The following is a 111,745-nucleotide window of genomic DNA, read 5'->3' on the forward strand; positions in this document are numbered from 1 at the left end:
GGCGCCACGCCCGGTCCGGCCGTCAGCACCTCCTTCATCTCCGGCAACGCCGCGATGATGATGCTCTCGACGGGCTCGCTGACCTATGTGCGCGACAACGCAAAATTCGCCTACAAGGTCGCCTTCATCCCGCGCAACGTCCGCAACGCCGTGCCGATCGGCGGTGCCTCGCTGATCATTCCGGCAGGCCAGGAAGCCGACAAGCAGAAGGCCGCCTGGACGCTGATCAAGTGGATGACCTCGCCTGAGAAGAGCGGCTGGTGGAGCCGCGCCACCGGCTATTTCGCGCCCAACATGGCCGCCTACAAGACGCCAGACATGGTCGATTTCCTCAACAAGAACCCGGATGCGAAGACCGCGGTCGAGCAGCTCGAGGTCGCCAAGCCGTGGTTCGCGACCTACAAGACCGTGCCGGTCCGCAAGACACTGGAGGACGAGGTGATGCTGGTCCTGAACGGCAAGAAGCAGCCCAAGGAAGCCCTTGTCGCCGCCCAGAAGGCCGCCGACGAGCTGCTCAAGCCGTACAACGCCGAGACCTCGCTGAAGCTGCCCTGAGGCGGCTGACCTAGGCAACCAGGCTTCGGCGCTCCGTCACGCGGAGCGCCGAATGCGTTTTGATCGGTCGCAGCGCGTTAACCCTTCGTCCACCATCCGGCCCGGCCCGCCGCCGGTAACCACGACAATTAACAGACCCTCAATTCACCCCAGACAAGTCTAGCAATGTTGCTGAGGGATTTTGCCGTGGATTTGTTGGTTTTCGAGTTCCTGGGATTGGCGCTGGTCGCCATGTGCGTGATCGTGGTGGCGGTGCCCTGTGCGCGGAAACCTTCCCAGCGCATCCGCTACGAATAGGATTTTCGGCGGAAAAGTGCGATTCCGGCCCCAATGCAAGGCTCGAATTCGCTACGAGCCCCTTGACATCACAGCGCTTTCGGCAGAACGGCTGATATCAAGTGTCATGGGCCGTTCATGGATTTGATAACCACCACCGCTGACCTCGCGGCTGCCTGCAGCCGGCTGGCCAAGCACCCCGTCATTACTGTCGATACCGAGTTCCTGCGCGAAACCACCTACTACCCGCTGCTGTGCGTGGTGCAGATGGCAAGCGCCGAGGAAGCGATGGTCATCGACACCCTGGCCGAGGGCCTCGACCTCAAGCCGTTCTTCGAGCTGATGGCGAATGAGAGCGTGCTGAAGGTGTTTCACGCCGCTCGCCAAGACATCGAGATCATCTGGCACCAGGCCAATATTATCCCGCATCCGGTGTTCGACACCCAGGTCGCGGCGATGGTGCTCGGCTATGGCGACAGCATCGCCTACGACCAGCTGGTCGAGAAGGTCACCGGCCACCGCCCCGACAAGACCCACCGCTTCACCGACTGGTCGCGCCGGCCGCTGACCAAAGAGCAGATGCACTACGCGGTGTCCGACGTCACCCATCTGCGCGACGTGTTCGCGGCACTCGATGCCGACCTGAAGAAGCGCCGGCGCAGCGAATGGGTCTCCATCGAGATGGAGGTCCTGACCTCGCCCAAGACCTACGACTTCCACCCCGAGCGCGCCTGGGAGCGCTTGAAGACGCGGGTGCGCAAGCCGAAGGACCTCGCGGTGCTGATGGAGGTCGCGGCCTGGCGCGAGCAGGAGGCGCAGAGCCGTGACGTGCCGCGCGGCCGCGTGCTGCGCGACGAGGCCATCAGCGACATCGCAACCCACGCCCCGAACACGATCGAAAAACTCGCGCATCTGCGTTCGGTGCCGAAGGGTTTTGAGAAATCCAAATGGGGCGCGGACATCGTTGCCGCGGTCGAGCGCGGGCTGGCGCGGGATCCAACCACGCTGCCGAAGCTGGAGAAGCCGCGCAACAATTCCAACGGTGCTGCGACCGTAGAGCTCCTGAAGGTCCTGCTGCGCATGACCGCAGAGCGCCACGCGGTCGCGAGCAAGGTGATCGCCACCGTCGACGATCTCGAGGAGATCGCAGCCGACGACGAGGCCGACGTGCCCGCCTTGCGCGGCTGGCGCCGCGAGCTGTTTGGCGATGCCGCGCTGAAGCTCAAGCGCGGCGAACTGGCGCTCGCGATCGAGAAGGGCCGCGTGATCGGGGTTCAGCGAGTGGAGGCAGTCAAGCCGTCATCCTGAGGTGCGCACCATGCGCAGCATGGCGAGCCTCGAAGGATGAACGGCCCCCGCTGCGGTCGATCGGGCCGTCGCCCTTCGAGGGCCGCTGAAGAAGCGGCCACCTCAGGGGTGACGGCGTTAGATTGAACGCCCAGACGAGGAGAGACTCTACGCCGGCGTCAGCTTCGCGACTTCCGGCTTCATGTCATCCAGCACACCCGAGATCGCGGCAATTAGTTCGTCGATCTGGGCCTTGGTGACGATCAGCGGCGGGCAGATGGCGATCGCATCCAGCATATTGCGCGAGATCACGCCGCGTTCCTGGAGCATGCGGCTGGCCATGCCGCCGACCGCACCGGGCGTCGCCGCTGCCGTCTTGCGCCCCTTGTCGAGCACGAGCTCGAGGGCTGCGATCATGCCGACGCCGCGGACTTCGCCGACCAGCGGATGGCTGGTGAGCTCGCGCAGCTTGCCCTGCATGTAGCCACCGAGCTCGGCGGCATGCGCGACCAAGCCGCGCTCCTCGATGATCTTGAGATTTTCCAGCGCGATCGCCGAACCGACGGGATGGCCGCCCGCGGTAAAGCCATGGCCGAGCACGCCGATCTTGTTGCTCTCGTCCGCGATCGGCTCGAACATGCGGTCGTTCAGGATGATCGCCGACAGCGGGAAATAGCTCGACGTGATCTGCTTGGAGACGACGATCGCATCGGGCTTGATGCCGTAGGTCTCGCAGCCGAACATCTTGCCGGTGCGGCCGAAGCCGCAGATCACCTCGTCGGCGATCAGCAGGATGTCGTATTTGTTCAGGACTTTCTGGATCTTGTCCCAATAGGTCGCCGGCGGCACGATGACACCGCCCGCGCCCATCACCGGCTCGCCGAAGAAGGCCGCGATGGTGTCGGGCCCCTCCTTCTGGATCAGCGCGTCGAGCTCCTCGGCACGACGCGTGGCGAAGGCTTCCTCGCTCTCGCCGGGCGCGCCGTCCTTGTAGAAGTGCGGCGAGCCCGTGTGCAGGATGTTCGGCAGCGGCAGATCGAACGAGCGATGGTTGTTGGGCAGGCCGGTGAGGCTTGCGGATGCGATGGTGACGCCGTGATAGGCGCGCATCCGGCTGATCACCTTCTTGCGCTGCGGCTGGCCAAGCGCGTTGGAACGGTAGGCGATCAGCTTGAGGACCGTGTCGTTGGCCTCCGAACCGGAATTGGTGAAGAACACCTTGCTCATCGGCACCGGCGCGAGCGCAACCAGCTTCTCGGCCAGATCGATCGAGGGCCCATGCGATTTCGCGGAGAACGTGTGATAGAACGGCAACGCCAGCATCTGCTTGTGCGCGGCATCGACCAGCCGCTTCTCGTTGAAGCCGAGCCCGACGCTCCACAAGCCGGCCATCGCCTCGAAATAGCGCTTACCCGACGCATCGAAGACGTAAGGCCCCTCGCCGCGCTCGATCACCAGGGGACCGGCCTGCTGATGGGCGCGGGCGTTGGTGTAGGAATGGAGCTGATAGGCCACATCCCGGGCTTCTTGCGAATTGGGCAGCATGGACATTGCGGGGATCCTCAGGTCTTCACGTCGCCAGCGCAGCCGGCTTCATCCCTTGGCTATTGCGATGAGGCAGAACTTGCAACGCCAATTCGTTGGCAACAAACGCCCAGCAGCGTTGCACAAAGCCGCACACGGACCGGCCCTCAGGCCGCGCCGTCGTCATCCTCACCGCCGGCAGCCTCAGCGGCCTCCCTCACCTCGACCAGCGCCATCGCAAGCAAATAGATGGTCGTTGGCAGGCCGATGCGGCGCGCCGTCTCGGCGGCACGCGACAGGTCGCTCGCCAGCTCCTTGAGCTCGTCTCCCCGTGACAATGTCCCACCCATCCATCCGCCGATCGCGTGCACCTAGACCGCGACGGCGCCGCTGGTTCTGATCAGTTCGGCGCTGGACTGGATCGTAGCAAAATTGCCGATGACATTCACCACCGACTGCTTGTAGGCGACCGCCTCACCCGTTCCCGGCTGCCGGCAGGCCACGGCGTCGCCGACCATTTGGTAGCGATGGCTGCGGTGAAACCCCTCGACAATTGTGGCCAGAATGGTTTCGTCGAGGGAAAAGCCGATCAGAACGCAGCGCACGTTGCGGATACTGGACATGTAATCCCCGAACCGCGACGAGCTGTAGGCCGAGGGTAGCGGGTGCTCGAACGTCATCTCACCGGGCCGCGGCTTCGCCTCAGCGATCCAATCGGTCAGCCTGGATGCCGGATTGAACCAGGCGGCCTGGGCAATGCGCTTCAGATGCATCACCGGCCAGAGATTGTTGCGCCACAGCGTCAGCAGTTCCAGGGAACGCGAGGTGGCGGCGTCGCCGTCGAGGATGACGTGGCGACGCCCCTGGGTCAGATATTCGACCTGGAGATCCGCGCAGACCAGGATCAGCGGATCGTCGTGGATGGAGACCGACATTGTCGTGCGCGTAGCTGCTCCGGCTTCAGCGATAGGCGGGCGCGGGGTCCCGCAGCGGCGATGTCACCGCCCGCCCCGCCGAGGCATCGAGCACGCCCGGCCGATCCCAATCGCCCTCGGGACGGATGATCACGTAGGGATCGCTGTCCAGCGTGATGGCATCCGGCCCCGGCTCGATCTCCAGCAGCATTTCCGTATAGGAGAAATCCGAGAAGGTGATCTTGCGGTTGTGGCCGAGCGGCTTGGCGCCGAAATGAGCCCAGAAATCGACCAGCCGGTCCTGGGCCTGACCGTAAATCTTGCGGAACCCCTTGCGCTTCACGTAGTCGACACTCGCCTGCACCAGCTTGAACGAGACGCGTGAGCGCCGATATTGGTGACGCACCGCCAGCCGCTCGACCTTGGCGAAATCGCCGAAGAAGCGCACCCGCAGGCAGCCTGCAGGCTCGTTGCCGACGAAGCCGATGAAATGCGCGGCCACCATGTCGTTGCCGTCGAACTCCTCCTCGAACGGACAATTTTGCTCGGCGAGATAGACCGCGGAGCGAATGGCGGTGACAAGCATGAGATCGCCCACATCGCGCGCGAGGCGGATAGTGATGGCGCGGGAGTCTGGCTTGGCGAGAGGAAGCCTAGTGCCGTGCATCTGCAAAACTCCTTGCTTGGATGATCGCGCCCGGCATGCGCATTGACCGCCGGTTCCAGGGGCGCTCGTAACACCAGAGGTCGGACTGGAAACTTGGAACGGGCTCGAAGCCGGTCGCCTTCATGATGTCGCGTCCGGCCACGGTTGACGGGTGCGCATAGCAGTCGGCGTTGCGGAATCTTATCTGGCGCAGATGAGCCGCGGCTTTGCCGAGGCCCGCGATCCCGCGCCCCGTCGCCGCGATCGCCCAGATGTAGATGGCGGAAACCGCCTGGTCTGCCGAGGCAAGATGGCGCGTATCGGGCGCGGTCAGGCAAATCTCGTCGAGCAGCAACGCATCGTGCCCGCGATCGCTGAGGAACAGGAAGGCCATGCCACCGAGCAGATCGCCCTTTCGGCTGAAGGTCAGGAGGCTCTGGGGATCGCGGGCGACATATGTCGCAAGCTCCGCCGCCCCGACCCGCACGCCCGGCACCAGCCGATGCGCCATATCGCAAAGTGCGGCAATTTCGGAAAATTGCGCACAACGGACTTCGACGTCCGGACTCAGCGGCAGCGCGTCGAAATCATGCCTTGCGGCAAACGAGCCCCTTTCCATACCGATGTCGCCCCTCTATCGTTCGGGGCTTTTCGCGCCCCGCTACGCTGCGAAGCTTAGCGGCTGGGGATCTGGAGTATGCAGCAAGTATTGCACCGGGGTGCTGCGATGATGCAGCACCGTGAAGAAGCCCTGGATGCGTCTTGGGATGATTTGAAGCTATTTTTAGCGTGCGCAAAATATAAAAGTTTCCGCAACGCCGCCGAAGAACTCGGACTCACCTCCACGACGTTGATGCGTCGCATCGACCGGCTCGAAGAGCGCATCGACTGCAAGCTGTTCCTGCGCGACCAGAGCGGGCTTACGCTCAGCGACGAAGGCACCGCAATGATTGCCGACGTCGCGCATATGGAACGTCACGCCTTCAACGTATTCCGGCGCGCCTCGCGCTCGTCGAACGATACGTCGGGCACCGTGCGTGTCGCAGTGACGGAAGGCCCCGGCAATTTCTGGATCCTGCCGCGACTGATCGATTTCCAGAAAACCTATCGCAAGATCGCCGTCGATCTGCGCTGCGCGATGGAGCAGGCCGACGTCGCGCGGCTGGAGTCGGACATCGCGATCCAGCTCGAGCCGCCGACCAATCCCGATCTGATCGTCGCCAAGCTCGGTCGCCTGCACATCTATCCTTTCGTCTCCAAGGAATACGAGACCCTCTACGGCGTGCCGGCGACGCTTGCCGAATTGAAGAACCACCGCATCATCAAGCAGAGCGCGCCGCAGGTCGATGATGGCGCCTACGCCCGCGTTCTTGGATTGAAGTCGCTGGAAGGCATCGTCGGGATCAAGACAAACTCCTCGGTCGGCGTGCTTTATGCGGTCGAGCGCGGCGCCGGCATCGGCTTCCTGCCGACGGTGTCGATCGCGCTCGGTGCGCCGCTCATTGCCGTCGATCTCGGCGTCAGCCACCACGCCGATCTCTGGCTCACCTATCACAAGGAGTTCCGCACCTCCGAGCGCCACAAGATCGTGATCGACTGGCTAAAGAGGATCTTCGATCCCAAGACCTATCCCTGCTTCCGCGATGAGTTCATCCATCCGAACGCGCTGGTGCCGATGATGACGGCCGCGCGCGAGGGTTTTGGATTGACGGGCTATATCGCGGCAACGCCGACATAGACGCAAACTCTTATTTTGAGCATGATCTCCGCGCAAACGCGTTCCGCGTTTGTCGCGAGGGAAAACTGCTACACACTTTTCCGGATCATGCTCGCGCCTAAAACCTGTATTCGAAACCGACCGTGCCCTGGTGCGACGTCAGCTCGTTGCGGAACTTGCCGTCGTAATTGACGTAGAGCCGCGCGGTGTTGGTCAGGCTGAGCGAGGCCGAGGCGCCGGCGTCCATGCCGTAACGGCTCTCGCCGATGCCGGGGACGACGATGTTCTGGGTCCCGAGGCTGACCTGGACCGAGCCGAGGTTTTGATAAAAATTGTCGACGAACTTGCCGTAGGCCGACAGGTCCAAAATCTTCTGGTCGAAGATGAAGTAGCGCCCGATCTCGGCGCCGATCATGACGCGCGCGCGTGAGATCGCGCTCGAGCCAACGTCGAGCGGATCAAGTCCGCCAGCCTCCTGGAACGCTGCACCGGTGGCGTGGACATATTCGAGTGCGCCCTTGGGCACGACCCGCATCTGATCCTTGGTCCAGTAATAGCTGATCTCGGTCAGCGCGCCGTCGACGGCGGCGCGATAGCCAGCGGTCGCCAGGCCGAAACCGGTGTCGCGGCTGGAATGGACCTTGCCGAAACCGTGCACCACCGCGAAGGCCCAGGTCCACGGCCCCTTGTCGACCGAGCCGTTGAAGCCGACCTGGGTCAGGTCGAGCGTTGCCGATTGGAGCGCGAGCGGCACGTCGATGTCGGTATGGCTCTGATCAACGGAGAAACCGAGATTGACGCCCGGCGCAATCCGCGCGCCGAAGCCGGCGACGCCGCCAACCGTCTTGCGCTTGTCGCCGACGAAATCGCCCTGCGCGTCGGTCCGGACCGAGACGCCGTAGCCTTCGAACCAGGTGCGGTAGCGTGGATCCTCTGTGCTCTCGGACGCGCCGCCGCCACTGGGATTGGTGCGGAACGCCCGGTTGAAGCCGCCAGACGCCTGGTTTCCGAGCCGCTCCAGAAATCCGGAGCCGAGATCGAGCGTGCTGTTGCCAGCGGACTGGTCGTCATTGGTTGAGGTCTCTGACGGCACGGGCGGCGGCACCGGCGGACGGCGCTGTGCGAAGCTGGGCGTAGCTGCCATCACCGCGACGACTGCGAACGCCATGGCGATCGCCGTCACGATCCGGCGGACGCGGTCCAGCCCGATCGTTTGCCGTGTCCCGGAGGGCTGCGAGGGGCAGCTCATGACGACTAATCCCGAAGCAAAATGGCGGCCCGCAAAAATGCAACACGGCATGCGGCACGTGCGGCGATTTGTGCTGAACTGCCACGGAGGGTCAACCGGTTGGCTAGCTATAGCCGAGGCATTGCCCTCGATTGTGGTTCCGCGGCCACAGGTCGCAAATTGCAGAAGCACGGGCCCGGCCCGGTCTTGAAATTCGCGCACGGCTTGCTAACGCGCGATTTTCATGTTGCAATATCGGACACAATCGGAATTGGCGCTCGGCTGTGCGTTTCGCGACATTGAGACTCAAGACTCGAACAGACTCCCGGAAGCCCGTTTGTGGCGTGGCATGCGAAAAGCAGCCGCGTCTTTTTTGTATCTAGCGGAGGAGACTGCGATGCCACAAAAGGGCACCGTCAAATGGTTCAACCCGACCAAGGGCTATGGGTTCATCAAGCCAAACGGCAGCGATAAGGACGTGTTCGTCCACATCTCCGCCGTCGAGCGCGCCGGACTCTCGACCCTCAACGAAAACCAGGTGGTTGAATACGACCTCGTGGAGAACCGCGGCAAAGCATCCGCGGAAAACCTCAAGGTCTCCTGATTTCTCTCGAGCCTGACAAGCGAGAGATCATGACGTTGCCCCCGGCTCTGCCGGGGGATTTTGTTTGGGAAGCCGAACCACGTCTAAGTCGACGGCGTCCGAAGTTTTTCCAGCGCGACCTCCCAAGGAGCCGAGCTCAGAAGGTGGTGAATACAACCGCCCTGGTCGATGAAAATGGGTCCGTTTCCGGCAAGCTGAGAACTAAAGTTGCCCGTCTCGAAGAATTCGCGGGTGTTGTAGAAGAAGACCCACCCTTCACTAACCTCAACCGTTTTGCTCGGAGAGCATAAGGTGTTCACCGCAGGCCACGCCGATTTTGATCACCTCGGCTTCAGCAAGCGCGTAAGCCTGATCGGGCGACATCAGATGGTTGTCACCGGCGAAACCAGGAAATTCTCTGACGCCCCGCTTCCCGCTGTCTTGCAGACGTCGCCCACGATGTTGACCTTGCCGGTCGCGAGCAGCCGCAGCGCTTCGGGGTAGATGCGGTGCTCGACTTCGAGGATGCGCTCCGACAGCGTTTCGCCCGTATCGTGGTCGCTGACGGGGACCGCGCCCTGCATCACGATCGGGCCGGCATCGGTCTCGGGAATGACGAAGTGCACTGTCGCGCCGGACAGTTTAACGCCGGCGCGCAAGGCCTGACCGTGCGGGTCGAGGCCGGGGAACGACGGCAGCAGCGACGGATGGATGTTGAGCATCCGCCCGTACCAGGACCTGGTGAACTCAGCGGTAAACAGGCGCATGAAGCCGCCGAGGCAAATCAGCTCGATACCGTGCTGATCGAGGGCTGCTTGCAGCACCGCCTCGAAGCCGGCGCGGTCCTTGCCGAACGGCTTGCTCTCGATCACCAGCGTTGTCACGCCGCTCGCCTTGGCCCGCTCCAGCCCGAGCGCATCGGCCTTGTTCGAGATCACGAGCGAAATCTCAGCCGGAAAATCCGGCGCGGCCGCGGCCCTGATCAGCGCGCTCATGTTGGAGCCCCGCCCCGATATCAGGATGGCGACGCGCCGTCTCATCACAGCGCCAGATCGAGATGGCCGTTATAGACGACGCGATGTCCGCCCTCGGCCGGGATCACGGTGCCCAGCTGCGCCACCGTCTCGCCGGCTTCGGTGAAGACCTGCACAACCTCGTCGACCTTGTCCGGCTCGACGATCGCGATCATGCCGATGCCGCAGTTGAAGGTGCGCAGCATTTCGAGCTCGGCGATGCCGGCTTGCACGGCCAGCCATTTGAACACCGGCAGCACCGGCAGGCGCGCCAGATCGATGCCGACGCCGAGATGTTCTGGCAGCACGCGTGGAATGTTGTCGGTGAAGCCGCCGCCGGTGATGTGGGCAAGCCCTTTCACAGCGCCGGTCTCGCGGATCGCGCGCAGGCAGGATTTGACGTAGAGCCGGGTCGGCGTCAGCAGCGCGCCGCCGAGCGTCATGACCGGCGAGAACGGCGCCTGAGCCTCGAAGCCGAGGCCGGATTGCTCGACGATCTTGCGCACAAGCGAAAAACCGTTCGAGTGCAGGCCTGAGGAGGCCAGCCCGATCACGGCGTCGCCAACGGTGATGTCCTTTCGCGGCAACAGCGTACCGCGTTCTGCCGCGCCGACCGCGAAGCCGCCGAGATCATAGTCGCCATCCTTGTAGAGGCCGGGCATTTCGGCGGTCTCGCCGCCGATCAGGGCGCAACCGGACTCGCGGCAGCCCTCGGCGACGCCGGCAACGATCGCAGCCGTCGCCTCCGGGTCGAGCTTGCCGCAGGCGAAATAGTCGAGGAAGAACAGCGGCTCGGCACCCTGCACCACGAGGTCGTTGACGCTCATGGCGACGAGGTCGATGCCGATCCCGCCATGAATGCCGGTTTCAATCGCGATCTTGACCTTGGTGCCGACGCCGTCGGTGGCGGCGACCAGGATGGGATCCTTGAAGCCGGCCGCCTTGAGATCGAAGAGGCCGCCGAAGCCACCGATCTCGGCGTCGGCCCCGGGGCGCGCAGTGGCGCGCACCATCGGCTTGATCAGGTCGACCAAGCGGTTGCCCGCATCGATGTCGACGCCTGAATCGGCGTAAGTGAGGCCGTTTTTGCGGTCGGTCATGCCCGATTTCCAGTGGGTTTGCGGCTGGTTACGTCGAATTCCGGGGACGCGCAATGGCTCGCATGGCGCTCGGCGCGATACTATGTAGATATCAACGGGTTCAGCCTCCAAACGGGCCGGATTCGAGGTCAGGCCGGGTGCCGGGAAGCGCCGCGTGAGTATTCCGAATATCATTACGTTGGGCCGCATCATGCTGGTCCCAATCATCGTCTGGGCCATCGTGTCGAGCCAAATGGAGGTGGCGTTCGCCGTCTTCCTGATCGCAGGCATCAGCGATGCCGTCGACGGTTTCCTGGCCAAGCGCTTCAACATGACGAGCGAGCTCGGCGCCCTGCTCGACCCGCTCGCCGACAAGGCGCTGCTGGTCTCGATCTACCTGGCGCTCGGCATCTGGGGTGACATCCCGCGCTGGATCGTGATCCTGGTGGTGTCCCGCGACATCATGATCGTCACTGCGGTGATCGTATCCTGGTTGTTCGACAAGCCGGTCGAGATGAAGCCGTCGAAAGTATCCAAGCTCAACACCGCAGCCCAGGTGGCGTATGCGGCGCTGGTGCTGGCCGCGCTTGCCTTCGGCTTCAAGCCGGCGCCCTATGATATCATCCTGATGGGCTTGGTCACGGTCTTCACGCTCTCCTCGGTGTCGCTCTATCTCGTCGAGTGGCTGCGGCACATGAGCACGATCGACGCCAAATGAGCCGGGATGCGGCCCCGCAAAAGGCCAACTCCCACCCGATGAAGTCGAATCTTTCAAGCGAAGCCGGCGCGCCGGCACGGAGCACAGCAAGCGTGTCAGGCCGCGTTCATCCCCGACAATTGGCGTTTTCGCTTCCGCATGCGGAAAGCCTGAGCCGGGACAATTTCCTCGAAGGCCCCGCCAACGCCGCCGGCCTCGCTTTGATCGACGGCTGGCCGGAATGGCCGAATCGGATCATGTGGCTCGCCGGCCCCGAGGGCAGCGGCAAGAGCCATCTCGCCGCGATCTGGGCCGAGGATTCCGGCGCCCGTTCCACCACGGCCAATGCGCTGACCCCTGCTTCCGTCCCGGGCGCGCTCGCCACCGGCGCGCTGGTGGTCGAGGATCTCAAGGCGAACGATTTTGACGAGCGCGCGCTCTTCCACCTGATGAACCTTGCACGTGAGGACGGCGCCTATGTGCTCTTCACCGGGCGCGAGGTGCCGGCGGCGCTGGACGTCGAGCTCCGCGACCTGCGCTCGCGGCTTCGGACGATCCCTGTGATCTCGCTGCTGCCGCCGGACGACCAGCTGTTCCGCGGCCTGATCGTCAAATTCTGCGCCGACCGCCAGCTCTACGTCGATGAGAGCGTCGTCAGCTACCTCGCCACCCGCCTGGAGCGGTCCTCGGCGGCTGCCCGCCGGGCTGTGGAACTGCTCGACAGCGAGGCCCTCAGGCTGGGCCGACCGGTGACCCGGGCACTGGCCGCTGAACTGCTGCGCGACAGCTGATATGGACGCTCGGCCCTCAGGCCGCTTGACGCGGTGGGGCGGCGGAACATCAATGTCATCGAAACGTCATCGCACTCACACATGCTCTCGCCGGTTTTGCGCAGAAGTCGCAAGTTAAGGCGAGACAGGATGGACCGGATTCTGATGGACTCTGCGCAAACTGTTGAAATTAAAGAAAAAGCCGCGGAGGCCGAGGGCCTGCCGGCGATCGCGTCGAGCCCCGAACGGTTCATCAATCGCGAGCTGTCCTGGCTGCATTTCAACCGGCGCGTCCTGGAGGAATCGGTCAATCCCAACCACCCCGTGCTGGAGCGGGTGCGATTCCTGTCGATTTCAGCAAATAACCTCGACGAGTTCTTCATGGTCCGCGTCGCCGGCATCAAGGCCCAGGTGCGCGAGGGCATTGCCGAGCGCAGCCCCGACGGCCTGACGCCGTCGGAGCAGCTCATCTTGATCAACCAGACCGTGTCGCAGCTTGCCTCCGACCAGCAGGCGATCTGGGCCGATCTGCGCGGCACGCTCTCCGGCGTCGGCATCGTGCTGGTCGACGGCAAGGAGGTCACCAAGACTGAGCGGGCCTGGGTCGAGGACTACTTCCTCAACAACGTGTTCCCGCTGCTGACCCCGCTGGCGATCGATCCCGCCCACCCCTTCCCGTTCATTCCGAGCCTCGGCTTCACCATCGCGCTCCAGCTCACGCGCGCCGTCGATGGCAAGCAGATGAACGCGCTGATCCGCATGCCCGGCAAGATCGACCGCTTCATCCGCCTGCCGGCCGACGGCAAGGTGGTGCGCCTGATCTCGCTGGAACAGGCGACCGCCCTGTTCATCAACCGCCTGTTCCCCGGCTACAATCTCCACGGCCAGGGCGCTTTCCGCGTCCTCCGCGACTCCGAGCTCGAAATCGAGGAAGAGGCCGAGGATCTCGTCCGCCTGTTCGAGACCGCGCTGAAGCGGCGCCGCCGCGGGTCGGTGATCCGGCTCGAGATCGACGCCAAGATGCCGGAGCAGCTGCGCAACTTCGTGCAGCACGCGCTCTCGGCCGCCGACGACGAGGTGTTCCTGGTCGACGGCGTGCTCGCCATGAACGAGCTCTCGCAGCTGACCCGGCTCGACCGGCCCGATCTCGAATTCACGCCTTATGTGCCGCGTCATCCCGAGCGCGTGCGCGAGCATGGCGGCGACATCTTTGCCGCGATCCGACAGAAGGACCTCGTCGTCCATCATCCTTACGAATCCTTCGACGTGGTGGTGCAGTTCCTCCAACAGGCGACGCGCGATCCCGACGTTGTCGCGATCAAGCAGACGCTCTACCGCACCTCCAACAATTCGCCGATCGTGCGCGCGCTTGCGGAAGCCGCCGAAGCCGGCAAGTCGGTCACCGCACTGATCGAATTGAAGGCGCGCTTTGACGAAGAGGCCAACATTCGTTGGGCGCGCGACCTCGAACGCGCCGGCGTCCAGGTCGTCTACGGTTTCCTCGAGCTGAAGACCCACGCAAAGCTCTCGATGGTGGTGCGCCGCGAGGGCGGCAGCCTCACCACCTACGTCCACACCGGCACCGGCAATTATCACCCCGTGACCGCGCGCATCTACACCGACCTCTCCTACTTCACCTCGGAACCGACCATCGGCCGCGATGCCGCGCGCGTGTTCAACTTCATCACCGGCTATGCGGCGCCGAGCGATCTGGAAAAAATGGCGGTATCTCCGCTGACGCTGCGCAAGCGCATGATCCAGCACATCCAGGGCGAGACCGAACACGCCCGTCACGGCAAGCCCGGCGCGGTCTGGATGAAGATGAATGCGCTGGTCGATCCTGACATCATCGACGCGCTCTACGAAGCCTCCCAAGCCGGCGTCCAGATCGAGCTCGTGGTGCGCGGCATCTGCTGCCTGCGGCCCGGCATTCCCGGCCTGTCGGAGAACATCCGCGTCAAATCGATCATCGGGCGCTTCCTGGAGCACGGCCGAATCTACTGCTTCGGCATGGGCCAGGGCCTGCCGAGCGCCAAAGCGGCTGTGTATATCTCGTCGGCCGACATGATGCCGCGCAACCTCGACCGCCGCGTCGAGGTGCTGTGTCCGCTACAGAATCCCACGGTGCATCAGCAGGTTCTCGAACAGATCATGGTCGCGAACCTGAAGGACAATGAGCAGAGCTGGCAATTGTTGCCGGACGGGTCCTCAACGCGTATGAAGACCGCGAAGGGCGAGGAGCCTTTCAACGTCCACAACTACTTCATGACAAATCCGAGTCTGTCTGGCCGTGGAAAGTCGCTCAAGGAATCCTCGCCGCGTCGTCTCACGCGCCGTAATGAACGTCATCCATCCTGATCGGGGATTGCTGACGTGACGCGGCCGCGCAAGCGCGGCTCGAGCGTCGCTGTCATCGATATCGGCTCCAATTCGGTTCGTCTCGTCGTCTACGAGGGACTGACGCGGAGCCTCATTCCGATCTTCAACGAGAAGACGCTGTGCGGCCTCGGGCGTGAGGTGCAGAGCACGGGGCTGCTTGCGCCCGATGCCGTCGACAAGGCGCTGACCTCGCTCAAGCGGTTTCGCGCGCTGTGCCGGGTGATGCAGGTCGGCCGCGTGTTCGCGATCGCGACCGCCGCGTGCCGCGACGCCTCCAACGGTCCCGACTTCATTGCGAAGGCCGAGCGCATCTGCGCCGTAAAGATCGAGATCCTGTCCGGCCCGCGCGAGGCGCGGCTGTCGGCGCTCGGCGTGATCTCCGGCATCCATCATCCCGACGGCATCGTCGGCGATCTCGGCGGCGGCTCGCTCGAACTGATCGACGTGCGCAGGAACAGCGCGCGCAGCGGCATAACCTTGCCGCTCGGCGGCCTCGCGCTCCAGGATCTCGCCCACAAATCGCTCAAGCGCGCCGACCGCATCGTGCGTGAGGCGCTCGACGAGGTGCCGCAGATCAAGGCGGGCAGCGGCCGCAGCTTCTATGCGGTCGGCGGCACCTGGCGCGCACTCGCGCGCATCCACATCATCCAGAGCGGCTATCCGCTCCAGGTGATGCACGGCTACTCCATCTCCGCGGCTGAAGCGCTCGACTTCTCGCGCCGTCTGCGTCGTCTTGCGGCCGTCGACATGCTCGCCGACATCGAGATCGTCGCGGATGCGCGGCGCCCTCTCCTCACTTATGCAGCGCTGGTGCTCGAGCACATCATCCGCGTGGCGAAGCCCAAGACCATCGTGTTCTCGACTTTCGGTGTGCGCGAGGGCCTGCTGCACGAGAAGCTGTCGGAGACCGAGCGCAACAAGGATGGGCTGATCTGCGCGGCCGAAGAGCTGAACCAGCTGCTCTCGCGCTCGGCGCGCCATGCCCGCGAGCTGATCGGCTGGACCGACCGCCTCGCGCGCGTGGTCAAGCTGCGCGAGACCGAGGAGGACCGTCGCCTGCGTCACGCCGCCTGTCTGCTCTCCGACATCGGCTGGCGCGTGCATCCCGACCACCGCGGCGAGCAGACGCTCAGCCTCGTCGTCAACGGCAATTTCGGCGCAATCACCCACATCGAGCGCGCCTTTGTCGGGCTGTCGGTGTTTTATCGCTATGCAGGCCTGAGTGAGGAAAACCAGCCGCCGCTGACGATGCAGGAGCTGCTGACTCCGGCGCAGCTCGAACGCGCCCGTCTGCTCGGCGCGGCGTTTCGTGTCGCGCATCTGATCTCGGCAGCGCGGCCGGGCGTGCTGCCGGCCACGCATTTCCGCAGCCACGGCCGTAAATTGATGCTGGTGTTCGAGCACCGGCTCGGCGATCTCGTCGCCGACCGCGTCGGCAGCCGCTTCAAGCAGCTCGCCCGCCTGATCGGCCGCGCCGGCTCGATCGTGAGGCGCTGAGGCTTATTCCGCAGAGGCTTTTGCGTGCTCGAGTGCGGCGTGGCTCAGCCTGCGCCGGCGCCAGATCGAGCCGACGACCAGCACGACCACGACACCGAGCGCGGCGAACAGATATTCGGCGCCACCGCCGCCATGGGCAAATTGCGGCGGGATGTGCAGGCTGCCGAGCATGTTGTCCAGCGAGGCGCCGAACGGACCTTCGGATAGCGTGTGAAGCTTCGGTGCGATGCCCGGATCGGTTGCGATCACCTCGCCCGCGATCCAGCCGAGCAGCGCCGCGCCGGCCCAGACCAGGAAAGGCAGCTTCGAGAGCAGCGCCATGATCAGCGCCGCGCCTGCGACGATCAGGGGAACGCTGATGGCTAGGCCGAGCACCAAGAGGGGCACACTGCCATTGGCAGCGGCGGCGACCGCGATGACATTGTCGAGACTCATGACGATGTCGGCGACGACGACGATCTGCACCGCCTGCCACAGATGCGAAGCGGACTCGACGCCGTCCTCGTCCTCATTTTCCGGCACGAGCAGCTTTGCCGCGATCACGATCAGTGCGAGACCGCCGACCAGCTTGAGGTACGGCAACTCCATCAGGCTCACGACGATGCCGGTGAAGATGATCCGCAGCAGCACCGCAGCGCCGGCGCCGAGCACCATGCCCCACAGCCGGTGCCGCGGCTTCAGGCCGCGGCAGGCCAGCGCAATCACCAGCGCGTTGTCGCCGGAGAGCAGGATGTTGATCCAGATGATCTTGCCGACCGCGACCCAGAAGGTCGGTTCGGCCATCTCACTGCGAAACTGGGTGAAGAATGCCCCGATCGTGGCGGGATCGAAGATCTGCCAGAGCCAGTTCACAATCAGTCCTTTCGCCCCGTCGACTTAACTTATCGGCTTTTAGCCGACGATCTCGTTGCCCGAGAAGAACTGCGCGATCTCGATCGCGGCGGTCTCCGTGGCGTCCGAGCCGTGAGCCGAGTTTTCGCCGATCGACTTTGCGTAGAGCTTGCGGATGGTGCCGTCGGCAGCCTTCGACGGATCGGTCGCACCCATCGCGTCGCGGTACTTGGCAACGGCGCCCTCGCCTTCCAGCACCTGGACCACGACCGGGCCCGAGGTCATGAACTCGACGAGCTCGCCGAAGAACGGGCGGGCCTTGTGGACGGCGTAGAAGGTTTCAGCCTGTTCCTTGGTCATGCGGATGCGCTTCTGCGCGACGATGCGCAGGCCCGCCTTCTCGATCACGGCGTTCACGGCGCCGGTCAGGTTACGCGCGGTCGCGTCGGGCTTGATGATCGAGAAAGTGCGTTCGATGGCCATGATCTTGTCCTTGAAGGAGAAAGCGGTGGTTCGGAGTTGCCGGGCTTATATCGGCGCCTTCGCGATACGGCAAGCGACCGCCGCAGCAGCCCACGGGCGCTTCGCCGCAGGGCCAAGACCCGAATTCCCGGCCGAATTCCAACATGGATTACAACGATTTCACCCAGATGAACCCAATCTGAAGGCTTCATCAGGCTTTGGTTCAGCCTCGCCGGGATAACGTCAGGTCCATCGAAACCAAAGCCTCCTCCCGAGGCGGACCGTTTCGGAAGGCCTTTCCATCGACGCGGTAGCCCCGCGCCGGCAGTTTTCAGGAGATCATCATGTTGAGGAAACTTTCGCTTGCTGCAGTCGCCGCGGTCGCGATTGGTGCCGCGCTGGCACCAACCTCCGCCTCCGCTCACTGGCATGGCGGCTGGGGCTGGCACGGCGGCGGTGGCGGTTGGCACAGCGGCGGCTACGGCTGGGGCGGACCGCGCTTCTCAGCCCCCGTCTCCTACGGTTATGGCGGCTGCTATGTGCGCCGGCTGGTCCCGACCCCCTGGGGACCCCGCTGGCGGCTGATCAACCGCTGCTACTGAGCCCGACAGCACCTTCCCAAAATACCGAGGTACCGCGCCCCCACGGTACCTTCCAAGCGAGGCCCCGGCGTCCCCCCGCCGGGGCCTTGTTTTTGGGCAGATTCGACGAATTCATACAATTTTTACTAGAATACCAGGCATTCCCGACGCTTGGCGAAACCATTTCGGGGGCCAATGACTTGGTACCGTGTCGTTACCTAGAGAACACGGAACCTCACAATGACTGGCCTTTTCGCCAATGACAGCGAACAGATCGACCGGCGGACCAGTCGCTCGATTTGCGATGCCGTGGGCGAACGGCTTCAGCAGAGCCTTCGCCCCGACCCCCGGCTCCCGACGCATCTCGAACAGCTCCTTGACGAGTTGAAGAAGCGTGACCGCGATAGTGGCCCGCACTGATCGACGGGACATAGAAAAACGGGTTGCGTTTGATCGCGGCTGCGGTGACAAGGCCGCATGCTGTCCATCACTGACCTCTCCATCCGTCTCGCCGGACGCCTTCTGATCGACCAGAGCTCCGTGCAGATCACGCCCGGCTCGCGCGTCGGCATGGTCGGGCGCAACGGCACCGGCAAGTCGACGCTGTTCAAGGTAATCCGCGGCGAGCTTGCCGCCGAACACGGCACAGTCACCTTGCCGCCACGCTGGCGCGTCGGCAGCCTGGCGCAGGAAGCGCCGAACGGCCCCGAAAGCCTGATCTCGGTCGTGCTCAAGGCCGACCTCGAACGCGACGCGTTGCTGCACGAAGCGGAGAGTGCGACCGATCCGCACCGGATCGCGGAAATCCAGACCCGGCTCGTCGACATCGACGCGCACTCGGCCCCGAGCAGAGCGGCCGCGATCCTCTCCGGCCTCGGCTTTTCAGCTGCCGATCAGCTGCGCCCCTGCGCCGAATTCTCCGGCGGCTGGCGCATGCGCGTCGCGCTCGCCGCAACGCTGTTCGCGGCGCCCGACCTGTTGCTGCTCGACGAGCCCACCAACTATCTCGATCTCGAAGGCACGCTGTGGCTGGAGGATCACCTCGCGCATTATCCGCGCACGGTGATCGTGATCAGCCATGACCGCGACCTGCTCGAAAGCTCCGTCGACCAGATCCTGCATCTGGAGCGCAGCAAGCTGACGCTCTACAAGGGCACCTACTCCTCCTTCGAGGAGCAGCGAGCCACACGCGAGCTGCTCGATGCCAAGGCGGTCAAGCGCCAGGAGGCCGAGCGCGCCCGCCTGCAAGCCTTTGTCGACCGCTTCAAGGCCAAGGCGTCGAAGGCGCGCCAGGCTCAATCCCGCGTGAAAATGCTGGAGCGACTGAAGCCGATCAATGCGCTGGTGACCCAGGACGTCCGCGAGATCACCTTCCCGGCCCCGGAGAAGTTGCTATCGCCGCCGATTATCGCCGTCGACAACGCCTCGGTCGGCTACGATCCGGCAACGCCCGTGCTCGGCCGCGTCACGCTTCGCATCGACAATGACGACCGCATCGCGCTGCTGGGCGCCAACGGCAACGGCAAGTCGACGCTGGTCAAGCTGCTCGCCGGACGGCTCGCGCCGTTCTCCGGCAAGGTGACGCGCGCCGACAAGCTGTCGATCGCCTATTTCGCGCAGCATCAGCTCGACGAATTGAACGAGGACGCCTCCGCCTATGATCACGTCCGCAAGCTGATGGGCGATGCGCCCGAAGCAAAAGTGCGGGCGCGCGCCGGCGCGATCGGCTTTTCCGGCAAGGCGGCCGACACCAGGGTCGGCAAACTCTCGGGCGGCGAGAAGGCGCGTCTGCTGCTGGGGCTTGCCACCTTCTTCGGCCCCAACATGATCATCCTGGACGAGCCCACCAACCATCTCGACATCGACAGCCGCGCCGCGCTTGCCGAGGCGATCAACGAATTTCCCGGCGCGATCATCATGGTCTCGCACGACCGCTACCTGATCGAGTCTTGCGCCGATCAGCTCTGGATCGTCGCCGACCGCACCGTGACCAATTACGATGGCGACCTCGACGAATACCGCCGCCTGGTGCTGTCCTCGCGCAACGCGGAAGCCGCCCCGCGCGAGCGCAGTGCCACGAGCGAGAAACCGCAGCGCGCGAGATCAGATAATCGCGGCCCGCTGAAGAAGCGCATCGCGGAAGCCGAATCCGAGATCGCCCGCGTCAGCGAGATCATCGCCAAGATCGACACCGCGCTGGCGCTTCCCGACATTTTTACGCGCGATCCCAAGCAGGCCGCGCAACTGTCGAAGGCACGCGCGAATGCCGCGGACGCGCTGGCGCGCGCCGAGGAGCAATGGTTAGAGGCGAGCACACAGTATGACGAGGCGGCGGGGTAGGTCTGACTACTCGATGACGCGATCGGCACGAGCGAGCAGCACGGGCGGCACATCGACGCCGAGCGCCTTGGCCGTCTTCAGATTTATGACCAGCTCGTAACGGCGGGGCGCCTGAATCGGTAGATCGTGCGGCGAGGCCCCTTTCAGAATGCGATCGATATAGTCGACGGGCGCGCTGACAAGCTCGTCCCAGACGAATGTGTAAGACATCAGCGCCCCGCCATCGACGGCGCCCAACACGGAATTCAGGGCGTTCACGCGAAAGCGCGCGCATTGGGCAACGATGTGGTCGCGATGCCCGTTGGTGAAGGGTTCTGGAATGACGAGCAGGCTGCTGTTCGGCGTGCGGCCGAGCGCCTCGAGCTGTGCTTCGGTCTCGCCGTCATTATGCGTCCGCATCTCGACCACCTCTACTCCGGATGCAGCATCCCTCGCCGCGGCGACAATGCCTGGCGCATAAGGCGCGGTATCCGGATTGAAGAGGATCGCTACGCGGGCAAGTTTCGGAGCAAGCTCGCGCAACAGCTGCATCCATTTGCCGCCGATCTCGAAATCCCAGGTGACGAAGCCGGTGATGTTGCCGCCGGGATGTCCGAGGCTGTCGGCAAGCTTGAAGCCGACCGGATCGATCACCTGCGTGAACACGATCGGAATCGTCGTGGTCTGCTGCCGCAGCGCCAGCGTCGCCGGCAAGCCCTGGGCATAGATCACCTCGGGCGCCAACGCCACGAGCTCAGCGGCGGACGCACGCGTGTTGGCAAGATCGGACAACGCGCCGCCGAAGCGGTAGTCGATGTGGACATTGCCGTCCTCGACCCAGCCCACTTTTCCCATGGCCTCGCGGAACGGCTTGAGGAAGGCCTTTGCCACCGGCACATCGATGTTTGCCGCAAGGCCGACGAGCACGCCGACACGGCGTACCTGTTTGGCCGGCTGCCCTCGCGCGCCCGGCGGCGCGGCCACAGTAGCCGTTAATCCGGCAATGAATTCGCGCCGTCTCATGCCCCGTCCCCAATAGCGTATGGCAGCACTGTAACCGTCCGGGCGCGGCATTCGATAGATGCAAGCCGTGTTGCACATCGGAAAATGTCAGGCTGGGCAAATTTGCTGCGGCCCGTCGCGCGCCGCGCGGCACCATGCTACGAAACAGGGACCGGCCTTTTCGGCCCCAAGGATATTTGGATAGGTAATTTTTAAGGGGAGATCTCAGATGTCGTCACCCGAACCGATCAAATTCACCGATGGCGCGGCTTACGAGCGCTTCATGGCGCCCTGGAGCCGTTCGGCCGGGACTCTTTTCCTCGACTGGCTGGCGCCGGGCTCCGGACAGGCCTGGGTTGATGTCGGTGCCGGCAACGGCGCGTTCACTGAGCTCATTCTTGCGAAGTCCGCGCCTTCATCCGTCTGCGCGATCGATCCCTCAGACGCACAAATTGAGACTGCACGCCAAAAGTTCTCGGCAAAGCAGGTCGAGCTGTCGATTGGCGATGCGATGGCCCTTCCCTACGACGCCGACCGCTTCGACGTCGCGGTGATGGCGCTGGTGCTGTTCTTCGTCCCCGACCCGCGCACGGGCGCCTCGGAAATGCTCCGCGTCACCAAGCCCGGCGGCATTGTCGCGTCTTACACCTGGGACGTCATGCGCGGCGGCACCCCTACGCAGCATTTGTGGGAGGAGATAGACGCGATGGGCAAACCGGCCGCACGTCCGCCGAGCGCGGAGGTCTCGCGTTTCGCAGCGCTGAAGGCGCTTTGGGCGGAGCTCGGCATCCGCGATGTCGAGACGCGCGAGCTTGTCGTCGAACGCACCTTCGCTGACTTCGACGATTATTGGCTATCCATGGTCGTGAGCAGCCCGAGCGGAATCGTCGGGAAACTGTCGGATGCGGAGAGCGCGGAGCTGAAACGCCGACTGAAGGACAGACTGCCGGCAAGCGCGACTGGAGAGATCACGGTTCACGCCTGGTCGACGGCGATCAAGGGACGAAAGGCCGCTTGATGCGTGCAGCCTTTACGTCGCCGCTTTCTTCTTCGCCTTCGGCTTCACCGGCTTCGGAACAACCGGCGCCTCCGGCGTGCCCTCGATCGAGGACAGACGGCCGGATGTAAACGTGTAGATGCCCGCGCGTGGACCCGTGTTCCAGGTAACCACCGCGACGCGCCGGCCGGCGGCATCACCGGAGAGATTGACGTTCGAGGGCGCGCCGATGCCGCGCACCACGTCGCATTCGGTGTGGCCGAGCGCGACCGTGCCGCCCATGGCCGCGGGCGCCGTGGTCGACGCGTTGGCGTCAGCCGGCCCAGGAGGCGGTGCCATGCCGGGGCATGCGCCATCGGCGCTGACGAGATCCTCAGCCCCCACTGGCTTGTCGGGGGTCAGCGGCGGCGACTCGATCGAGATGTTCTTGATGAACAGGCGGCTCGGCTTGTTGAACCATTCGGCGTCTTTCGACAGCAGATCGGTTCCGCCCGAGCAGCCCGCGATCAGCGGCGCGACAGCGGCCAACGCAACTATGAGCGACTTTGGAAGCTTTTGGTGTCGCACGATAAACTAAATTCCCCGCCTGAAGGACCAGTCCTAAGCGATTGTCCCAACATCACTTTGCGGCACGAAGGTGACCGAAACCAGCTTGCCGTCGAAAGTACAAATTATCATTAATTGCAAACGATCGCTAATTCCGCCGCTGCCACCGGCCCCGTTCGTCGGCCTGCCAATAGGTGACCTCAAATCCGCGCGTCTTGCAATCCGTCCAGGTGCTGCGGGCCAAGGCAAGTGCGTCGGGATCCTCGCCGTTGAACAGCAGCACCATGCGCTCGTAGCTCTGGCAGTCCTGCGGCAGCGCCGCATTGTCGACCAGGAAGCGGACATTGGCGCCGTTCGGATTGTCCTCCTCGATCGCCAGCACGATCGGCTGGTCGGCGGCGTCGGTGACGCGCCATGTCGCGTGGGGCAGGAAGGAATCGTCGCGATAAGTCCACAGATGCGCGTCCAGCGCATCGGCGCGTTCCGGCGAAGTCGACTGCACCACGACGCGCCAGCCCCGCTCCAGCGATTTCTCGAGAAGCGGCGGCAAGACGTTCTCAACCGTCATGTTTTGCAGATGGTAGAACAGCACCTCAGTCATTTCAGGTCATTTACGCTCGTAGTGATCCGCAACCAATCGATCAAGAAGGCGGACGCCATAGCCGGAAGCCCAGCTCTGGTTGATCTCGGTCTTCGGCGCGCCCATCGCGGTGCCGGCAATGTCGAGATGCGCCCAGGGCGTGCCGTCGACGAAGCGCTGGAGGAACTGCGCCGCGGTGATCGAGCCGCCATGACGGCCGCCGGTGTTCTTCATATCGGCGAACTGGGAATCGATCAGCTTGTCGTATTCGGGGCCGAGCGGCAGGCGCCAGACCTTTTCTCCGCTCTCGATACCGGCCGTCAGCAGCCGGTCGGCAAGCTCGTCATTGTTGGAGAACATGCCGGCATGCTCGGTGCCAAGCGCGACCACGATCGCGCCGGTGAGCGTCGCCAGATCAACCATGAATTTCGGCTTCGTCTTCTTGGCCACGTACCAGAGCACGTCGGCCAGCACGAGACGGCCTTCCGCATCGGTGTTGATGATCTCGATGGTCTGGCCCGACATCGAAGTCACGATGTCGCCCGGCCGCTGCGCGTTGCCGTCGGGCATGTTTTCGACGAGGCCGATGGCACCGACCACATTGGCCTTGGCTTTGCGCGCCGCGAGCGCATGCATCAGGCCGACGACGCAGGCCGCTCCCCCCATGTCGCCCTTCATGTCCTCCATGCTGCCGGCCGGCTTGATCGAGATGCCGCCGGTGTCGAAGCAAACACCCTTGCCGACGAATGCGACCGGCGCCTCGCCCTTTTTGCCGCCATCCCAGCGCATGATCACGGTGCGGCTCGGCCGCGCCGAACCCTGGCCGACGCCAAGCAGCGCGCCCATGCCGAGCTTCTGCATCGCCTTGACGTCGAGCACTTCGATCTTGACGCCGAGCTTGCGGAGTTGACTGGCGCGCCGCGCGAACTCCTCGGGGTAGAGCACGTTCGGCGGCTCGTTGACGAGGTCGCGCGCGATGATGACGCCGTCGACGATTGCGCCGGCCGAGGCGAAGGCCTTTTTCGCCGAAGCCGCATCACCAACCGCCAGCGAGATGTCGGCGCGCAGGCCGCCCTCCTCGCCGTCCTTCTTCCTGGTCTTGTAGCGGTCGAATTTGTAGAGGCGCAGCCGCAGGCCCGAGGCGATCGCAACCGCCTGCTCGCTCGTCATGGCGCCGTCGGGCAGTTCCGCCATGATGGTCATGGCCGCGGAACCCGTCTTGAGCTTGCTCGCCGCCATGCCGCCGAATTTGAGGAAATCGTTCGCCTTCAAGGCTGACGCCTTTCCGGTCCCGATCACGATCAGGCGCTCTGCCCTCACGCCCTCGGGGGCCAGGATGTCCAGGGCCGCTCCGCTTTTACCTTTGAATGAGGCGGTGGCGGCTGCCCGCTTCACGAGTTCGCCAGCGCTACCCAGCGCCTTCGCCGTCGCCGGTCCCAGCTTCAGACCCTCGTCACAGAACACGATCAGGATGCCACGGGCGGCGGAAGCCAACGGGACGAAGCCGACCTTGATGGCATCGGACATGGGTAACTCCTCAAGAACATGGGACTTTTTGCCGGTCGGCGATCCCGGCCAAAGGTCGGAGCTGAACGGCGATTCACTGGACTTTCCACACTATGGGCCACAGGCACGGCCGATGCCAAGCACCGCCCGTGGCGCGAACGCCACAACGAGGGAAATATTAACCATATATTGACGGCGCCACGGGGCAGCCATTTTGTTGACGGATCAAAGGGATGGTAGTGAGAAAGTGAACGGCGGACGAGATGGCTGCAACGACCCTGGGGCTCCCTTTCCGGGATGGGTCGGACAGCCAGAAATTCCGGGGACTGCATTGGGGCTTTGGTGGGGATTCGTGCGGTAGCGCATGGGGTCAATCGATAGGTATATCTTCCGCACGACGCTGGCGTCGTTTGCGCTCGTCCTGGTCAGCCTCACCGGCGTGATCTGGATTACGCAGGCGTTGCGCGGCATCGACCTGATGACGAGCCAGGGTCAGACCATCCTGACCTTCCTCGGCATCACCAGCCTCGTCATCCCGGCGCTGGTCCTGATCATCTCGCCGATCGCGCTGATGATCGCGATCTCGCACACGCTGAACAAGCTCGCGACCGATTCCGAGATCATCGTGATGAATGCCGCCGGCTTCTCGCCGTTCCGGCTGTTCTATCCGTTCTTCTACGCCACCTGCGTGGTGGCGCTGCTGGTCGCCTTCATCTCGGCCTACCTCGCCCCCGACGGCATGCGGCGGATCAAGCAATGGGACGCCGAGATCACCGCCGACGTGCTCACCAACATCCTCCAGCCCGGCCGCTTCGCCCAGCTCGACAAGAACCTCACGATCCGGATCCGCGAACGCCAGCCCGGCGGCATCCTTGCCGGCATCTTCATCGACGACCGCCGCGATCCGAATGAGCGCGTCTCGATCGTCGCCGAGCACGGCGAGGTCGTGAAGAACGAGAACGGATCGTTCCTGATTCTCAAGGACGGCAATCTCCAGCGCTTCGAGGCGGGCAAGCGCGACCCGGCGCTGGTGGCGTTCGGCCGCTACGGCTTCGACATGTCGAAGTTCTCCAACCAGGGCCACGACGTCACCCTCGGCATCCGCGAGCGCTATCTCTGGGAGCTGTTCTCGCCGTCCGACGACGACCCGGTCTACAAGGCGGTCCCCGGCCAGTTCTGGTCCGAGCTGCATGATCGCCTGATGGCGCCGCTCTATCCGTTTGCATTTGCGGCGCTGACCTTCGCCTTCCTCGGCGCGCCGCGCACCACGCGCCAGAGCCGCAACTTCTCGATCGGCGGCTCGGTGATCGCAGTGTTCGGCCTGCGCATGGCCGGATTTGCCTGCTCGGTGATGGCGGTGAAGTCGCCGTTCGCAGCCGCCGTGCAATATGCGATGCTGGCGACAGCGATCGGCGTCGGCATGTGGCTGATCGTCGGCGGCGTCGTGGTCGAACCGCCGTCCGGCCTGATCGAGGCCATCAACAGATCGAACGCGCGCATCGCGCGGCTGTTCGGACGGCCGGCCACCGCATGAGCATGCTCACCAACACACTCGGGCGCTATTTCGCAGGCCGCTTCGTGGTCGCCGCGCTCGGCGTGTTCGCGAGCATTTTCCTGCTGCTGGTGCTGGTCGACTACATCGAGATGGTGCGCAAGACCTCAGGCCTTGCGTCCGCCTCCGCGATCATGGTGGCCGAGACCTCGCTGTTCCGCGTGCCGCAACTGCTGGAGAAGCTGACGCCGTTCTGCATGCTGATCGGCGCCATGACCTGCTATCTCGCCCTCTCCCGCCGGCTCGAACTCGTGGTCGCGCGCGCCGCCGGCATTTCGGCCTGGCAATTCATCTCGCCGGCGCTCGGCAGCGCGCTCCTGATCGGGGTGATCGCCACCGTCGCCTACAATCCGATGTCGGCGAATTTGCGCGAGCTCTCGAAGCGCATGGAAGCGGAGCTGTTTGGCTCGGCGCCCGGCGGCGGCATCCAGGACGCCTCGGGCTTCTGGCTCAACCAGGTGACCAACGACGGCCAGACCATCATCAACGCAGCGCGCAGCGAGCAGCAGGGCGTCCGACTGACCGGACTGACGCTGTTCCGGTTTGATACAGAGCAGCACTTCAAGGAGCGGATCGAGGCGCGCGAGGCGACGCTCGAATCCGGCCATTGGCTGTTCAGGGGTGTGCGCCGTTTCTCGCTCGACGCGCCGCCGGTCGACCAGGCCAGCCTGGAGATTCCAACGACGCTGACCGAGGCGCAGGTCCGCAACAGCTTTTCCACACCCGAAACTGTGTCCTTTTGGCAACTACCGAGCTACATCCGCTCCTCCGAGAGTTCGGGCTTCGCGACAGCCGGATATCGACTCCAGTATCACAAGCTTCTGGCACAGCCGTTTTTGCTCGCCGCCATGGTGATGCTCGCGGCCTCCGTGTCGTTGCGCTTCTTCCGGATGGGCGGCGTACAGAAGATGGTTTTGAGTGGCGTGGGCGCAGGCTTTCTGCTCTACGTTTTGTCGAAAGTGACTGAAGACTTGAGCAAGGCTGAGTTGATGCATCCGATCGCTGCGGCGTGGTTGCCCGTGGTGGTGGGCGGCCTCACCGGCTTTTTGGCCTTGCTGTATCAGGAGGACGGATAGTGACGGCCGTCCGCCGCGGACCCGTGTCTAGTTTGGCGTTGCGCACCCTCGTGCGCGCGAACGGGTTTGGTTTGTCTACGCGCAAGATCCGCAATATCCTGCTCGCGCTCGCTGCTGTCGCATCGCTCGGCGGCATGATCGATCTTGCCGCGGTGACGCCGGCCGCCGCCCAGAGCTTCACCTACAATCCGCTGCCGCCACGTCCGAAACCGCCGAAGGCCGCCAATGACGGGCAGATGCTCGTGCAGGCGACCGAGGTCGATTACGACTACAACAATTCGCGCGTCTCGGCGGTCGGCAACGTGCAGATGTTCTACAACGGCACCAGCGTCGAGGCCGACAGGGTCATCTACGACCAGAAGACCAAGCGGCTCCATGCCGAGGGCAACATCCGCATGACGGATGCCGACGGCAAGATCACCTATGCCGAGATCATGGATCTCTCCGACGACTACCGCGACGGTTTCGTCGATTCGCTGCGCGTGGACACCGCCGACCAGACCCGCATGGCCGCGACTCGCGCCGACCGCTCCAGCGGCAACTACACGGTGTTCGAGAACGGCGTCTACACGGCCTGCGCGCCGTGTAAGGACGATCCGAAGAAACCGCCGCTATGGCAGGTCAAGGGTGCCCGCATCATCCACGACCAGCAGGAGAAGATGCTGTATTTCGAGACGGCGCAGCTCGAATTCTTCGGCGTGCCACTCGCCTACATGCCGTATTTCTCGACGCCCGACCCGACCGTGAAGCGCAAGACCGGCTTCCTGATGCCGGGCTTCACCTCCTACACGGCGTTCGGCTACGGCGTCGAAGTCCCGTTCTACTGGGCGATCGCGCCCGACATGGACGCGACCTTCAGCCCGCGCATCACCTCCAAGCAGGGCGTGCTGTTCCAGGCCGAGTTCCGCCAGCGCCTGATGGACGGCGCCTATCAGGTTCGCGTCTACGGCATCGACCAGCTCAACCCCGACAATTTCGCCGGCCAGCCGGGCGACCGCCAGTTCCGCGGCGGCGTCGAGACCAAGGGCCAGTTCGCGCTGAACGACAAATGGGTCTGGGGCTGGGACGGCGTCATCCTCTCCGACTATTATTTCATGTCGGATTACCGCCTGTCGGCATACCGCGATCCGCTCGGCTCGTTCCTGAACCTGCCGACGGATGCGCTGTCGCAGCTCTATCTGACCGGCGTCGGCAATCGCAGCTTCTTCGACGCGCGCACGATGTACTGGCTGAGCTTCTCGGGCAACCAGCAGCAGGTCCCGGTCGTCTATCCCGTGATCGACTACTCGAACGTGCTCAACTATCCGATCTTCGGCGGCGAAGTCTCCTACAAGACCAACTTCGTCAATTTGACACGTAACGACGCCGTGTTCGATCCGATCACGACGGCGGCCAATACCAACAGCCTGTGCACGACGACGTCGGCTGATCCGCTCGCGCGCACGCCGTCGCAGTGCCTGTTGCGCGGCTTCCCCGGCACCTACACCCGCCTGACGGCGGAAGCGCAGTGGCGCAAGTCCTTCACCGATCCGTTCGGAGAAATCTGGACGCCGTTCGCGATCCTTCGCGCCGATGCGATCAACTCGGATGTCTCCAACCAGCCGGGCGTGTCGAACTACCTGCCGGTCGGCGACACCCAGGCGTTCCGCCTGATGCCGACCGTCGGCCTCGAATACCGCTATCCCTTCATCAACGTTCAGCCCTGGGGCTCGACCACCATCGAGCCGATCGCGCAGATCATCATCCGGCCGAACGAGACCTATGCCGGCAAGCTCCCGAACGAGGATGCGCAGAGCATGGTGTTCGACACATCGAACCTGTTCAGCGTCGACAAGTTCTCCGGCTACGACCGCGTCGAGGGCGGCGGCCGCGCCAATGTCGGCGTGCAGGCCACCACGCAGTTCGACAGGGGCGGTGCCGTCAAGGTGCTGTTCGGGCAGTCCTACCAGCTGTTCGGCATGAACTCCTACGCGGTTCAGGACTCCATCAATACCGGCGTGGATTCCGGCCTCGACAAGCCGCGCTCCGATTACGTCGCCAGCGTCGCCTACTCGCCGAACAGCACCTATACGTTCAGCGTCCGCTCCCGCATGGACGAGCAGACCTGGAACATCCAGCGCTTCGAGGCGGAAGGCCGCGCCAATTTCAATCGCTGGTCGGTCAGCATGATGTACGGCAATTACGCGCCGCAGCCGGAACTCGGCTATCTGACGCGCCGCGAGGGCATCCTGACGTCGGGCTCGATCAAGCTCGCGACCAACTGGGTGGTGACGGGCTCGGCGCGCTGGGACCTCGAGGCCAACAAGATCAACCAATATGTGCTCGGCGCCGGTTATGTCGACGATTGCTTCGTGCTGGCGGCGAACTATGTAACTTCGTATAGCTATTCCGCGGGGACCACGCCGCCCGTGCTGAGCCACGCGTTCATGTTCCAGATCGGCCTGCGCACGATCGCACAGACGTCGACGACCAGCAGTTCCGCCGGCGGCTTCCAGTGAACGGTTTGAAGTGACGGCCGCGTGATTCCGATCGCAGGCTCATCGCGGCTGACATACGAGCGACAATCATGACGACCCCAATACCTGTCTTCCGCTTCCTCCTTCTCGTCCTCGGCGCAGTCCTGATCCTGGCCGGCGCGCCGGCACGGGCGCAGAACATCGTCGTCATGGTCAACGGCGATCCCATCACCGATTTCGACATCGAGCAGCGCTCCAAGCTCGATCAGCTCACGACGCAGAAGACCCCGGGCCGGCAGGACGTCATCAACGAGCTGATCGACGACAGGGTGAAGATCAAGGAAGGCAAGAAGTACGGCGTCGATCCCGGCGTCTCCGACATCAACCAGTCTTACGAGGGCATGGCGCAGCGCATGCGCATCTCGCCGGAGCAGCTCACCAAGTCGCTCGAGGTCAAGGGTGTCCGCCCCGAAACCCTGAAGGGCCGCATGAAGGCCGAGATGGTTTGGACCAGCCTCGTTCGCGGCCGCTACAAGGAGAAGCTGATGGTCGGCGAGAAGGACGTCGCCGACAAGGTCAAGGCTGAGGGCAACGAAAAGCTTCAGATCGACGGCACCGAATACAAGATGCAGCCGATCGTGCTGATCGTGCCGCGCGGATCGCCCCCGGCCTTCCTGGAGACGCGGCAGAAGGAAGCCGAGACCTACCGCGCGCGCGTGACCAGTTGCGATGAGGCCAATTCGCTGTTCCGCTCGACCCCGAACGCCACCATCCGCGAGAGCGTCACCAAGACGACTGCGGACCTGCCCGAGGCGCTGCGCAAGGTGCTCGACGACACGCCGATCGGCCATCTGACCGCACCCGAGGTGACCAAGCAGGGCATCGAGATGGTCGTGCTGTGCGCGCGCAAGCCGACCACGATCGACACGCCGAAGAAGCGCGAGATCCGCGAGAAGATGTACTCGGAGAAATACGAGAAGACCCAGAAGGCCTATCTCGAAGAGATCCGCAAGGCGGCGATGATCGAATATCGCAACCGCTGATGGCCACCACTCCCGCAAAGCCCCTCGCCTTGACGCTGGGAGAGCCCGCCGGCATCGGCCCCGACATCACCATCGCAGCCTGGCTCAGGCGCCGTGAATTGAACCTGCCCGCGTTCTATCTGCTCGGCGACGAGGCGCTGCTTGCGCAGCGCGCCAAAACGCTCGGCACCGACATCAAGATTGCCTCGGTGAGCGCGAGCGAGGCCGAGGCTGCCTTCGCAGACGCCCTGCCCGTGGTTGCGACCGGTGAGCGCGCGACGGCCCTGCCCGGCAAGCCCGATGGATCGAGCGCACCGGCAGCGCTCGCCTCGATCCGCCAGGCGGTCGCCGACGTCCACACGGGGCACGCCGGCGCCGTCGTCACCAATCCGATCGCCAAGAGCGTGCTCTATCGCGCCGGCTTTCGTCATCCCGGGCACACCGAATTCCTTGCCGAGCTCGCCGAGCGGGATGGCCACGTGCCGCAGCCGGTGATGATGCTGTGGTCGCCGCGGCTTGCCGTCGTGCCGGTGACGATCCACGTGTCCCTGCGCGAGGCGTTGAGCCAGCTCACGAGCGAGCTGATCGTCTCGACCGTGCGCATCGTTGCCACCGAACTGAAATCCCGCTTCGGCATCCCCCGGCCGCGCATCGCGATCTCCGGCCTCAACCCGCATGCCGGCGAAGACGGCTCGCTCGGCCATGAGGAGCAGACAATCATCGCGCCGGCGCTCAAGACGCTACGCAATGACGGCATCGATGCGAAAGGGCCGTTGCCCGCCGACACCATGTTCCATGAGGCTGCCCGCAACACCTATGACTGCGCGGTCTGCATGTATCACGACCAGGCGCTGATCCCGATCAAGACGGTCGCCTTCGACGACGCCGTCAACGTCACGCTCGGCCTGCCCTTCATCCGCACCTCGCCCGATCACGGCACCGCGTTCGACATCGCCGGCACCGGCAAAGCCAATCCGGCCAGCCTGATCGCAGCCTTGAGGCTCGCCAGCCGCATGGCGGCTGCAAAAAGCTGATGAGCGCGATCGACGACCTCCCGCCGCTTCGCGAGGTCATTCGCCAGCACGCTCTATCGGCCCGCAAATCGCTCGGCCAGAATTTCCTGCTCGACCTCAATCTCACCGCCCGCATCGCGCGCGCCGCAGCACCGCTCGAAGATTCCACCATCGTCGAGATCGGCCCGGGTCCCGGCGGCCTGACGCGCGCTTTGCTCGCGCTCGGCGCCAAACGCGTCATCGCGATCGAGCATGACGAGCGCGCGATCCCGGCATTGCAGGATATTTCCGCGCGCTATCCCGGCCGGCTCGAGATCGTGCATGGCGATGCCATGACCTTTGATCCGCGCCCGCTGCTCGCAGGCGACAAGGCCAAGATCGTCGCCAATTTGCCCTACAACATCGCGACCCATCTGCTGATCGGCTGGCTCACCACCGAGCCGTGGCCGCCCTGGTACGAGATGATGGTCTTGATGTTTCAGCGCGAGGTCGGTGAACGCATCGTCGCGCGCGAAGACGAAGAGGCCTATGGCCGGCTCGGCGTGTTCGCAAACTGGCGCTGCGAGACGAAGATCCTGTTCGACATTTCGCCGTCCGCCTTCGTGCCGCCGCCGAAGGTCACGTCTTCCGTCGTGCGTCTGGTGCCGCGCGCAAACCCGCTTCCCTGCGATCGAAAACTGCTCGAACAGGTCGCAGCCGCTGCCTTCGGCCAGCGCAGGAAAATGCTGCGCCAGAGCCTGAAATCGCTGGGCGTCGATCCGGCCCGGCTTGCTGCGGCCGCAGGCGTCGATGCGACGCGGCGCGCCGAGACCATTCCGATCGCAGGCTTTGTTGCCATGGCGCGTGAATTGGCCGATATACGCAGCGAGAGTTGAGAAAGAAATTTCGGAGGAAGGAATATGGCGTTGATGCGTCGGCAGTCCCTGGTCAAGTTCGATGCGCCGCTGTGCGAGACCATCGTCGACACGCCGAAGCCGCAAGGACGCGAGGTGCTGGTGCGCATCGAGCGATGCGGCCTCTGCCATTCCGATCTGCACATCCAGGACGGCTATGCCGATCTCGGCGGCGGCAAGAAGCTCGACACCACGCGCGGTATGACGCTGCCTTTCACGCTCGGCCACGAGATCGCAGGAATCGTCGACGAAGTCGGCCCCGACGTACCGGCGGGTCTCGTCGGGAGCAAGAAGGCCGTGTTTCCCTGGATCGGCTGCGGCCGGTGTCGCGACTGCGCCAAGGGTGACGAGAATCTCTGTGTGAAGCAGCGCTTCCTCGGCGTCTCCATCGACGGCGGTTTTGCCACCCACGTACTGGTGCCTGACGCGAAATATTTGCTCGACTACGATCCCCTGCCCGTCAACCAGGCCGCGACCCTGATGTGCTCGGGCGTCACCGCCTACGGCGCGCTCAAGCGCCTGGTCGATCGTCCGCGCCAGCGCAACATCCTTCTGATTGGCTTGGGCGGCGTTGGCATGATGGGCCTGTCGTTCGCGCAAGCCATGTTCAAGCAGCCGATCACGGTCGCCGATCTCAGCCCGGCCGCGCGCGACACCGCGTTGAGGAACGGCGCCGCTGTTGCCTACGATCCATCCGAGCCTGACGTGATCAAGCGCATCCTGAAGGAGACCGAAGGCGGCTTTGACGAGATCGTCGATTTCGCCGGCAACGAGAAGTCGATGGCGTTTGCGGTCGCGGTCGCCGCGCGCGGCGGCAAGATCGTGGTGTCCGGCCTGATGGGCGGCCAGTTTACGCTGCCGATGGTGCAATGGGTCTACAAGCGCATGACCATCGAGGGCTTCATGGTCGGCACGCTCACCGAGGCGAAGGAGCTCATGGCGCTTGCGCGCGCCGGCAAGATCAAGCCGACGCCGATGCGCGAAGAGCCGATGGGCGACGTCCAGAAATGGATCGAGGAGCTCCGCGCCGGCAAAGTGGTCGGCCGCATCGTGCTGAAGAACTGAGTGCCGAGGAACCAAGCATTCACGTGGCGTGAGACGCGTGTCTCGCCGCCGCGCTTTCATCCGCGATTAACTCGAAATTGACGCAAGCCGTGGTTCCAAATAGGGGAACCTATGACCCGCGGACTATAGTCCTCGTCAATTCCCCTTTCGAAATTCCTGGTGAGACCATGCAGACCATTCGCCGCTTCCTGGCCGACGAGTCCGGCGCGACCGCGATCGAGTACGGTCTGATCGCCGCCGGCATCGCGCTGGCCATCATCGCCGTGGTCAACAATCTGGGCTCGACGTTGAAGCTGAAGTTCGGTTCGATCAGCTCGTCGCTGAAGTAAAGCGCGCCTTCGCAACGCGCACGACGCCCGCGGAACGCGGGCGGCCGCACCGCGTTGGCAGCACATGTCCATCCGCTGCACGGTCGAAAGCGCGTTCTTCATTGCCTGGAGCTTCCTCGAGAAGGGCGGCGAGCTCGGCTCGCCGGATGCGTCCGCAAACATCATCCTTGATGCCATCGAATCGCAGCTCAAAACCGGCGAGCGCCGCCCGCTGATGCTCGCCAACAGGGCGATCGACGCCTACCGAAACCATTTGGCGTCGAACCGCCTGTCGGCCGAGCGCGAAGCGCGCGTTGTATAGCGGCCGCAAGCGATGCCCCCTCGGACCAGCCGGCCTGGCGGCGTAGGGGTAGGTATCGGCCGGCGGTCCGTCGGGCAGAGCGCACGGGGTGCGCGCTCGGCGGCCGTGATGCTAATCCAATCCGCGCGCGCCTTATGTTCACTCCTGAACAGAGCGTTCTCATTCGGATTTCCGTAGTTCTCCGGACGTGAACAGAGTTCGAGGCGTGGCCCGCATGCAACGCGGCGGGCCTGCCGGCAGTCCGTCGTCAACTTTTCGATTTATCAAAAGCCCTTGTGTGCACTTTGGAACCGTCGGTTCCTTTGCGGAAACGTAGAGTTCTCCGGTGCCGATTCCCGGCCTGGTAAGAGATAAAAAGCGTGACCGGCCGGCCCCAGAACGAGCTTTTTCAAAAGCTCAGCGCCCATGATTTCGAGCTGCTCGCGCCTCATCTGCAATCGGTCGAGCTGCCTGCGAACCACATCCTGCATCACGCCGGCGACAGCATCGCCGTCGTCCACTTCCCCTGCGGCCCCGCTTTCGTGTCGTTCGCAGTGCCGGTCGAGGACGATCGCGAGGTCGAAAGCCTCCTGGTCGGCCGCGAGGGCGCGGTTGGCGTTCCCGCTGGCCGCGGCCCCTCGCTCGCCTATTCACGCATCGTCGTGAAGGTTGGCGGCACGGTTGTTCGCCTGCCGCTGCGCGCGCTCGAACAGGCGCAGCAAAAATCGACCAGCCTCCAGGATTTGTTCGCGCGCTACGCGGCCTGCCAGTTCGCGCAGCTGCTTCAGACCGCAGCCTGCAACGCCGCGCATTCGATCGAGCAGCGCGCGGCCAAGTGGATCATCGCCGCGCAGGAGTATATCGGCGGCGACGAGATCCCCCTCACCCACGAGCAGCTTGCCGGCATGCTCGGCGTTTCCCGCAGCTATGCCAGCCGCGTCATCCAGATGTTCAAGGCGAGGCGCATCCTCGCGACCCGACGCGGCGCTATCCTGATCCTGGACGCGCCGGCGCTCGAAGCCAGCGCCTGCGCCTGCAACGGCGCGGTGAAGAAGCATTTTGGGGAAGTGCTGGGCGGGCTCTGACGGGGAGGACCATCAGCCCCTTCGATGACGACGCCGTTCTCCCTGACGCCGCCTTTGCTCGAAGCCGTCGACGACATGCCGAAGCGCTAGCGTTTCGTGCCGCCACGATACTCATCTTTTCAGGCCTGTTTTGGAACACTCCGAGCCTCCATCGCGTTTGCCTCCCACGAAGGGACATTAACTTGGTCAATCCAGGCAAATGGTACGATCCTATATCCGAGCGCTGGATCGCGCCGCGAGAGATGCGCTCGGAGCTGACATCTCCACAGCCAAGCGCGAACCACGTCCTCGAACTTCAGAAGACCGTCGAAATCAAACGCATCTGGCGCGCGCTGGTGGATTGCTGCGCAAATGACTGACGCTTCCCGTACGCGGAGACGAAGGAACATCCCGTCGACCGTGCCGTTGTGACCTGCATGAGCGACCCCGCACTCCCCGCAAGACCAGCTCTGGCCATGAAAGCGATACGATATTTGTCGATCGCCGTCGGCTGCGCTTGTCTGTTGCTGGCCGCGATCTGCTTCTTCATCGCCGGCCAGGTCTTCATTGAAACGGGCCTGTTCGCGCAATCCAACGCGATCGTGGGTCTGATCAGCACCGTGCTGGGACTTCTGGCGCTGACGTTAGCGCACGTCTGGAGGTAGTCCGTTCGGCCTCACCTCCTCCGTTATTCCGAGATGCGTGCGCAGTCCGTAGTCCGTAGGATGGGTAGAGCTCTTGCGAAACCCATCACTTCCCTAGCGGCGTTCTCCATAATCATGACGATCCTCGGACTGATCGCCCGCCCAATCCGCCGGGTAGTTGCCGAGTTTCACATGACGATGAAACGAGGACGGCGCCCAGTCGCACACCCGAGCAACGAGACCGTGCTTAACCGGATTGATATGGACATAATCAAGATGCCGGGCAAAATCGGCCTCGTCCCGGATCGTGTGCTCCCAATAGCGTCGCTGCCAGATGCCACGCTCGGCCTTTGCCGCACGACTTGAGGAAATCCGCTCGTTTCGGGCAATGCCACGGGAAAATGTCGACTTGATCAGCCGCCAGCGCATTGCAAAATCGGCGTCGCCATCAGGCAATGTCCACACCGAGTGAAGGTGATCCGGCAACACGACAACTGCGTCGATTGTGAATGGATGACGCTGGCGTGTCTCCCGAAACGCAGAGCGCAAGACGTCGACGTGATCCGTCAGCAACGACAGCTTCCGCTCCGCCAGATTAACGGTGAAAAAGAAGCTCCCGCCCGGGACAAAGTTGCGACGATATGCGGTCATGGCGAAGCGCTGTCACAAGGAGACGATCGGTTTCGTAAGGTATCAACCTATCCTACGAGCTAGAATGGACCGACTCCAGCAGCATCTCGATACGCCCTGGTCCTTGGCAAGCAATCTGCGGCGGCGTCAACGCGATGTCCTCGCGAGATGCAATGCCGAGCAACCGATAGTGCTCAGCCTCGAAAACACCATCGTCGCGCTTGCGCACGTACACGCGCCACAGGCCACCTCCGCTTGTACCCCCGAAGCTGTCTGGCAAAGTGGGGATGTTTTCCTCAAAGCACTCAAGGGTGGCGTTGAGATGATCGATCTGTAGCAACTTCCCCGGCGTCAATACGCCTCTAAGCCTCGTCGTAGCTCTCTTGTTCTGACGCGTTGTCTCTCCAGTAAAAGCCTCGACCAATCCAAATACGGCATGAACTCCCAATAGCTCCGAACGGCTGTCAGGATCAGGCCTTACAAAATTTCGTTCGATATCGAGGAAGACGCAGTCTTTTGCGATGTTCCCGACTAGGTGTGGAGGCAAATTGATGAAGGCTATGTCGTCGCTTCCACGTTCCCAAGGCTCCTCGCCGGCAACATGACTGAAGACCTCGTCTAAGTCGATGGTGCCAAATTGCTCTGCCAATCCGCGGTTGAACCTAACTAGGCCAATCGGCTGTTTCAAACTGCGGACATAGGTGTCTACGTGGCCGCACGTTAGTATGCCCATCAGGCCTTTGTATTTAACTAGAACACCACTTCCCTTCGCGGCCGGCGTCTCGCCAGCCCTCGCAAAGCCAATCGTGAAGTGCCAGACCTTGCTGAGTGCGGCGTCCGAAATCTCATTCTCGAGCATAATGTCTCCGGCGACCAAAACACCCAGTCCAAATGGAGCTCGCATTATAACGCATTGCGTGGCTTTCGGTATGCCAGACTCAGTCGATAGCTTCGTGGAATCTCGCCAGGCCGGTAGGTTTCGCAAGGGCTCAACCCATCCTACGGGCTTCAGAAGATCGCCGAAGGAGACGCGAAGGAGCAGATGTTCAGTAGGCCAAGGGAGAAATATCGCGCCAATCAGGAAAGAGACCGAGAGGCAATGAATCAGATAAGGATATTCGGAGTCGGCTAGGTGGCAGTCCGGTCGCTCTGGCGACAGCCAACGTCTTGCATGATCCTAATTTCGGGAAGGGCGCCGTTTTCTATTGGGTTGGCGAGCTGTTCGCCCAGAACGTCCGTGACTTAGCTGCGGCAACGGAGCAATTGTGTAGAGCAGCCGAGGCCTTGAACGCCGAATTGGAAAGATTGAGGCTGCCGGTCTATGACTGATGGAGCAACTTGAGCTTGCAACACACATATGTTTACGAGTTCTTCAAGGATTTTACAGCGCCCGTTGTGGCATTGATTGGCATTACCGTCACAGGCGCGATGGCGGGCTTCGGGCTGAGATCGTTCGCGAAGTTCAAGCGCGAGAAGCTCGAAGAGCGCAGAATTGAGGTCGCCCTGGACGCGCTAGCAATCGCTTACGAGTCGAAGTTTGTCTTCCAGATGGTTAGGGTGAGAGCCGCGAGGCAAGACGAGTATTCGGACTATGTAGATGACTCGTCCGGAGCGCCCCTTACACTTCGAAAAGACCAGCGCGGTGCTTATGCCGTGTTGAAGCGCCTTCAGAGTCACAACGAGTTGTTCGTGAGCGTTTATAAGATCGAACCACGTTTCATGGCGGTGTTTGGAGCCGACACAGAAGCGATATTCTCGTCCTTACACTCGGCTCGCAATCAGCTTGAGGCCGCTGCACAAACGTTATTCGAAATAGGACGCATTGAAGACGATCCGGGCGACAGGTCGACTGGAGAAGACAAGAGACAACTCAAGGCGTTTATCTTCCGGGGGCCAACTGAAGAAAAAGAAAACGACAAAATTGGCGACCTTGTTGATGGCTTCCAGGCTAAGATAGAAGCGATCTGTCGTCCCATCGTCGATCAGCAATACGCTAAACAGAAGAGTGCCTGATAGAGGTTCTTGCCATAGGAAATAAGGTTTTGTTGTGCCGATGCTGGCGTCCTGAGCCCGTAGGACAGGTTGAGCGAAGCAATACCTACCGCTTGGCGCGTCGTCTTTCACCACATTTGCCGGCGCATTCTAATTCCCCAAAAGACGATGGGTTTCGCAAGAGCTCAACCCATCCTACAGACTGACACTCGCCCGCGTCTGGAAGTAGTCCGTTCGGCCTCACCTCCTCCGTCATTCCGGGATGCGTGCGAAGAACGCAGGCCCGGAATCCATCGCATTCTCTGTTGTAAATGGGTTCCGTCCTCGCGCTCACGCGCGCCCCGGAATGACGGACGCTGGCCCGCGACCCGTCGGGCAAAACACCTCGTCAATCCCTCGCCGCAAAAACATTTCACTTTTCCGAATTTCGGATTTATGGCATAGACCTCTCACCTCGGCCCGTCAAAGGGGCGTTTCGCGATCGTCACGAGATGCGGGCCGGGTTGCGGTGGACGCGGCAGCGTCGGCGCGAGGTGTGACGGCGGGGCGGTTCGCCGTGAGCTTGTCACACGCGCGGCACGACACGGCGCGGTTGCAGCGGCCTCAACGGACATCGGGGGTGAGCACACGCGAGCCCCGGATGATCCGGCGAGGACGTCCGCGGACGGAGAAGTCGTGTGGTCCTGACGCCCGGAGCCTGTGCGTCAAGTCTTGCGGTGATGTGGCGGCCCGACCGGGCCCGCACATCAGCCATCGGTGAGGCGACGGGGGCAATAGTGCATCGCTCCCCGGGGAGAGCACGAAGGACACCGTTAAAACCATCCGCGCAGGGAAGGCCGGGCGTTCGGCTACACCTGTAGTCCAAACCGTGTGCATTTCTGTAGCGCACGGACTTGCGGGTGCCAGCCAGCGCCCGGTCTTCCCTGCGCCCTTTGATTCTTTGGGGGTGCGAACCAAGCAGCATAGCTCGGCCCATTGGGGCGCGAGAGCGCGGAGCCATGGTCCCTCGCCTGTTCGCCACGCACCACACTCCCCCGCGCAGAATGTCGCACCGCTTTTCGGATGCGCGCCCGGCTGGTAGATTGCGGCCATTGTTTTGGGGGTTTTTGATGTACGCGAGGATTTTCAATCGCGTCCTGGTGCTGGCAGCGCTGATCGCCGCCACGCTTGCCGCTGCGACACACCAAGCATCGGCCGAGAAGCGTATCGCGCTGGTGGTCGGCAACTCCGCCTACAAGAACATCACCCCGCTCGACAATCCCTCCAAGGACGCGAGCCTGATGGCGGAGACGCTTGGCCTGCTTGGCTTTACGCTGGTCGGCGGCCGTGCCCAGCTCGATCTCGACAAGCCGGCGATGGACACAGCCGTGCAGAGTTTTGGGCGGCAGGTGCAGGGCGCCGACGTTGCGCTGTTCTATTATGCCGGCCACGGCGTTCAGGTCGCCGGCGCCAACTACCTCGTGCCGGTCAACGCCAACCCGACGCGCGAGGCCGACGTCGACTTCCAGATGACCGACGTCAACCTCGTGCTGCGGCAGATGCAGGGCTCCGGCACGCGGCTCAATCTCGTGATCCTCGATGCCTGCCGCAACAACCCCTTTGGCTCGCGCGGGCTACGATCATCGGACGGCGGCCTGGCGCAGATGCGCGCGCCCGAGGGCACGCTGATCTCCTACGCGACGCAGCCCGGCAACGTCGCCCAGGACGGCAGCGACGGCCACAGCCCCTACACCAAGGCGCTGGCCGCGACGATCCGGACCGCAGGTCTCGACGTGTTCCAGACTTTCAACCAGGTCGGGCTCGCAGTGAAGCGCGCCACCTCCGGCGCGCAGCAGCCATGGGTGTCGTCCTCGCCGATCGACGGCACCTTCTATTTCGTAGCCCCGACGCAAGCCGCGCCGCCGCAGGTCGCCGCGATGCAGCCCGATCCACTGCCGGCAGAGCGCCTGCGCGCCGATCCCGACCGCGTGCCGCTGCGCGATGCGGCGCTGCTCAGCGAATTGAGCGAACGGCTCTACGAGCTCAATTTCGATCCGGATACCGCTGACGGCCTCACCCGCGCGGTCACAAAGCTCCAGGAGCGGATCGCGATGGCACCGACCGGCGAGCCAACCGAGGGCCTGCTGCTGCGGATGCGCAAGATGGACGATCTCAAGCCGTGGGGCTCGATCGTCTATGGGCCGGACGGCAACAAATGGGGCATCTCGTGGAATCATGCCTCGCGGCGCGCGGCGGTAGCGGATGCACGCGGCAATTGTGCCGGCGCCAAATGTCCGATCGAGCTCTCCTTCTACGGCAACCGTTGCGGCGCGTTCGCGATCTCGGACAAGTCCTGGTCGCTGGTCCAGCGCGACAACGTGCAGCGCGCGAAGGACGCCGCGCTTGACGAATGCGGCAAGGCTGGCAAAGCTTGCCGCATTATTGGAGCCGTCTGTGCCGACGGCTCCGGTCGCTGATTTTGCCGCTGATTTCTCATGATTTTGGATTTCTTGATCATGCCGAACACCGCCCGCATTTTCGCTCTCGCTTCCCTCGTTACCGCCGCCCTCGCCTCATCGTCCGCCTTCGCGCAGTCCGGCAGCGCCGGCGGCGCGATCGGCAATGACGAGAAGTCGCTGTCCGGCTCGCGCTCGGATCGCTCGGCCGAGCCTGCCCCGTCCGCACGCAGAAGCAAGCCGGCCGCCGACGAACCGCGCTCGTCCCCACGGCGCAGCGGCGGTGGAGGTGGTGGCGGCGGCAGTTTTGACGGCGCCTGGGCCGTCATCAGCGTCGGCTGCGGCGGCTCAACTACCGGCGCGGTCGTGGTCACCTCGGGCCGGGTCATCGGCGAAGGCGTCAGCGGCAGTGTCAGCCCGAACGGCTCGGTGCACACGGCAGGCTCGGGCGACGGCGTGACCTTCACGGGCGCCGGCCGCCTGTCGGGACGGAGCGGTTCCGGCACCTTCCGCCGCTCCGACGGCTGTTCGGGAACATGGACCTCGACCAAGCAATAGCGCCGTCGAAAAAGCCCAATTGGCGGCGGAACGATCGCCGGGCGGGCCCAATTCAGGCCACATCCTCTCCGGATTTGCGGCTCATTGCCACCCAACTCTTTGTTGAGAAAGGGACGGTAAGAGTAGCGTCATGCGTCACCGGGAGACCAGGATGGGCAACCGATCCGCGAGATTCATATCCACACTTGTCGCCAGCATCGTCGCCGGCGCACCGCTGGCAGCCGTCTCGCAGGACGCGCCGAGCGCGCCTGCCGCTGCAAGCACGGCAAACGCCGCCAGCGACTGCCTCGCCTCGCCGAAGGGCACGGCGCCGGAAGGACAGCACTGGTACTATCGCCTCGAGCGGTCGACCAAGCGGCAGTGCTGGTACCTGCGCGCCGAAGGCGGCAAGGCCGCGACCACGACGCAGACGGCAAACAGCGCACAGCAGCCGGATTCACCCGCGCCGCAATCGGTGCAGAATGCGCACGCCGAATACACTGCGCCGCAGAGTGCCGCGCAAAACGCGCAGCCCGCTGCAGCGCCGCAAGCTCCAAGCACGAATGCTGACAGCAATGCACAGCAGCCCGCCGTCGCCGCACGCTGGCCCGATGCATCGACAGCCGCCGCCGCGCCCGCGCCGCAGCCCGCGGCTGCTCCGGCAACATCGGATGCGCCGCCGAGCGCGAAGCCGGCGGCATCCCCTGCCCCGGTGGCGCTCGCCGCGGCCGATGCACCCGCCGACAAGCCGACCGGCTCGCTCCAGATGCTCCTGCTCGTCATCGGCGGCGCACTGGCACTCGCCGGCCTCTTGGCCAGCATCATCTACCGCTTCGCCGGCGGACGTGTCCGCGTCCAGGCCGGCGACCATCGCCGCGTGAACTGGGACCAGCGGGAGCCGCAGGATCACGACGACAGCCGCGCGCCCTGGCTCGATGCAGCGCCCACCCGGATGCCGCGCGCCGAGCGGCCGCGTCCGGTCGACTTCGACGCTGCGCGTCCTCAGCCGCCGCAAATGGCCGCATTCGCCGATGCGATCGGCCAGATCGCAGCGCAGGCCCGTTCCACTGATGTCGCGGCAACAGAACCTGACGAGACCAAGATCGAGATTCTCGACGGGGAGTTCGAGATCGAGCCGTCAGCGCCTCAGTTGGCTGCCGAGGACAGCCATGACGAAGCGCCGGCCGATCGCGATGAGGATGCACGCGATGAGGATACCGTCGATATCGACGTCATCACGGCGATGCTGGAACGGCTGGCAAAGGAAGGGCCGCGGCTGACGCAGCCTAGCCTTGAAGCTGACCTTGCAGACCTCGCACGAATCCAACGAGGCCAGTCCGCCGCTCGCGCTTGAGCCGTTCGGCCTTCAGGATCGACTGCACCTCGGCGAAGGCTTCATCGACGTCGTGGTTGATGACGATGTAGTCGTACTCGGCCCAGTGGCTCATCTCGTGGCTGGCGCGGCTCATGCGATTGCGGATGACTTCGTCGGAATCCTGCGCACGCGAATGCAGGCGCTTCTCGAGATCGGCGGCCGACGGCGGCAGGATGAACACGCTGACGACATCGGCACGCGCCTTCTCGCGCAGCTGCTGCGTGCCCTGCCAGTCGATGTCGAACAAGACGTCCTGCCCGGCCGACAGCGCCGCTTCAACGGGCTCACGCGGCGTGCCGTAGCGGTTGTCGAACACGGTCGCCCATTCCAGGAGCTCGTCGCCCCTCACCATGGCCTCGAACCTGGGCTTGTCGACGAACAGATAGTCGCGACCGTCGACCTCGCCGGGACGCATCGCCCGCGTGGTCGCCGAGACCGACATTTTCAGCCCGGGCATGCGGTCGATGAGGAGACGCGACAGCGTCGTTTTGCCCGCACCCGATGGCGAGGACAGCACGAACATCAGCCCGCGCCGCTCGACACCGTCAGTTACGTGACCGCCCGTCGTCATCGATCACTCCAGATTCTGGACCTGCTCGCGAAACTGCTCGACCACGTTTTTCATGGCGAGCCCCGTATTGGTCAGCTCGATATCGTTCGACTTCGAGCAGCAGGTGTTGACCTCGCGGTGAAACTCCTGCGCCAGGAAGTCGAGCTTGCGCCCGATCGGGCCGCCCTTGCCGATCAGCTCGCGTGCCTGCGCGATGTGCGAGGCGATGCGATCGAGCTCCTCGCGGATGTCGGCCCTGGTCGCGATCAGGATCGCCTCCTGCATCAGGCGGTCGGAATCGAAACGGTCGGAGGTGTCGAGCAGCGTTGCGATCTGCTCGGCGAGCCTGGCCTTGATCGCCTCCGGCTTGCGGCCGGGGGCAGCCTCCGCCTTCTTCGCGAACTGCTCGACCTCGTCCACCCGCTGGATCAGGATTTGCCCGAGCGAGGTGCCCTCGCGCTTGCGCATCTCGACGAGTTCGGCGAGCGCCTTGTCGAAGGCTTCGGCCACGGCAGCGCGCGCGGCCTGGTCCTCCTCCTCGTCGCCCTCGGGCTCGGCGACCTCGATCACACCCTTGATGGCCAAGAGGCCGTCAACGCTTGGCGCGACAGCATCGACCTTGCCGGCGATCACGGCAGCGGCCTTCAGGACGGCGTTGAGCACGTCTTCATTGACGCGGACGGAGGCTGCGGCATTGGCCCGCTTGACGGTGAGATTGGCGTAGACGGTGCCGCGCGACAAAAGCTCGCCGGCGCGCTTCTTGGCATAGGCCTCGAGCTCGTCGAACCCCTGCGGCAGCCGCACGCGCAGGTCAAAGCCCTTGGCGTTGACCGACTTCAATTCCCATTCGAACGTGTACGGCCCGCTCGCGCCGTGGCTTCGGGCAAAGCCGGTCATGGACGACAGCGCCATCGGGTCAATTTCTCCGGACAGGTAAGATTCGCGAGGCCATCGGCCGCGCGAATCTTAAGACTATTTTGCAGGAAAGTGTAATCCGCAAAGTCCCGTAGGCAGGCCTGCGCTAGCGCTGGATCACCGGCGGCACTGGCTGCGCCGCGCCCTGCCGGGCCGGCGCGGGATTGGCCGGGCGAGGAGCCGGTGGCTTTTTCTGCTGGGTCGGCTTGGGCGTGGTCGCGGTCGGTGCCGTATCTGCGGCGGCGGGCGCGGCGGCCGCCGGGGCCTGCGCGTCGTCGGCCGGCTCGACCGTGTCGTTCTGGATCTGCTTCTCCATCGCGCGCAGCTTGGCGACGTTTTTCTGGTGCGCGTCGTAGGTCTCGGTGAAGGCATGCCCGCCGGTGCCGTCGGCGACGAAATAGAGGTCGCGGGTGCGGGCCGGGTTGGCAGCGGCTTCCAGCGAGGCGCGGCCGGGATTGGAGATCGGGCCCGGCGGCAGGCCGTCGATCACATAGGTGTTGTAGGGCGAGGGCTGCGTGATCTCGCTGCGCTTGATGGGCCGGCCGAGTGTACCCTTACCGCCGACTAGGCCGTAGATGATGGTCGGATCGGACTGAAGCTTGATCTTCTGCCTGAGGCGATTGACGAACACGGCGGCGACGCGGCTGCGCTCGTCCGGCTTGCCGGTCTCCTTCTCGACGATGGAGGCCAGCGTCACAAGCTGCTCCGGCGTCTTGACCGGAACGTCCTGGCTGCGACGGTCCCAGATCTCGGCCAGCACGCGCTTGTGCGCCTGCTGCATGCGCTGGACCACCTGATCGCGCGGGGTCCCACGCGGGAACTTGTAGGTCTCCGGCAACAACGTGCCTTCGCGCGGCAGCTCGCGCACGCTGCCGGTGAAGATGTCGTTATCGGACAACCGCGCCACGATCTGCTCGGAGGTCAGGCCTTCCGGAATCGTAACGGCATGCTGCACCACCTTGCCCTCGACGATGGTGGCGATGACGTCGCGCAACGAAGCATTCTTCTGGAACGAATATTCACCGGGCTTCAGGTCCGAGCTCGCCTTCAGCGCAGCGACGCTTGCAATGAACACCCACGGATTGACGTCGGTCACGCCTTCCCTGTTCAAGGTCTCGGCGATGTCACGCTTGCCCGCGCGCTGCGGGATGTTGACGACTTTGTCTTCCCCAAGCGGTCCCGGCGCTTCCAGCACTTGCCGGCCATAATAATAAACGCCGCCCGCACCGATCATGGCGATCAGCAGGAGGGTGATGATGGCGTTGCCGACGATCACGAAAGGGTTGCGCGCCCGCTCCGATCGCTTCGGCGGCGGCGGGACCTGCTCGGGCTCGAGCGCTGCCCGCGGGCTTCGGGGCGAAATGGGCGGCCTTTCACTCATCGAAGCAACCTGAATCCTGCCGGTTCAATTGCGGCCTGACAATCGCTTGTCCTGCCAAATGCACGCGCCCACGTGTATGACTATCGCCGAATACGGCAAAACGGTGGATTCGTCGCAACCACAAACTATTGGACCAGGCGCCGGAAGATGACCGACGCATTGGTACCGCCAAAACCAAAAGAATTCGACAACGCAACGTTGACCTCGCGCTTCTTCGCCTTATGCGGCACGAGATCGATCGCGGTTTCGACCGACGGATTGTCCAGGTTGATAGTCGGCGGCACGACATTATCGCGAATCGCGAGAATAGCGAAGATTGCCTCGATCGCGCCTGCCGCGCCCAGGAGATGGCCGGTCGAGGATTTGGTCGAGGACATCGCGACCTTCGAGGCGGCATTACCAAGGAGTCGCTCGACCGCACCAAGCTCGATCTCGTCGCCAAGCGGTGTCGAGGTGCCGTGCGCATTGATGTAGTCGAGATCGGACGACGTCAGCCCGGCGCGCTTCAGCGCTGCCGCCATGCTGCGGAAGCCGCCATCGCCGTCGGGCGACGGCGAGGTGATGTGATAGGCATCGCCGGAGAGGCCGTAGCCGATCACCTCGGCATAGATCTTCGCGCCACGACGCAGGGCATGATCGAGTTCTTCCAGGACCAGGACGCCGGCGCCCTCGCCCATCACGAAGCCGTCGCGGTCCTTGTCGTAAGGACGCGAGGCTTTCTCGGGCGTCTCGTTGAAGCCGGTCGACAGCGCACGCGCAGCGTTGAAGCCGGCAATGCCGATGCGGCCGATCGGCGATTCGGCGCCGCCGGCGACCATGACGTCGGCGTCGCCCAGCGCAATCAGGCGGGCGGCATCGCCGACCGCGTGAGCGCCGGTCGAGCAGGCCGTGACCACCGAATGGTTCGGCCCCTTCAGCCCATGCTTGATCGAGACATAGCCGGAGGCGAGATTGATCAGACGGCCCGGAATGAAGAAAGGCGACACTCGGCGCGGCCCACGTTCCTTCAGCAGGACCGCGGTCTCGGCGATGCCGTTGAGGCCACCGATGCCGGAACCGATCATGGTGCCGGTCGCGCATTTGTCTTCTTCGGACTCGGGATGCCAATTGGCATCGTCGAGCGCCTGGCCCGCAGCCGCCATGCCGAAGATGATGAAGTCGTCGACCTTGCGCTGGTCCTTCGGCTCCATCCAGATATCGGGATTGAAGCTGTCGTTCGAACCGTCACCGCGTACCACGGTGCAGGCGATCTTGGTCTGAAGATCGGAGACGTCGAAGCTCTCGATCTTGCGCGCACCGCTTTCGCCGTTGAGGATGCGTTTCCAGGTCGGCTCGACGCCGCAGCCGAGCGGCGACACCATGCCGAGACCCGTGACGACAACCCGCCTCATATCCGAAAACTCCGCATCGATAGATTCACGGCCAATAACAAGAAACCGGCTGACCGCTGGGAAGCGGCCCGTCCGGTTTCAATGTTGTCCCCGCGAAAATGAAGAGCCTTAGCTCTTCGCGTTCTTCTCGAGAAACTTCGTAGCGTCGCCGACGGTGAGAATCGTCTCCGCGGCGTCGTCCGGAATCTCGCACCCGAATTCCTCTTCGAACGCCATCACCAGCTCGACGGTGTCCAGACTGTCGGCGCCGAGGTCGTCGATGAAGCTCGCTGCGTCGACAACCTTCTCGGGTTCAACACCAAGGTGTTCGACCACGATCTTCTTAACCCGTTCGCCAATGTCACTCATTGCTTAACCTCGTGTTGTTCCCTGTAGACCCGACCCCCCGGGACGATACGAGCCGTCGTGGTCGTTGACTGCCTTCGCTTACGAACTTTGATTTGGCCCCATCCTAACCGATGCAGGCCCGGCGAACGACGGCCAAGGCTCCGCATCGCCAATATACAGGGTTTCAAAAACCTGCAATGGCGTTCTTTGCCCATCCATTGAACGTCCGGTTATCATACTTCAACTGCCTTGACTACAAGCCTCAATTCGCTCCGGAAACGGCCGTTTGCCGCATCCGACCCCGCCCATGTGGGCGGTGCGGAACGAGGCCTCAGATCATGGCCATGCCGCCGTTGACGTGGATGGTTTGGCCTGTGACGTAGGCTGCTTCGCTCGAACTCAGGTAGACGGCGGCTGCCGCAATGTCCTCGGGCGTCCCCAGACGGGCTGCCGGAACCTTGGTCAGAATCGTTTCGCGCTGCTTGTCATTGAGCGCATCCGTCATCGGCGTCTTGATGAAGCCGGGCGCGATGCAGTTCGCAGTCACGCCGCGCTTGGCATACTCGGCGCCGAGCGTCTTGATCATGCCGATCAGGCCGGCCTTCGACGCGGTGTAATTGCCCTGCCCCGGATTGCCGGTGACGCCGACGATCGAGGTGATGGCGATGATGCGGCCGAAGCGCTTGCGCATCATCAATTTGGTGGCGGCGCGGGCGAGACGGAAGGTCGACGTCAGGTTGACGTTGATGACCTCGTCCCAGTCCTCATCGCGAAGCTGGACGAAAAGATTGTCGCGCGTGATGCCCGCATTGGCGATGAGGATATCGACCTGCCCCATAGCCTTTTCCGCGGCGGGCACCAGCGCCTCGACCTCGTCGGCCTTGGAGAGATTGCAGGGCAGCACAAGGGCACGCTCGCCGAGCTTGCCGGCAAGCTCATCCAGCACTTCCTTCCGCGTTCCCGAAATCGCAACCGTGGCGCCCTGTGCGTGCAGGGCCTGCGCAATCGCACCGCCGATGCCACCGGTCGCGCCGGTGACGAGCGCCTTTCGGCCAGTCAGATCGAACATTGAAAGACTCCTCTAGGCCTGCTTCGCAGCGGCCAATGCATCCTTGGCGGCGGCAATGTCGTTCGGCCCGCCGACCGCAACTCCGACGGCGCCGTCGGCGATGCGCTTGACGAGTCCGGTCAGCACCTTGCCCGCGCCGATCTCGAAGAAGCGCGTGACGCCCTGCCCAGCCATATAGGCAACCGACTCGCGCCAGCGCACCGTGCCGGTGACCTGTTCGACCAGCCGGCGGCGGATTTCGTCGGGATCGGTGATGGCGCTCGCCAGCACGTTCGACACCAGTGGCGCAGCCGGCGCCTTGATCGTGACCTTGGACAGCGCCTCGGCCATGGCGTCCGCAGCCGGCTGCATCAGCTTGCAATGGAACGGCGCGGACACCGGGAGAAGCATGGCGCGCTTGGCACCCTTGACCTTGGCGATCTCGACGGCGCGATCGACTGCTGCCTTGTCGCCGGAGACGACCACTTGGCCACCACCATTGTCATTGGCGGCCTGGCAGACCTGGCCTTGCGCCGCCTCGTGGGCGACCGCCATAGCGGCCTCATAGTCGAGGCCGAGCAGTGCGGCCATGGCACCGGCACCGACCGGCACGGCTTTTTGCATTGCGAGACCGCGGGTGCGGAGCAACCGTGCAGTGTCGGAGATCGTCAGGCTGCCGGCCGCAGCCAGCGCCGAATATTCACCGAGCGAGTGGCCGGCGACGAAAGCGGCATCCCGCCCCACGGAAAAACCCGCCTCGCTCTCCAGCACGCGCAGAGTGGCCACAGATACTGCCATCAGCGCCGGCTGGGCATTCTGGGTGAGCTGGAGGGTTTCGGCGGGGCCATCCCAGATGATGGCCGTCAGCTTCTCCCCGAGCGCGGCATCGACCTCGTCGAACACGGCGCGCGCGGCCGGGAAGGCGTCGGCCAGGGCCTTGCCCATGCCAACCGCCTGGGAACCCTGCCCTGGAAATGTGAATGCTGCCGTCATCGGCGCTCCCCGGATCGCTCGAGCAGTCTCTTCAAGAACCGGCAGCCGACTACGTCCGGCCCAAGCCTTGGTTCCCGATGATGCTCCAAAGGGGCCGTAGACAACGACCGGGGCCGCGCTGTCAAGCCGCGTAGGGGTTTTCCCATGGGCACCCGGTCACAGGATCGCGCCCCGAAAGCCGTCCGTTGCTGTGCACCTACCGAGCTTGCCGCGCGTCGCCCGCTGGCAAAGCGTTTACGCTGTCGGGAACTCGGTTCCATGACTTAAGCGACCTTAAATGCCGCGCAGCTAGATTGCTTCTATGGCAACCATGGTCAGACAGACATCGATCGCTTCCGCTTCTGCCGGGCAACCGCAGCAGCAATGGCTTCCTTTGCAGGCCTGCGTCGACTGGCTGCTCGCCGGGCCGCGCCCACAGCCTGACGACATCCACAACGACTTGCTCCAGCAACGAACCAACAAGACCAAGACGCTGGTGGTGGCAGTCGCTGCATCGCTGCTGATCGCGTCGCTGTCCGCAGCGATGACTGGCGCCGCATGGGCCTATGCCTGGGTGCTGGCAGAGATCGCTCTCGGCAGCACGCGCATCTGCCTGATGATGAAAGCCCTCGCAAAGGCGAAGCGGGATCGGCGGGCGCCGGTGAACGTCGCGCCGATCTGGGCCGGGCTATCATCCGTCATCCTGATTTCCGCCGGCTGCTATCAATGCGTCGCGTCCGGCGTCATGCCGCTGGTTTTGATGGCCGGCATTGGGTTAGCGAATCTCGTCGGCGGCATCGCCTCGCGCAACGCCGGGACGCCGCGCTACGGCATTCTCCTGATCTGCATCCTGACGCTGCCCTTCGCGCTGGCGACGATGCTGTCGCCGGTCCCGTTCCTGTTCATCATCGGGCTGCAAACGCCGGTCTACACGGCGGGGATGATCTTCCTGCTGCTGGAAAACCACAAGATCCTGCTCGACCTCCATCATTCCGAGCGCAACAACCGCCTGATGGCGCATCACGACCAGCTCACCGGCCTTCCCAATCGCGCCCTCAACCAGAAGCTTTTTGCCGAGATGCTCGACGGCCCATGGCCGGACGCAGCGGCGGCGACCTCGAAGCTCACCGTGTTCTGCGTCGATCTTGACGGCTTCAAGGGTGTCAATGACAGGTTTGGACATGCCACGGGTGACGCCGTTCTCGTCGCGGTGGCGAAGCGCCTCTGCGCCAGCGTGCGCGACGCTGACGTGGTGTGCCGCATCGGCGGCGACGAGTTTGTGATCCTGCTGCTCGATATCACGGACGACGAGGCTGCCGCAGTGGCCCAACGGATCATCGCGCGTGTGGCCGAGCCATTCGAGTTTGCTCCGGCGGCCCGCGTCGGAGCCAGCATCGGCCTCGCGTCGGCGCCGCGCGACGGCGTGACCGTCGACGATCTGCTGAGCGCCGCCGATCGTGCAATGTACGAAGCCAAGCGCCGCGGCAAAGGCGCTTTTGTTATCCACGGTGCCACGGTCGAGCCGGTCTCGCTCGTGCCTGAAGCGATACCTTTCTTGCCAGCGCCGAAAGCTCACGCCCTGGCCTGCTAGAAACCGCCGGCCTTCTGATCCGCACCGACCTCCGCGCCGGCCCTCGCGCGGCGTGCGCTGCTTGCCAATTGCCCTGGCCGGTCGTCGTGATTCGGCTTTGCGGTGGCGAGCCGCAGCACTGCGGCGTAGTTCGGCTGCACTTCCATCGCCCCGGCATGCCGGCTCTCGCTGAGCAGGCGATGGACCTTCGGCAGATTGTAGCAGGGTACGTAGAACAAGAGATGATGCTCTAGGTGATAGTTCACGTAGTACGGCGCAATGAACAGTCGCTCGAGAAAATTGGCATGCGTCGTGCGGGTGTTGCGCAGGGGATCGCTGCTGTCAGGGACGACGGCGTGCTCGGCGATGTTGCGGATGCGGGTGATGACCATCATCCAAGTCACCAGCGGCACCAGCCATAGCAGCGGATAGGCCCACCACACGCCGGCCGCCGCGAGCGCGGCAAACATCACGGCATTGACGGCGCATTGCGGGCCGAGTTTTTCCCAAAAATGCGCAAGACGCTGCCGCAACGACCAATCCTTTGGTCCCAGCGCGTTGAGCAGTTGCGCCTTGCGCTGCTGATAGCCGGTCTGTCCGGTCAGATCGCGAATGAATTTGCGGCGATAGCTTAGTTTCGTGATCGGAAACGGCGCCGACAGCACGAGATCAGGATCGTCCTCCTGCTGCGTGCGCGCGTGATGCTGGAGGTGATAGCGGCGATAGCTGCGCGTCTCCGCGAAGATCGGATAGGCGCAGAACCATTGGCTCAGCGTCAGATTGGTTGTCTCGTCGGCAGAGAGGCAACCATGCGCGCCGTCATGCATGAGGATCGCAAGCCCAAGCTGGCGCGAGCCGATGATGGCGACCGCGAAAATGTAGGTCAGCGGATTGGGCCACCATGCAACGAGCGCAATCGCGCCTGATATCAGCGCCCAGGCGTGTGCGATCAGCGCCACGCCCTTCCATGTCACGCGCTGGCGCACGTCGACGAGTTGGTCCTCGGTCAGGAAATCGCGGGCACGCATGCGAAGCGCGGTCATGGCTAACTCTCCCCATTCGAACTGGTTGAAGCGTCGCGGTCGTCGACAAGGCGAAGGCGCGCGGCATCGCCAGTGGATTTTGCCTGCTCGCCGAGCACGCGCAGCATCTCGGCACAGAGCTGATCCGGTGAACGGCCCATGGCGTAGCCTTCGAGGATGACACCCACGGCCACCGCCCAGAACCGCCGCGAGCTTTCGTCGGGCGCCCGCAGGGAGCGCCAGCCGTGCCGCGCGACCTGGCTCGCATAGGCGCGCGCACCTTCGCTGTGCAGGCGCTCGATGGTGCGCTCGACCAGCGGCGCAAGATCCTGGCGCCGCCGCGTCAGCGTCAGCGCCTCGGCGAAGAAGGCGATCGAATCGCTTGCCGTCACTGTCTCGGTCAGCGCGTGGGTGTACTCCCGCGGCGAGCGCGCCTTCAGCGCCGCCAGTTCGGTCGCGCGCGCCAGATACAACAGATCGCGGCAGGCGCATTCGACGAACAGCGCCTCCTTGGTGCCGAAGTAATAGGTGATCTGGCTCGGGAACGCGTCCGCGGCGGCTACAATATCGGTGATCGAGGTGCCCGACAGCCCCTGCTCCCGAAACAGCGGGCTCGCCGCATCCAGCAGCAGGGAACGCATCTTGCGACCGGCCGAGCGTGTCGCACGCGCGACGTGCTTGGGGTCGCCAGCCGATGGCTCAAGCGGCCTCTGGACCGACTTTTCCGTCATTGGCCCTCTCCCTTGGCTTATTTGTATGCCATACAAACAACTAAATCAAGCTGCCCGGCTACCCTGACGCGCCTATACCGGGACCATCCGGGCCGGCAGCCGGTCCTGCAACCTTGCAAAGCCGGCCAAAATCCGTATAAGCGCGCCATCCGCAGACCCCGGCCGGGAGCTGAACGGACGGTCTCAACAAATCATTCGTGATTTTGGTGTGGCAGGGCCAGTCGGCCCGTCGTCCCGTGCTTCCGCCTTCTGAGCTTAATCCCAGAGTCCTTTCCGAAGGCCTCTTAAGGGCTTGACGCCGGGCGATGCGCCAACATGAGGAAAGGACTTCCATGGCTCTCTATGAGCATGTTTTTCTCGCGCGCCAAGACGCGAGCACGCAGCAGGTCGAAGAGCTGACTGCGCAGATGACCGGCATCGTCGAGGGTCTCGGCGGCAAGGTCACCAAGACCGAGAATTGGGGCGTGCGCTCCCTCACCTACCGCATGAACAAGAATCGCAAGGCGCACTTCGTGCTGCTCAACATCGAGGCGCCGTCTGCGGCGATCGCCGAGATCGAGCGCCAGGAGCGGATCAGCGAAGACGTGATCCGCTATCTCAGCGTTCGCGTCGAAGAGCTCGAGGAAGGCCCGTCCGCGATGATGCGCAAGGCTGATCGCGATCGCGAGCGTGACGACCGTGGCGGTGGCTTCCGCGATCGTGAAGGCGGCGGCTTCCGTGGCGACCGCGAGGGCGGTTTCCGTGGTGGCGATCGTGACGGCGGCTTCCGCGGCGATCGCGGCCCGCGCCGTCCGCGCGACGAAGCTGAAACCACCACGACGACGGATGCGGAGTAAGATCAATGGCTGAAGCTGGTGCACGCCGTCCGTTTTTCCGTCGCCGCAAGAGCTGCCCGTTCACGGGCGCGAATGCTCCGAAGATCGACTACAAGGACTCCAAGCTGCTGATGCGTTACGTCTCCGAGCGCGGCAAGATCGTGCCGAGCCGCATCACCGCGGTGTCCGCGAAGAAGCAGCGTGAGCTCGCCCGCGCCATCAAGCGCGCGCGGTTCCTGGGCCTGCTGCCCTACGTCATTCGCTAAGACGAATTCGGCCGGCGGCGACATCGCCGCCGGCCGCACTCTTTGAATTTCATAAGGCTTCCGGGTCGTCCGGTCGCCGATGGTTGGGGCGAGATGCCTCTAACCGCTCGAAGGGAGCGGGACAGCTGATGACCTTTGCACTGATCGCCCTGATCGCCGGCGCTGCGTCGGCCCTGATGTTCGCCTCGATTATTTCGGGCGCGCTGATCTCGCTCGTGCTGTTCTATCTCGCACCGCTGCCGCTGATGGTGGCCTCGATCGGCTGGGGGCCGCTTTGCGCAACCCTCGGCGGCATCGGCGCCGCGCTCGCCCTCGGCGCCCTGTTCGGCCTGCCCTACTGCCTCGCCTTCGCCGTCACCGTCGCGCTGCCGGCCTGGTGGCTCGGCCATCTCGTCCTGCTCGGCCGGCCGGTGGACGGCGCCGCCTCTTCCCATGCCACCGAAGCGCCGTCCGCACCCGACATCGAATGGTATCCCGTCGGCCGCATCCTGCTGTGGGTCGCGGGCTTTGCCACACTGACCACGATCGCCGCCCTGCTCACGCTCGGCACCGATGCCGAGACCATTACCGGCACGCTGCGGCGCGGCCTGATGCGCATCCTCCGCGCCGCCGACCCGCAGGTCTCGGGCGAGGCCGACCAGTTCGTCGACGCGCTCGTGACGATCGCGCCGGCCGCCGCCACCATTGTCGCGATGATGACGCTCACCCTCAACCTCTGGCTCAGCGCCAAGGTGACGGCGACGTCTGGCCGGCTGCGACGTCCCTGGCCGGATCTGATGGCGGCCGAACTGCCGCCGATGACGCTCGCCGTGCTCTGCATCGCGCTCGCCTTCTGCTTCACCGGCGGCTTGCTCGCGATCCTCGCTCAGATCACGACGGCGGCGCTAATGATGGCCTACGCACTGACCGGCTTCGCCGTGCTGCATACGCTGACGCTGGCGCTGAAGAGCCGCGCCTTCTGGCTCGGCTCGACCTATGCCGTCGTCGTCGTGTTCGGCTGGCCGGTGATCGCGATGGTGATCCTTGGCCTTGCGGATGCCGTGTTCGGCTTCCGCGAACGCTTTCTGCGCAACCGGCAGCCGCCACCGCTGCCGACCTCTTAAGTCCAACCCCGAAACTGAAACTCAGAGCACTTCAAAGGAGAACGAATATGGAAGTCATTTTGCTGGAACGCGTGAGCAAGCTCGGTCAGATGGGCGAAGTCGTAAAGGTTCGCGACGGCTATGCCCGTAATTTCCTGCTCAAGCGCGGCAAGGCGCTGCGCGCCACCGAAGGCAACCGCGCCAAGTACGACGGCATGAAGGCCGACCTCGAGGCTCGCAACCTCCAGAGTAAGGGCGAGGCCTCCAAGATCGCCGAGAAGATCCAGGGCAAGAACATCGTCGTGATCCGTCAGGCTTCTGAAGCCGGCCAGCTGTTCGGCTCGGTCACCGTGCGCGACGTCGTCACGGCGTTCGAAGCCGATGGCGTTTCGCTCGACCGTCCGCAGGTGCAGCTCGACGCGCCGATCAAGACCATCGGCAAGCACACCATCACCGTCGCCGTTCATCCCGAGGTCGAGGTTGAGGTCTCCGTCACGGTTGCGCGCAGCCAGGACGAGGCCGAGCGCATCAACCGCGGCGAGGACATCTCGACCCGCAACGAAGACCGCGACGCAGCCGCCGAAGCGATCGCCGCCGCCGGCGAGTTCTTCGATCCGGAAGCCCAGCAGGACGACGCCGAGCCGGCGCCGGCTGCGGAAGAGACCGAGAAGTAAGCCTCGCGTTCAAGCAGGCAACGAAGCCCGGCCGCCTCAAGCGGCCGGGCTTTTCGTTTTTGCGGCGACGTCCTCGCTCAGCATCGCAATCGAGGCCAACGCGGTTGCCGTATGTTTCTCGACGCCGTCGCTCACGCAGAACACATCGGCGGCGACCACGGAGACCTGGCGGCCCGGCTTGATCACGCGCGCCCGGCAGATCAGCTTCTCACCGACTGCCGGCGATAACAGGTTGAGCTTGTATTCCGCTGTCAGCGCCGCTTGGCCACGCGAGGTGGCGGCTGCGATCGTCGTGGCGTTGTCGACCAGGAAGGCGGTGACGCCGCCATGGAAGAAGCCGTGCTGCTGCAACAGCTCAGGCCGGCGCTCGACCGCAATCGTGCACATGCCGCGCGACAGCTCGGACAGTTCGGCACCGACCAGGTTCATAAAGCCCTGCCGGCCGACATTGGCATGGATGCGCTCAGCTACGGCTGCGAAATCAGGATCAGCCTCGTTGCTCATGACGCCACTCCATCCTTGTTGTTGATACGCCCGGGCGGCACCAGCGCGCGGATGGCACAGGCGATCAGCGTCTCGGCCTCAGCGCGCGGATCGGCGCGGTCGCGCCCCGAGAGAAAGGCCCGGCAGAATATCTGCGCCGGGCCGATCAGCTGGCTGACAAACATCACCGGCGCCATCGGCAAAAGCTCGCCGCGCGCGACCAGCGGCGCACGCCAGCGCTCGAGGCCTTCGGCAAGGCGTGCATTCTGCGCGCGCTGGGCGTCGCGAACGTCCTCGCTGCATTCGCTGCGCGAGATCTCGAAGAGATAGCGCGCCTCGCGGCGGCTCAACACGACCCAGTCGAGATGAGCGCGGATCAGGCGATCGATGCCCTGCGGCGCATTGGGCACGGGATCGAGCGCGGCGAGCATCGCAGCGTGATAGTGCCGCAGCACTTCCAGGAACAGCGCGCCGGCGAGCTCCTTCTTGGAGCCGAAGACATGAAAGAAGCTGCCGTTGGAGGCGCGCGCTTTGGTGCGGATTGCGGCCACCGTCGCGCCCTCGAAGCCAACACGGTCGAACACCGCGAGCCCCGCCGCCAACAGCTCCTCACGCACGCCGGATGTCATCCGTATCTCCTAGAGTTATACTCTAGAGTAATACTCTAATCACGGTCAAGACGACACGGAGGCCGCGACGGCGCGACCTCCGTGGATCGATCTGAAAATTGGCTTATCGCGAGATCGGCGGGGTCGGCGGACCAGACTGATCGGCTGGCGCAGGTGGCGGAGCTGCGGAGGTCGCCGGCGGGGCCGATTCCTGCGGCTTGGCCGCCGGCTCGGAGCTGCCGCTGGTGGCGGGCTCGGCCGATTTGGGAGCGGCGACCTCAGCAGGCTTGGGCGCAGCCGGCTCGACGGGTTTCGCAGCGGCCGCAGGCGGGGCCGGCGTCACCGCCGGCACCGGATCGGGACGCAACGCCGGAGCCTCGCTGCCGCTCGGCTCGACCTTGGCACTGTCAGGCTTGGCCTCGGCGGGCTTCTCGGACGGCTTGCTGCTTTCGGGCTTGGACTCGTCGCGGCCAGAATCGATCTTTGCGCTGTCGCTCTTCGGTTCGGCCTTGGGTTCACCCTTCTTGTCGCCGGACGACGGCGCAGCCGCATCCTCGGCCCCCGGCTTGCCGCGCTTGCTGAGCCGCTTGGCCTTGCGGCCCTCGGGCGATGGCTCGGTGCCGGCCTCGGGCTTTACCCCTTCCTTCGCACCCTCTTCGCTCGGCCGCGCCGCGCGCTTCTGACGGCCTTCAGGCGCCGGAGCTGCCGCACCCTCGCCTTCCGGCTTGGCGGCCTCTTGCGCGCGCTGGCGGCGGCCCTGATGATCAGGGGACTGCGCCGGGTTGGTATTGGCGTCCTTCTCCTTGGCGCCGTCCTTCTTGTCCTTGCCGTCCTTGGCGCCATCCTTGGACTGGAAGCGTGCGTCGGTGGCGCCATTGGAGACGAGGTAGGAGGCCAGCACGCCAGCCATGTCGGGGCTGGTCGTGTAGTGCTGACGCAGGAAACCCGGCAGCGAGCCCGGCGCTACCGTTTTCAACAGACCCCTCGGGCTCTTGTGACAGGCATTGCAGGTCTGCGCGAAGATCTGGGATGGGGCCTTGCCGGCCTCGAGGTTCGTCGCCTGCGCCAGAACGGCATCGGTGGCGCCGAAGCCGATCAGAAACAGCACCGTGGCGAGGCTGAGCGCTCGGCTCGACATTCCCATCATCTCCATTGAAATCCGACAGATACGGCCGGCATGCAGCGCGGCGGCGGTCACCTTTTAGCCGATTGCGCTGCGAATGGAAGCGCACTGAACAAGCATGTGATTACGCGTTTTTCGAATATCGGCTTTGTACACAACGCAATAGCGGGGCAGGCACAGGCTGCCTAGATTTACATGCGAACGCATGGGAACCAATATAGTCTCAGGCGTGTGACGGCCGGGTTTAGTCGCTTCTTTTCGGGTTCGCTCGAGAGGTGTGTGTCGATGGACCGATTGTTGCGTAAATTCCTGTCTCAATTCATCCGCCGCGGGTCGATGACGGTGACCACGGCGGGAGGATTGAAATTCAGCGTCGGTGACGGCACTGGTGAGCCGGTCGAAGTCCGCTTCGTCACTGCTGACGCCCAAAGGAGAGTCCTCATCAATCCCGAGCTCGGGCTTGGTGAGGCCTATATGGACGGCGAGTTCGTCGTCGAGCGCGGCACCATAGCTGATGCCCTCGCGACCCTGCTCGATCAACCCGACCTATTGCCGCACTGGGCAAAACCCTGGTGGCACCTGCGTTATTTCGTGCGGCACTTGAAGCAGTTCAATCCGCGCACGCGCTCCCGCAGCAATGTCGCACATCACTACGATCTCGACGGCCGGCTCTATTCGCTCTTCCTCGACGCCGACAAGCAATATAGCTGCGCCTATTTCGAGACGGCGGAGGCCACGCTCGACGACGCCCAGCTCGCCAAGAAGCGGCACATCGCCGCAAAGCTGCTTGTCAAAGGCGGCCAGCGCGTGCTCGACATCGGCTCGGGCTGGGGCGGGCTCGGCCTCTATCTCGCGGAGATCGCAGACGCCGATGTCACAGGCATCACCCTGTCGACGGAACAGTTGCAGGTTGCAAATTCGCGCGCCGCCGAGAAGGGCCTGACGCGGTCGGCGCGGTTCCTGCTCCAGGACTATCGCGACATCGATGGGCCGTTCGACCGCATCGTCTCGGTCGGCATGCTCGAGCATGTCGGAGTCAAATTCTACGATACTTATTTCCAGCGCTGCGCCGAGCTTCTGAGCGAGGACGGCGTCATGCTGCTGCATTCGATCGGCCGGTCGCAAGGGCCGGACTCGACCAATCCCTGGATCGCCAAATACATCTTCCCCGGCGGCTACATCCCGTCGCTGTCGGAGGTGCTGCCTTCGATCGAGCGCGCCGGGCTCCTGGTCTGCGACGTCGAGATCCTGCGCCTGCATTATGCGGAGACGCTGAAAGCCTGGCGGGAGCGCTTCATGGCCCGACGCGAGGAAGCCGTGCAGCTCTACGACGAGCGCTTCGCACTGATGTGGGAGTTTTACCTCGCGGCCTGCGAGATGACGTTTCGAAAGCAGGACATGATGAACTTCCAGCTTCAGCTCACCAAGCGCCAAGGCGTGGTGCCGATGACCCGCGACTACATCGCGCGCGAGGAAAACCGGCTGCGCGCCCTCGAAGGCGGCGCCAAGCCGAGACTGAAGCTTGCAGGTGAATAGATTCTAGTGTCGCAGGGTCGAAATCGGGGAGATCCGGCAAGACGCCGGTAACGCCAGCTGGGTGCGCAATGCCGCGAGCGTTTCAGCTGCGACCGGCAGGCGCCGCTGCTCCGGCGGCGCGGCATGCTCCATGGCGGCGATCAGCCCGGACAGCCACAACCGGCTACCTGCCTCGCTTCGCCAAATCTGGGGCTGCCGTTCTGGCCGCATTGCCTGCCTCGTCTCCCTGGGAGGGGACAATCCCCTGCCCGCCTGCCTGTTCCATGCATACCCCCGAAAGAATCTGGGGAGATGTGATCTGCTTCACATAAGTCCGGGCGGTCCTGGCCTAGATCGTCGCCATGAGCAAAGAGACCCAAACCTCATTCGACGTGCAGGACGACCTCCGCACCGATTACGCCCTGATCGCCACCGGCGTCGGAGCGGCTCTGGTGGCGCTGGTCTACCTTCTGCTGGTCTGAACCGAGCCGAAAGCTCCCAGCGTGCGTCATTTCGCGCGCTCTTCAGTACGTCTGCACCTCATTCCTTTAGGTTCATGAGTTCCGGATTTTTCCGTGGTGCGGTCGCGGCTGCTTCCAGCGCGGGCGAGTTCCGCAAAAATCCGTCAAGCGCGGCGCGTGCTGCGACTGCTAATCATCCACCGCTTTAATGATCGGTTGATAGAGACGAGCTTTTACTTCCGCTTTGGGTTGGGGCGGCGCTTTATCCCGGCCCCGCATCCGCCCCAGAAAATTGCTATCGATCGACCATGGCCCTGACTGATTCGAACGTTCTCAAACTCGCGCCCGATGCCGGAACTCCCGCCTACCGGAGCGCGCCGCATAATATCGAGGCGGAACAGAGCCTTCTGGGCGCGATCCTGGTCAACAACGATGCTTTCTACCGCGTCTCCGACTTCCTGGAGCCGAAGCACTATTTCGAACCGCTGCACCAGACCATCTACGAGACCGCCTCGAGCCTGATCCGGATGGGCAAGATCGCCACACCCGTGACGCTGAAGACGTTCCTGCCCGCCGACACCGACGTCGGCGGCATGACCATCGGCCAATATCTGGCGCGCCTCGCGGCTGAAGCGACCACCATCATCAACGCCCAGGACTACGGCCGCACCGTCTACGATCTCGCACTGCGTCGCGACCTGATCGGCATCGGCGAGGACATGGTCAATGTCGCCTATGACGCCCCGGTCGATTTCGCGCCGCGCGCACAGATCGAGGACGCGGAGCGCCGCCTCTACGAACTCGCCGAATCCGGTCGCTATGACGGCGGCTTCCAGAAATTCTCGCAGGCGCTGGCGGTTGCCGTCGATCTCGCGGCAAAGGCGTTCCAGCGCGACGGTAAGCTGTCGGGTATTTCAACGGGCCTGCGCGATCTCGACACCAAGATGGGCGGTTTGCAGCACTCCGACCTCATCATTGTCGCGGGACGTCCCGGCATGGGCAAGACGTCGCTGGCGACCAACATCGCCTACAACGTCGCCCAGGCCTATGTCGCCGAACTCCAGGCCGACGGCACCATGAAGGCTGCCAATGGCGGCGTCATCGGCTTCTTCTCCTGCGAAATGTCGGCCGACCAGCTCGCCACGCGTATCGTGGCCGAACGCACCGGCATTTCCTCCTCCCACATCCGCCGTGGCGGCATCACGGAAGCCGATTTCGAGAAGATCCGCCACGTTTCGATCGAGCTGCAATCGCTGCCTTTCTATGTCGACGCGACCGGCGGTCTGTCGATCGCGCAGCTGATGGCGCGTGCTCGCCGGCTAAAGCGGCAGAAGGGTCTCGATCTCCTCGTGATCGACTACATCCAGCTGTTGTCGGGCTCGGGCAAGCGGAGCGAAAACCGCGTCCAGGAAATCACGGAGATCACGACCAGCCTGAAAGCACTAGCCAAGGAACTCAACGTCCCTGTGATCGCGCTGTCGCAGCTCTCGCGTCAGGTGGAATCGCGCGACGACAAGCGGCCGCAGCTCTCCGACTTGCGTGAATCGGGCTCGATCGAGCAGGACGCCGACGTCGTGCTGTTCGTTTACCGCGAGGAATATTACCTCGCCATGAAGGAGCCGCGCCCGGGTACGCCTGAACACGAGAAGTGGCAGCTTGACATGAGTCTTGCGCACGGAAAGGCCGAAGTCATCATCGGCAAGCAGCGCCACGGCCCGACAGGCACCGTCGATCTGGCCTTCGAAGCCTCGGTCACGCGGTTCGGCGACCTCGCGTCTGACGCTCAATTGCCGGATCGTAGCGGCAACGACTACTGAGTTCCTTGAACCAAGCCTGCCTCTTGCGTAAAACGGCGCCATGACAATGGCGTCCGACCCGAAAACTATCCCACAATCCGGCCTTCTCTCCGCGGAGGCCAATCAGGCTGCCGCGCTTGCAGCCTATGGCGGCGTGCTCACCGTCGATCTCGACGCCATCATCGCCAATTGGCGCAAGCTCGAGAAGACGGCGGTGCCGGCCGAATGCGCGGCGGTGATCAAGGCCGACGCCTATGGCTGCGGCGCAGGGCAGGTCGCGCATGCGCTGAACAAGGCCGGCTGCAAGACCTTCTTCGTCGCCACCATCGAGGAAGCGCGCACGGCGCGCGCGGCGGTGCCGGAGGCCGCGATCTACGTGCTCGGCGGCTATTTCCAGAACACCGGCGAGCACTACGCAAAGATCAACTGCCGGCCGGTGATCGGGGATCTCAACGAGCTCGCCGAATGGGATGTGTTCTGCCGCCGCACCGGCTGGTCCGGGGGCGCCGCGATCCATATCGACACCGGCATGAACCGGCTCGGGCTGACGCTCGCGGAAGCGCAGGCCATCATCCCCCGCATCAATGCCGGCGATCACGGCATCACGCTGGTGATGAGCCATCTGGTCTCGGCCGAACAGCTCAATAGCCCCGCGAACGCAAAACAGCTCGCGGCCTTCCGTGGCATCGCCAGCGAATTTTCCGGCGTGCCGGCGGCGCTCGCCAATTCATCCGGCATCTTCCTGGGCGCGCCGTTCCAGTTCGATTTGGTGCGGCCAGGCGCTGCACTCTACGGCGTCAATCCGACGCCGGAGGCCGACAATCCGATGCAGCCGGTGGTCGATCTCAAGGCGCGCATCGTGCAGGTCCGCAATGTCGAGCGCGGCGAGAGCGTCGGCTATGGCGGCACCTGGACCGCGCGGCGGCCCACCAAGCTCGCGATCATCGCGGTCGGCTATGCCGACGGCTATTTCCGCGCCGCCAGCTCCAATGACGGCACCCGCGGCGCCGAGGTGATCGTCGCCGGCAAGCGCTGCCCGGTCGCGGGCCGCGTGTCCATGGACCTGATCGCGATCGACATCACCGACCTGCCACCGAACTCGGCGCGGCGCGGCCATCTGGTGACGCTGCTCGGCGACGGCATCACCGTCGATGAGCTCGCGCATCATTTCGGCACCATCGGCTATGAGGTCCTGACCAGCCTCGGCCGCCGCTACGCCCGCGTCTACAAGGGCGGCAACGTGGTCGAGCCGCTGGAACGGCCGGCCCCAGCGCAGGCCACAGAGCAGCCGCCCTCGCCGCCGCCGGTCGAGCAGCCAACGAGCCCGCCGCCGCTGCCGAGCTAAGCTCTCAGCCGCCTACTTCTTCTTCCTGCTATCCAGCGCCGCCTTGCAGGTCGCGCTGAGCTGGTCGCGCTTGCCGTTGAGGCAGGCGACGATGCCGCCGCCCGGTGCGATGCCAGCGCAGAATTTGTCGTAATCCGCCTTGCACGCGCCGCGCGGATCGGCCGATTGTGCTGAATCGACCCCGGAGAGCGCGACGACGAATGCGATAGCGGCAAGGCTCAACTTGGACATTTTATCTCCGGTAACGGAACGTAAGAGGCGATCAGCTCTACATGAAGATTGCGACATTCAACATCAACAACATCAACCGCCGCCTGCCCAATCTGCTGGCATGGATGCGCGCGGCCAAGCCCGATGTCGTCGCGCTTCAGGAATTGAAGGCAAGTGATGGCGAATTTCCGGCGGCCGCGATCGAGAAGGCCGGTTACGGCGCAGTCTGGCGCGGACAAAAGACCTGGAACGGCGTCGCCATCCTCGCCCGCAACGCCGAGCCCATTCTGACGCGCGACCGGCTACCGGGGAGACCTGACGATCACGAGGCGCGCTACATCGAGGCCGCGGTGCGCGGCGTCATCGTCACCAGCATCTACCTGCCGAACGGCAATCCGCAGCCGGGGCCGAAATTCGACACCAAGCTCGACTGGTTTGCACGCCTGAAGCGCCACGCCAAGACCTTCATCAAGCAGGATCTGCCCGTGGTGCTGGCCGGCGACTACAACGTGGCGCCGACGGCGATCGACATCTATCCCACGCGCTCATGGGACAAGGATGCTCTGATCCAGCCGAAGAGCCGCGCGGCGTTTGCCTCGCTCGTCGCGCAGGGCTGGTGCGATGCGATCCGCGAGCTGCATCCGGAGGAGCGGATCTACAGCTTCTGGGACTACAAGCGGAACCGCTGGCCGCGCGATGCGGGCCTTCGGCTTGATCATCTCCTGCTGAGCCCTGCCCTTGTCTCACGCCTGGCGAAGGCCGGCGTCGACAAGAAAGTCCGCGGCGAGGACGGCGCCAGCGATCACGCACCGGCATGGGTGGTGTTGAAATAGCGCGGATCCGTAGGGTGGGTTAGCGAAGCGTAACCCACCTCTTTAATTTCCGCGAAGACAGAAGCGGCGGGTTACGCCTTCGGCTAACCCACCCTACGAAATCGCGCCAGATCAGCGCCCGTAATACTCCTGCACCGTGTCCCACGCGGCTTTTTGCAGCAGCTGCACCGTCTCCGGATCGATACCCATCGTATAGGAGTTGCCAACCGGCGAGCGGCCCGTCAGCGCGGCGAGCGTCACGCAGGTCGCAAGGTACGTCCCCGCCGGGCTCGGATGCCGCTTGTCCGGCGCATAGAGATTGAGCTCCGGCTGGAGCTTGCGGACACGGGCAAAGGCGAGGCCCGCGGGGATCACGAGCACATCATTGGCATTGCCGGCGATTGTGTAGGCCTCGGCCAAGCCATCGGTCATTTCCGGCTTGTCGGCATAGGCCCAGGACATGAACAGCACCGGCCGCATGTCGTGGGCGCGGACGATCTCGCTGTCCCTCTTCGCAAAGGTCGCGAACGCATCCTTCAATTGCGGATGGATCGGGCACTGGCTGCAATCCATCATCACGACCGCGTCGAACTGCTTGCCAGGCTTGTTGAAGACGACATTGTTCCGGTCGTCGAAGGAATAGGCACCGATGCCGCCCGGCCGCAGCAGATTGTCCATGTCGTGCCAGTCGAGCCCGGAGCCGCCGATCGTGGCCATGGTGTTGCGATACGCCGCCTTGTTGTCGGCATCCGCAGCCCGCTCCATAAAGGAGAGATGCCCAGGCATGCCATTGTTGTAGTAGAAGAAGCTGTTGCCGACGAACAAAGCGGCCTTGGGAAAGTCCGGTCCTGATGTCGTGACCTTCGGCTTGGTCTGCGCTTGTGCATTGAAGCTGGCCGCAGCGGCCAGACACATTGCGAGCATGGCTCGCGCCAAAAGACGCATCATCGGCTTCCTCCCCTTTTCTTTTTACTGAGGCCGGAAACAGATCAGCTTTCCCCGGCCGCCTCAAGAGGACGGGCGTGCAGCAGCTATGCGTGCAACCGCGTGCTCACCACAAATTCTTGCCGTCGATAAGGTTCACCGGCACCGCCTCGAGATCGAAATCGTCGAACAGGCGTGCGTTGATGCCGACCCTGGGATTGTCGAAGTCGGGCTTGCCGGTCGACCAGTCCGGCGACTCCGAATAGGTGCCGCAGCCGCAGCTTGCACAGAAATGATGTTTGACGGTGCGGCTGCCCCAGCGATAGGTCGTAACGTTCTCCGGCGGCGACAGCAGGCGGAATTGCGCCGGCGTGTAATAGGCCCACAACGCGCCGCGCTTGGCACAGAGCGAACAGGTGCAGCGCGTCACGCTCGATGGCGCCTCTGTCACCTCAAACACCGTCTCACCGCAATGACAGCTTGCCTCGATCGGCATGTCCCGCACCCTCCATTTTGTCAGGAGGTGGTCATAGCCCGCCCCTGCTGCCAACATGCTGTCAGCAGCGCGCGACGCCGGTCGGAAAGCCTAGTTCGCGGACAGCCGCTTGGCGTTCGCGGCCACATGCTCGCGATAGCGCTGGATGATCGTGGCCGGCGTTGCGCCCGCAAGCAGGCTCGCCATCGCCTCGAACGCGGCGGCGACCTTCTCGCTCACCATCAGGGCGGCCTCGCGCCCGGCGGCCTCGTCGCCATGGCTGAGCTTCTCGCAGCGCAGCCGCACCACTTCGCTGGCTTCGACCGCGAGCATCGCGCCGGCGTACCAGGGAAAACCGTCATCGGATCCGCTGAGTACCGCATGGCGGTCGAGGGCGGAGAAGGAATGGTGATCGGGCATCGCGGACCTCAAATTCTTTGAGCGAGTGCCCCGATCAATACGCTTCAAATTTGAAGGATCAGGCCGGCGAGCGGATCGGATTGTCGGCGCCTGCGACACCTGCAATTAACTACGGGCTGGTGACCCGACCGTTCGCTCTCCGCGCTTCCTCCGGCTACACTCTTTTGATTCCCGGAGCCCTGCCCTTGGCCCTTCTCTTTGTCCTCACGGTCGGCCTCATCGCCGGCACCATTTCCGGCATCGTCGGCACGGGATCGTCGATCATGCTGATGCCGGTGCTCGTCTATGCCTATGGGCCGAAGGAAGCCGTGCCGATCATGGCGGTGGCCTCCGTGATGGCGAATTTCTCGCGGATTTTGGCCTGGTGGCGCGAGGTCGACTGGCGGGCCTGCGCGGCTTATTCGGTGACGGGTATTCCGGCCGCGGTGCTCGGCGCGCGCACGCTGCTGGCGCTGCCCTCGCACGCCGTCGATCTCGCCATCGGTCTCTTTCTGATCGCGATGGTTCCGGTCCGGCACTGGCTGGCGCGGCACGAGTTGAAAGCAAATCTCTGGCATCTCGCGATCGGCGGGGCAGTGATCGGCTATCTCACCGGAATCGTGGTCTCGACCGGCCCGCTCAGCGTGCCGCTGTTCCTGTTCTACGGCCTGAGCAAAGGCGCCTTTCTTGCGACCGAGGCTGCCTCCTCGCTCGGCCTCTACTTCGCGAAGTCCGTGACCTTCGAACGCTTCGGCGCGCTGACGCAAGAAGTCTTCATCAAGGGCCTGGTCGCAGGCTCCTCGCTGATGGTTGGCGCCTTCGTCGCAAAGCGCTTCGTGCTGCACCTGAAGGCGGACATGTTCCGCATGGTGATGGACGCGATCATGGTCGCGGCGGGGCTCTCCATGCTATGGAACGCAACCCAATCCTCCTGAGCACGACTCACTGTCCCCATGGCCAAGAACACGCTTTCCTTCGTCTGCCAGAACTGCGGCGCGGCCTATAACCGCTGGCAGGGCAAGTGCGAATCCTGCGGCGAGTGGAATACGCTCGCCGAGGAGGACGCGACCGGCAGCGTACCGGTATCGATCCGCTCCAAGCGCAAGGGGCGGACGTTTGCGCTGGAGAGCCTCGCCGGAAAGAGCCCGGATGCACCGCGCCTCTCCTCCGGCATGACCGAGCTCGACCGAGTCACCGGCGGCGGCTTTGTCCGCGGCTCGGTGCTGCTGGTCGGCGGCGATCCCGGCATCGGCAAGTCGACGCTGCTGACGCAGGCTACCAGCCTGATGGCGCGCGCCGGACATCGCATCGTCTACATCTCGGGCGAAGAGGCCATCGCTCAGGTGCGCCTGCGCGCCGAGCGTCTCGGACTATCGGATGCGCCGGTGCAGCTTGCCGCCGAGACATCGGTGGAAGACATCGTCTCGACGCTGTCGGAAGGCGCGGTCCCCCGGCTGATCGTGATCGATTCGATCCAGACCATGTGGACGGACACGGTGGAATCCGCCCCCGGCACGGTGACGCAGGTGCGCGCCTCGGCGCAGGCGCTAATACGGTTTGCCAAGAAGACCGGTGCGGCCATCATCCTGGTCGGCCACGTCACCAAGGACGGCCAGATCGCTGGCCCCCGCGTGGTCGAGCACATGGTCGATGCCGTGATGTCCTTCGAAGGCGAAGGCTCGCAACAGTTCCGAATCCTGCGCGCCGTCAAGAATCGCTTCGGCCCGACCGACGAGATCGGCGTGTTCGAGATGACCGGCCTTGGCCTGCGCGAGGTCACCAACCCGTCAGAATTGTTCCTCTCCGAGCGCGATCTCGGCACGCCCGGCACCGCCGTCTTCGCCGGCATCGAAGGCACCCGGCCCCTTCTGGTCGAGTTGCAGGCGCTGGTGGCGCCAACCTCGCTCGGCACGCCGCGCCGGGCCGTGGTCGGATGGGACCCTAGCCGACTGTCGATGGTGCTCGCGGTGCTGGAGGCCCATTGCGGGGTCAAGCTGTCCGGCCACGACGTCTATCTGAACGTCGCGGGCGGCTTGCGCATCCACGAGCCGGCGGCCGACCTTGCCGCCGCGGCGGCACTGGTGTCATCGCTGGTTAATGCGCAGTTACCCACCGATGCGGTCTATTTCGGCGAGATTTCACTGTCCGGCGTGGTCCGCCCAGTGGCGCAGACCCCGGCCCGGCTGAAGGAAGCGGCAAAACTAGGCTTCCAGCGCGCTGTGCTGCCCGAATCGGCCCGAGGCGAGGCCAGCGGCGATGCCGGGCTCACCCTCAACGCGATCAACAGCCTGACGACGTTAGTTGCCGAGATCGCCGCTCGCGGCTCCCGCCGGGGCGACTCGAGCGCGCCGGCAGAGAAAAATGCCACACCGGCAAGATTCCGCCGCGGAGAGGGCTAGGTGGAGGTGACGTCCCGCGCCCCCACCGCTATACAGCCGTCACAAAAGCAGCATGGGATTGCGTGGTTGCGGCCTTGCCGGGAACGCCGTCTGGCCCTCAGTTAGGGCGGCGGCCAAACACCGATTCGCTGAGCACCTTTGAGAGTACGAGCGGACCAGACCAGCCGATGCCAGTTACACTCCTCGACCTGATCCTGCTCGGTGTGATGCTGATCTCGGGCCTGCTCGCCATGGTCCGCGGCTTCATGCGCGAAATCCTGTCGATCGCGGCCTGGGGCACGGCGGCGATCGTCACGCTGTACTCGTTCTCCAAGCTGCTGCCGACCGCAAAGACCTATTTCAACAACGATACGGTCGCGAGCGTAGTGGTGGTCGCCGGCGTATTCATCGGTACCCTGGTCGTGGTCTCCGTGATCACGGTCCGGATCTCCGACATGATCCTGGATTCGCGAATCGGCGCCCTGGACCGTACCCTCGGCTTCCTGTTCGGGCTGGCTCGCGGGCTGTTGATCGTCGTGGTGGCCTTCCTGTTCTTCACCTGGCTGGTGCCGGACAAGCAGCGCCCGGACTGGGTCACGGGGGCCAAATCCCGCGTGGTGCTCCAGGGAACCGGGGATTGGCTGATGTCCCTCTTGCCGGATGACCCCGAGAACACCATCTTGAAGAGATTCAAGAAAAACAAACCAGATGATGATCAAGCTGATACCGAGCAGCAGCCTCCGGGCAGTGGCGACGGATACAGTAAACCGGCTCGTGATGGCCTGAAGAAGCTGATCGAGAAACCTGCGGCACGTTGATTGAGCCCACAGAGAGGCGCTGACGAGATGCGACACCCTGACCAGGACGCCCAGCTTGATCTCGATCCAAAGGCCGGTTTGAGTCCGGCCGCGCTAGAGCTTCAGGACGACCTGGAGGGAGATACGCTGCGCGAGGAATGCGGCGTCTTCGGCATCTACGGACACCCTGACGCCGCCGCCATCACGGCGCTTGGCCTCCACGCCCTGCAGCACCGCGGCCAGGAAGCCGCGGGCATCGTCTCCTACGACGGCAGCCGCTTTCACAGCGAACGCCGCCTCGGCCTCGTCGGCGACACCTTCTCCCGCCGCGAAGTGATCGACCGCCTGCCCGGTAACATGGCGGTCGGCCATGTCCGCTATTCCACGACCGGCGCGACCATCCTGCGCAACGTGCAACCGCTGTTCGCCGAGCTGAATGCCGGCGGCCTCGCGGTCGCCCATAACGGCAATCTCACCAACGGCCTGACGCTGCGCCGCGAGCTCGTGAAGAGCGGCGCGATGATGCAGTCGACCACCGACACCGAGGTGATCCTGCACCTGGTGGCGCGCTCCAGGCGCGCCCGCTTCATCGAACGCTATATCGACGCGCTGCGCGAGATCGAAGGCGCCTATGCGCTGGTCTCGCTCACCAACAAGAAGCTGGTCGGTGCGCGTGACCCGCGCGGCATCCGCCCGCTGGTGCTCGGCGACCTCGACGGCTGCCCGATCCTGACATCCGAGACCTGTGCGCTCGACATCATCGGCGCACGCTTCGTGCGCGACATCGAACCCGGCGAAGTCATCGTGTTCGACGAGAACGGCCAGGACGTCCACAAGCCGTTCCCGCCGATCGCGCCGCGGCCCTGCATCTTCGAATACATCTACTTCTCCCGTCCGGACTCCATCGTCCACGGCCGCTCGGTCTACGAGGTGCGCAAAGCCTTTGGCGCGCAGCTCGCACGCGAGAGCCATGTGCCGGTCGACGTCGTCGTTCCGGTGCCGGATTCCGGCGTGCCCGCCGCGGTCGGCTACAGCCAGCATTCCGGCATACCGTTCGAGCTCGGCATCATCCGCAACCACTATGTCGGCCGCACCTTCATCCAGCCGACGCAGGCGATCCGCGAATCCGGCGTGCGCATGAAGCATTCGGCCAACCGCGCCGCGATCGAAGGCAAGCGCATCATCCTGATCGACGACTCGCTGGTGCGCGGCACCACCTCCAAGAAGATCGTGCGCATGATGCGCGATGCCGGCGCGAAGGAAGTGCACTTCCGCCTCGCTTCGCCCCCGATCCTCTATCCCGACTATTACGGCATCGACCTGCCCGACCGCGGCGGCCTTCTGGCCGCAACGCATTCGCTGGACGAGATGCGCGAGATCATCGGTGCGGACTCGCTCGCGTTCCTGTCGATCGACGGCATGTACCGCGCCATGGGCGAGCCCGGCCGCGACCCGGCCAATCCGAAATTCTCGGATCATTGTTTCACCGGCGCCTATCCGACCCACCTCACCGACCAGACCCAGACCGAGCCGCAACCGCGGCAGCTGTCGCTGCTGGCGGAGGCGAGCTGAATCGTCGTCCCTGCGAAGGCCGGGACCCATAACCACAGGCCTCTGTGGTACGACGAAGGCCAGCAACGACTATCTTCCCTGACATGACCGTCACGGCGTATGGGTCCCGGCCTTCGCCGGGACGACGCTGGATAAAGACGTTCGATGACAAAACCCCTCGCCAACCGCATCGCTCTCGTCACCGGCGCCTCGCGCGGCATCGGCTTCGCCACGGCTAAAGCACTCGCCAAGGCCGGCGCGCATATCGTGGCGACAGCGCGCACGCAGGGCGGGCTCGAGGAGCTCGACGACGAGATCCAGAAGAACGGCGGCAGCGCCACGCTGGTGCCGCTCAACCTCACCGATTCCGACGGCATCGCGCGGCTCGGCGCGGGCCTGCATGAGCGCTACGGCAAGCTCGACATCCTCGTCGGCAATGCCGGCGTGCTCGGCCCCTCCTCACCGGTCGGCCATATCGAGCTCAAGACCTTCAACGACGTCATGGCCGTCAACGTCTCCGCGAACTTCCAGCTGATCCGCTGCATGGAGCCGCTGCTCAAACAGTCCGATGCCGGCCGCGCCGTGTTCATCACCTCGGGCGCGGCCAACAAGGCGACCGCCTATGTCAGCCCCTACGCCGCCTCCAAGGCCGCGCTGGAAACGCTGGCGCGCGCCTGGGCGCAGGAAACCGCGAACACGAAGCTGCGTGTCAACCTGTTCAACCCCGGCCCGGTCCGCACCCGCATGCGCGCCACCCTGATGCCGGGTGAGGATCCGGCGACGCTTGAGACGCCCGAGCAGATCGCCGAATTCATCGTCCCTATGTGCGCACCGGACTGGATCGAGACCGGCAAGTTCTACGACTACAAGACGCGCAGCTTGATGAGCTTCTGCTCGCCGGCCTGATTGACTTAAGCCCCTCCCCGCGATTGACTGCCTGCGCTCAAGCGGCAGCAAGCCGCAAGCCAAAAAAGGGAGGTTGCCATGGCATCGTGGCATGATCGCGCACACTTCAACCGTGCGCTCGCAAATATCTCGCACTCCATCGCTATCCTGATCGCAGCGATCGCATTCGTGCTTCCGGGCGCTGCCATGGCGGGCGATGTTCCGACCTTCGCAGTCGATGCCTCCTGGCCCAAGCAGCTCCCGAACAACTGGATCATCGGCCAGATCGGCGGGATCACCGTCGACTGGCAGGGGCATATCTGGGTGATCCACCGCCCGCGCTCGCTGATCGATGGCGAGAAGGCCGCGACCCTCAACCCACCGCGGGCAAAATGCTGCGTGCCGGCGCCGCCGGTGCTGGAATTCGACGTCGACGGCAATCTGTTGCGCTCCTGGGGCGGACCTGGCGAAGGCTATGAATGGGTCGGCCGCGAGCACGGCATCGAGGTCGACGAGCGCGGCTTCGTCTGGGTCGGCGGCAATGCCGACAATGACAGCGCGATCCTGAAATTTACGCTCGACGGCAAATATCTTGGCCAGATCGGCAAGATCGCGCCGCGCACCAACAGCAACGACACGACACAGCTCGGCCGCCCCGCCGAGATCGCGATCGACAAGGACGCCAACGAACTCTACATCGCCGACGGTTATGGCAACCGCCGCGTCATCGTGTTCGACGCCACCACGCTCGCCTACAAGCGGCATTGGGGTGGCCACGGCAAGACCCCGAACGACGACAAGCAGCCGCCCTACGATCCGAGCGCCGCCGCGCAGGAGCAGTTCGGCAATCCCGTCCACTGCATCAAGATCGCCAATGACGGGCTGGTCTATGTCTGTGACCGCAGCCAGAACCGCATCGAGGTGTTCAGGAAGGACGGCACCTTCGTGAAGGAATGGATCTATGAGAAGGACAGCCGCGGCGACGGCGCGGTGTTCGATCTCGCGCTGTGGCCCGATCCGAAGCAAACCTATCTGTTGAACGCCGACGGCACCAACAACGAGATCCGCGTCATCAAACGCGAGGACGGCAGCGTGGTCGGCAGCTTCGGCCATAACGGCCGCAATGCCGGGCAGTTCGCCCTGCTCCATGCCATGGCGGTTGACGCCAAGGGCAACGTTTATACCGGCGAGGTCGAGGGCAAGCGCATCCAGAAATTCAAGCTGACCTCGGACGCACTCAAATAAGCAAGAAACGACGGAGGTTCTCATGACGCCAACGCTGACCCGCGTGCGCCTCAGACTGTGCGGATTGATCTCCGCCTGTATGATTTCCGCCGCCCTCACCGGCCCGCCCGCACCGGCGCTAGCCGGCGACGTCCCGACCTTCGCCGTCGACCCGTCCTGGCCAAAGCCGCTGCCGAACAACTGGATCCTCGGCCAGGTCGGCGGCATCACCGTCGACTGGCAGGGCCACATCTGGGTGATCCACCGTCCGCGCTCGCTCACTGATGACGAGAAGGGCGCGAGCCTCAACCCGCCCCGCTCGAAGTGCTGCGTCTCGGCGCCGCCCGTGCTCGAATTCGACACCGACGGCAATCTGCTGCGCTCATGGGGCGGTCCGGGCGAAGGCTATGAATGGGTCGGCCGTGAGCACGGCATCGAAGTCGACGAGCGCGGCTTCGTCTGGGTCGGCGGCAATGCCGACAACGACAACGCCATCCTGAAATTCACGCTCGACGGCAAGTTCGTGGCTCAAATCGGCAAGATCGCGCCGAGCCTCGGCAGCAACGACACGACCCAGCTCGGCAAGCCCGCCGAAACCGCGATCGACAAGGAAGCGAACGAGATCTACGTCGCCGACGGCTATGGCAACCGCCGCGTCATCGTGTTCGACGCGAGCACGCTCACCTATAAACGGCACTGGGGCGCTTACGGCAACAAGCCGAACGACGACAAGCAGGCGCCCTACGATCCCAAGGCGCCAGTCTCGCAGCAATTCGGCAACCCCGTTCACTGCGTGAAGATTGCCAGTGACGGGTTGGTCTATGTCTGCGACCGCATCAACGACCGCATCCAGGTGTTCAAAAAAGACGGCACCTTCGTGAAGGAATTCTTCTTCGAGAAGAACACGCTTGGCAACGGCGCTGTGTGGGACATCGCGATCTGGCCTGATCCGAAGCAGACCTATCTGCTCAGCGCCGACGGCGAGAACAACGAGATCCGGATCATCAAGCGCGACGACGGCAGCGTGGTCGGCAGTTTTGGTCGCAACGGCCGCAATGCCGGGCAATTCCACTGGGTCCACGCGATGGCGGTGGATACCATGGGTAACGTCTATACCGCCGAGGTCGACACCGGAAAGCGCATCCAGAAATTCAAGCTGACCTCGGACGCGCTTAAGTAGAAGACGCCGCTTTTTGCCCAAAAGTTAACCGCCGGATGACGCTACGACGCAGCGTCATCCGGCTTTAGGCGCATTGCCGCCGACCGCGGGACAGGCTACGGAGTCCGCCGGACCAAGGCTTCATCCAAGAGAGCCGTCCGCATATTTGACAATGGAGGAAACCCTTTATGACGACGACGTTCGCGCGCCGCTCTGCGGCCCTTCTGGCCTGCGCCGCCTTCGGTTTTGCAACATCCGCCTACGCCCAGGACAAGACCGCCACGATCGGCGTGCTCAACGACATGTCGAGCCTGTACGCCGATATCGGCGGCCCCAATGCGGTGATGGCGGTCAAGATGGCGGTTGAGGATTCCGGCCTGCTGGCGAAGGGCTGGAAGATCGAGGTTCTCAGCGGCGATCACCAGAACAAGCCTGATGTCGGCGTCAACATCGCGCGCCAGTGGATCGACACTCAGAAGGTCGACGCGATCGCCGATACGCCGAACTCCGGTGTGGCGCTGGCCGTCAGCAACCTGGTCAAGGAAAAGAATTCCGTCCTGCTCAACAATGGCGGCGCCAGCGCCGACCTCACCGGCAAGGCCTGCAACGCCAACACCATCTCCTACAGCTACGACACCTACATGCTGGCTACCGGCACCGGCAAGGCGCTGACCAAGGCGGGCGGCGACACCTGGTTCTTCCTGACGGCCGACTACGCCTTCGGCGCTGCGCTGGAGCGTGACACCAGCGCGGTCGTCACCGCGAACGGCGGCAAGGTGCTCGGCGGCGTCAAGCATCCGCTCAACACGTCGGACTTCTCGTCCTTCCTGCTCCAGGCGCAAAACTCCAAGGCGAAGATCGTCGGCCTTGCCAATGCCGGCGGCGACACCACCAACTCGATCAAGCAGGCGGCCGAGTTCGGCATCGTCGAAGGCGGCCAGAAGCTCGCCGCGCTACTGCTGTTCATCAATGACGTGCATTCGCTCGGCCTCAAGACCGCGCACGGCCTGACCTTCACCGAATCCTTTTACTGGGACCTCAACGACAACACGCGTGCCTGGTCGAAGCGCTTCCAGGAGAAGGCCGCCAACAAGGCGATGCCGTCGATGACCCAGGCCGGCAATTATGCCGCCGTGCTGCATTATTTGAAGGCGCTGGAAGCGCTCGGCGGCAATCCGCATGACGGCGCCAAGGTCGTCGCCAAGATGAAGGAAATCCCGACCGACGATCCGCTGTTCGGCAAGGGCCCGCTGCGCGAGGACGGCCGGCGCATCATCCCGGCCTATCTGTTCGAGGTGAAAAAGCCGGAAGAGTCGAAGGGACCGTGGGATTATTACAAGCTGGTCGCGACCATTTCGGCGGAAGATGCGGCGAAGCCGCTCAAGGACAGCGAGTGCCCGCTGGTGAAGAAGTAAGCGGGATTTCGTAGGGTGGGCAAAGGCGCGAAAGCGCCGTGCCCACCATCTCTCTGTAAACGAAGAGACGGTGGGCACGCTTCGCTCTGCCCACCCTACGAGACCGTCTTTGTCGCAGCCAGCGTCCGCACCGCGATCGCCGCGCACAGCACCATCAGCGCCGCCGCAAGCAAGAACGGCGCGCCGGGCAAATGCAGCGGCGCGCTGACGCCGATGAAATATGAAAACGTCAGCGTGAACAGGAATGGGCCGACGAGCTGCGACACGCTCTGAACGCTCGATGTGGCGCCCTGCAACTGGCCCTGCTGATCGGGCGCAACCAGCCGCGTCATCAGCGACTGGAGTGCAGCCCCCGAGATACCCCACAGCGACATCACGGGAATGCCGAGCCAGAACAGCGGTCCAGTCGGCGCACTGCCGAAGATCGCGAAACCGACGGCGCCGCAGCACAATCCGAGCAGAAGCGTGCCACGCTCGCCGAGGACGCGGACGATCGGGCCGATGGCGAGCCCCTGCACCACCATGGCGCAGACGCCAACCATCGCCAGCGTCAGTCCGACGGTCTTGGAATCCCAGCCATAGCGATAGGTCGCGTACAGCACGAAGGTCGACGGCAGCACGACATGCGCGACCTGTGCGATGAAGTTGACGACCGACAGCGCCGCCAGCCCCGCGTTGGAGCGCAGCAGATGCAGCGCTCCCACCGGATTGGCGCTGGTCCAGCGAAAGGCTGCGCGTTTCTCCGGCGCCAACGATTCCGGCAGGATCAAGAGACCGTAGAGCGCATTGGCGAAGCTCAAGCCCGCCGATGCCCAGAACGGCAGTCGCGGATCGATGTCGCCGAGCAGACCGCCCAGCGCCGGGCCCAGGATAAAGCCGGCGCCGAAGGCCGCACCGATCTTGCCGAAGACCGCCGCGCGTCGCTCCGGCGGCGTGATGTCGGCGATATAGGCAAAGGCGGTCGAGATGCTGGCCGAGGTGATGCCGGAGATCACGCGGCCGACGAACAGCCACGTCAACGACGGGGCAAGCGCCATCAGCACGTAGTCGGCGGCGAGCCCGAAATTCGACAGCAGCACCACCGGCCTGCGCCCGAAGCGATCCGACAGCGCGCCCAGAAGCGGCGAGAACACGAACTGCATCAGCGCCCAGGCGGTGCCGAACAGGCCGAAGATGCGCGCCGCATGCGCGGTGTCGTTGCCGACGAAGCTCTCGATCAGCTTCGGCAGGATCGGCATGATCACGCCAAGCGCCAGCATGTCGAGCAGGATGGTGACGAAGATGAAGGCGACGGCACCGCGCCGGACCGGCGTAGCGCTTTGCGCTGTCGCCTCGCCGGCCTCTTCGCTCACGACGGCCGCTTGCGCTTGTGCGCGAACGGATTGACCTTCTCGCGCAGGGTAATGCGGATCGGCGTGCCCGGCAGCTCGAAGGCCTCACGCAGCGAATTGGTGAGGTAGCGCAAATAGGACTGCGGTATGGCGTCCGCGCGCGAGCAGAACAGCACGAAGCTGGGCGGCCGCGCCTTGGTCTGCGTGATGTAATTCAGCTTCAGCCGGCGGCCGGACACGGCGGGCGGCGGATTGGCCTGGACCGCCTCCTCGAACCAGCGGTTCAATGCCGAGGTCGAGACGCGCCTGTTCCAGAGCGCATAAGCATCCTGGATCGCCTGCATCAGGCGATCGATGCCCTCGCCCATCAAGCCGGAGACGGCGACGATCGGCACGCCCTTGATCTGCGGCAGCAAGTGGTCGGCATCCCGGCTCAGGCCGGAGATGGCGCCGCCGCCTTTGCTCTCCATCAGGTCCCATTTATTGACGGCGAGCACGACCGCGCGGCCCTCGCGCTCGATCAGATCGGCGATGCGCAGATCCTGCTCCTCGAAGCGGTTCTGCGCGTCCATCATCATCACGACGACTTCGGCAAAGCGTACCGCACGCAGCGCGTCCGCAACCGAGAGCTTTTCGAGCTTCTCCTCGATGCGCGACCGGCGGCGCAGGCCGGCGGTATCGAACACGCGAAATTCGCGGCCCTTCCAGTTGATCTCGACCGCAATGGAATCGCGCGTCGTGCCGGCCTCCGGGCTCGTCAGCAGACGCTCCTCGCCGAGGAGATGGTTGATCATGGTCGACTTGCCGGCATTGGGCCGGCCGACGATGGCAACCCGGATCGGACGCGTTGCGGCCTCTTCCTCGGTCAGCGGCCCGTCGTCCTCGGCCTCATCCTCCTCCACAGGCTCCGGCATCAGCTCTCGGAGAGCGTCGTAGAGCTCGCCCATGCCCTCGCCGTGCTCGGCGGAGATCTGGATGGGATCGCCGAGGCCGAGCGCGTAGGCCTCCATCGCGCCGATTTCGCCGTGCTTGCCCTCGCTCTTGTTGGCGACCAGCAGCACCGGCTTGTTGGCGCGGCGGGCGAAATCGGCAAAGGCGCGATCGTTCGGCGTCAGACCTGCGCGGGCATCGATCACGAAGAACAGCGCATCGGCCAGCGCGATGGCGGTCTCCGTCTGCTCCTGCATGCGCGCAGTCAGCGAGCCCTTGGCGCCTTCGTCGAGGCCGGCGGTGTCGATGATGGTGAATTCGAGATCGCCGAGCCTGGCTTCGCCCTCGCGGCGATCGCGGGTGACGCCGGGCAGGTCATCGACGAGCGCGAGCTTCTGTCCGACCAAGCGGTTGAAAAGCGTCGACTTGCCGACATTGGGCCGGCCGATAATGGCGATCATAAAGGACATTGGTCATTCGTGCGCCGCGGAGGTGGCGCCTGTCAATTCAGTGAAAAATATCAGCGGGAGAAACTGCCGCTGGGCATCGGTGCCGGGAATGCCCCCTGCGACTGCTGTTGCTGGGTGGTCTGCGCCGATTGCGCCGGCTGCTGTACGGGTTGCTGGTCCGGCGGCGGCGCAGTGGTGCGCTTGCGGACGATCTTCTGCTTTGGCGGCGGTGCCGCCGGCGCTGGCGCCGCCTCGGGCTGGGTCTCGCCATCGACCTCGCCGGCCGGCGCTTCAGCCGGTGCGGCTGCGGTCGCGGCCGGCTGCCTGGTCTTCTTCGCCCTGGCGGATTTCGACGGTTTCGCCGCTTCAGCGGGCGGCGGCTCGACGGGCAGCGCTGCAACGGCAGGCGCATTCGGATCCGGCTGTTGTTGCTGGGCGCCCTTGTACATGTCTTTCGGCACGCCCTGCTCGAGGCCCGGCACGCCCTCGGGGAAGACCGGCTTGCGGTCGCCCGGCAGCTTCTTCTTGGTGTCGAGCCAATCGAGCATGTCGCTCGGATCGAAGCTGGAGCAGCCGCCCAGGACGCCGGTGAAGGCGATCAGGACGGCGGCTGCGATCAAGCGGGTCGTGCGGCGCATATCAGTATCTCGTCTCAGCTCTCGGGTCCGTCAGCTTTTGGCGACGGGCGGCAGCAAGGCCTGTAGCGCCTCGGCGCGCGAGCGCAGCCCCGGCGGCGTTTCGCCGTCCTCGGCGATCGCGTCGAGCCATTTGCGGGCCGCGGTCATGTCGTTGTTGCGCCAGGCCGACAGCGCCAGCATCTCGCGGGCGCTGTGGCGGTAGGTCGACTTGGGCGTGGCGGACGCCTCTAATCGCTGCTGCATGTCGGCATAGCCAGCGCTGTCGAGCAGCAAGCCAGCCGCACGGATTTTTGCGAGATCCTGCCACTCGCCGCCGACGCCGCGATCAGCGGCGATGTCGTCGTAGATCTTGGCCGCAGCCTTGGGATCGCGGGCCGCCGCCTCGGCCGCAGCGCGCAGCCGCGCCAGCGTGCGGTAGCCCGAGGGGGCCTTGGCGGCGAGATCGGTAAAGGCCGCCTCGGCCTCGGTGTGCTTGTCCTGTTCCGACAGCTCGACGGCCTTCTCGAAGGCAGCGCCGGCCTCGGCCGCCTTCTTGGCCTCCAGGTACTGGTAGCCGCGCCAGCCGCCGACGGCCGCCACGACCAGCACCATCAGGGCGATGAAGTAGATCGAATATTTGTCCCACAGCTTCTTGAGCTGTTCGCGACGTACTTCCTCGTCGACTTCGTCAAATAATTCAGACACTTAAGCTAATCCCATGCCCGGCCGGCAGCGCGCGCCAGATTGTGCGCGTCTAAAACCCGTCCCCACGTGCGGCGGCGATAACCTATCGATATGGCGGAGGCAAGGCAAAGCAAGCCCGATCAAGGCGTTAACGCTCGGTCCGGGATAGCCCGGGGTGAGGCTCGTCCCCGCTCAGGTCCCTACCAGAGCTCCCGCAACTGCCGCTTCAGCACCTTGCCATTGGCGTTGCGTGGCAGCGGGTCGGCCGTGATCGTCATCGTCTCCGGCACCTTGTAATCGGACAACCGTTCGGCGCACCAGGCCCGCAGATCGTCGCTCCCGGCCTGCATGCGCGTCACCACCACGGCGTGGACGCGCTCGCCCAGCACCGGGCATGGCTTGGCAATGATCGCGCTCTCGACCACGGCGGGATGGCCGGCGAGCACGGATTCGACCTCGGCGGAATAGATCTTCAGACCACCGCGGTTGATCATGTCCTTCTGCCGGTCGAACACGCGAACAAAACCGTCGGCATCGACCGAGCCGAGATCGCCGGAATGCCAGAAGCCGCTGGTGAAACTTTCGGCCGTGGCTTTCGGGTTGTTCCAGTAGCCCTTGATGACGGAGGCGCTCTGGATCCAGAGCTCGCCGATCTCGCCATACGGCAGCTCGCGCCCGTCCGCCCCCATCGCGATGATCCGCGCGCCGGGACACGGCAGGCCGACGCTGTCGATATGGCTCGCCGTCAGCTCACCCGGCATGATCGTCGACGGCGATGTCGTCTCGGTCGAGCCGTAGCAGTTCGCAAGCTTCAGGCCGGGAATCGTCGCCTCGAGCTTCTCGATGGTCGCGACCGGCATCGGCGCACCACCGAAGCCGCCAATGCGCCAGCTCGACAGATCATAGCTGTCGAAATCCGGCTGGAGCAGGCAGAGATTGTACATCGCCGGCACCATCACCGTGTAGGTGACGCGCTCGCGCGCGGCGAGCTTGAGATAGTCGGCGGCCTTGAACTCCGGCATGATGATCAGCGCGCCGCCGCAGCGGATCATCGTCGTGATGTTGGCGACCACGCCAGTGACGTGGCCGAGCGGCACGGCAGCGATCGAACGGTCGGCCGCCGTCAATTGCAGGCAGGACACGAACACCATCGAGGAATGGACGATGTTGCAATGGGCCAGCATCGCGCCCTTCGGTTTGCCGGTCGTGCCCGAGGTGTAGAGGATCATCGCGGTGTCCTCTTCGCTCGTCTCGACCGGTGCCGGTGGCGGCGCGTTGTCCGCGAGCACCGCAAAGCGCGACAGAGCCGCATCGTCATCGACAGGAATCCGGTGGATCACGTCCGGGATGTCCCGCGCATCGGGCAACCGTCCTGCGAGCGCCGCTTCGTGGATCAGAATTTTGGCGCCGCAATCGGTGAGGACATAGGCGATCTCCGGCTTCTGCTGGCGCGTGCTGAGCAGGACGGTGACAAGCCCCTCATGCGCCGCGGCAAACAACAGCAGCGGAAATTCGATGCGGTTACCGAGCAGGATGGCAACGCGGTCACCGCGTCGCAGCCCCAGCTTGCGAAAACCCGATGCAATCCGCGTAGCCTGGTCCACCGCCTGCCGCCAGCTTAGCCGGACATTGCCGCAGATCAGCGCTTCGCCATTGCCATTGCGCGCGCAGGCGTCCGCGATCATGGCCCAGATGTTCGCGGGCCGGTCGCCGAAGGCCGGCACCACCCGATCGCCAAAGCGCGCCTCGAGCCGCATCGGCGGAATCTGAGATTGCGACCAGTCCATCGGAGGGCCCTCGGCTTGTTGCTTTTGTCACCTTCCGCGCATGGGCACGGGTCCCCGTCTTGCGCTGATCGGCTGAGGCTAGCTCCCCATGACGGGAACGCCAATCACGACTGGGTGGAACGCGAAAGCCAGCGCCAGATAGGCAACGATTCCGACTGCAACCGCGATCAAATCGTTGGTGACGCCGCCCACCGGGATCGGCGGCCCGCCGCCGTCTGTGCGATGTTTGAGCGAGATGCGGTCATACACCCCCCAGCCCAGGAACGAGCCGAACAGGATGATGGAGCCGAGATCGCCGTTCGCCAACAAATGCGCGGCCGCCCACAGCTTGATCCCGGCCAGCATCGGATGCTTCAGCGTCGCATAGATACGGCCACGCAAGTAGGACGCAACCACCAGGATGACGGCAGGCAGCATCAGCGCGATCGTGATGTGCTTCATGGCCTTCGGCGGGTACCAGACGTCGATCCAGCCGGTCGCGCGATAATGCGCAAAGCCCCAGACGATCAGCGCCAGACCTGCGAGAGACACCAGCGAATAGAGGATCTTATAAGTCCCCTCGCCCAGCCTCGCGATCGCCTGCGCGCGCGCCTCGCGTTTTGTTGTGAAAACATGGGCGGCGAAAAACAGCACCAGCCCCAGGATCATGACCAGCAGACCCACGACGTCCTCCCCCTCAACCAGCGCCCCGCTTATGGCGTATCATTGATTGGCGGATGGTCGCAACGGCGCTGCTCAGGAAGATCGGGTCGCGCACTACTTGCCAAGTTCCCTATTATCGACATAGCGGATCGCGATCGGCCGCCCGGCCAAGGCGCCACCAAGACCGCTGGTGAATTTCAGCGGCAGGCAGGCATTCAACGATGCATTGATCGCATTCAGATAGGTCGTTCTTGTATCGGCCGGGACGCCCGCGGTCGCAAAGGTCAGGCGCGGTGGGCCGACCAGGCCGCCGGTCTTGTTGAAGCTGAAGCGCACCGACATCTGCATGCCCGCTCGCCCATTGTCTGATGGCGGCGACCAGCAGGTCCGCAGCTCGGCGAAGAGGTCGCCGATCGTATCGAGATCGTGATCGGGCTTCTGGTATTTGGCGCGATCGGCCTCAGGCGGCACGCTCTCGATCGTGAGCTGAAGATTCTCCCCGTAGGGATAGTCGATCTCGGGAATACAGGGACCGTGCTGGAGCACGCTGCAAAAGGACGGCGTGCAGGGCCGGCTGTCGAGCACGCTGCACGGCTCGTGCGAAAACGGGATCGGATTGATCTGCCGGTGCCGCGCGTCGGCCGCGACCGTTGATATCGCCAGCAGGATGAGAACAAGGACGTAGCGCCACATCAGCAGAACGTGGCACCGCCAGAGAATCCGTCAAGCCCGCGGGCGTTCACATGCTCGCGCTCAAGCGGCAGGGCCGTGCCCTATCCCTTCTTCTTGACGTCCTTGACGTTGGTGAACTCGATGCCCTCGGCGCGTTCTTTCGTATAGCCGAGATAAAACTCGTTCCGGGCCAGATACACGGGATCGCCGTCGACATCGTCGGCGATGCTCGAGGTGTTGGCGGCGAGGAACGTGTCGAGCTTCTTGCGATCGTCCGAAGCGACCCAGCGCGCGAGCTGGAACTCGCTCACCTCGAACTCCACCGGCAGCGAATACTCCGCCTCCAGGCGCGCCTTGAGCACGTCGAGCTGGAGCGCGCCGACGACACCGACCAGCGCCGGCGCGCCGTCGCGCGGGCGGAACACCTGCACGACGCCCTCTTCCGACATCTGCTGGAGCGCTTCCTTCAGCTTCTTCGCCTTCATCGCGTCGGTCAACCGGACGCGGCGGACGATTTCCGGCGCGAAGCTCGGCACGCCCACGAAGTTGAAATCCTCGCCCTCGGTCAGGGTATCGCCGATGCGCAGCGTGCCGTGGTTGGGAATGCCGACGACATCGCCGGCAAAGGCTTCATCCGCGACCGATCGGTCCTGTGCAAAGAAGAATTGCGGGCTCGACAGCGGCATGCTTTTGCCGGTGCGCACCAGCTTCGCCTTCATGCCACGGCTGAGCTTGCCGGAGCAGAGCCGCGCGAACGCGATGCGGTCGCGATGGTTCGGATCCATGTTCGCCTGGATCTTGAACACGAAGGCGCTCATGCGCGGATCGGTTGCCTCGACCCTGCGCTGGTCGCTCTCCTGCGCGCGCGGCTCGGGCGCGAACTTACCGAGCCCTTCCAAGAGGTCACCGACGCCGAAATTGCGCAGTGCGCTGCCGAAATAGACCGGCGTCAGATGGCCCTCGCGAAAGGCCTCCAGCTCGAACGGCTTGGAGGCCGCGGTGACGAGCTCGAGCTCGTCCTTCACTGCCGATACGTCGAGATTGGCGTTGAGCTTTCCGAGTTCGGCGATCTCGATCTGCTGCGCCGCGCCGGTCTTGGCGCCGCCGCCTTCGAGCAGGCGCACGCCGCCATTGACGACATCATAGGTGCCGAGGAAATCGCGGCCGCGGCCGACCGGCCACGTCATCGGCGTGGTGTCGAGCGCCAGCGTCTTCTCGATCTCGTCGAGCAGATCGAAGACGTCGCGGCTCTCGCGGTCCATCTTGTTGATGAAGGTGATGATCGGGATGTCGCGCAGGCGGCAAACCTCGAACAGCTTTCGCGTCCGCGCCTCGATACCCTTGGCGGCGTCGATCACCATCACGGCGGAGTCGACCGCGGTGAGCGTGCGATAGGTGTCTTCCGAAAAGTCCTCGTGGCCCGGCGTATCCAGAAGGTTGAACACGAGCCCTTCGAACTCGAAGGTCATCACCGAAGTCACGACCGAGATGCCGCGCTCCCGCTCGATCTTCATCCAGTCCGAGCGCGTGTTGCGCCGCTCGCCCTTGGCCTTGACCTGGCCGGCGAGATTGATGGCGCCGCCGAACAGCAGCAGCTTTTCGGTCAGCGTGGTCTTGCCGGCGTCAGGATGCGAAATAATCGCAAAGGTGCGCCGCCGCGCCACTTCAGCGGCAAGCGGGGAACGGGCCGGCGATTCGGCGGAAATGGCGATGTCGGACATGGTGGCAGCGTTTGGCAGGGAAAATGGGCCTGATCAAGCCTCATTTGGTGATTGCGGAGCCCGTCGGCCAGCCCCATATCGGCCTTGGGAGGGACGGGCCTTCCCCCTCATCAGCACATCAGCCGCGGGGACGACCCTGCCTTGCACCGAGGGTCGTCGTGGCCTGGAGCATCCTGTTCGTCGCCGGTCTTTTGGAAATCGCCTGGGCGATCGGGCTGAAATACACCGAGGGCTTTACCAGGCTCGTTCCGTCCGTCCTCACGCTCGCGGCCATGGCCGGCAGCGTCATCCTGCTCGGTGTTGCCCTGAAGACGCTTCCGATTGGAACCGCTTATGCGGTCTGGACCGGCATCGGCGCGGTCGGCACCGCGGCGCTCGGCATCATCCTGTTCGGCGAACCGGCTACCGCGCTTCGCCTGGCCAGCATCGGACTGATCGTCGCCGGCATCGCCGGGCTGAAGCTCGTTACTTGAGGAAAATCTTGACCGCCCACCAGGTCAGGGCCGCAACGATCGCCGAGGCCGGCATCGTGATCACCCAGGCATAGACGATCGAGCTCGCGACATTCCAACGCACCGCCGAGAGGCGGCGCGCGGCGCCGACGCCGACAATGGCGCCGGTGATGGTGTGGGTGGTCGAGACGGGAACCCCGAGGAAGGTCGCGATGAACAGGGTCGCGGCGCCGCCGGTTTCAGCGCAAAAGCCCTGCATCGGCGTCAGTTTTGTAATGCGCAGTCCCATGGTGCGCACGATGCGCCAGCCGCCCATCAGCGTCCCCATCGCCATCGCCGCCTGGCACGACAACACCACCCAGAACGGCACGTAGAATTCGCCGCCGAGTTGGCCCTGCGAATAGAGCAGTACGGCGATGATGCCCATGGTCTTCTGCGCATCATTGCCACCATGGCCGAGTGAATAGAGCGAGGCGGAGGCAAATTGCAGGATGCGGAAGGCGCGATCGACCGCAAACGGCGTCGATCGCACCGAGGCCCAGGAGACGACCGCAACCAGCACCATCGCAAGCAAGAAGCCGACGAGTGGCGACAGCACGATTGCGAGCACCGTTTTGGACAATCCGCTCCAGACCGCCGCCGAGAGCCCGGCCTTGGCCACGCCTGCACCGAACAGGCCGCCAATCAATGCGTGGGACGAGGATGACGGGATGCCGAGCGCCCAGGTGACGATATTCCAGACGATCGCACCGACCAGCGCCGCGAAGATCACCTGGGCATCGACGATCGCGGGATCGATGATGCCGGTGCCGATGGTCTGGGCGACATGCAGGCCGAACACCATGAAGGCGACGAAGTTGAAGAACGCAGCCCAGAACACTGCGAATTGCGGCCGCAGCACGCGGGTCGAGACGATGGTCGCGATCGAATTGGCGGCGTCGTGCAGGCCGTTCAGGAAGTCGAACAGCAACGCGACGGCGATCAGTCCGACCAGGACGGGAAGACCCAACGCAGCATCCACAATGCGGCCCCTGCCTTAAAGTTTGCGCATGATCTGAACGGAAAACCGCTGCACACTTTTCCGGATCATGCGCTAGACTTGTTCAATGACGATGCTGTTGATCTCGTTCGCCACGTCATCGAAGCGATCGGCGACCTTTTCGAGGTGGTCGTAGATCTCGGCCCCCACGATGAAGTTCATCGAATTGCCATCGCGATGTTTGAGGAACAGCTCCTTCAGGCCGATGTCATGGAGGTCGTCGACGCGGCCCTCCAGCTTGGTCAGCTCCTCCGTGATCGCGGTCAGCATGGCCACGTTCTTGCCGATCTCCTGCATCAGCGGCAGTGCACGGCCGACCAGATTGGCGCATTCGATCAGCAGAGCGCCGATCTCTCGCATCGGAGGCTCGAAAGTGCGGACCTCGAACAGCATCACGGCCTTCGCTGTCTGCTGCATCTGATCGATGGCGTCGTCCATCGAGGTGATCAGGTTTTTGATGTCGAGGCGGTCGAACGGCGTGATGAAGGTGCGGCGCACCGCGGTCAGCACCTCGCGGGTGATGTTGTCGGCGTCGTTCTCGAACTGGTTGACGCGCTGGCAATAGACCGGCGTCTCCTCGCCCCCGTTCAGCATGCCCTGGAGCGCGATGGAGCCCTGGATCACGGTCTGGGCGTGGCGGTCAAACAGGTCGAAGAACCGTTCTTCCTTGGGCAGGAAAGCGCGAAACCATCGCATCATGGGGATAGGCTACCGGTTGGAAATGGCCCGGCCCGAACGGGCCGTCACGAAACTGTCATAGACCATTTTCAATCCGCGTGCGTGTCACCTCGCGCCCGCGGAGGCGGATCATCCACCGCTTTCAATAGGCAGGCAACTCGAAGTTATATCAATGCCTTAGAGTGAACGCCGGAAGTAATGCGCGATTTCGCCGACGACGCCGCGGCGGAAGGTGAGCACGCAAATCACGAAGATCGAGCCCTGGATCACCGTCACCCACTGGCCGAATCCCGCCAGATATTGCTGCATGGCGATGATCGCGAAGGCACCGACCACAGGCCCGAAGATGGTGCCGAGGCCGCCAACCAGCGTCATCAGCACGACCTCGCCCGACATCGACCAGTGCACGTCGGTGAGCGAGGCATTCTGCGCCACAAACACCTTCAGAGACCCGGCCAAGCCGGCCAGCGTGCCCGAGAGAACGAAAGCCAGGAACTTGTACTGGTCGGTCCGGTAACCCAGCGAGATCGCGCGCGGCTCGTTCTCGCGGATCGCCTTCAGCACCTCGCCGAACGGCGAATTGATGATGCGGTAGATCAGCAGGAAGCCGGCGAGGAAGCCGACCAGCACGACGTAATAGAGCACTGTCGGCTTGGACAGATCGAACACGCCGAACAAGTGCCCCTGCGGAATACCCTGGATGCCGTCCTCGCCGTGGGTGAAAGGGGTCTGCAAATAGAGGAAGTAGAGCAGCTGCGACAGCGCCAGCGTGATCATCGAGAAATAGATGCCCTGGCGGCGGATCGAGATGTAACCGGTCACGATCGAAAGCACGAACGCGCCGGCGACACCGACGAGGATGCCGAGCTCTGGCGGCAGCGCCCACACTTTCAGCGCATGCGCGCTGCAATAGCCTGCCGTGCCCAGGAACATCGCGTGACCGAACGACAGCAGGCCGCCATAACCGATCAGCAGGTTGAAGGCGCAGGCGAGCAGCGCGAAGCACAGCGCCTGCATCACGAAGAACGGATAGATGCCGCTGAATGGCACCGAAGCCAGCAGCAGCGCCATCACCACGAATACGATCATCTCGTCGCGCATCGCGCGCGGGGTCACCGGAAGCGTGTCGTCCGTCAAGGCTGTCATATCAGGCGGCCCTTCCCGTCAATCCCGTTGGCTTCACCAAGAGCACCAGCACCATCAGCACGAACACGACGGTGTTGGAGGCCTCGGGATAAAAATACTTGGTCAGGCCCTCGATCACGCCGAGCGCAAAGCCCGTGATGATCGATCCCATGATCGAGCCCATGCCGCCGATCACCACCACCGCGAACACGACGATGATGAGGTCCGCGCCCATCAGTGGCCGCACCTGGTTGATCGGCGCCGAGAGCACGCCGGCGAGCGCCGCAAGGCCGACGCCGAGGCCGTAAGTCAGCGTGATCATCCGCGGCACGTTGATGCCGAAGGCGCGCACCAGCGTCGGATTTTCAGTGGCGGCGCGCAAATAGGCACCGAGCCGTGTTTTCTCGATCAAGAACCAGGTGGCGACGCAGATGACCAGCGAGAAGATGACGACCCAGGCGCGATAGATCGGCAGGAACATGAAGCCGAGATTGATGCCGCCCTTGAGCTGATCCGGAATGGCGTAAGGCAGGCCGGACGAGCCAAAATAGTTCTGGAAGACGCCTTGCACGATTAGCGCGATGCCGAAGGTCAGCAGCAGTCCGTAAAGGTGATCGAGCCCGGTCAGCCATTGCAGCATGGTCCGCTCCAGGATCATGCCGAAAATGCCGACCAGGATCGGCGCGATCAGCAGCGCCCACCAATAGTTGAGACCGACAAGGTTCAGCAGGAAATAGGCGCAGAACGCGCCCATCATGTAGAGCGCGCCATGGGCGAAATTGATGATGTTGAGCATGCCGAAGATCACGGCAAGCCCGAGACTGAGCAGCGCGTAGAACGAGCCGTTGATCAGTCCCACCAGTAGCTGTGCATAAAGAGCCTGCATCGATCCCGCACCCAGTCCCTTCGGCGTTCCCTAAAGCGCCCGCCGGCTCACAGCCGGCGGGCTATTGGTCTTACTTCTTCAACAGCGCGCACTTGCTTTCGGACAGCGGCGTGAAGGCCTGGTCGCCCGACACCGTGCCGACCAGCTTGTAGAAGTCCCACGGTCCCTTGGACTCGGAGGGCTTCTTCACCTCGAACAGATAGGCGTTGTGGATGGTGCGGCCGTTGGGCTGAATCTCACCCTTGCCGAACAGCTCATCTTCCGTCGGCAACGACTTCATCTTCTCGACGACCTTGACGCCGTCATGGGGATTGCCGCCGAGAGCGTCCAGCGTCTTGAGATAGTGCCGCACGCCCGCATACACGCCCGCCTGCACCATGGTCGGCATCGCGCCGTTCTTCATCTTCTCCGAGAATTTCTTGGAGAACGTTCGGGTCTGGTCGTTCATGTCCCAGTAGAAGGTCTCGGTGAAGTTCAGGCCCTGCGCGGTCTCAAGGCCGATCGCCTTGACGTCGGTGAGGAACAGCAGCAGCGCCGCGAGCTTCTGGCCGCCCTTGACGATGCCGAATTCGGCCGCCTGCTTGATCGAGTTGGTGGTGTCGCCGCCGGCATTGGCAAGACCGATGATCTTGGCCTTGGAGGCCTGCGCCTGAAGCAGGAAAGAGGAGAAGTCAGGCGTGTTGAGCGGATGCTTGACGCCGCCGACCACCTTGCCGCCATTGGCGGTGATGACGGCGGTGGTGTCGCGCTCGAGCGCGGCGCCGAACGCGTAGTCCGCGGTGAGGAAGAACCAGGTGTCGCCACCGGCCTTCACCAGCGCCTGGCCCGTGGTGTGGGCCAGCATGTAGGTGTCGTAAGTCCAGTGCACGGTGTTGGGCGAGCACTGCGCGTTGGTGAGGTCCGAGGTCGCCGCACCCGAATTGATGTAGACGCCGTTCTTTTCCTTCACGACGTTGTTGACGGCAAGCGCCACGCCGGAGTTCGGCACGTCGACGATGATGTCGACCTTGTCGACGTCGAACCATTGCCGCGCGATCGCGGTCCCGATGTCCGGCTTGTTCTGGTGATCGCCCGAGATGATGTCGATCTTCCAGCCCTTCGCCGCGAGGCCGGAATCCTCAACGGCCATCTGTGCGGCGACGGTCGAGCCCGGACCGCCGAGGTCGGCGTAGAGGCCGGACTGATCGGACAGCGCGCCGATCTTGACGGTCTTGTCCTGCGCGAAGGCTACGCCAGCGGTGGTCACGGCCAACGCAGTGCCGAGCAGAAACGACGCAATCGACTTTGTCTTCATGCTATTTCCCTTGTGAATTTTCTCTCGGCCGTTTGACTCTTGGCCGTTCTAGACGCCGAGATAGGTGTGGAGCTTGTCCATGTTCGCGGCAAGCTCCGAATTGGCAAATCCGTCAATGATCTTGCCGTGTTCGACCACGTAATAGCGGTCGGCGACGGTGGATGCGAAGCGGAAGTTCTGCTCGACCAGAAGGATCGTAAAGCCTTCCTTCTTGAGCCGCGCAATGGTGTGGCCGATCTGCTGGATGATGACCGGAGCCAGACCTTCGGTCGGCTCGTCCAGCATCAGGAAGCTCGCGCCGGTGCGAAGAATGCGCGCGATCGCGAGCATCTGCTGCTCGCCGCCGGACAGCTTCGTGCCCTGGCTGTTGAGACGCTCCTTCAGGTTCGGAAACAGGTCGAAGATCTGCTCGAGCGGCAATCCGCCAGCGCGCACCACCGGCGGCAGCAACAGATTCTCCCGCACGTCGAGACTGGAGAATATCCCGCGTTCCTCCGGACAGAATGCGATGCCCATGCGCGCGATCTTGTCGGAGGTCGCGCGGATGATGTCCTGGTTGTTGAACTTTATCGAGCCGGTGCGCTTACCGATGATGCCCATGATCGACTTCAGCGTGGTCGTCTTGCCGGCGCCGTTGCGCCCGAGCAAGGTGACGACCTCACCCGCGTTCACGTCGAAATTGATCCCGTGCAGGATGTGGGACTCGCCGTACCAGGCTTCCAGGTTGCGCACCTGAAGGATGTTGCCGCCGGTCGCGGCCTTTGCCGGAGCGTCGGCCATCGCGGTGTCAGTCATGACCGGCTCCCAGATAGGCTTCCTTGACGCGCTCGTCCTTGGTGAGCTCGGAGTAATGGCCTTGCGCGAGCACCTGCCCGCGCGTCAGCACGGTGATGATGTCGGAGAGATTGGCCACCACGCTCAAATTATGCTCGACCATCAGGATGGTATATTTCGCCGAGATACGCTTGATCAGCGCCGCGATCTTGTCGATATCCTCGTGGCCCATGCCGGCCATCGGCTCGTCCAGCAGCATCATCTCGGGATCGAGCGCGAGCGTGGTCGCGATCTCGAGTGCGCGCTTGCGTCCATAGGGCATCTCGACCGCCGGCGTGTTGGCGAACTCGCTGAGGCCCACATCGTTCAACAAATCGCGCGCGCGGTCGTTGAACCGATTCAGCACCGACTTGGAGCGCCAGAAATCAAAGGAGCTGCCGTGCTGGCGCTGGAGCGCGACACGGACGTTTTCCTGCGCAGTGAGATGCGGAAACACCGCTGAGATTTGGAATGAACGGACCAGCCCCATGCGGGCCACATCGGCGGGCGCCATCGCGGTAATGTCCTGTCCCTTGTACAGGATTTTTCCGGCAGACGGCTTGAGGAACTTGGTCAGAAGATTGAAGCACGTCGTCTTGCCGGCCCCGTTCGGGCCGATCAGCGCGTGGATACTCCCACGGCGGACCTTGAGCGCAACGTCGCGGACGGCAAAGAAGCCCGCGAACTCCTTGGTCAAGCCTTCCGTTTCGAGAATGAACTCATCGGCCAAACAGATTTCCCCCCGCCCGCGCGAACCGCGCGTAGCTGTCCTTGTTACTTCGGCGTTCCGGAGGCCTTGGAGCCTTCCCGGAACACCGCCTCCGGGCGCGGAATATGCCGGAGGTGACGGGGGTTAGGCAAGGCGGAAAGCTGAGCAGATCAGGCCTCCGGCCGGGAGACTGATGCTCCCTTAGTCGGAAGTGTTTTGATGTCGCGCCTGCCCGGCCTCCCGGTTCGCAACGCGCCGCCATCAAGCCGTCGTTAACGATCTTTGGTGCCGCGCGCCAGCCTTCATAGAAAATTTTCCCGCAACAAGCATCGTGCGCGGGTTTCTATTGCCGGGAATATTGTTTTGGAATTCACCAGCGCCGCTCCCCCCGTCGTCAAGTCGATCAAGCAGCGCGATCTCCTCAACACGTGGCTGCGACTTTATGCGCGCCAGCAGATTGCGCCGGCAATCTGGGGGTATCAGCCCGCCCGGCTCGAGGAAGAGCTGTCTGATCTGATCTACTACACGGTCGACAATACGACGCCGACGCCGCGCCTGACCATTCAGAGCGAAGGCACCCGCATCTCGCGCGCCTACGGACATACCGGCAAGGGAATTCTGCTCGACGACTATATCGGGCCGCGGCTCGCGCCCTTCGTGATGCCGATCTATTGTGAATGCGTGGCACGCGGGCTTCCGGTCTATAGCGTTGCCGACGTCGACGACATCTACGGGCGTGTCGTCGCCTATGAACGGTTGCTGCTGCCTTTCCTGACCGACGACAAGGTCAGCCACATCATCGCCTCGCTCAAGACCTTCTGCGAGGACGGCGGCTTCGAGATCAAGAATCTGATGCGCGGAAATGACGCGCTGCCGCGCCCAAAACTGCGCGCGGTGATCGACCGCGATCTCTTTCACCGCGCCCCGGGCCGCATCGCGGCCGCCGATATGGTCGAATTCGCCGATCAGCCCGGTCCGGGCGTCACCACCGAGATCATCGAGCTGAACTAGCCCTTGCGCGATTTGGCGCCGACTTCCTTGTCGTAGATATCCGGCTTGAAGCCGACCAGCAGCTTGCCGCCGATTTCGAGCACAGGCCGCTTGATCATCGATGGTTGCGCTAGCATCAACGCCAGCGCCTTCTTCTCAGTCAGCCCTTCCTTGTCGGCCTCGGGCTGCTTCTTGAAGGTGGTGCCGGCGCGATTGAGCAGCGTCTCCCAGCCGAGCTTGTCGCTCCATTGCTTCAGCTTGTCCTTCTCCACGCCTGCAGCCTTGTAGTCGTGGAACTCGTAGGCAACGCCATGGGTGTCGAGCCAAGTGCGCGCCTTCTTCATGGTGTCGCAGTTCTTGATGCCGTAGATGATGTTGGGCAAGACGTCCTCGCGCATGCGTCGTGTGATGCTGTGGCCGTGGCGTTGTACGAAACTCCGGTTCACGCGACAATATTGCGAACGAGATTTCGAACTTTCTGAACGGACACATCATGCACGTCACTCACGACCCCGCCGCGACCGCGTCGCCGACCATCGACTTCAACAGCTTCCTTGCGGTCGATATCCGCGTCGGCACCATCGTCGATGCAAAACCGTTTCCCGAGGCGCGCAAGCCGGCCTGGCGGCTGTGGATCGACTTTGGCCCGGCGATCGGGGTGCGCAAGAGCTCGGCGCAGATTACCGAAAATCATCCGCTCGAGACGCTCGTGGGACAACAGGTCGCGGCCGTCGTCAATTTCCCGCCGCGCCAGATCGGCCCGGTCGTCTCGGAGGTGCTGACGCTCGGTTTTCCCGATGCCGACGGCAAGGTCGTGTTGATACAGCCGAGCAAGCCCGTGCCGAATGGCGGACGGCTGTTCTAACGGCGCCGGTTCAAGCGCCGGACCGTCGTCTCCGCTGGCGGCCCGCCAATCGTCCGATTCTCCTGTTGGCCCGGCTCGGGGGTGCTTGGACTTGACCAAAACTCCTTTATCCTATAAAATGACTGACTGATCGTTTTTTATTATATCGAACCGTATCTGACGGCCATTTGGCGGTCCTCTAAAACGATCGAACTGTCAGTTATTTATGGACGAGACGGATGCCCAAGATCAGCGACAAGCAACGCGAAGGCCGGCGCCAGCAGATCCTCGAAGCCGCCCTCGCCTGCTTCTCCGAGAACGGTTTCCACCAAACCGGCATGGCCGACATCGTGAAGAAGTCGGGGCTGAGCCACGGTGCGGTCTATCTCTACTTCCAGGGCAAGGACGACCTGATCGAGGCGCTCGCCGACGATCGCCATCGCCGCGAAGCCGTGCTCAATTCGGTCGCGCAGGGATCGGGCGATCCGATCGAAGGACTTCACGCGCTGGTCCGCGTCTACGCGCAATGGCTCACCGATCCCGCGGGCGAAGCCCGTCGGCGCGTCGGCATCCATGGCTGGGCCGAGGCGCTGCGCAACCGCCGCGTCCGCACCAGCGTCGTCGAGGGCATCGACATGCCGCGCGCGCTGATCGTGGCGCTGGTCGAGCGCGCCCAGCACGACGGCCTCATCAAGCGCGAACTCGGGGCGGATGCCATCGCGCGCGTGCTGGTCGCGATCTTCCAAGGCTTTGTGCTGCAAAAATGCTGGGGCGAGGATTTGGACGTCGAGGCTTGCATGGCCGCTGTGGCGAGCGTGATCGAAGGATTTCGTACCACCAAACCCGACGTCAAGCGACGAACCAAGGCTTGAGTGATGTCCTGGATGCACGAACTGCTCGCAGGTATCGGCGTCGGTCTCGTCGGAGGGCTGACATCGGGCTTCATGGGCACAAGCCCGGGTGGCGGTCTCGTCATCTTCTGCGTGCTGCTGCTGGGCGCTGAGCAGCACATCGCCCAGGGCACGTCGTTGATCGCGCAGGTCCCTCCGACCGGCCTCGCCGGCGTGCGCCGCTACTGGCAGAACGGCAATCACAGCCCGCTGCAATGGATCGCCTGGATCGGCATCGGATTTCTCGTCGGTGGTGCGGGCGGCGGCTACGCCGCGGCCGCCGTGTCCGACGCGGTCCTGCAATGGACCTACGTCGTCTACCTCGTTGCGCTGATCGCAGCGCTGGTGCTGCGGCGTGACCGTAAGGATGGCAGAAGCGAGGCCGGCGATCCCGACCAATTGCCCTGGCTCCCTCTGCTTCTGATCGGCATGCTTGCCGGCTTTTCCTCCGGCTTCATGGGCATCGGCGGCGGGCTCGCGATCACGGTCGGCCTCGCCGCGGGCCTGCGCGTGCCGCAGCATCAGGCGCAGCTCGTCAGCCTCATCTTCTCGGTGATCCCGACCAATATTCCGGCGGCATGGATCTACTGGAGCAAGGGGCTCATGGTCGGCTGGCCGGCCATCATCGGCATTCTTGCCGGCCTCTGGATCGGCACAGATTTCGGCGCACGCATGGCCAACGGCGTCAGCAAATCGGTGCTGCGCCGGACCATGATCGCCCTCGTCTCGCTGATGGCGCTCTATATGACCTACAAGGCGCTGAGCTAATTTCTCAAGGCCGCTTCGGAATGTTGAGCCCGCGCTGCACCGCCGGACGTGCCAGCCCGCGTTCGAGCCAGGCACCAACCGACTTGAACTGGGTGAATTCGACGAGATCGCCGGCGCCGTAGAAGCCGATGAGGTTGCGCACCCAGCCGAGCATGGAAATGTCGGCGATGGTGTAGTCGTCATCCATGAACCATTGCCGGCCGGCAAGATGCGTTTCCATCACGCCGAGCAGGCGCTTGGACTCGTTCACGTAACGCTCCAGCGGCCGCTTGTCTTCAAAATCCTTGCCGGCGAATTTGTGGAAGAAGCCGACCTGCCCAAACATCGGCCCGATGCCGCCCATCTGGAAATGCACCCACTGGATGGTCTGGTAGCGGCGCGCGGCATCCTGCGGCAGAAGCTTGCCGGTCTTCTCCGCGAGGTATTGCAGGATCGCCCCGGACTCGAACAGCGGCAGCGGCTTGCCGCCGGGCCCGTTGGGATCGAGGATCGCCGGGATCTTGCCGTTCGGATTGAGCGAGAGGAATTCCGGCGTCTTCTGGTCGTCCTTGCCGAAGTCGACGAGATGGACCTCATAAGGAAGCCCGATCTCCTCCAGCATGATCGAGACCTTGACGCCGTTCGGCGTCGGCAGCGAATAGAGCTGAAGCTGCTCGGGATGCTTGGCCGGCCAGCGCTTGGTGATGGGAAAGGCGGAGAGATCGGACATCGGGACCTTCGATCTGCTGTTGGGGCGCATCTAATCTAGGTGAGGCGCGGTATGACGCAAGGTTCAATACAAGACTCAATAATTGATCTCCATCCGCAGTCCGCGCGAATCGATCTCGTCGCCGCCGACGCGCTGCGTGCTGTCGCGCGCGGCGACGGCACAAGCGCAGGCGTCGATAAGATCGTCGCGGCCGATACCGGTGCCGTGGCGCTGGGCCAGCCATTTCGGCAAACGCGTGAAGCCGCGCTGCTCCAGAAGCGCGATGCGCTGCTCGCGGCCTTGCGCTGACGTCTTCTTCACGAGCCGGACTCGCCCTGCCAGATTCCAGAAGATCAATTCGGGATGCGCTTCACCAACGATCGCCTGCCCTGTTGGCGTCATGATCGCGTCGACCTCCCTGATCTTGTCCCTGATGTTCCAGAGTTGAGCCGACACGCCCCTGCCCTTGCCCTCGTGTTGCCAGTAATGCCGATTGGCGGCGGCCATGTCGGGAAACGTCCAGAGGTCTCGGCGCGCGCCAAGAAACACGGCGGGGCCAACCAGCTCGCGGGCGCGCAAGTCGCACGCGCGGTAGCCGCTCGCATTCAATCCGATCGGCATGTCGATCATCGCGCGCGCATGCGGCATCGCGAGCAACCGCGTGAGGCCCGGCGAATAATCGAAGCCGTGTTGGCCATGATCATCGATCCAGGCAGCGACCCAGCCGAAGCGAAATCCATCGAGACCGAGATAATTTGGCACGTCCGGATCCCGACGGTCCCCTCGTCAGCCGCCAACCGCCTGATAGGCCAGCCGCTTGAACTCGAAGAAGAAGGGATTCCAGAAGCCCATGTAGCGCTGGGTCATCAGCACACCGGCTGTATTGGCCTGCGGGCAGATCCACCAATGGGTGCCGGCAAGGCCGCCCCACTGAAACTCGCCGGTCGAGTTCGGGGGATCGAAGGGCATCGGCGCGAAGGTGACGGCGCCGCCGAGACCAAAGCCCTTGCCGGGGATCGGCCCGAGATTGGCGAAGCGGATGACCTGGCCTGCGGGCAACTGGTTCGTCATCATCTGCCGTAGCGTGTCCGGCTTCAGTAGCGCGTCCGAACCGGGCAATAGCGCGCGCACTAGCGCGAGCATGTCCGGCAAGGTCGAGGCCAGACCGCCGCCACCCGACAGCCGCGGGAGCGGCCGCCGANCCGATAGGCCTGCGGATAAGGCAGGTTGTCGGCGCGCGTGAGGCCCGGCTTCATCGGATCGAGCACATCGGCGCCAGTATAGAGCGCGACTAGCCTGCTCTGCTGCGCCTCGGGCACGAAGAAGCCCGTGTCAGTCATGCCGAGCGGATCGAAGATACGCGCCCTGAAGAACGCATCGAGCGACTTGCCCGAGACGACCTCCACGACGCGGCCGAGCACGTCGGTGGCCACCGAATATTCCCAGGACGTACCGGGATGATAGGACAGCGGCAGATCGGCGAGCTTGTCGATCATGTCGGTCAGCGGCGTCAGCGGATTGAGCACGCGCGCTTCGTTGTAGCCTTTGAACAGCACGGTGCCGGGATCGAAGATACCGTAGCTGAGGCCCGACGTGTGGGTCAGGAGCTGACGGATCGTGATCGGGTCCTTTGCCGGCTCGACATCGGCGAGGCTCGCCGCGCCCGGCTTCAGCACCTTGCGATGGCCGAGCTGCGGCAGGAATTTTTCGACAGCATCATCGAGCCCGATACGGCCTTCCTCGACCAGCAGCATGATCGCGCAAGTGACGAAGATCTTGGTGTTGGAAAATGCCCGAAAAATGTGGTCGGGCCGGAGTGCGGTTTTCGCCTCGCGATCGGCGAAGCCGACGCATTGCTGATCGACGACCTCACGCCCGCGCAGCACCGCCCAGGACACGCCGGGGACGATCTCCTGATCGACATAGCGCTGCATCGCCGTCCGCGCGGCGGAAAATTCTGCTGTCCTGGCGTCCATGGATTGGTCCCTCCCCGAATTGGTTGAGATGGATATAACGACAAATCGGCCGCGGGGAAGCCCGCCCTCAGGACATCTCTCCCGCGCTGACAGCGCCGACATTTTTGTTTCGCCGCGTGTTCATCCCGGCGCGAGCAACACAACGAAAAGCGCTGCAGTCCTCGCGGAAAGACCTCGTTAAGCGCGCGACCTTTAGCCTCGCACCCATGTTCAGCGTATCTTCAACTTCACCAGGGGTGACCGGCACATGACCTCGATCTCTGCAACGTCCACCAGTTCTTATTCCCCACTCGACCGCCTCAAGAGCGAGCTCACCAAGGAAGTCTCGGCAGGCACCATCAGTTCGAGCGACGAGTCCGCACTCTCGTCCGCACTCGACGGCATCGATTCGTCGCTCAAGAGCGGCGCGTCGAGCTCGAGCTCCTCGACGCCTCCGTCCTCCGACGAGATGCAGTCCAAGATCGACGACCTCATCCAGAACGAGGTGTCGAGCGGCAAGCTGACCAGCGACCAGGCAAGCGAGCTGAAGAACGTGTTCGCCAACACCTTCTCCAATAGTGCCGATGGTGCTGGTCCCCCGCCTCCGCCCCCGGATGGAAGCAGCGACTCATCGAGCACGAGCAGCACCGACTCCACCTCCTCGTCCGATTCCTCGTCCAGTTCGACTTCATCCAGTTCGTCGTCGACCACGACCGCGGAGCTGATGAAGGAGCTGATCGCGATGCTTCAGAGCGCGACCAGCCAGTCGACCTCCTACAGCTCCAGCGGCAGCAGCAACTCCTCCTCCGCGAGCTCACTGCTCGTCGACTACAAGACCTGAGTTCTAAAGCGCGATGAGATTGGAATGAATCGTCATCGCGCTTTAGGTTGTTGTTTGAGCATGATCTTTTCGGAAAACCGCTTCGCACTTTTCCGGATCATGCTCTAGTGGCCCGGTGCGCGCCACCGGGCCGTCATCCCTGCTTCATAAACGCCGTGACGTGCAGGCGACGGCGGATGTGCATGCCCTGCCGCTGATAGAGCGCGATGGCGGAAATGTTGCTCGAGAACACGTGCAGGAAGGGAATTTCGCCGCGCGCCTCGATCTGGCGCGCGACCGCCGCGAGCAGCGCCTGCGCGTAGCCGCGCCCGCGATGGTCGGGATGAACGCAGACGGCCGTCATCTCGGTAAAATTGCCCGGCTTCATCCGCTCACCCGTCATCGCGATTAATTCGCCGCCGGCGCGGATGCCGAGGAACGTCCCGAGCTCGTGCGTTCGCGCAGCAAAGGGGCCGGGCTTGGTCAGCTCCGTCAGCGCCATCATGGCGGGAACGTCGGCCGCACCTAACGTGACGATCTCGGCGTCGCGCAACGGGCTGTCAGCTGGCGAACCGATCATCTGCTCACCGGTCTCGGCGAGCACGACCTTGAAGCCGTCGGGAACGTCGACGGGCTCCGGCGTGAACAGCACAGCGACTTGCGATCCCGACAGAAGATCGCCGAGCGCAGCAAAGCTTGCCGTAGACATGTCCGCCATGTCGGCAAACGGCGTGATGTCCACGGGATAGCGCAGCGCTCGCGCGCCGCCCTCCGCCAGATGCTTCTGGCTCGTCGTCAGCGCGCTCCAGATCGGGCGATCCAACAGCCGCTCATCGCTGTCGGACACCGGCTCAGTCCTTATCGAAACTGACGATCACGGCCGCATTGGCAATGAGGATGGGGTCGTTGCCCTGCTCCGGGGCCGAGGGAATCTCCAGCCCGCCCTTGACCGCGTTGACGGTGACGGTGCCGTAAGGCAGCTCCTTGGCGACCGCCTCCTTGTCGACGGCTTCGGGATTTGGCACCGCGATCGTGACGTCGACGAACATGTCGTTCGCCGTCTTGTCGATCATCCGGAAGAAACCGAGACTCGAATGCCGGATCGCGTCCGACACCGCACGCTTCGCCGCCTTGGTCGCGTCCTTGCCGTGAACGTCGACGCCCATACCCATCTCGGTGATACAGCGAACGCGAGTCATTTCATATTCCTGTGGTTGGTTGGATGATTGTTAGTATCGGCGGGCAAGATCACGCCTTCAACTTCTCATGCGCCCGCAGTTCGTCGACCAGCACCCGCACATTCTCCGAATAGTCGATCGGGATCACGACCAGATGCACGCCTCCCGCCTTGAAGGCTGCGTCGAGCGTCGGGCCAAAACTGTCGATGCTCTCGATGCGATGCCCCTGGGCGCCATAGGCCTTTGCGTACAGGACAAAATCCGGATTGCCAAAAGTCATGCCGAAATCGGCGAAATTGTCGACGGCCTGTTTCCAGCGGATCATGCCGTAGGCGTGATCCTCCAGCACCAGCACGACCAGGTTGAGCTTGAGGCGGACGGCGGTCTCCATTTCCTGGCTGTTCATCATGAAGCCGCCGTCGCCGGCGACCGCGAGCACGCGGCGATCCGGATAGAGCATGGCGGCCATCATCGCCGACGGCAGGCCGGCGCCCATCGTTGCGAGCGCGTTGTCGAGCAGCAGCGTGTTGGCGACGCGGGTGCGGTAGTTGCGCGCGAACCAGATCTTGTACATGCCGTTGTCGAGCGCGACGATGCCGTTCTCCGGGATCACCTGCCGGATGTCGTGCACGATGCGCTGCGGCGTCGGCGGCCAGCGCGCCTCGGTGGCGCGATCGGCGATATGCTCGAGGATCTCTTCGCGCAACGGCAGCAGCGCCGCCGCCTGCGGCAGCTTGCCCTCGAGCCGGTCGGCCAGAAGCTCCAGGCTTGGCCCGACGTCGCCGACGACTTCGGCGTCGGGAAAATACACCTGCTCGACGCTGGCCGTGGTGTAGCTGACGTGAATGACCTTCGGTCCCGATGGCCCCATGATGAAGGGCGGTTTCTCGATCGCATCGTGGCCGATCGCGACGATCAGATCGGCGGCCTCGATGGCGTCGTGGACATAGTCGCGCTCGGACAGCGCCGCGGTGCCCATGTAGAGATTGGTGCCACCGGGAACGGTGCCCTTGCCCATTTGCGTGGTGAAAAAGGGAATGCCGGTCCGCCGCACGAAGCTTGCGATACCGTGCGTCGACCGCGGCCTGCTGGTTGCAGCCCCCATCATCACCAGCGGATGTCTTGCTGCCAAAATCATCTCGGCCGCGCGGTCGAGCGCGGCGCGGTGGGCAACCGGGATCTCGATCGGGTGGATCGGGATTATCGGAACCGCTGGCACTTCATCGCCCGCGATGTCCTCGGGCAGTTCGAGGTGCACCGGACCCGGCCGCTCCTCCATCGCCACACGAAAAGCGTCGCGCACCACGGTCGGGATAGAGGAAGCGCTAATGATCTGCCGCGAGAGTTTCGTCAGCGGCTTCATGGTCGCGACCACGTCGACGATCTGGAAACGCGCCTGCCGGCTGCTCATGATCGGCTTCTGGCCGGTGATCAGGATCATCGGCATCGCACCGAGATGCGCATAGGCCGCACCGGTCGACAGATTGAGCGCGCCCGGACCAAGGGTCGACAGACACACGCCGGGCCGACCGGTGAGCCGGCCATGGGTGGCGGCCATAAAGGCAGCAGCCTGCTCGTGGCGGGTCAGGATCAACTTGATCTTGGAGGTGCGCAGCGATTCGACGAGATCGAGATTTTCCTCGCCGGGAACGCCGAAGATGCGGTCAACACCTTCATTCTCCAGCGCCGCAACGAACAGATCCGATCCCTTTGCCTTGCGTTCCTGCTCGCTCATGTCGCCTCCCGGTCACAGCTCCGGTTTCCGCACCCGCGGGAACCCGCGCGCATGGTAACCGCGTGGCGCTCAGGCACAACTCACAATGCGGCGGCCTTATCAGCGCGCACGAATATTGTCGTCCAGGTCTTCGCAATGACGGAAGTGCAACGCAAGGGCTCGTAGCCCTTACTTCACCTTCAGCGACAGCTCCGTGCCGCCCTTGAGCGGCAGCGTCATCGAGACAGAACCGTTTTGGGGATCGCGGATGAAGGCGATGTAATCGGGCTCGGCGTTGTCGTTCATGACGTAACCGCCGACAAGGAGTTGCGGCGTGACGATCTCGATCACCTCGCGCGCCAGCGATGGACCTCCCTCGCCCGGCCAGCCGTCGATCAGGACGAAATCGACGGGGCCGCCGAGATCGCTCAGCGTTTTCCGCGCGTCGCCTTCGCGGATGTCGGCGTAGTCGGCCAGACCCGCCTCCGCGAGATTGCGTCTGGCGGTTTCGACCTTGGCCGGCACGATCTCCGAGCCGATCACGGTGCCGCCGCCATTGTCGCGCAAAGCAGCGGCAAAGTAGAGTGTCGACATGCCGACCGAGGTCGCGAACTCCGCCACGCGCGTGGCGCGCAGGCCGCGGCACAACAGGTAGATCAACTCGCCCTGCTCGGGATGGATCGAAAAGCCCTGCTCGGCATAGGCGTGGGGATCGCGGCTGTTGAAGGAGCCGCGCGGTCCCCCACCCGGCGGGCGCTGCCGCGCCGCCTGCATGCGGGCAATGACGGCATTGACGCGCGGATCTTGAATCGGGCTGTGAGGCCGATCATTCATGTGCTGTTTCCCTCGCAGTCCGTTACTTGCCAAGAATTTCGGCCGCTGCACGATCCAGGATCGCGGCGATGCGGCGCGCCTCGGCGGAGTCGCTGCCGTGCTTCGCACGCAGCGCGCGCTTGAGATTGTGGCGGGCGCGGTGCAGTTCGTCGGAGGCATCAGCATCGAGATCGCCGGCGCCGGCAAAAGCCTCGCGCACCTCGTCCATGCGACCGCCGATCCGCGACAGCGCCTGAAGGATCGCGTCTGCGGTCGTGCGCTGCTCAGCAAGGTATGCCTGACCCTGTGGCGTGATGCTGTAGAGCTTGCGTCCGCCATCCTGCTCGACGCTGCTGTGGCCGACCTCTTCGAGATAGGTCAGCGCCGGATAGATCACGCCCGGACTCGGCGTGTAGAAGCCGCCGGAGCGCTCCTCGATAATCTTGATCAGCTCATAGCCATGCGCCGGGTTCTCGGCGAGCAGAGCCAGGATCACTAGCTGGAGGTCCTGCGACGACAGCCGCCGCGCGCCCGGGAAATCATCGCCGCCGCGCCCGAAAAAGCCATGTCCGCCACGGCCGAAGCGAGGCCGCCCGCCGTGCCGGCCCATGGCAAAGTGAGCGAAGTGCCCAAAGTGGAAGTCTCTGTGGTCTCGGTGTTTACCAAACATATCTTACGTCTCCTTCTCAAAACATATCTTACGATATAATTTGAGATAAGGAGACCGCAATTCACAGGTCCGTGATCGACGCCAACCCGGGCAGCCCCCGCCCTGCCGCTATTCGGCGGCTTCGCTGTGCGGGACGCCCTGCTCGACTTCGAGCTGAAGAATGTCGTTGAAGCGGTTGAAGGCGCCGCACAGCGCGATGCGCCAAGTCAGTTCGACGATCTGGGCTTCGGAGAAATGGGTGCGCAGACGCGCGAAGATCTCGTCGCGCGTCTTGTTCCAGTTGTTGGTGACGGCGATGGAATATTCGACGACGAGCTTGTCGAGCTCATCGAGCTCGGGGTGATCCTTGTAGTCGACAAGGCGCGCGGCGCCCGCCTCCGACACGCCCTGCACGGCCAGCTTGGGCGCGTGGTGCGAGACGCAATAGTCGCATTTGTTGAGCAGCGACACCGTGACCAGCGCCAGCTCGAGATGACGCTTCGACACCAGGCCTTCGCTGGCGAGGTCGACCAGCAGCGACCACATGTGCTTGAAGATCGGCAGCCTGTGCGCCATGACACCGGCTTGGTTCTCGAACGCGCCATAGGTCGTCATCTTGTCCCACAGCGGTCTCAGTGTCTCCGGCAGATCGTCCCTGGTCTTGATCGAAACTCGCGACATGGCATGCCATCCTCGGTTGGAACGTGCATGCTGCCACAAGGGCGCGCCGATGTCCGCTGTTGCAACCGCATGACACCCAGGACCTTTGAAGCCCGCTGTCTTCGCCTGCCCGCTGCCACCAAGGTGGTGCAGTGGGAGGGCACCTCCGTGTTCAAGGTCGGCGGCAAGATGTTTGCGCTGAGCGGTGGCTTTACGTCGAGCTACATGTTCAAGACCTCGAACATGGCCTATGCGATGCTGATCGAGCACGGCATCGCGCGGCCGGCGCCCTATCTGGCGCGGGCCAAATGGGTGCAGCTCGTGAGCAACAACGCTTTGCCGGATGCCGAACTCACGGCCTATCTCACGCAAGCCCATGCCCTGATCGTGGCAAAGCTCACACGCAAGGCCCGCAAGGAGCTCGGGCTTGCCTCGCCTGAAGCGGCGCCGAGATAGCGATCACTGCGTGCAGCCGGCCGGCCACTCGCGGTGACATTGAGCTTTCATCCTCCCCCGATATACTGCGCATCCTGGAATCGGTTTAGGACATCGGCGTGGCGATTGATCTGAAGGCGGTCGAGCAACTCGCTACCGATCAATCCTCGCTCAAGGCGGCCGCCGGTCTTGCCAAGCCGGCCAAATGGTCCGGCATCGGCGGCAGCCCGGATGGCGCACTGATCTGGGGCGAATGCGCGGGCTCCGGCGCCAATCCCTACCGCGTGATGGCCGACCTGCGCGACCTCGGCAACAAGTGCACCTGCCCATCGCGCAAATTCCCCTGCAAGCACGTGCTCGGCCTGCTGTGGCTCAACGCCGAAGCCATCGTGCCGTTCGCGCCAGCCGATACGCCGGCATGGGTCAGCGACTGGCTCGGTCGCCGGCGTGGCACATCCGCAGCCAAGCCTGCGAACAATGCACCGTCCGGTGACGCGAAAGATTTGCGTGCCGCACGCATTGTCGAACCGGAGGCCGCCGAAGACCCGAAGGATGCGGCACGGCGCGAGGCCCAGGCCGCCAGGCGAAACGAAGAGACGGAGCGCGCCATCCTCGATGCGCTGGATGCGCTCGAACAATGGATCGGCGACCAGCTGCGCTTGGGACTAGCAGGCTTCATCGACGATGCTACGGCGCGATGCCGGCGGATCGCGGCGCGCCTGGTCGATGGCAAGGCCGCAGTGCTCGCCGGCCGTGTCGACGAACTACCGTCTCGCCTGCTCGCGCTTGCCGCAGGCGATCGGCCACGCGGCGCGGTCGTCGAGCTCGGCAAGCTCGTGATGCTCGCGCGCGCCTCCCGCGCCACGCCGCGCGATGCCGAGGTCAGGCGCGCCGTCGCAACCTCCGAAACCCGCGAGACGGTACTGGCCGATCCGCAAGCCGTGCGGGTCGATACGCAATGGGAGGTGCTCGCCGAACACGTGCAGACGCGCCGCGACGGGCTGGTGTCGCAGACCACATGGCTGCTCAATCTCGCCGCGTCGGGGCCACGCTTTGCCATGCTGCTGGACTTCTTCCCGGCAAGTGTCGGACGACGCGGTTCGGTCTTCACGCCAGGCGAGCGCTTCCGGGGCGAGCTGGTCTTCTATCCGTCACAGCAGCCGCTTCGCGCCCTGCTCGTCCGGCGCGACGCCGCCGAGGAGACGCTGGCGCCCGAATGGCCTGCGCCGGATGAAGCGCTCTCCGACGCCTTGACGCGGCCGCTGCTGGCCGAGCCTTGGACGATCGACATTCCGCTGCTGCTGCCGCAGGGGCGGATCGCGCGCGATGATGCCGGGCATGCGTGGTGGCAATCCGGCGACGGGACCGCGACATTGCCGGTCGCGAGCAATGCGGAGGGCCTGCTGTGCGGCACCGACCTCACGCGCGCGGCTGCAATCTGGTCAGGCAGCCGGCTCACGATCCTCGCCGCGCAGACCCCGTGGGGACGGATCGGCAGCCATGACTGACGCGCTCAAGGCCGAGGCAATCTACGACGCAATGGGCACGGTGCTGACGCGCTGGACCATGGGATCGGCGGCCGCAGCGGCGGCCCCGTTCTGGCGCGCCGAGCTTGGCGAGGATCCAGCGGAAGCAGAGCTGCGGCTGCTCGCTTTGTCGGGCCAGTTCCTCGGCATCGCGGTGACGGCCGAGCCGGCGTCGACGCTCCGCGTCCTGCCCGACATTCCCGCGCTCGCCTTGTCGAAGCGCTCGACGCGCTCAAGCCCGTCGCGGTGCTGATCGAGGGGCCTGCGGATGCGTCGGACCTGCTGCCGATGCTCGCCGCCCCTGACATGGTGACGCCGGTGGCGTTGCTCGCTTACGCCGAGGACAATCCGGCGAACGCCAGCTTCTTTCCGTTTGCGGATTATTCGCCGGAATACCAGGCCGCGTGCTGGGCCGTGCGCCACGGCGCAGCCTTGCGCTTCATCGACCTGCCGGCATCGGACCGGCTGGGCGCCTCGGCCGCAGACATCGCCGAGGAAAGCGCGGCGAGGTCCGAAGACGATCCAGTCAGCCGCGACCCGATCGGCGCGCTCGCGACCGCGGCCGGATATGACGACGGCGAATCCTGGTGGTCGGACGTCATCGAGGAAAATCCAGCAACAGGCCCCGTGTTCGCAGCGGTCGCCGACGCGATGACGGCGCTGCGCACGGACGAAAAGCCGTTGTCGGCCCGCGAGGCCGCGCGCGAGGCGCATATGCGGATCGAGATCGCAAGAGCGGCAAAGGAATGCGACGGCGCGGTTGCTGTCGTCTGCGGCGCCTGGCACGTGCCCGCGCTCGCGGAAGGCCGCAGCCTTGCAGCGGACCGCGAATTGCTCAAGGGCCGGCCGAAGACGAAGATCAAGGCAACCTGGGCGCCCTGGACCGCGCCGCGCCTGTCGCGCGCGAGCGGCTACGGCGCAGGCGTCGTTGCGCCCGGCTGGTGCGCGCATCTCTGGGAGACGCGCGAGGGCGATCGTACGGCCATCTGGCTTGCCAAGGTGAGCCGCGTACTGCGCGATCACGGCCATTTCGTCTCGACCGCCTCGGTGATCGAGGCGCAGCGGCTCGGCACCGCGCTCGCCGCGCTGCGCGGCCGACCCGCGCCGGGATTCGCCGAGCTCCGTGAGGCGGCAATCGCGTGCCTCTGCAACGGCGAGAGCGCGCTGTGGAACGATATTGCCGCCGAACTCCTGGTCGGCGCGGGTGTCGGCGCAATTCCCGCGGCGACACCGCTTGCGCCGCTGCTCGAAGACCTTCAGCGCCAGCAGAAGGCGACACGGCTCAAACCGGAAGCGCTGGAGCGGCCGCTGACGCTCGATCTGCGCAGCGAGAGCGGGCTGATACGCTCGACGCTGCTGCATCGCCTGAATGCACTCGACGTGCCTTGGGGACGGCTGACCGATGCCGGCCGCAGCCGCGGCACCTTTCGCGAGAACTGGCAGTTGCGCTGGGAGCCGGAATTCGCCGTGCGGCTGGTCGAAAACCTGCTCTACGGCTCGACGATTGCGGAAGCTGCCGCTGGCCGCCTGATCGAGGCGATGGGCAAGGAGGCCGAGCTCGGCGTATTGGCTAGCCTCGTGCGTGACGCCATGATCGCCGATCTGCCGCGCGCCACCGAACGCGGCATCGCGGCTTTGGAGACCAAGGCAGCGCTCACCAGCGACGGCCAGGCCCTGCTCGGCGCATTGCCGCCGATGGCCGACATCCTGCGCTATGGCGAGGCGCGCGCCGGCACGGTCGAGCATCTCTCCGCGCTGATGCCCCGCATTGTGGTGCAGGCGGCCCTCGCCCTGCCCTACACCGCGCGCAATCTCGACGCGCCCGCCGCAGCCAAGCTGCGCGCGGCGATCATCGCAGCCGATGCCGCGATTCAGCTCGCCCAGCTCGATGGCGACATCGTCACCACATGGCGCGACGCGCTGTCAGCTCTGCTGCACGATGACCAGGCGACGCGGTTGATCGCGGGTACTGCCGCGCGGCTGCTCTACGAAGCCGAGCTGCTCGCCGCCGATCGCGCCGCCGAGCTCATGGCGCGGATGCTGTCGCCCGGCACGCCGGTCGCGGAAGCAGCCGGCTTTTTCGAAGGTTTCTTTGACGGCGCGGGCCAACGGCTGATCCATGATGCGGAGCTGCGCGGCGCGGTGGATGCCTGGTTGATGGCTCTGGACGAGGATGCCTTCACCGCCAACCTTCCGCTGTTTCGCCGCGTGTTCTCGGCGCTCGATCGCACCGAGCGCCGGCGCCTGATGGACGCGTTGTTCGCGCGCCACTCGGGCGGCGCGAAAGGATACAGGCTGGTCGCGGACGCAGCCGCCATCTGGCCGGCACATCAGTCACGTGTGATCGAACTCTTCACATCGGGAGCGGCGCGATGAGCGAGAGCGAAGAGCGCAGCCGCCGCTGGACGCTTACCCTCGGCGCCGATGCCGACGGAGCCGGGAACGGCCCCGCCCTGTCCGACAGCGATCGCCGCATGTCCGAGGCGCTGACGGCGCTCTACGGCAATGGCGACGACGCACCGAAGAAGGGCCGCGGCGGGCTTGGCGGCTCGGCCCCGCGCGTGGCGAAATGGCTCGGCGATATCCGGGAGTTCTTCCCTGCGCCTGTGGTGCAGGTGATCCAGAAGGACGCATTCGAGCGCAAGGGCCTGCGCCAGATGCTGCTCGAGCCCGAGTTCCTCGCAACCGTCGAAGCCGATGTGAACCTGATCGCCGATCTGGTCGCGCTGCGCGGCGTGATGCCGGAGAAGACCAAGGACACCGCACGGATCGTCATCGCCAAGGTGGTGGCCGAGCTGATGCAGCGGCTCGAGCGGCGCACCGCGGACGCGGTTCGCGGCGCCCTGAACCGCTCGCTGCGGACCAATCGCCCGCGCTTTGCCGACATCGACTGGCCGCGCACCATCAAGGCCAATCTCCGCCACTACCAGCCGGAGCATCGCACCGTGGTGCCCGAACGGCTGATCGGCTTCCTGCGCCAGCAGCGTCGCATCGTCGATCTGGAGGAGGTCATCCTGTGCGTCGACCAGTCGGGATCGATGGCAACCTCAGTCGTCTATGCCTCGATCTTTGCCGCGGTGATGGCCTCGCTGCCGGTGGTCGCGACCAAGCTCGTCTGTTTTGACACCGCTATCGTGGACCTGAGCGAGGAGCTCGCCGATCCGGTCGAGGTGCTGTTCGGCGTCCAGCTCGGCGGCGGCACCGATATCAACCGCGCCGTCGCCTATTGCGAGGACCGCATCGAGCGGCCGGCAAAGGCGCATCTGATCCTGATTACCGACCTCTATGAGGGCGGCGACGCAGATGCGCTGGTCGATCGCCTCGGCAGGCTCGCCGCGCGCGGGATCAACGTGATCGTACTGCTGGCGCTGACCGATACCGGCCGGCCGTCCTACAACCCCGCGCTCTCGGCGAAGGTCGCAAGCCTCGGCATTCCCGTCTTTGCCTGCACGCCGGACCAGTTTCCGGACCTGATGGCAACCGCGCTGAAGCGCGAGGACGTTGCGGGTTGGGCTGCCGACCAGGATATCAAGCTGATCCGGCCGGAAGGATGAATGCTCTGAGTCCGGCTAGATCTTCGCTTCGGCAAAGATGCGACCGATCCAATCGAGGAACACGCGCAGCCGCAGCGTGAGCTGGCGGTTCTGCGGGTAGAGCGCCGACAATGGCGTCGGCGACGGAGGAAAGTCGGGCAGCACCTCGACCAGCGCGCCACTGGCCAGGTCCTCTTCAAAGCGATAGCGCGGCGCCTGCATCAGGCCGAAGCCGAGCCGCGCCAGATCCGCCATGGTGTCGGAATTGTTCACCCTGATCCGGCTCGGCAGCACGATCTCGCGCAAGGCGCCGCCGACGGAAAACTCCAGCGGCAACACGTCGCCGGTCCGCGACGAGATGAAGCCGACCATCTGGTGCCCGTCGAGCGCATCCGGCGTTTTGGGCGTGCCGTGCTTGGCAAGGTACGCCGGACTTGCCACCGTGATCTCCGCAATGGTGCCGAGGCTGCGCTGGATCATGCCACTGTCCTCTAGCTGGCCGGCGCGGATGACGCAGTCGACCCCCTCGCGCACGAGATCGACCAGGCGATCGCCCTGCCCGATCTGCAATTCGATCAACGGATGACGCGCCAGGAACTCGGGCAAGTTCGGCAGGATGAAGGTACGCGTCAGCAGCGGGTGCGCATCGAAGCGCAACAGGCCGCGCGGCTGCGCGTCGCGCATCGCGCTTTCCGCCTCCTCGACCTCCGACAGGATCGCGACGCAGCGGCGATAATATTCCTCGCCGTCGAGCGTGGCCGTCACATGCCGGGTGGTGCGCTCGAGCAGGCGAACCCCGAGATGTGCCTCGAGGCTGCGCAGGACTTCGCTCGCCGTGGAGCGAGGCAGGCCGAGATCGGCCGCGGCAGCCGTGAAGCTGCGCCTTTCCACGAGGCGGACAAACAGGCGCATGGTCTCGAAGCGGTCCATGCCGGATTGTTCAACATAGCCGACAGGTGATGGCAAGTGCCGCCGGATTATCCGTGCCGGGTGATCGGCTATTCCCTGCGCAGGAGACACCGGGACAACCCGGCCGTCGCATTCAATGGAGCCTCGCCATGCCGTTCGCCAACATCAAGGTCCCGCAGGCCGCACTGTCGAGAGCGCAGAAGGCGGAGATCGTGCATCGGATCACCGCGATGTTCGTCGACTATTTCAGCGAAGCGGCGCGCCCGCACACGATGGTTTTGATCGAGGAGGTGCCCGATGGTGGCTACGGCCGCGCCGATGAAGTGTTCGTGATCCCCGAGGCCTATCGGGCGAAAGACTGACACGCGTCCCTCGCCACAACGTGATTGGATGATTCTCATCCTCCCATTGGAGCACTGCTGCACCGCAACTACCTCAAAGGAAAGTCCATTGGAGATGGAGATTTCCATGAGCAAGTCCAGCAACGCTTCCACGAAAACCCATCGCTACGAGTTCGTTCACGGCGACGGCGTCGACTTCGTCACCTACCAGCGCCGCAGCGAGAACGGAATCTGGCAGACCTTTGCGACCTGGATGATTCCGCGCGCCGTCTGCGATTAGGACGGCCGGCAAGCTCGGCGCCATTGACTGGAGTATATATCTGACTAAAGTCAGCTATATGCTCGACCCCGTCTCGCGCGTCCGCCGCTTCAACCGTGCCGTGACTTCTGCCGTCGGCGCGCTCGATACTTCGTTCCTCGGACGCGGGCGGCCGCTGGGCGCGGCACGCGTGCTCAATGCGATCGGGCATGGGCGCACCGATGTGGCCGAGATCCGCGACTATCTCGGCCTCGATTCCGGGCTGATGAGCCGGCTGTTGCGAAGTCTCGAGGACGAAGGTCTGATCGAAACCACGTCGCATGAGGATGACGCACGGCGCCGTGTCGCCCAGCTTTCGCGCGCGGGCCGGCGTGAGTTCGTCGCCTATGAGGCGCTATCGAACACGCAAGCGGAGGGCTTCCTCGCCCACCATTCGCAGCGCGAGGTGCTGCTTGCGGCGATGGACCTGATCGCCTCCGCGCTGACGCGCGAGCGCATCGCGCTCGGCGAGATGGATCCGCAGGGCGACGAGGCGCGCTACTGCCTCGGCGAGTACTATGCCGAGCTCGGCCGCCGCTTCAAACAGGGCTTTGACGTCTCGTTGTCGCGCGATCCCGACGCCAAGGACATGCGCCGGCCGCGCGGATCGTTCATCGTCGCGATGTCGGATACGCTGCCGATCGGCTGCGTCGGGCTGAAGGGAACCGATCACGGCTATGCCGAGATCAAGCGGCTGTGGGTCGCCCCATCCGCGCGCGGATTGGGGCTCGGCCGGCGCCTGATGGACGCGACTGAGCGCGCGGCGCGCGAGCTCGGCATCAAGCTGTTGCGGCTCGACACCAACAGCGCGCTGCCGGAGGCCGGCCAACTCTACCGCACCACCGGCTGGCGCGAGATCCCGCGCTTCAATGACGATCCCTACCCGGACCTGTTTTTCGAGAAGCGCATCCCGTCATAGACCGCGTCACGCCGTCACCGGCGCCGCCTCGCCTTGCGACTTTGCAAACGGACGGAAATTCATCGCCATCAGGAACGCACCGAGGCCCATCGCCCAGGAACCGATATAGAGCCAGGCGTAGCTCGAGAACGCATCGTAGATCAGCCCGCCGGCGAGCGGGCCCGTGGCCATGCCGAGGCTGCCGGCCATCGCGGTGCCGCCGATCATCGTGCCCATCATCCGTAGCGGAAAGTTTTCGCGGATGAGTACCGCATAGAGCGGCATGGTACCGGCATAGATGAAGCCGAAGACGGCGGCGACCGTGTAGAACGTCGCGAGCTGATGCGCGAA

Annotated in this window: 118 protein-coding genes and 1 pseudogene (2 of these 119 running past the window's edge); 58 read left to right on the plus strand and 61 right to left on the minus strand. The window is 64.1% G+C overall.

Annotation, left to right across the window (positions count from 1 at the left end; translation table 11 throughout):
- Together UP06_RS02840 and rnd are read left to right on the plus strand one after the other, a co-directional pair.
- Positions 1-555, plus strand: partial view of an ABC transporter substrate-binding protein gene (locus UP06_RS02840; RefSeq protein WP_045000274.1) — the 3' portion only. It extends 765 nt beyond the left edge of the window; only the last 555 of its 1,320 coding nucleotides appear in the window; its start codon lies beyond the left edge, outside the window; it ends in the stop codon at positions 553-555.
- A gap of 414 nt (positions 556-969) precedes the next feature.
- Positions 970-2,139 carry a ribonuclease D gene (rnd, locus tag UP06_RS02845; RefSeq protein ID WP_045000276.1) on the plus strand — a complete coding sequence of 390 codons (1,170 nt, stop codon included), beginning with the start codon at positions 970-972 and terminating at the stop codon, positions 2,137-2,139.
- Between the two features lie 147 nt (positions 2,140-2,286).
- On the opposite strand, the gene UP06_RS02850 is transcribed toward rnd, so the two are convergent.
- The 5 genes from UP06_RS02850 to UP06_RS02865 form a co-directional block, all read right to left on the minus strand.
- Complete coding sequence (locus tag UP06_RS02850; RefSeq protein WP_045000278.1) at positions 2,287-3,669, minus strand: aspartate aminotransferase family protein; 1,383 nt, start codon at positions 3,667-3,669, stop codon at positions 2,287-2,289.
- Between the two features lie 140 nt (positions 3,670-3,809).
- Entirely contained in the window at positions 3,810-3,980 is a 171-nt protein-coding gene (locus UP06_RS41380; RefSeq protein ID WP_197087108.1) for a hypothetical protein, read from the minus strand.
- A 33-nt stretch (positions 3,981-4,013) separates the two neighbouring features.
- Entirely contained in the window at positions 4,014-4,577 is a 564-nt protein-coding gene (locus UP06_RS02855; RefSeq protein WP_045000280.1) for an isochorismatase family protein, read from the minus strand.
- A 25-nt stretch (positions 4,578-4,602) separates the two neighbouring features.
- Complete coding sequence (locus tag UP06_RS02860; protein ID WP_045000282.1) at positions 4,603-5,223, minus strand: GNAT family N-acetyltransferase; 621 nt, start codon at positions 5,221-5,223, stop codon at positions 4,603-4,605.
- Positions 5,210-5,821 carry a hypothetical protein gene (locus UP06_RS02865; RefSeq protein ID WP_045000284.1) on the minus strand — a complete coding sequence of 204 codons (612 nt, stop codon included), beginning with the start codon at positions 5,819-5,821 and terminating at the stop codon, positions 5,210-5,212. The genes UP06_RS02860 and UP06_RS02865 overlap by 14 nt, the downstream gene beginning before the upstream one ends.
- Before the next feature lie 78 nt (positions 5,822-5,899).
- Between UP06_RS02865 and UP06_RS02870 the strand changes: the two genes are divergently transcribed.
- Positions 5,900-6,940, plus strand: coding sequence for a LysR family transcriptional regulator (locus tag UP06_RS02870; RefSeq protein ID WP_045000285.1), 1,041 nt, complete (start codon positions 5,900-5,902; stop codon positions 6,938-6,940).
- Between the two features lie 97 nt (positions 6,941-7,037).
- On the opposite strand, the gene UP06_RS02875 is transcribed toward UP06_RS02870, so the two are convergent.
- Positions 7,038-8,168 (minus strand): autotransporter outer membrane beta-barrel domain-containing protein, encoded by a 1,131-nt coding sequence (locus UP06_RS02875; RefSeq protein ID WP_045000286.1) that lies wholly within the window; start codon positions 8,166-8,168, stop codon positions 7,038-7,040.
- 376 nt (positions 8,169-8,544) lie between these two features.
- Here UP06_RS02875 and UP06_RS02880 point away from each other — a divergent pair, with 376 nt between their 5' ends.
- Positions 8,545-8,751, plus strand: a complete 207-nt coding sequence (locus tag UP06_RS02880) for a cold-shock protein (protein WP_007591938.1) — start codon at positions 8,545-8,547, stop codon at positions 8,749-8,751.
- Positions 8,752-8,834: 83 nt separating this feature from the next.
- Here UP06_RS02880 and UP06_RS42640 read toward each other — a convergent pair whose 3' ends face one another.
- From UP06_RS42640 to purM, 3 genes are all read right to left on the minus strand, one after another.
- The gene (locus UP06_RS42640) at positions 8,835-9,050 is read right to left on the minus strand and encodes a YrhB domain-containing protein (protein WP_082081213.1); all 216 of its coding nucleotides are present in this window, start codon (positions 9,048-9,050) and stop codon (positions 8,835-8,837) included.
- A gap of 63 nt (positions 9,051-9,113) precedes the next feature.
- Entirely contained in the window at positions 9,114-9,770 is a 657-nt protein-coding gene (gene purN, locus UP06_RS02885) for a phosphoribosylglycinamide formyltransferase (RefSeq protein WP_045000288.1), read from the minus strand.
- Positions 9,770-10,843 carry a phosphoribosylformylglycinamidine cyclo-ligase gene (gene purM / locus UP06_RS02890; protein WP_045000290.1) on the minus strand — a complete coding sequence of 358 codons (1,074 nt, stop codon included), beginning with the start codon at positions 10,841-10,843 and terminating at the stop codon, positions 9,770-9,772. Before purM ends, purN begins: the two co-directional genes overlap by 1 nt.
- A gap of 154 nt (positions 10,844-10,997) precedes the next feature.
- Between purM and UP06_RS02895 the strand changes: the two genes are divergently transcribed.
- The 4 genes from UP06_RS02895 (at position 10,998) to ppx (ending at position 16,165) form a co-directional block, all read left to right on the plus strand.
- Positions 10,998-11,540 (plus strand): CDP-alcohol phosphatidyltransferase family protein, encoded by a 543-nt coding sequence (locus UP06_RS02895; protein ID WP_045000292.1) that lies wholly within the window; start codon positions 10,998-11,000, stop codon positions 11,538-11,540.
- A 92-nt stretch (positions 11,541-11,632) separates the two neighbouring features.
- A complete protein-coding gene (locus UP06_RS02900; protein WP_045001108.1) occupies positions 11,633-12,310 on the plus strand; it encodes a P-loop NTPase family protein in 678 nt (225 codons plus the stop codon).
- 144 nt (positions 12,311-12,454) lie between these two features.
- The gene (locus tag UP06_RS02905; RefSeq protein ID WP_045000294.1) at positions 12,455-14,647 is read left to right on the plus strand and encodes an RNA degradosome polyphosphate kinase; all 2,193 of its coding nucleotides are present in this window, start codon (positions 12,455-12,457) and stop codon (positions 14,645-14,647) included.
- Positions 14,648-14,662: 15 nt separating this feature from the next.
- Positions 14,663-16,165, plus strand: coding sequence for an exopolyphosphatase (gene ppx / locus UP06_RS02910; protein ID WP_045000297.1), 1,503 nt, complete (start codon positions 14,663-14,665; stop codon positions 16,163-16,165).
- 3 nt (positions 16,166-16,168) lie between these two features.
- Here the strand turns inward: ppx and UP06_RS02915 are convergent, their stop codons facing one another.
- Both UP06_RS02915 and ndk read right to left on the minus strand, forming a co-directional pair.
- On the minus strand, positions 16,169-17,017 hold the full coding sequence (locus UP06_RS02915) for a TerC family protein (protein ID WP_045000299.1): 849 nt from the start codon (positions 17,015-17,017) through the stop codon (positions 16,169-16,171).
- Between the two features lie 39 nt (positions 17,018-17,056).
- Positions 17,057-17,479: a nucleoside-diphosphate kinase gene (gene ndk / locus UP06_RS02920; protein WP_045000301.1), complete on the minus strand. Its 423-nt coding sequence runs from the start codon at positions 17,477-17,479 to the stop codon at positions 17,057-17,059.
- 323 nt (positions 17,480-17,802) lie between these two features.
- Here ndk and UP06_RS02925 point away from each other — a divergent pair, with 323 nt between their 5' ends.
- The 3 genes from UP06_RS02925 to UP06_RS02935 all read left to right on the plus strand — a co-directional run bounded on the left by UP06_RS02925 (position 17,803) and on the right by UP06_RS02935 (position 20,379).
- The gene (locus UP06_RS02925) at positions 17,803-18,060 is read left to right on the plus strand and encodes a hypothetical protein (RefSeq protein ID WP_045000303.1); all 258 of its coding nucleotides are present in this window, start codon (positions 17,803-17,805) and stop codon (positions 18,058-18,060) included.
- A gap of 219 nt (positions 18,061-18,279) precedes the next feature.
- The gene (locus tag UP06_RS02930) at positions 18,280-18,459 is read left to right on the plus strand and encodes a hypothetical protein (RefSeq protein WP_045000305.1); all 180 of its coding nucleotides are present in this window, start codon (positions 18,280-18,282) and stop codon (positions 18,457-18,459) included.
- A gap of 57 nt (positions 18,460-18,516) precedes the next feature.
- Complete coding sequence (locus UP06_RS02935; protein WP_045000307.1) at positions 18,517-20,379, plus strand: ABC-F family ATP-binding cassette domain-containing protein; 1,863 nt, start codon at positions 18,517-18,519, stop codon at positions 20,377-20,379.
- Positions 20,380-20,385: 6 nt separating this feature from the next.
- On the opposite strand, the gene UP06_RS02940 is transcribed toward UP06_RS02935, so the two are convergent.
- On the minus strand, positions 20,386-21,381 hold the full coding sequence (locus tag UP06_RS02940; RefSeq protein WP_045000309.1) for an ABC transporter substrate-binding protein: 996 nt from the start codon (positions 21,379-21,381) through the stop codon (positions 20,386-20,388).
- A 208-nt stretch (positions 21,382-21,589) separates the two neighbouring features.
- Here UP06_RS02940 and UP06_RS02945 point away from each other — a divergent pair, with 208 nt between their 5' ends.
- A complete protein-coding gene (locus tag UP06_RS02945) occupies positions 21,590-22,378 on the plus strand; it encodes a class I SAM-dependent methyltransferase (RefSeq protein WP_045000310.1) in 789 nt (262 codons plus the stop codon).
- A gap of 12 nt (positions 22,379-22,390) precedes the next feature.
- Here UP06_RS02945 and UP06_RS02950 read toward each other — a convergent pair whose 3' ends face one another.
- The 3 genes from UP06_RS02950 to UP06_RS02960 form a co-directional block, all read right to left on the minus strand.
- Entirely contained in the window at positions 22,391-22,885 is a 495-nt protein-coding gene (locus UP06_RS02950; RefSeq protein ID WP_197087125.1) for a hypothetical protein, read from the minus strand.
- A gap of 166 nt (positions 22,886-23,051) precedes the next feature.
- Positions 23,052-23,504, minus strand: a complete 453-nt coding sequence (locus UP06_RS02955; RefSeq protein ID WP_045000313.1) for a DNA polymerase III subunit chi — start codon at positions 23,502-23,504, stop codon at positions 23,052-23,054.
- 6 nt (positions 23,505-23,510) lie between these two features.
- Entirely contained in the window at positions 23,511-25,010 is a 1,500-nt protein-coding gene (locus UP06_RS02960) for a leucyl aminopeptidase (protein WP_045000314.1), read from the minus strand.
- A gap of 343 nt (positions 25,011-25,353) precedes the next feature.
- On the opposite strand from UP06_RS02960, the gene lptF reads away from it, so the two are divergent.
- From lptF to UP06_RS03015, 11 genes are all read left to right on the plus strand, one after another.
- Positions 25,354-26,523: an LPS export ABC transporter permease LptF gene (gene lptF, locus UP06_RS02965; RefSeq protein ID WP_045000316.1), complete on the plus strand. Its 1,170-nt coding sequence runs from the start codon at positions 25,354-25,356 to the stop codon at positions 26,521-26,523.
- Positions 26,520-27,617, plus strand: coding sequence for an LPS export ABC transporter permease LptG (gene lptG, locus UP06_RS02970; protein WP_045000317.1), 1,098 nt, complete (start codon positions 26,520-26,522; stop codon positions 27,615-27,617). Before lptF ends, lptG begins: the two co-directional genes overlap by 4 nt.
- Positions 27,617-30,115, plus strand: a complete 2,499-nt coding sequence (locus tag UP06_RS02975) for an LPS-assembly protein LptD (RefSeq protein WP_045000319.1) — start codon at positions 27,617-27,619, stop codon at positions 30,113-30,115. The genes lptG and UP06_RS02975 overlap by 1 nt, the downstream gene beginning before the upstream one ends.
- A gap of 68 nt (positions 30,116-30,183) precedes the next feature.
- Complete coding sequence (locus UP06_RS02980) at positions 30,184-31,116, plus strand: SurA N-terminal domain-containing protein (protein WP_045000321.1); 933 nt, start codon at positions 30,184-30,186, stop codon at positions 31,114-31,116.
- Complete coding sequence (pdxA, locus tag UP06_RS02985) at positions 31,116-32,129, plus strand: 4-hydroxythreonine-4-phosphate dehydrogenase PdxA (RefSeq protein ID WP_045000322.1); 1,014 nt, start codon at positions 31,116-31,118, stop codon at positions 32,127-32,129. Before UP06_RS02980 ends, pdxA begins: the two co-directional genes overlap by 1 nt.
- Positions 32,129-32,983 (plus strand): 16S rRNA (adenine(1518)-N(6)/adenine(1519)-N(6))-dimethyltransferase RsmA, encoded by an 855-nt coding sequence (rsmA, locus tag UP06_RS02990; RefSeq protein WP_045000324.1) that lies wholly within the window; start codon positions 32,129-32,131, stop codon positions 32,981-32,983. The genes pdxA and rsmA overlap by 1 nt, the downstream gene beginning before the upstream one ends.
- Before the next feature lie 24 nt (positions 32,984-33,007).
- Entirely contained in the window at positions 33,008-34,066 is a 1,059-nt protein-coding gene (locus UP06_RS02995; RefSeq protein ID WP_045000326.1) for an alcohol dehydrogenase, read from the plus strand.
- Between the two features lie 167 nt (positions 34,067-34,233).
- Entirely contained in the window at positions 34,234-34,395 is a 162-nt protein-coding gene (locus UP06_RS03000; RefSeq protein ID WP_045000328.1) for a Flp family type IVb pilin, read from the plus strand.
- A 64-nt stretch (positions 34,396-34,459) separates the two neighbouring features.
- Positions 34,460-34,696 carry a hypothetical protein gene (locus UP06_RS03005; protein WP_045000329.1) on the plus strand — a complete coding sequence of 79 codons (237 nt, stop codon included), beginning with the start codon at positions 34,460-34,462 and terminating at the stop codon, positions 34,694-34,696.
- Positions 34,697-35,055: 359 nt separating this feature from the next.
- Positions 35,056-35,760 (plus strand): Crp/Fnr family transcriptional regulator, encoded by a 705-nt coding sequence (locus UP06_RS03010; protein ID WP_045000331.1) that lies wholly within the window; start codon positions 35,056-35,058, stop codon positions 35,758-35,760.
- A gap of 473 nt (positions 35,761-36,233) precedes the next feature.
- Positions 36,234-36,404, plus strand: coding sequence for a hypothetical protein (locus tag UP06_RS03015; RefSeq protein WP_245305389.1), 171 nt, complete (start codon positions 36,234-36,236; stop codon positions 36,402-36,404).
- 93 nt (positions 36,405-36,497) lie between these two features.
- Here UP06_RS03015 and UP06_RS03020 read toward each other — a convergent pair whose 3' ends face one another.
- The gene (locus tag UP06_RS03020; RefSeq protein WP_045000335.1) at positions 36,498-37,034 is read right to left on the minus strand and encodes an REP-associated tyrosine transposase; all 537 of its coding nucleotides are present in this window, start codon (positions 37,032-37,034) and stop codon (positions 36,498-36,500) included.
- 52 nt (positions 37,035-37,086) lie between these two features.
- Positions 37,087-37,872 carry a hypothetical protein gene (locus UP06_RS03025; protein ID WP_045000337.1) on the minus strand — a complete coding sequence of 262 codons (786 nt, stop codon included), beginning with the start codon at positions 37,870-37,872 and terminating at the stop codon, positions 37,087-37,089.
- Between the two features lie 485 nt (positions 37,873-38,357).
- Between UP06_RS03025 and UP06_RS03030 the strand changes: the two genes are divergently transcribed.
- The 4 genes from UP06_RS03030 (at position 38,358) to UP06_RS03045 (ending at position 43,331) form a co-directional block, all read left to right on the plus strand.
- Positions 38,358-39,026, plus strand: a complete 669-nt coding sequence (locus UP06_RS03030) for a hypothetical protein (protein WP_210166314.1) — start codon at positions 38,358-38,360, stop codon at positions 39,024-39,026.
- A 1,088-nt stretch (positions 39,027-40,114) separates the two neighbouring features.
- Positions 40,115-41,461, plus strand: coding sequence for a caspase family protein (locus UP06_RS03035; RefSeq protein ID WP_045000341.1), 1,347 nt, complete (start codon positions 40,115-40,117; stop codon positions 41,459-41,461).
- Positions 41,462-41,500: 39 nt separating this feature from the next.
- Positions 41,501-41,998 carry a hypothetical protein gene (locus tag UP06_RS03040; RefSeq protein ID WP_045001111.1) on the plus strand — a complete coding sequence of 166 codons (498 nt, stop codon included), beginning with the start codon at positions 41,501-41,503 and terminating at the stop codon, positions 41,996-41,998.
- A gap of 151 nt (positions 41,999-42,149) precedes the next feature.
- Entirely contained in the window at positions 42,150-43,331 is a 1,182-nt protein-coding gene (locus UP06_RS03045) for a hypothetical protein (RefSeq protein WP_045000343.1), read from the plus strand.
- On the opposite strand, the gene gmk is transcribed toward UP06_RS03045, so the two are convergent.
- The 7 genes from gmk to fabD form a co-directional block, all read right to left on the minus strand.
- Entirely contained in the window at positions 43,264-43,923 is a 660-nt protein-coding gene (gmk, locus tag UP06_RS03050; protein WP_045000344.1) for a guanylate kinase, read from the minus strand. The genes UP06_RS03045 and gmk overlap by 68 nt on opposite strands.
- A 3-nt stretch (positions 43,924-43,926) precedes the next feature.
- Entirely contained in the window at positions 43,927-44,814 is an 888-nt protein-coding gene (locus UP06_RS03055; protein WP_045000346.1) for a YicC/YloC family endoribonuclease, read from the minus strand.
- Positions 44,815-44,923: 109 nt separating this feature from the next.
- Positions 44,924-46,198, minus strand: a complete 1,275-nt coding sequence (gene mltG, locus UP06_RS03060) for an endolytic transglycosylase MltG (RefSeq protein ID WP_045000348.1) — start codon at positions 46,196-46,198, stop codon at positions 44,924-44,926.
- 125 nt (positions 46,199-46,323) lie between these two features.
- Positions 46,324-47,589 carry a beta-ketoacyl-ACP synthase II gene (gene fabF / locus UP06_RS03065; protein ID WP_045000350.1) on the minus strand — a complete coding sequence of 422 codons (1,266 nt, stop codon included), beginning with the start codon at positions 47,587-47,589 and terminating at the stop codon, positions 46,324-46,326.
- A 108-nt stretch (positions 47,590-47,697) separates the two neighbouring features.
- Positions 47,698-47,937, minus strand: a complete 240-nt coding sequence (locus tag UP06_RS03070) for an acyl carrier protein (protein WP_008130699.1) — start codon at positions 47,935-47,937, stop codon at positions 47,698-47,700.
- Positions 47,938-48,247: 310 nt separating this feature from the next.
- Positions 48,248-48,985, minus strand: a complete 738-nt coding sequence (gene fabG, locus UP06_RS03075; protein WP_045000361.1) for a 3-oxoacyl-[acyl-carrier-protein] reductase — start codon at positions 48,983-48,985, stop codon at positions 48,248-48,250.
- Positions 48,986-48,997: 12 nt separating this feature from the next.
- Positions 48,998-49,957, minus strand: coding sequence for an ACP S-malonyltransferase (gene fabD / locus UP06_RS03080; protein WP_045000362.1), 960 nt, complete (start codon positions 49,955-49,957; stop codon positions 48,998-49,000).
- A gap of 301 nt (positions 49,958-50,258) precedes the next feature.
- Here fabD and UP06_RS03085 point away from each other — a divergent pair, with 301 nt between their 5' ends.
- Positions 50,259-51,527, plus strand: a complete 1,269-nt coding sequence (locus UP06_RS03085) for a GGDEF domain-containing protein (protein WP_050031536.1) — start codon at positions 50,259-50,261, stop codon at positions 51,525-51,527.
- Here UP06_RS03085 and UP06_RS03090 read toward each other — a convergent pair.
- Together UP06_RS03090 and UP06_RS03095 are read right to left on the minus strand one after the other, a co-directional pair.
- Positions 51,524-52,549 (minus strand): fatty acid desaturase family protein, encoded by a 1,026-nt coding sequence (locus UP06_RS03090; protein WP_045000363.1) that lies wholly within the window; start codon positions 52,547-52,549, stop codon positions 51,524-51,526. The two genes, UP06_RS03085 and UP06_RS03090, sit on opposite strands and share 4 nt — an antisense overlap.
- A 2-nt stretch (positions 52,550-52,551) precedes the next feature.
- Positions 52,552-53,259 (minus strand): TetR/AcrR family transcriptional regulator C-terminal domain-containing protein, encoded by a 708-nt coding sequence (locus UP06_RS03095; protein WP_045000364.1) that lies wholly within the window; start codon positions 53,257-53,259, stop codon positions 52,552-52,554.
- 332 nt (positions 53,260-53,591) lie between these two features.
- Here UP06_RS03095 and rpsF point away from each other — a divergent pair, with 332 nt between their 5' ends.
- The 4 genes from rpsF (at position 53,592) to rplI (ending at position 56,096) form a co-directional block, all read left to right on the plus strand.
- The gene (gene rpsF / locus UP06_RS03100; protein ID WP_045000365.1) at positions 53,592-54,095 is read left to right on the plus strand and encodes a 30S ribosomal protein S6; all 504 of its coding nucleotides are present in this window, start codon (positions 53,592-53,594) and stop codon (positions 54,093-54,095) included.
- A 5-nt stretch (positions 54,096-54,100) separates the two neighbouring features.
- The gene (gene rpsR / locus UP06_RS03105; protein WP_007592020.1) at positions 54,101-54,340 is read left to right on the plus strand and encodes a 30S ribosomal protein S18; all 240 of its coding nucleotides are present in this window, start codon (positions 54,101-54,103) and stop codon (positions 54,338-54,340) included.
- Positions 54,341-54,465: 125 nt separating this feature from the next.
- Entirely contained in the window at positions 54,466-55,443 is a 978-nt protein-coding gene (locus tag UP06_RS03110) for a YybS family protein (protein WP_045001115.1), read from the plus strand.
- A 47-nt stretch (positions 55,444-55,490) separates the two neighbouring features.
- A complete protein-coding gene (gene rplI / locus UP06_RS03115; protein WP_045000366.1) occupies positions 55,491-56,096 on the plus strand; it encodes a 50S ribosomal protein L9 in 606 nt (201 codons plus the stop codon).
- 36 nt (positions 56,097-56,132) lie between these two features.
- Here rplI and UP06_RS03120 read toward each other — a convergent pair whose 3' ends face one another.
- The 3 genes from UP06_RS03120 to UP06_RS03130 form a co-directional block, all read right to left on the minus strand.
- On the minus strand, positions 56,133-56,600 hold the full coding sequence (locus UP06_RS03120; RefSeq protein ID WP_045000367.1) for a PaaI family thioesterase: 468 nt from the start codon (positions 56,598-56,600) through the stop codon (positions 56,133-56,135).
- Positions 56,597-57,208 (minus strand): TetR/AcrR family transcriptional regulator, encoded by a 612-nt coding sequence (locus UP06_RS03125; RefSeq protein ID WP_045000368.1) that lies wholly within the window; start codon positions 57,206-57,208, stop codon positions 56,597-56,599. Before UP06_RS03125 ends, UP06_RS03120 begins: the two co-directional genes overlap by 4 nt.
- 103 nt (positions 57,209-57,311) lie before the next feature.
- Complete coding sequence (locus tag UP06_RS03130) at positions 57,312-58,325, minus strand: hypothetical protein (protein ID WP_045001117.1); 1,014 nt, start codon at positions 58,323-58,325, stop codon at positions 57,312-57,314.
- Positions 58,326-58,595: 270 nt separating this feature from the next.
- On the opposite strand from UP06_RS03130, the gene UP06_RS03135 reads away from it, so the two are divergent.
- The 3 genes from UP06_RS03135 to alr all read left to right on the plus strand — a co-directional run bounded on the left by UP06_RS03135 (position 58,596) and on the right by alr (position 63,427).
- Entirely contained in the window at positions 58,596-59,846 is a 1,251-nt protein-coding gene (locus UP06_RS03135; protein WP_045000369.1) for a cyclopropane fatty acid synthase, read from the plus strand.
- A 748-nt stretch (positions 59,847-60,594) separates the two neighbouring features.
- The gene (locus tag UP06_RS03145; RefSeq protein WP_045000374.1) at positions 60,595-62,103 is read left to right on the plus strand and encodes a replicative DNA helicase; all 1,509 of its coding nucleotides are present in this window, start codon (positions 60,595-60,597) and stop codon (positions 62,101-62,103) included.
- Positions 62,104-62,149: 46 nt separating this feature from the next.
- Entirely contained in the window at positions 62,150-63,427 is a 1,278-nt protein-coding gene (gene alr, locus UP06_RS03150) for an alanine racemase (RefSeq protein WP_045000377.1), read from the plus strand.
- Positions 63,428-63,439: 12 nt separating this feature from the next.
- Here the strand turns inward: alr and UP06_RS03155 are convergent, their stop codons facing one another.
- Positions 63,440-63,658 carry a hypothetical protein gene (locus UP06_RS03155; protein ID WP_045000379.1) on the minus strand — a complete coding sequence of 73 codons (219 nt, stop codon included), beginning with the start codon at positions 63,656-63,658 and terminating at the stop codon, positions 63,440-63,442.
- Between the two features lie 41 nt (positions 63,659-63,699).
- Here UP06_RS03155 and UP06_RS03160 point away from each other — a divergent pair, with 41 nt between their 5' ends.
- Positions 63,700-64,470, plus strand: a complete 771-nt coding sequence (locus tag UP06_RS03160; protein WP_045000381.1) for an exodeoxyribonuclease III — start codon at positions 63,700-63,702, stop codon at positions 64,468-64,470.
- Between the two features lie 111 nt (positions 64,471-64,581).
- On the opposite strand, the gene UP06_RS03165 is transcribed toward UP06_RS03160, so the two are convergent.
- The 3 genes from UP06_RS03165 to UP06_RS03175 form a co-directional block, all read right to left on the minus strand.
- Positions 64,582-65,397, minus strand: coding sequence for an SGNH/GDSL hydrolase family protein (locus UP06_RS03165; protein ID WP_045000383.1), 816 nt, complete (start codon positions 65,395-65,397; stop codon positions 64,582-64,584).
- Positions 65,398-65,500: 103 nt separating this feature from the next.
- Complete coding sequence (locus UP06_RS03170) at positions 65,501-65,869, minus strand: GFA family protein (RefSeq protein WP_045000385.1); 369 nt, start codon at positions 65,867-65,869, stop codon at positions 65,501-65,503.
- Between the two features lie 90 nt (positions 65,870-65,959).
- On the minus strand, positions 65,960-66,268 hold the full coding sequence (locus UP06_RS03175; protein WP_045000387.1) for a hypothetical protein: 309 nt from the start codon (positions 66,266-66,268) through the stop codon (positions 65,960-65,962).
- A 185-nt stretch (positions 66,269-66,453) separates the two neighbouring features.
- On the opposite strand from UP06_RS03175, the gene UP06_RS03180 reads away from it, so the two are divergent.
- From UP06_RS03180 to UP06_RS03215, 8 genes are all read left to right on the plus strand, one after another.
- Entirely contained in the window at positions 66,454-67,182 is a 729-nt protein-coding gene (locus UP06_RS03180) for a sulfite exporter TauE/SafE family protein (RefSeq protein ID WP_045000388.1), read from the plus strand.
- 18 nt (positions 67,183-67,200) lie between these two features.
- Positions 67,201-68,646 carry a DNA repair protein RadA gene (radA, locus tag UP06_RS03185; protein WP_045000391.1) on the plus strand — a complete coding sequence of 482 codons (1,446 nt, stop codon included), beginning with the start codon at positions 67,201-67,203 and terminating at the stop codon, positions 68,644-68,646.
- A 167-nt stretch (positions 68,647-68,813) separates the two neighbouring features.
- Positions 68,814-69,443 (plus strand): CvpA family protein, encoded by a 630-nt coding sequence (locus tag UP06_RS03190; RefSeq protein ID WP_045000393.1) that lies wholly within the window; start codon positions 68,814-68,816, stop codon positions 69,441-69,443.
- A gap of 27 nt (positions 69,444-69,470) precedes the next feature.
- A complete protein-coding gene (gene purF, locus UP06_RS03195; protein WP_045000394.1) occupies positions 69,471-70,994 on the plus strand; it encodes an amidophosphoribosyltransferase in 1,524 nt (507 codons plus the stop codon).
- A gap of 144 nt (positions 70,995-71,138) precedes the next feature.
- Positions 71,139-71,879: an SDR family NAD(P)-dependent oxidoreductase gene (locus UP06_RS03200; RefSeq protein WP_045000395.1), complete on the plus strand. Its 741-nt coding sequence runs from the start codon at positions 71,139-71,141 to the stop codon at positions 71,877-71,879.
- A gap of 78 nt (positions 71,880-71,957) precedes the next feature.
- Complete coding sequence (locus tag UP06_RS03205) at positions 71,958-73,103, plus strand: NHL repeat-containing protein (protein ID WP_045000397.1); 1,146 nt, start codon at positions 71,958-71,960, stop codon at positions 73,101-73,103.
- Positions 73,104-73,182: 79 nt separating this feature from the next.
- On the plus strand, positions 73,183-74,262 hold the full coding sequence (locus UP06_RS03210) for an NHL repeat-containing protein (RefSeq protein ID WP_245305407.1): 1,080 nt from the start codon (positions 73,183-73,185) through the stop codon (positions 74,260-74,262).
- Positions 74,263-74,429: 167 nt separating this feature from the next.
- Positions 74,430-75,656: an ABC transporter substrate-binding protein gene (locus tag UP06_RS03215; RefSeq protein WP_045000401.1), complete on the plus strand. Its 1,227-nt coding sequence runs from the start codon at positions 74,430-74,432 to the stop codon at positions 75,654-75,656.
- A 95-nt stretch (positions 75,657-75,751) separates the two neighbouring features.
- Here UP06_RS03215 and UP06_RS03220 read toward each other — a convergent pair whose 3' ends face one another.
- The 8 genes from UP06_RS03220 to UP06_RS03255 all read right to left on the minus strand — a co-directional run bounded on the left by UP06_RS03220 (position 75,752) and on the right by UP06_RS03255 (position 84,489).
- Positions 75,752-77,008 (minus strand): TCR/Tet family MFS transporter, encoded by a 1,257-nt coding sequence (locus tag UP06_RS03220; RefSeq protein WP_045000403.1) that lies wholly within the window; start codon positions 77,006-77,008, stop codon positions 75,752-75,754.
- On the minus strand, positions 77,005-78,387 hold the full coding sequence (der, locus tag UP06_RS03225; RefSeq protein WP_045000404.1) for a ribosome biogenesis GTPase Der: 1,383 nt from the start codon (positions 78,385-78,387) through the stop codon (positions 77,005-77,007). The genes UP06_RS03220 and der overlap by 4 nt, the downstream gene beginning before the upstream one ends.
- 50 nt (positions 78,388-78,437) lie before the next feature.
- Positions 78,438-79,004 carry a hypothetical protein gene (locus UP06_RS03230; protein WP_045000406.1) on the minus strand — a complete coding sequence of 189 codons (567 nt, stop codon included), beginning with the start codon at positions 79,002-79,004 and terminating at the stop codon, positions 78,438-78,440.
- A gap of 30 nt (positions 79,005-79,034) precedes the next feature.
- Positions 79,035-79,688, minus strand: coding sequence for a tetratricopeptide repeat protein (locus UP06_RS03235; protein ID WP_045000408.1), 654 nt, complete (start codon positions 79,686-79,688; stop codon positions 79,035-79,037).
- Positions 79,689-79,867: 179 nt separating this feature from the next.
- On the minus strand, positions 79,868-81,454 hold the full coding sequence (locus UP06_RS03240; protein ID WP_045000411.1) for a class I adenylate-forming enzyme family protein: 1,587 nt from the start codon (positions 81,452-81,454) through the stop codon (positions 79,868-79,870).
- 78 nt (positions 81,455-81,532) lie between these two features.
- Positions 81,533-82,117, minus strand: coding sequence for an NnrU family protein (locus UP06_RS03245; protein WP_045000413.1), 585 nt, complete (start codon positions 82,115-82,117; stop codon positions 81,533-81,535).
- Between the two features lie 93 nt (positions 82,118-82,210).
- Positions 82,211-82,789: a UCP034077 family protein gene (locus tag UP06_RS03250; protein WP_045000414.1), complete on the minus strand. Its 579-nt coding sequence runs from the start codon at positions 82,787-82,789 to the stop codon at positions 82,211-82,213.
- Between the two features lie 80 nt (positions 82,790-82,869).
- Positions 82,870-84,489: a peptide chain release factor 3 gene (locus UP06_RS03255; protein WP_045000416.1), complete on the minus strand. Its 1,620-nt coding sequence runs from the start codon at positions 84,487-84,489 to the stop codon at positions 82,870-82,872.
- Positions 84,490-84,647: 158 nt separating this feature from the next.
- Here UP06_RS03255 and sugE point away from each other — a divergent pair, with 158 nt between their 5' ends.
- Entirely contained in the window at positions 84,648-84,962 is a 315-nt protein-coding gene (gene sugE / locus UP06_RS03260; RefSeq protein ID WP_045000418.1) for a quaternary ammonium compound efflux SMR transporter SugE, read from the plus strand.
- Here the strand turns inward: sugE and UP06_RS03265 are convergent.
- From UP06_RS03265 to UP06_RS03295, 7 genes are all read right to left on the minus strand, one after another.
- A complete protein-coding gene (locus UP06_RS03265) occupies positions 84,955-85,962 on the minus strand; it encodes an inorganic phosphate transporter (RefSeq protein WP_045000419.1) in 1,008 nt (335 codons plus the stop codon). The genes sugE and UP06_RS03265 overlap by 8 nt on opposite strands.
- 72 nt (positions 85,963-86,034) lie before the next feature.
- A complete protein-coding gene (locus UP06_RS03270) occupies positions 86,035-86,679 on the minus strand; it encodes a DUF47 domain-containing protein (RefSeq protein ID WP_045000421.1) in 645 nt (214 codons plus the stop codon).
- A gap of 156 nt (positions 86,680-86,835) precedes the next feature.
- Positions 86,836-87,804 (minus strand): branched-chain amino acid ABC transporter permease, encoded by a 969-nt coding sequence (locus tag UP06_RS03275; RefSeq protein ID WP_045000423.1) that lies wholly within the window; start codon positions 87,802-87,804, stop codon positions 86,836-86,838.
- Position 87,805: 1 nt separating this feature from the next.
- On the minus strand, positions 87,806-88,669 hold the full coding sequence (locus UP06_RS03280; protein WP_045000425.1) for a branched-chain amino acid ABC transporter permease: 864 nt from the start codon (positions 88,667-88,669) through the stop codon (positions 87,806-87,808).
- Positions 88,670-88,739: 70 nt separating this feature from the next.
- Entirely contained in the window at positions 88,740-89,963 is a 1,224-nt protein-coding gene (locus tag UP06_RS03285; protein ID WP_045000427.1) for an ABC transporter substrate-binding protein, read from the minus strand.
- A 48-nt stretch (positions 89,964-90,011) separates the two neighbouring features.
- A complete protein-coding gene (locus UP06_RS03290) occupies positions 90,012-90,758 on the minus strand; it encodes an ABC transporter ATP-binding protein (RefSeq protein ID WP_045000428.1) in 747 nt (248 codons plus the stop codon).
- Positions 90,751-91,506 carry an ABC transporter ATP-binding protein gene (locus UP06_RS03295; RefSeq protein ID WP_045000430.1) on the minus strand — a complete coding sequence of 252 codons (756 nt, stop codon included), beginning with the start codon at positions 91,504-91,506 and terminating at the stop codon, positions 90,751-90,753. Before UP06_RS03295 ends, UP06_RS03290 begins: the two co-directional genes overlap by 8 nt.
- 342 nt (positions 91,507-91,848) lie before the next feature.
- On the opposite strand from UP06_RS03295, the gene UP06_RS03300 reads away from it, so the two are divergent.
- A complete protein-coding gene (locus tag UP06_RS03300) occupies positions 91,849-92,496 on the plus strand; it encodes a hypothetical protein (RefSeq protein ID WP_045000432.1) in 648 nt (215 codons plus the stop codon).
- Here UP06_RS03300 and UP06_RS03305 read toward each other — a convergent pair.
- Positions 92,493-92,858, minus strand: coding sequence for an ArsC family reductase (locus UP06_RS03305; protein WP_045001119.1), 366 nt, complete (start codon positions 92,856-92,858; stop codon positions 92,493-92,495). The two genes, UP06_RS03300 and UP06_RS03305, sit on opposite strands and share 4 nt — an antisense overlap.
- A gap of 110 nt (positions 92,859-92,968) precedes the next feature.
- Here UP06_RS03305 and UP06_RS03310 point away from each other — a divergent pair, with 110 nt between their 5' ends.
- The 3 genes from UP06_RS03310 to UP06_RS03320 all read left to right on the plus strand — a co-directional run bounded on the left by UP06_RS03310 (position 92,969) and on the right by UP06_RS03320 (position 94,977).
- Positions 92,969-93,340, plus strand: a complete 372-nt coding sequence (locus UP06_RS03310; RefSeq protein ID WP_045000434.1) for a tRNA-binding protein — start codon at positions 92,969-92,971, stop codon at positions 93,338-93,340.
- A gap of 218 nt (positions 93,341-93,558) precedes the next feature.
- Positions 93,559-94,191 (plus strand): TetR/AcrR family transcriptional regulator, encoded by a 633-nt coding sequence (locus tag UP06_RS03315; RefSeq protein WP_045000436.1) that lies wholly within the window; start codon positions 93,559-93,561, stop codon positions 94,189-94,191.
- 3 nt (positions 94,192-94,194) lie between these two features.
- Positions 94,195-94,977 (plus strand): sulfite exporter TauE/SafE family protein, encoded by a 783-nt coding sequence (locus UP06_RS03320; protein ID WP_045000438.1) that lies wholly within the window; start codon positions 94,195-94,197, stop codon positions 94,975-94,977.
- A gap of 4 nt (positions 94,978-94,981) precedes the next feature.
- Here the strand turns inward: UP06_RS03320 and UP06_RS03325 are convergent, their stop codons facing one another.
- From UP06_RS03325 to UP06_RS42380, 4 genes and pseudogenes are all read right to left on the minus strand, one after another.
- The gene (locus tag UP06_RS03325; protein ID WP_045001121.1) at positions 94,982-95,686 is read right to left on the minus strand and encodes a glutathione S-transferase family protein; all 705 of its coding nucleotides are present in this window, start codon (positions 95,684-95,686) and stop codon (positions 94,982-94,984) included.
- Positions 95,687-95,761: 75 nt separating this feature from the next.
- Positions 95,762-96,427, minus strand: coding sequence for a DUF429 domain-containing protein (locus UP06_RS03330; RefSeq protein ID WP_045000440.1), 666 nt, complete (start codon positions 96,425-96,427; stop codon positions 95,762-95,764).
- A 24-nt stretch (positions 96,428-96,451) separates the two neighbouring features.
- Positions 96,452-96,866, minus strand: a 415-nt coding sequence (locus UP06_RS41925) for a serine hydrolase (RefSeq protein ID WP_245305390.1), incomplete at its 5' end; no start/stop codon positions are given.
- Between the two features lies 1 nt (position 96,867).
- A pseudogene (locus UP06_RS42380) lies at positions 96,868-97,743 on the minus strand (serine hydrolase domain-containing protein); the annotation flags it as partial.
- A 145-nt stretch (positions 97,744-97,888) separates the two neighbouring features.
- Here UP06_RS42380 and UP06_RS03340 point away from each other — a divergent pair.
- Positions 97,889-98,461, plus strand: coding sequence for a hypothetical protein (locus UP06_RS03340; RefSeq protein ID WP_045000442.1), 573 nt, complete (start codon positions 97,889-97,891; stop codon positions 98,459-98,461).
- 133 nt (positions 98,462-98,594) lie between these two features.
- Here UP06_RS03340 and UP06_RS03345 read toward each other — a convergent pair whose 3' ends face one another.
- The 6 genes from UP06_RS03345 to UP06_RS03370 form a co-directional block, all read right to left on the minus strand.
- A complete protein-coding gene (locus UP06_RS03345) occupies positions 98,595-99,287 on the minus strand; it encodes a GNAT family N-acetyltransferase (RefSeq protein ID WP_045000444.1) in 693 nt (230 codons plus the stop codon).
- Between the two features lie 4 nt (positions 99,288-99,291).
- A complete protein-coding gene (locus UP06_RS03350; protein WP_045000446.1) occupies positions 99,292-99,639 on the minus strand; it encodes a Lin0512 family protein in 348 nt (115 codons plus the stop codon).
- Between the two features lie 49 nt (positions 99,640-99,688).
- Positions 99,689-101,353: an acetolactate synthase large subunit gene (locus UP06_RS03355; RefSeq protein WP_045000448.1), complete on the minus strand. Its 1,665-nt coding sequence runs from the start codon at positions 101,351-101,353 to the stop codon at positions 99,689-99,691.
- Positions 101,354-101,521: 168 nt separating this feature from the next.
- Entirely contained in the window at positions 101,522-102,166 is a 645-nt protein-coding gene (locus UP06_RS03360) for an O-methyltransferase (protein ID WP_045000450.1), read from the minus strand.
- 22 nt (positions 102,167-102,188) lie between these two features.
- Positions 102,189-102,815, minus strand: coding sequence for a PadR family transcriptional regulator (locus UP06_RS03365; protein ID WP_045000452.1), 627 nt, complete (start codon positions 102,813-102,815; stop codon positions 102,189-102,191).
- Between the two features lie 108 nt (positions 102,816-102,923).
- A complete protein-coding gene (locus UP06_RS03370) occupies positions 102,924-103,475 on the minus strand; it encodes a carboxymuconolactone decarboxylase family protein (RefSeq protein ID WP_045000454.1) in 552 nt (183 codons plus the stop codon).
- A gap of 69 nt (positions 103,476-103,544) precedes the next feature.
- Between UP06_RS03370 and UP06_RS03375 the strand changes: the two genes are divergently transcribed.
- The 5 genes from UP06_RS03375 to UP06_RS03395 all read left to right on the plus strand — a co-directional run bounded on the left by UP06_RS03375 (position 103,545) and on the right by UP06_RS03395 (position 108,969).
- Entirely contained in the window at positions 103,545-103,910 is a 366-nt protein-coding gene (locus UP06_RS03375) for an MmcQ/YjbR family DNA-binding protein (RefSeq protein WP_045001123.1), read from the plus strand.
- 98 nt (positions 103,911-104,008) lie between these two features.
- The gene (locus UP06_RS03380; RefSeq protein ID WP_045000456.1) at positions 104,009-105,397 is read left to right on the plus strand and encodes an SWIM zinc finger family protein; all 1,389 of its coding nucleotides are present in this window, start codon (positions 104,009-104,011) and stop codon (positions 105,395-105,397) included.
- Positions 105,390-105,668, plus strand: a complete 279-nt coding sequence (locus tag UP06_RS03385) for a hypothetical protein (protein ID WP_045000459.1) — start codon at positions 105,390-105,392, stop codon at positions 105,666-105,668. Before UP06_RS03380 ends, UP06_RS03385 begins: the two co-directional genes overlap by 8 nt.
- Entirely contained in the window at positions 105,662-107,791 is a 2,130-nt protein-coding gene (locus UP06_RS03390) for a DUF5682 family protein (protein ID WP_245305391.1), read from the plus strand. The genes UP06_RS03385 and UP06_RS03390 overlap by 7 nt, the downstream gene beginning before the upstream one ends.
- On the plus strand, positions 107,788-108,969 hold the full coding sequence (locus tag UP06_RS03395) for a VWA domain-containing protein (protein ID WP_045000461.1): 1,182 nt from the start codon (positions 107,788-107,790) through the stop codon (positions 108,967-108,969). The genes UP06_RS03390 and UP06_RS03395 overlap by 4 nt, the downstream gene beginning before the upstream one ends.
- Before the next feature lie 15 nt (positions 108,970-108,984).
- On the opposite strand, the gene UP06_RS03400 is transcribed toward UP06_RS03395, so the two are convergent.
- Positions 108,985-109,878 carry a LysR family transcriptional regulator gene (locus tag UP06_RS03400; protein ID WP_045000463.1) on the minus strand — a complete coding sequence of 298 codons (894 nt, stop codon included), beginning with the start codon at positions 109,876-109,878 and terminating at the stop codon, positions 108,985-108,987.
- A 128-nt stretch (positions 109,879-110,006) separates the two neighbouring features.
- Between UP06_RS03400 and UP06_RS03405 the strand changes: the two genes are divergently transcribed.
- The 3 genes from UP06_RS03405 to UP06_RS03410 all read left to right on the plus strand — a co-directional run bounded on the left by UP06_RS03405 (position 110,007) and on the right by UP06_RS03410 (position 111,415).
- Complete coding sequence (locus UP06_RS03405; protein WP_045000465.1) at positions 110,007-110,219, plus strand: tautomerase family protein; 213 nt, start codon at positions 110,007-110,009, stop codon at positions 110,217-110,219.
- A 106-nt stretch (positions 110,220-110,325) separates the two neighbouring features.
- Complete coding sequence (locus UP06_RS41385) at positions 110,326-110,478, plus strand: hypothetical protein (RefSeq protein ID WP_197087110.1); 153 nt, start codon at positions 110,326-110,328, stop codon at positions 110,476-110,478.
- 58 nt (positions 110,479-110,536) lie between these two features.
- Complete coding sequence (locus UP06_RS03410; RefSeq protein WP_045000467.1) at positions 110,537-111,415, plus strand: bifunctional helix-turn-helix transcriptional regulator/GNAT family N-acetyltransferase; 879 nt, start codon at positions 110,537-110,539, stop codon at positions 111,413-111,415.
- 6 nt (positions 111,416-111,421) lie between these two features.
- On the opposite strand, the gene UP06_RS03415 is transcribed toward UP06_RS03410, so the two are convergent.
- Positions 111,422-111,745, minus strand: partial view of an MFS transporter gene (locus tag UP06_RS03415; protein WP_045000469.1) — the end only. The gene runs 897 nt beyond the window's last position; 324 of the gene's 1,221 nt are visible here — the last part of the coding sequence; its start codon lies beyond the right edge, outside the window; its stop codon occupies positions 111,422-111,424.

The sequence above is a fragment of the Bradyrhizobium sp. LTSP857 genome, assembly GCF_000938285.1.
Lineage (GTDB): Bacteria > Pseudomonadota > Alphaproteobacteria > Rhizobiales > Xanthobacteraceae > Bradyrhizobium.

What these genes read in the sequence shown, in the direction of transcription:
- rnd (WP_045000276.1), top strand. Translation starts at nt 970, where the DNA reads ATGGATTTGATAACCACCACCGCTGACCTCGCGGCTGCCTGCAGCCGG.
- UP06_RS02850 (WP_045000278.1), bottom strand. Translation starts at nt 3,669, where the DNA reads ATGTCCATGCTGCCCAATTCGCAAGAAGCCCGGGATGTGGCCTATCAG.
- UP06_RS02855 (WP_045000280.1), bottom strand. Translation starts at nt 4,577, where the DNA reads ATGTCGGTCTCCATCCACGACGATCCGCTGATCCTGGTCTGCGCGGAT.
- UP06_RS02860 (WP_045000282.1), bottom strand. Translation starts at nt 5,223, where the DNA reads ATGCACGGCACTAGGCTTCCTCTCGCCAAGCCAGACTCCCGCGCCATC.
- UP06_RS02865 (WP_045000284.1), bottom strand. Translation starts at nt 5,821, where the DNA reads ATGGAAAGGGGCTCGTTTGCCGCAAGGCATGATTTCGACGCGCTGCCG.
- UP06_RS02870 (WP_045000285.1), top strand. Translation starts at nt 5,900, where the DNA reads ATGCAGCAAGTATTGCACCGGGGTGCTGCGATGATGCAGCACCGTGAA.
- UP06_RS02875 (WP_045000286.1), bottom strand. Translation starts at nt 8,168, where the DNA reads ATGAGCTGCCCCTCGCAGCCCTCCGGGACACGGCAAACGATCGGGCTG.
- UP06_RS02880 (WP_007591938.1), top strand. Translation starts at nt 8,545, where the DNA reads ATGCCACAAAAGGGCACCGTCAAATGGTTCAACCCGACCAAGGGCTAT.
- purN (WP_045000288.1), bottom strand. Translation starts at nt 9,770, where the DNA reads ATGAGACGGCGCGTCGCCATCCTGATATCGGGGCGGGGCTCCAACATG.
- purM (WP_045000290.1), bottom strand. Translation starts at nt 10,843, where the DNA reads ATGACCGACCGCAAAAACGGCCTCACTTACGCCGATTCAGGCGTCGAC.
- UP06_RS02905 (WP_045000294.1), top strand. Translation starts at nt 12,455, where the DNA reads ATGGACTCTGCGCAAACTGTTGAAATTAAAGAAAAAGCCGCGGAGGCC.
- ndk (WP_045000301.1), bottom strand. Translation starts at nt 17,479, where the DNA reads ATGGCCATCGAACGCACTTTCTCGATCATCAAGCCCGACGCGACCGCG.
- UP06_RS02925 (WP_045000303.1), top strand. Translation starts at nt 17,803, where the DNA reads ATGTTGAGGAAACTTTCGCTTGCTGCAGTCGCCGCGGTCGCGATTGGT.
- UP06_RS02930 (WP_045000305.1), top strand. Translation starts at nt 18,280, where the DNA reads ATGACTGGCCTTTTCGCCAATGACAGCGAACAGATCGACCGGCGGACC.
- UP06_RS02935 (WP_045000307.1), top strand. Translation starts at nt 18,517, where the DNA reads ATGCTGTCCATCACTGACCTCTCCATCCGTCTCGCCGGACGCCTTCTG.
- UP06_RS02940 (WP_045000309.1), bottom strand. Translation starts at nt 21,381, where the DNA reads ATGAGACGGCGCGAATTCATTGCCGGATTAACGGCTACTGTGGCCGCG.
- UP06_RS02945 (WP_045000310.1), top strand. Translation starts at nt 21,590, where the DNA reads ATGTCGTCACCCGAACCGATCAAATTCACCGATGGCGCGGCTTACGAG.
- UP06_RS02955 (WP_045000313.1), bottom strand. Translation starts at nt 23,504, where the DNA reads ATGACTGAGGTGCTGTTCTACCATCTGCAAAACATGACGGTTGAGAAC.
- UP06_RS02960 (WP_045000314.1), bottom strand. Translation starts at nt 25,010, where the DNA reads ATGTCCGATGCCATCAAGGTCGGCTTCGTCCCGTTGGCTTCCGCCGCC.
- lptF (WP_045000316.1), top strand. Translation starts at nt 25,354, where the DNA reads ATGGGGTCAATCGATAGGTATATCTTCCGCACGACGCTGGCGTCGTTT.
- lptG (WP_045000317.1), top strand. Translation starts at nt 26,520, where the DNA reads ATGAGCATGCTCACCAACACACTCGGGCGCTATTTCGCAGGCCGCTTC.
- UP06_RS02980 (WP_045000321.1), top strand. Translation starts at nt 30,184, where the DNA reads ATGACGACCCCAATACCTGTCTTCCGCTTCCTCCTTCTCGTCCTCGGC.
- pdxA (WP_045000322.1), top strand. Translation starts at nt 31,116, where the DNA reads ATGGCCACCACTCCCGCAAAGCCCCTCGCCTTGACGCTGGGAGAGCCC.
- rsmA (WP_045000324.1), top strand. Translation starts at nt 32,129, where the DNA reads ATGAGCGCGATCGACGACCTCCCGCCGCTTCGCGAGGTCATTCGCCAG.
- UP06_RS02995 (WP_045000326.1), top strand. Translation starts at nt 33,008, where the DNA reads ATGGCGTTGATGCGTCGGCAGTCCCTGGTCAAGTTCGATGCGCCGCTG.
- UP06_RS03000 (WP_045000328.1), top strand. Translation starts at nt 34,234, where the DNA reads ATGCAGACCATTCGCCGCTTCCTGGCCGACGAGTCCGGCGCGACCGCG.
- UP06_RS03005 (WP_045000329.1), top strand. Translation starts at nt 34,460, where the DNA reads ATGTCCATCCGCTGCACGGTCGAAAGCGCGTTCTTCATTGCCTGGAGC.
- UP06_RS03020 (WP_045000335.1), bottom strand. Translation starts at nt 37,034, where the DNA reads ATGACCGCATATCGTCGCAACTTTGTCCCGGGCGGGAGCTTCTTTTTC.
- UP06_RS03025 (WP_045000337.1), bottom strand. Translation starts at nt 37,872, where the DNA reads ATGCTCGAGAATGAGATTTCGGACGCCGCACTCAGCAAGGTCTGGCAC.
- UP06_RS03035 (WP_045000341.1), top strand. Translation starts at nt 40,115, where the DNA reads ATGTACGCGAGGATTTTCAATCGCGTCCTGGTGCTGGCAGCGCTGATC.
- UP06_RS03040 (WP_045001111.1), top strand. Translation starts at nt 41,501, where the DNA reads ATGCCGAACACCGCCCGCATTTTCGCTCTCGCTTCCCTCGTTACCGCC.
- UP06_RS03045 (WP_045000343.1), top strand. Translation starts at nt 42,150, where the DNA reads ATGGGCAACCGATCCGCGAGATTCATATCCACACTTGTCGCCAGCATC.
- gmk (WP_045000344.1), bottom strand. Translation starts at nt 43,923, where the DNA reads ATGACGACGGGCGGTCACGTAACTGACGGTGTCGAGCGGCGCGGGCTG.
- UP06_RS03055 (WP_045000346.1), bottom strand. Translation starts at nt 44,814, where the DNA reads ATGGCGCTGTCGTCCATGACCGGCTTTGCCCGAAGCCACGGCGCGAGC.
- mltG (WP_045000348.1), bottom strand. Translation starts at nt 46,198, where the DNA reads ATGAGTGAAAGGCCGCCCATTTCGCCCCGAAGCCCGCGGGCAGCGCTC.
- fabF (WP_045000350.1), bottom strand. Translation starts at nt 47,589, where the DNA reads ATGAGGCGGGTTGTCGTCACGGGTCTCGGCATGGTGTCGCCGCTCGGC.
- UP06_RS03070 (WP_008130699.1), bottom strand. Translation starts at nt 47,937, where the DNA reads ATGAGTGACATTGGCGAACGGGTTAAGAAGATCGTGGTCGAACACCTT.
- fabG (WP_045000361.1), bottom strand. Translation starts at nt 48,985, where the DNA reads ATGTTCGATCTGACTGGCCGAAAGGCGCTCGTCACCGGCGCGACCGGT.
- fabD (WP_045000362.1), bottom strand. Translation starts at nt 49,957, where the DNA reads ATGACGGCAGCATTCACATTTCCAGGGCAGGGTTCCCAGGCGGTTGGC.
- UP06_RS03085 (WP_050031536.1), top strand. Translation starts at nt 50,259, where the DNA reads ATGGCAACCATGGTCAGACAGACATCGATCGCTTCCGCTTCTGCCGGG.
- UP06_RS03090 (WP_045000363.1), bottom strand. Translation starts at nt 52,549, where the DNA reads ATGACCGCGCTTCGCATGCGTGCCCGCGATTTCCTGACCGAGGACCAA.
- UP06_RS03095 (WP_045000364.1), bottom strand. Translation starts at nt 53,259, where the DNA reads ATGACGGAAAAGTCGGTCCAGAGGCCGCTTGAGCCATCGGCTGGCGAC.
- rpsF (WP_045000365.1), top strand. Translation starts at nt 53,592, where the DNA reads ATGGCTCTCTATGAGCATGTTTTTCTCGCGCGCCAAGACGCGAGCACG.
- rpsR (WP_007592020.1), top strand. Translation starts at nt 54,101, where the DNA reads ATGGCTGAAGCTGGTGCACGCCGTCCGTTTTTCCGTCGCCGCAAGAGC.
- rplI (WP_045000366.1), top strand. Translation starts at nt 55,491, where the DNA reads ATGGAAGTCATTTTGCTGGAACGCGTGAGCAAGCTCGGTCAGATGGGC.
- UP06_RS03120 (WP_045000367.1), bottom strand. Translation starts at nt 56,600, where the DNA reads ATGAGCAACGAGGCTGATCCTGATTTCGCAGCCGTAGCTGAGCGCATC.
- UP06_RS03125 (WP_045000368.1), bottom strand. Translation starts at nt 57,208, where the DNA reads ATGACATCCGGCGTGCGTGAGGAGCTGTTGGCGGCGGGGCTCGCGGTG.
- UP06_RS03130 (WP_045001117.1), bottom strand. Translation starts at nt 58,325, where the DNA reads ATGTCGAGCCGAGCGCTCAGCCTCGCCACGGTGCTGTTTCTGATCGGC.
- UP06_RS03135 (WP_045000369.1), top strand. Translation starts at nt 58,596, where the DNA reads ATGGACCGATTGTTGCGTAAATTCCTGTCTCAATTCATCCGCCGCGGG.
- UP06_RS03145 (WP_045000374.1), top strand. Translation starts at nt 60,595, where the DNA reads ATGGCCCTGACTGATTCGAACGTTCTCAAACTCGCGCCCGATGCCGGA.
- alr (WP_045000377.1), top strand. Translation starts at nt 62,150, where the DNA reads ATGGCGTCCGACCCGAAAACTATCCCACAATCCGGCCTTCTCTCCGCG.
- UP06_RS03155 (WP_045000379.1), bottom strand. Translation starts at nt 63,658, where the DNA reads ATGTCCAAGTTGAGCCTTGCCGCTATCGCATTCGTCGTCGCGCTCTCC.
- UP06_RS03160 (WP_045000381.1), top strand. Translation starts at nt 63,700, where the DNA reads ATGAAGATTGCGACATTCAACATCAACAACATCAACCGCCGCCTGCCC.
- UP06_RS03165 (WP_045000383.1), bottom strand. Translation starts at nt 65,397, where the DNA reads ATGATGCGTCTTTTGGCGCGAGCCATGCTCGCAATGTGTCTGGCCGCT.
- UP06_RS03170 (WP_045000385.1), bottom strand. Translation starts at nt 65,869, where the DNA reads ATGCCGATCGAGGCAAGCTGTCATTGCGGTGAGACGGTGTTTGAGGTG.
- UP06_RS03175 (WP_045000387.1), bottom strand. Translation starts at nt 66,268, where the DNA reads ATGCCCGATCACCATTCCTTCTCCGCCCTCGACCGCCATGCGGTACTC.
- radA (WP_045000391.1), top strand. Translation starts at nt 67,201, where the DNA reads ATGGCCAAGAACACGCTTTCCTTCGTCTGCCAGAACTGCGGCGCGGCC.
- UP06_RS03190 (WP_045000393.1), top strand. Translation starts at nt 68,814, where the DNA reads ATGCCAGTTACACTCCTCGACCTGATCCTGCTCGGTGTGATGCTGATC.
- purF (WP_045000394.1), top strand. Translation starts at nt 69,471, where the DNA reads ATGCGACACCCTGACCAGGACGCCCAGCTTGATCTCGATCCAAAGGCC.
- UP06_RS03200 (WP_045000395.1), top strand. Translation starts at nt 71,139, where the DNA reads ATGACAAAACCCCTCGCCAACCGCATCGCTCTCGTCACCGGCGCCTCG.
- UP06_RS03205 (WP_045000397.1), top strand. Translation starts at nt 71,958, where the DNA reads ATGGCATCGTGGCATGATCGCGCACACTTCAACCGTGCGCTCGCAAAT.
- UP06_RS03210 (WP_245305407.1), top strand. Translation starts at nt 73,183, where the DNA reads ATGATTTCCGCCGCCCTCACCGGCCCGCCCGCACCGGCGCTAGCCGGC.
- UP06_RS03215 (WP_045000401.1), top strand. Translation starts at nt 74,430, where the DNA reads ATGACGACGACGTTCGCGCGCCGCTCTGCGGCCCTTCTGGCCTGCGCC.
- der (WP_045000404.1), bottom strand. Translation starts at nt 78,387, where the DNA reads ATGTCCTTTATGATCGCCATTATCGGCCGGCCCAATGTCGGCAAGTCG.
- UP06_RS03230 (WP_045000406.1), bottom strand. Translation starts at nt 79,004, where the DNA reads ATGCGCCGCACGACCCGCTTGATCGCAGCCGCCGTCCTGATCGCCTTC.
- UP06_RS03240 (WP_045000411.1), bottom strand. Translation starts at nt 81,454, where the DNA reads ATGGACTGGTCGCAATCTCAGATTCCGCCGATGCGGCTCGAGGCGCGC.
- UP06_RS03250 (WP_045000414.1), bottom strand. Translation starts at nt 82,789, where the DNA reads ATGTGGCGCTACGTCCTTGTTCTCATCCTGCTGGCGATATCAACGGTC.
- UP06_RS03255 (WP_045000416.1), bottom strand. Translation starts at nt 84,489, where the DNA reads ATGTCCGACATCGCCATTTCCGCCGAATCGCCGGCCCGTTCCCCGCTT.
- UP06_RS03270 (WP_045000421.1), bottom strand. Translation starts at nt 86,679, where the DNA reads ATGATGCGATGGTTTCGCGCTTTCCTGCCCAAGGAAGAACGGTTCTTC.
- UP06_RS03275 (WP_045000423.1), bottom strand. Translation starts at nt 87,804, where the DNA reads ATGACAGCCTTGACGGACGACACGCTTCCGGTGACCCCGCGCGCGATG.
- UP06_RS03280 (WP_045000425.1), bottom strand. Translation starts at nt 88,669, where the DNA reads ATGCAGGCTCTTTATGCACAGCTACTGGTGGGACTGATCAACGGCTCG.
- UP06_RS03285 (WP_045000427.1), bottom strand. Translation starts at nt 89,963, where the DNA reads ATGAAGACAAAGTCGATTGCGTCGTTTCTGCTCGGCACTGCGTTGGCC.
- UP06_RS03290 (WP_045000428.1), bottom strand. Translation starts at nt 90,758, where the DNA reads ATGACTGACACCGCGATGGCCGACGCTCCGGCAAAGGCCGCGACCGGC.
- UP06_RS03310 (WP_045000434.1), top strand. Translation starts at nt 92,969, where the DNA reads ATGCACGTCACTCACGACCCCGCCGCGACCGCGTCGCCGACCATCGAC.
- UP06_RS03315 (WP_045000436.1), top strand. Translation starts at nt 93,559, where the DNA reads ATGCCCAAGATCAGCGACAAGCAACGCGAAGGCCGGCGCCAGCAGATC.
- UP06_RS03320 (WP_045000438.1), top strand. Translation starts at nt 94,195, where the DNA reads ATGTCCTGGATGCACGAACTGCTCGCAGGTATCGGCGTCGGTCTCGTC.
- UP06_RS03325 (WP_045001121.1), bottom strand. Translation starts at nt 95,686, where the DNA reads ATGTCCGATCTCTCCGCCTTTCCCATCACCAAGCGCTGGCCGGCCAAG.
- UP06_RS03340 (WP_045000442.1), top strand. Translation starts at nt 97,889, where the DNA reads ATGACCTCGATCTCTGCAACGTCCACCAGTTCTTATTCCCCACTCGAC.
- UP06_RS03350 (WP_045000446.1), bottom strand. Translation starts at nt 99,639, where the DNA reads ATGACTCGCGTTCGCTGTATCACCGAGATGGGTATGGGCGTCGACGTT.
- UP06_RS03355 (WP_045000448.1), bottom strand. Translation starts at nt 101,353, where the DNA reads ATGAGCGAGCAGGAACGCAAGGCAAAGGGATCGGATCTGTTCGTTGCG.
- UP06_RS03360 (WP_045000450.1), bottom strand. Translation starts at nt 102,166, where the DNA reads ATGAATGATCGGCCTCACAGCCCGATTCAAGATCCGCGCGTCAATGCC.
- UP06_RS03365 (WP_045000452.1), bottom strand. Translation starts at nt 102,815, where the DNA reads ATGTTTGGTAAACACCGAGACCACAGAGACTTCCACTTTGGGCACTTC.
- UP06_RS03370 (WP_045000454.1), bottom strand. Translation starts at nt 103,475, where the DNA reads ATGTCGCGAGTTTCGATCAAGACCAGGGACGATCTGCCGGAGACACTG.
- UP06_RS03375 (WP_045001123.1), top strand. Translation starts at nt 103,545, where the DNA reads ATGACACCCAGGACCTTTGAAGCCCGCTGTCTTCGCCTGCCCGCTGCC.
- UP06_RS03385 (WP_045000459.1), top strand. Translation starts at nt 105,390, where the DNA reads ATGACTGACGCGCTCAAGGCCGAGGCAATCTACGACGCAATGGGCACG.
- UP06_RS03395 (WP_045000461.1), top strand. Translation starts at nt 107,788, where the DNA reads ATGAGCGAGAGCGAAGAGCGCAGCCGCCGCTGGACGCTTACCCTCGGC.
- UP06_RS03400 (WP_045000463.1), bottom strand. Translation starts at nt 109,878, where the DNA reads ATGGACCGCTTCGAGACCATGCGCCTGTTTGTCCGCCTCGTGGAAAGG.
- UP06_RS03405 (WP_045000465.1), top strand. Translation starts at nt 110,007, where the DNA reads ATGCCGTTCGCCAACATCAAGGTCCCGCAGGCCGCACTGTCGAGAGCG.
- UP06_RS41385 (WP_197087110.1), top strand. Translation starts at nt 110,326, where the DNA reads ATGAGCAAGTCCAGCAACGCTTCCACGAAAACCCATCGCTACGAGTTC.
- UP06_RS03410 (WP_045000467.1), top strand. Translation starts at nt 110,537, where the DNA reads ATGCTCGACCCCGTCTCGCGCGTCCGCCGCTTCAACCGTGCCGTGACT.